Here is a 114,441-nt window from a genome sequence, read left to right as displayed (position 1 = left end):
ACAGGATGCCCTGGCTTTGCCCGTTGAGTTCGAGGGCGCCGGCGTCGGCGAGGAAGTAGACGCCGAGGCTGGCGATGCCCAGGGCGAGGACGCCCGAGACGAGCACGACCAGGGGCAGCAGGGGCGAGCGGTAGACGATGATGAGGATGAGGCCGACGACGGCCGCGGTGACCAGGAGGAGCAGGCCGTCGATGCCGCCGAAGGCTTCGCCGAGGTCGGCGACCTGTGCGGCGGGGCCGGTGACCAGGACGGTGAGTCCCTCGGGGTGGTCCTCCAGCCCGGCGCGGATCGCCTCGACGGCGTCGGCGGGCTCGCGGTCGCCGTCGAGGGGGACGACGATCTGGGCGGCCTCTTCGTCCTCGGAGGGGATGGGCGGCGGGAGTTCGCCGTCGACGCCCTCGGTATCGGCTATTTCGGCTGCGGCGGCCTCAAGGTAGGTGAGATCGTCGCGGGTGAGCCCGCCGGGGCGTTCGGCGATCACGATCGCGGGGATGGTGTTGCTGTTCTCGAAGCGCTTTTGCAGCTCACCGACTTCGGTGGCCTCGGCGGAGGCGGGCAGGAAGGCCGAGCTGTCGTTGGTGGTGACCTCGCTGAGCTTGCCGGTGTAGGAGCCGCCGAGACCGCCGACGACGAGCCATACCAGGACCAGCAGCGCCGGGACCAGCCATCGGGCGACGCTGGCGGGGCGCTTGGCCGGCGCCTCGTCGGTTGGCGCAGGATTGCCGTGGGCCATGACCGTGGTCCTCCGAAGTCGTTTCGATGATCGAACCTTTCGATCTACGAACGATAGACGCTGATGTTGAAGACGGCGAAAGGACGTGCCGGTGACGAGTCCCGAACAGCACGACCGGCCCGACCCCGGGGGTGCCGACGCCCTGCTCATCCGGCTGTTGCGGCAGCTGTCGGTGGAGTCGAGCCGGTTCTCCGACATGTTCGGCGAGGCCCACGGCCTTCACCGCACCGACCTCAACGCGCTCGCCGTGGTGATGGACGCCGCCCGGCACGGCGACCGGATGTCCCCTGGCACGCTGGCCGCCGCCTTGCACCTGAGCCCTTCGGCCACGACCTCCGCGCTCGACCGGCTGGAGGCCAACGGCCACCTGCGGCGCGGCCGCGACCCGGAGGACCGTCGCAAGATCGAGCTGGACATGACCGACAAGGCGCGCGCGGTCGGCCACGGCTTCTTCGCGCCGCTGGCCGTGGAGTTCGCCGAGCGCTGGCGTGACTTCGGGCCCGAGGAGCGCGAGACGATCGCCCGCTTCCTGACCGCGTCGATCGAGGCGACGGTGAAGGTCCGGAGCGAACTGCACCGCGAGGACTAGGTCTTCACAGGAACGGCGGCGCCTGCGCCCCGGGGACGCTTTCCAGGACCGCGCGCTCGGCGTCGATGACCGGTGTCGGTTCGAGCTGCGACAGGACGCTCAGGGCGCGCAGCCGGGCCGCGCGGGCCGCGTCGGTCGCCCCGGTCGCCTCGTGCACGAAGGTGAGGACGCGCAGGGTCTGCGCCTGGCGGAGGCGGTCGGCGAGCCGGTCGAAGAGGTCGGCGGCCTCTCGCAGGGCCGCGGCGGCACGCGAGTGCTCGCCGAGTGCGTGTTCGCAGGCGCCGGTGAGCTGGTCGGCGGCGGCCACGCCCCAGGTGTCGCAGACCTCGGCGAAGACGGCGCGGGCGGCACGCGCCTCGGCCAGCCCTTCCAGCGCGCGTCCACAGTGGATGTACACGGCGGCCAGGCGGTAGCGGGCCATCGCGGCCGAGCGGGGCGCGTCGAGCTCGTGCCAGACGCGCAGCGCCCGGCGCAGTGCCGCCAGGCCCTCCTCGTGTTCGCCGTGCAGGCTCAGCGAGTGCCCGAGCCGGCCGAGTTCCTGCGCGGTCCCGCGCACGTGGTCGTGCGCCTCGTGGACGGCCAGTGCGGCCCGGTGGTGCTCGGAGGCCTCGACGTAGCGGCCGAGGTTGCGGGTGGCCAGGCCGAGGAAGCCGAGCGTCTCGGCCTCCTCGCTCCAGTCGCCGGCGAGCCGGGCGGCGGTCAGCGCCTTGCCGAGGTGCTCGACGGCCACCGCGGGCCGGTTGCCCTCGCTGTAGGCGAGCCCGATGGCGTTGCGGGAGACCGCTTCCAGCAGCGGGTCGCCGAGACGGCCGGACAGGACGAGGCCGTGGCGGCCGACCGCGCGCAGCAGTGCCCAGCGGCACCGGTGGTCGCAGTACCAGGCCATCGACTCGACGAGCCTGCCGAGCGTGCGCGGTGGCGGCATCCGGCCCGATCCCTTGGCCAGAGCGGCGAGCACGTCCACGATCGCGTCGGCCTCTTCGTCCAGATGGGACAGTGCCGCCTCACTGCCGCCCGGATAGCCCGGGCCGGCGCCGGGGGTCAGCCCGTCCCCGGCCTCGACGGCGGCGTCGATGATGCGGGTGAAGAGCTTGGCGCGCACCGCCTCGCGCACCTCGGCGGGCTCGTCGAGGTCGAGGCGGTGCCCGGCGTAGACGCGCAGCAGGTCGTGCAGGCGGTAGCGGCCGGGACGCTCGGTGGGCGACAGCAGGCTGGCGCCGGCGAGGTCGGCGAGCGCGGAGCCGGGGTCGGTGTCGACGAGTTCGGCGGCGTCGCGTTCGCCGACCACTCCCCCTGGCACCAGGGCGATCCGGCGAAAGAGGGTGCGCGCGGAGTCGGGCATGGCCTCGTAGGACAGGTCGAAGGCCGCGCGGACCTCACCGCCGGGCACTTCGAGCGCGGCGAGGCGGCGCCGCTCGTCGCGCAGCTGCCCGGCGTAGTGGGCGAGCGGCCAGTCGGGCGTGCCCACGATGCGGTGGGCGGCGATCCGCAGCGCGAGCGGCAGACCCGCGCAGGCGGCCACGACGTCGCCGACGGCCTCGGGTTCGCCGTCGCAGCGCGAGCCGCCGACCAGGCGTCGCAATAGGACGGTGGAGTGCTCCTCGGGAAGCGGCGGTAGGGACAGCTCGTGGCCGATCGCGGGATCGGAGAAGCGGCGGCGGCTGGTGATGAGCACCAGCGAACGGCCCGCGCCCGGCAGGAGCGGCGCGATCTGGCGGACGTCGGCGGCGTTGTCGAGGACGATCAGCGCCCCGTGGTGGGCCAGCAGGGAGCGCAGGAGCCCCGACCTCCCGGCCGTGGACGGCGGGATGTCGGGCTCGCCGACCCCGAGGGCGGTGAGCATGTAGTGCAGTGCCTCGCCGGCCGGGCGTGCGGCGTCGGCGAGTTCGAGGTGCAGCACGGTGTCGAAGGCCTTGCCCGAGGCCACGGCCGTGTGCGCGGCGGTCAGCGCCAGCGCGGTCTTGCCGACGGCGGGCTGGCCGTGGATGAGCACGGCGGTCGGGCGCTCGCCGGTGGCGGCGGACTCGGCGAGGCCGAGCAGGAAGGCCAGTTCGGCCTCGCGGCCGACGAACACCGTCGGCGCCGCGGGCAGTTGCGCCACCGGCCGCTCCCCGCGAGCGGCCGTGGCGCGGTGGGTCAGGACGGCCCGGCGCAGGTCGGTGAGGCCACCGGTGGCGTCGAGTAAGGTCTCGTAGCCGTCCAGGATGTCCTGCGGTGGCAGGCGTCGGCCCAGTTCGTAGTCGGTGAAGGCGCTGTGGCCGTAGCCGAGGCGGGCGGCGAGCGAGCGCAGGGAGACGCCGCGCCGCTCGCGGGCGGCGCGCATGGCCTTTCCTAGCGTGACGAGCGCGTCATCGGCAGGTCGTCTGGGCACCGGCCCATTATCGCAGTGGGAGCGCTGCCAATGCTCGCATCCACCGGAACGCGCAGCTCGCCGGGCGTGTGCGGGTGCGCACTTTTGTCGTATGTGGACAGTGCGAAGTGGACGACGGCGGTCGCCGGCGTCTCCTCGGGCCCGGGGCGGACCGCGTCGACGAGACCGAAACGGCGGTGCATCACCGTGCGCACCTCCCAGATGTCGACCGCGCGGGCGCGCAGCGGCCACCGGTGGCCCGGGGGCGCGATGAGCAGCGCGCGTTCGAGCCTGACCGCGCACCGGTCGACCCAGGCCCGGCTGCCGAAGCGGAGGACGAGCCCGAGCGCCGCCAGGGCGAGGGGAAGCGTCCAGGGCGTTGCGCCGGTCAGCGCGAAGGGCACCGGGGCCAGCGCGGCGGCGGCGACCAGAGGCCCGCAGCGCCACAGGGTGAGCAGGAGTTTCACGAGGCGCGCGCCAGGCGCAGGACCGTGCCGTCGGGTCGGCGGAGTTCGAGGTGGTCGGGGAGTTCGGCGGCCGCGCCGAGGCGGCGGCCGAGGTCGCGCACGGAGTCGGTGAGGTCCTCCTGGCTGGGCCAGTCGTCGATCTCGGCGAGCCGCCCGTGCGCGGTCAGCGCGGTCTCCACAAGAGACAGTGCGAGCAGACCGGTGGCGATGTCGGGCCCCGCGCAGCGTTCGGCGGCGAGGCTGTCGTGCACGGCCCTGAGGCGGCCGAGCCGGGTTCGGTTCGACGATCGGACGGTCACCGCGCTGCCGAGCCAGCGCAGTGCCGATACAGGGTCCCGGAACGCGCCGACGCCCATGCTCACCCTCCACACACCTCCACACCAGGTGTCCATTGAGGAGACGATCCTGACGCGGAGGCGGGGCGCCGACAATGAAGCGGAGTCTTCTCCGGACATGTTCCGGACACTTGCTTGACTTACGATGAGCGCAGATATTTGCGACTATCGCAAACATTGGTTAGCATCGTCTCCATGCAGAGCAAAGGCACCTTCTACCCGCTGCTGGACGACATCGCGGCGATCGCCCACCCCCGCCCCGAACCCCCCGAAGAGGGCGTCACCGAGGACTACTCGCGGCGGCTCGTGGAGGTCAGCGAGGACCGCCGCCGCTTCATGGACGAACTGGAGGCGGAACTCCTGGCCGACGACGCCGACCCCCTCCTCCGGGCACTCGCGCGGGCCCGCGCCCGCAAGGAACGCGCCGAAGCCGAGATCCGCGCGCTGCTCGCCTACGGCCGCGAAGTCGTCCGCCCCCGCCCGTACACGCTCGGCGCGCTCGCCGAGGCCGCCGGCATGTCCTTCTCCGGCGTGCGCACCGCCTACGGCGACGCCGACATCAGCGTCGCCGTCGAGGCGGCGGGTGGTGGGGAGGCCTAAACGCCCTACGACAGGAAGGCCATCGCGGGCGTGTCCCTGCGTACACAGTCGATGTCGGGCCGGAACTGCTCCGGTGCGAACGGCGTGTCCTCTGCGGCCGTCACCTCCTCGACGAACTGCCGCTCGTCGATCCGGAGCAGCCGCTCCGCGGCATCCGGCGTCCGGTTCAGATACCAGGGCACCACACTTCCCCTCAGCCAGCCGGAGTGACACACGCGGTCGTTGTTCAGTGGGAACACCACCGGCCTGGTGAAGGTCTCCTTGACGAGTTTCGGAACCGCGATGAGTTCGCCGTACGCCGGCCAGAGCGAGTCAACCCCCTTCTCTCGCAGGAAATCCTGAATGAGCGAGCCGAAGACCTGGTCGAACTCGACCTCGAAGAGTTCGACGCGCCGCTCCCTGCCGTGCAGCAGCCCAGTGAGCCTGCGCAAAGCCGCCAGCCGGCCACCGGCTCGCAGCGAAAGGCTCAGCAGTTTCTCGACTTCGGGCGTGATGATCCGCGGATGGACGTTCAGGCCGGCGACCACCAGCAACAGATCCTCGACCATCCCGGTCAGCGTGTCGGCAAGGAGCACAACACGGCCCTCGTCGCTCGCCGTCGAGGCGTCCTTCCGGTGGATCGCGCGCAAGTCCTGCACCTGCCCCCGCCCGATCCCGGGCGCGAGTGCAAAGTAAGCCCCGATGTTGGCGACCTGGTCGAAGCGGCCCTTCTCACTGTTGTGGGCGAACGGCCAGCGATTCAGATCGTGGATCCATGCCAGGATCCTGACCTGCTCGGCGTCCACGTCGCCGGCGAGAACCGAAAGCCGCGCCGCGACCCCCGCGACCCGCCTCACGTGACCTTCCCGGGCGAACACCCGGGTCCTGGGATCGTGCTCCTGTCCGTAAACGGTGACGAAGCCCGTGATGTTACCGAGCCTGTCCAAACGGGTCCGGAACCAGTCCGACGCCAGGATATTGATGCGCACCGCAGGCCGCCCTCGACTCATTCCTGATCCTGTCTGTCTAGCGGTTGTGAGATGAACGGGCCGTGCCAGGCCTTCTGCCCGATGAACGCGCGGACCGTGGGAAGGAACGCGCCCTTCGCAGCGTGGAGGACCGTGTTGAAGTCGTACTCGCCGACGGCGGCCTCGATCCGCAGCGAACGTGTCGAATCGTCGTAAGCGACGAGCCGGTCCTTCAGTCCCAGGAAAGCGGCCACCCGTCGCGAGAAGCGCTCGCCCTCGGACCGCGTCGGCCGACTCGTCGCCTTTCGGAAGTCGCACAGCGTCCGCTGCCCGACGGGACACTGGCAGGGAAGACACCGCTCCGCCGCCGACTCCGCCCGCCATGTCCCCAGCGCCTCGGCTCGTCCGGCAACGCGCGCGATCGCGCAGGAACTGTGCCGGTAGACCGGATACCGGTGCCTCTTGGCGGCCGCACGGACCTGGCGCCAGCCGGCGTGGTCGAAGACCTCTCCGTCGCCCGGGACCGCAAAGACCGACGGCAGCAGGGAGGACAACCTCTCGTCGTCCAGAGGCACGCCCGGACCGCGCTGGAAACCGACGACCACCGAACAGGCCATGCCCGATCCTTTGAGCCGACCGACCACCTCGTCCCGGCCCGCCGAGATCGAGGACAGCTCGACCACGAAAGGACGCCAGAAGTGCACCGCGCGCTGATGGCGCGACGATGACACCAGCCGAGCATTGGCGAGAGTGCCCTCGAAGTCGGCGATGGGCCCGTTCTCCAGTCGCTCAAGTTCTCCCGTCGCGAAGGACTGGCTAAGGAACCAGGTGATGGGCCAGCCGAAACCGTCGAGGCGCTCCACCACCGAAGCCGAGAGGCGCGCTTTGGTTATCAGCACCAGCGGCCGCGGCCGGAACCTGGCCGTCAGTTCCGCGATGATCGCCACGGTCGCCGACCTGTTCTGCGGCGTCATCTGCATGTCGGTGTAGTTGCCGACACAGATCGGGGTCTGGTCGGTCGCCGGGTCGATGAGTTCGGCCCGGCGGCCGTGCAAGTAGGAGTGGAGGTCCCCCGCCAGCAGTCTCGGTTCCCGCCTGAGCAGAGGCTTGGACCTTGTCAGACCCAGCTTGCCCAGGTAGCAGTACCGACATTGAGCCGGGCAACCGACGACGGGATCGACGCTGATCCAGGTGTCGTGCTCGGCGATCAGAGGGGGCCGGTCACGTTCAGCCGTATCTGTCATTGCGTGCTCGATTCCACAGCGCCAGGAACGCGGCCTTCAGGTCGTCATAGGCAGCCGAACGCAGCGTGATGTCGTCGACCTCATCGGAGTTGTGCCAATAGAAGTCGAAGGTGCCTTCCAGTAGCCGCCTGCTGTGCGCCCCCGCGGCATCGAACTGCAACTCGAATGAGTCGAAGAGATGCCGCTGGCGAAGGGCCCGCGGGACCCTGAAGTAGGGCTCGTAGAAGGAGGCGTCGTGGGTCAGGAGCACCGTTGCGCCCAGCCCGAAGCGACTGAGTCGCAGCTCGATACGGTTCCCGTACTCCTGGCGGAGCATGCTGTACCCGCGGATGCTCTCCTGGGTCTTGCTCAGCAGGTCCGGATGAGCCTGGTAGGCACCGTCGTCCGACCTCCCATAGCTTTCCGACAGACCGAAGTACTCGGGCACGGCGGGGTTGCAGATCACGATCTGGAGGCCCGAGCCGTTCGCCAGCGCGTCCTCGACCTCGTCGTGGAGGACTCCGCGCGGCGAGAGGTAGGACTGCCCGGTCTCGGCGAGGAGCCGGATCGTCGATATGCGCTTCGGCGGCCCTGCGATCGCCGCCTTCTTGGCTTGGTTGCGTCGGTTGTTCACCCGGCGTTCGCTGCCGGGAGTGGCGGCATAGACCGCCTGGCAGTGCAGCGCCGAAGCAATGGTCTGTGGCGCCGTCGAGATCCAAGCAGCGGTCCCCGCATCACCGGACAAGTGCTTTCGCAACGCACAGATGGTGTAGACGACCGCCGTGATGTCGGTGTCCAGCCATCGCGTCCGCTTCAGACATTCGCGCAGCAGGAACCAGCGGTACATCATGAGCGCGCCGGGCTGGACGATCTGCGGGAGAACCTGCGACATCGAGTGCCGCCAGAGCCTGAAGCACTTGAGGTGCCGGGGCTCGTCGCGATCCTCCGTCTCGAAGAAGAGGCCATCGCGTAGCAGGAAGTCCAGGACCCCGATCATCTCCGAGCGGTCGAGCTCCTGGGAGTCGTCGTCCACCCGCGGCACGGTCCGAAACAGCAGGTCCATCTCGAAGCGCGCGAAGTCCTCGAAGACGTGACCCCGTTTGACGTGCTCGAAGTCGATCACCTCGACCTCGGCGTGAACGGAGTCGACGAGAACGTTGGCGAACCTGGCGTCCCCATGAAGTTTTCGGTCGTCGTGGACGGGAGCGAGCCGCACGGTCGAGACCTGCTCGTCCCACCACTCCCTGAATCCGTTGAGATTCGGTAGATCGGGGCAGAAGGACTTCGCGGTGTTGAGCACCGCGAGAATGCCCGAGTCCCACCGAATGGCGCCGAGATACCTGGTCAACGGCTGGGACAGAGCGGTCGTCGACGTGTGGGAGGTACCGAGCTTGGCGCTTATGGCGCGGAAGCAGGCTCGCAGAGTGTCGTCGGAGGCGGCGACGTCCCTGTTGGCACTCCACAGATAGGTCTTCACGAACCCCTCAAAGTCACTGAAATGCGTCAGCTCCTCGAAGCTTCGCGCACCGATGTACCGGTAGGCGATCACCCGCCAGACGACGTCCTTACCTCCGACGGACACCTCGACTGGATCGGAAATACCATCAAGCCCTTCACGGTGCAGCCAGGTGTCCTCGCCCTCGTATTCCCGCCTGCGCGAGTGCTCGGCGATGATCTGTTCCTGGGGTCCGCACTTGACGACAAGTGGATCGGCGGCACCCGGCCAGACGAGGGCCACCAGCGAACCGCTGTATCCCCCGGCTAAGAGCCGGACCGTCTCGGCGTGTTCACCGCCTACTGGACGCGAGATCGGTAAGGACGACACAAGGCGCCGGATATCTCCACCGGTAATAGCCGGGTGACTTCCAATGATCTGCATGTGCCCCCCATTGCGACACAACTTCGCCCCACACTGATACGAAGCAACGTCGTGATTCTATTGGTCCGACCTCCACTGAAACGAGCCCCAACCTCGCCACATCCCATGGTGGACCAAAGGTGGGCGGCACGCAACCTCTCACTACGGCGTGTCGTGGGCTGATATTTCTCACGATCTGCGCGATCAAATACCTCAAAGCGGACATTGTCGAGGGTCGAAGTATTGATCGCCGGACGGTACGATCACAGATATCAATGCAATTCAAGTTGCACAGTTCAATATATTGATCCTGTCGCGTCCCTGACAATGAAAGTCGTGTCCGAGCGTACTTCGTTGAGAAGTCCCGACAAGCTTGGTTTCCACATGATGATCGACGATTACCGCAAGACGCTGACCGCCTTCATCAAGTCCGTGCCCGGCCACGACGAGAGCCCGGTCAGCGTTCAAGAACTCTGTTCGAGGTCCGGGGACCGAGCACCGCTGCCGACCGCTTCGGGGAACATCCTGGTGGAGCTCCTCGCCGGATTCGGGGTACTGCGGATCGCCGAGTCCACGCCCGGTGTCACCACGGTCAAGGCCGCGGCTCCGGCGGCCCACCTGTTCCTGAGCAGCCTCGCGCATCACATCGCGGAGAAGGCTCCGATACTGGAGGACTGGTCGAGGCCGGGGACGGTCGATCCGCCCTACTCCGGTGACCAGGCCCTCGCGGGGGCTCAGTTTCTCTACTTGCTCGAACGCAGGCGGCTGTGCAGAGACCCGAGCGCGGCGCCTCTTCGCAGGGTCGAGGTGGCACAGGTCCTCGTCAACCGCCGCACCCGCAAATACGGCACCGTCTACCTCGTCCTGCACGACGACATCGCCGGCCAGTTCCAGCTTCCCGGCGGCCACCGGCGTTCGGGCGACCACGACCTGCGGGCGACAGCCCTGCGCGAACTCAACGAGGAACTGCCGCGGTTCGTCTTCGACCCAGCCTTCGACGAGCTCGTCGAACTCGGAACCGTCGAGACGACGCAGGTCTCCCGCACCTATGGCGCCGCCACCGCGTACCGGATGAAGTTCTTCCACCTCCGGTCGAGCCGAGGCGACATCCCCGTCGGACCGCACGCCCGCTGGATCAGCGAGCGTCACCTGCTGTCGGAACACTCGGCCGTCGAAGGGCAGACACTGAACCTCAAGGCCCTTCACGATCTCGCCTGCCGACTCCCCGAAGGCATCGGCGGCCTGGCCCTCAGTCTCAGCCCTCCTGGCACCGACGGCGTCATCGCGCTCTTCCGCGGGCGGTCGCTGGAGTTCTGGGGCCTGATCGTCGGTCTGGTCGGGCTACTCGCCTCGATCCTCTTCTTCATCTGGTCGTAGTTCCGCCGTCCGCACCGACAGGACACGGACGGCGGCGACCAAAAGCCCTAAACCTTCCCGAACAACCAGCTCCCGGCGGAGTCGCGCTCGTCGCCGGTGTAGTACTCACGCGCGGCGGCGGTGAACTCGCCCCGCGAGATGCGCCCGTCGCCGTCGGAGTCGAGCCGTTTGAAGGCCTCCCGCGCGTCCTCATCCTCGGTGCCGAGGAGCGTCTGCATCGAGAGGAACTCACGCCGGTCGATCTTGCCGTCGCCGTCGGCGTCGCAGCAGCTGAACACCACGTCGACAAGGGGCCTCAGGTAGCGCTCATAGCCCTCGGGCGCGGTGAGGATGGTCGTGTCGAAGACGTGGCGGAACTCCTCGCCGGAGATCCGGCCGTCCTTGTCGGCGTCGATCGCCTTCGCCAGCTGCCGGTAGTACAGGTCGACCCGCTCGTGAACCACCGTCTGGACGATCGGGTCGGTCGGCCCGAGCCCGTTGATGAACGCCTGGGCGAGCTTGCCGCCGTCCCGGACGTCGATGAATCCGTCGCCGTTGATGTCGAAGTGCCTGAAACAGCGGTCCACCTTGCGCTGCTGGAAGTCGGAGAGCATGTATTCCCCCTAGTCGCAGTGGGTGCAGCCGACGCGGAGGACCCGGCGGGCGACCCGCTGGCGCCACCGGCCGACAGCCTCATTCTGCCTCCGTCACGTCGGCACGGGTGGAGGTTGCGCAGTCGCATTTGCGTCAGTAGCGGCTCACCGCTCGTCGGGAATGCGCAGGAACGCCAGCCCCGAAAGGTCGAGGCAGGTCCCCTCGGCGGTCCGGGTGATCCGGACGGTGACGTGCGCGCAGCCCGGACAGCGCGCGACCAGCCCCGGCGCGTCGGTGTAGACGACGAGGGTCGCCAGCGCGCCCGTGCGCGAGCAGTTCCCGCAGCGCCCCCGAGCCCCGGTCATGTCCCGCGCGAAGATCTCGGCGAGCGGCCCGGCGAGTACGTTGCCGTCCAGAGTGGTCATCAGCGGCCTCCGAAGCGCTCGGTCTTGATCCGGTCGGGCGAGTGGCCGACGGCGACGAGGATGTCGGCGACGGTCTCGACGAAACCGGTCGGCCCGCACACGAAGCAATGCGGCTCGAACTCCGGCGGCCAGCCGTGCGCGCCGAGGTCGGCGGCCGTGATGCGCCCCGGCCCCCGCGAAGCGCCCGGCGGCGCCGCTCGCGTGAACAGCACGGTCGTCTCGACGCCGTCGACCACCGGCCGGGTCAGCTCCTCGCGGTAGAACACGTCCTCGGGCGTTCGCACCGAGTAGACGAGCCGGAACCCCGCCCGGCTCCCCGACGCCCGACGCGCCCGCACCATCGCCGCCAGCGGCACGACCCCTGATCCGCCCGCGACCAGCAGCACCGGCGCGGTCTCCTCCGGCCGCCAGGTGAACCAGCCGCCGACCGGCCCGCGGATCTCCACCGGATCGCCGAGGGCGAAGGCACCGGCCAGAAACGGCGACACCTCCCCGTCGGGCAGCGCCTGGACCGTCAGCTCGATCCGCTCCCCGACCGCCGGCCCGGCCAGCGAGTAGGCGCGCTCGGCGCTGTACCCGTCCTCGGCGGTGAGCCGGACGTCGACGTGCTGCCCCGCCAGATGCCCCGGCCACCCCGGCACCTCCAGCACCAGCGTCCGCGCCGTCGGCGTTTCCTCGCGAAACGACGCCAGCCGCGCGGTGCGCCAGCCCCGACGCGCGACTAGTCCAGCTGGTAGCGCTCTTCCCGCCATGGATCCCCGTAGTTGTGATACCCGGCGGTCTCCCAGAACCCGGGCTCGTCGGACAAGGTCAGTTCGATCGCGCGCACCCACTTCGCCGACTTCCAGAAGTAGAGGTGCGGGACCACCAGCCGCGCGGGCCCGCCGTGCTCGGGATGCAGGTCCTCGCCGTCGAAGCGGTGCGCGATCCACGCCTTCCCGTCGAGGAGGTCCTCCAGCGGCAGGTTCGCGGTGTAGCCGCCGTAGGCGTGCACGACGGCGTAGTCGGCGGCCGACTCGACGTCGGCGAGCAGCACGTCGAGGGACACCCCCTCCCAGGACGTGTCGAGCTTCGACCAGCGCGTCACGCAGTGGATGTCGACGGTGGGGGTCTCCTGCGGCAGCGCCGTGAACTCCTCCCACGACCAGGACGCGCGCTCGCCCGACTCGGTGATGACGGCCAGCTCCCACGAGTCGCGCGAGACGCGCGGCGTGGGGCCGGCCGACAGGACCGGGAAGTCGTCGGTCAGGTACTGGCCGGGCGGCACCCGATCGGAGTCGGTGCGGCGTTTGCCGTGGAAACCCGGTGTCACGATGCCCATGACAAGCCATGATCCGCGTTGACCGGCCGGTCCCGGATGAATTCGGCCGATTCGCCCCCGGCTCAGGTGACCTCCAGGTTGGCCATCATGCCCATGTCCTCGTGCTCGGCGTTGTGGCAGTGGAAGAGGTAGCGGCCGCGGTAGCCGTCGAAGCGCGTGATGATCTCGGCCGACTCGCCCGGCCGCAGCGAGACGGTGTCCTTGAGGCCCGCGTCGTGCGGCAGCGGCGGCCGTCCCCCGCGCGAGAGGACGCGGAAGCCGACCAGGTGCAGGTGGATCGGGTGGTGGATGTCGGCGACCAGCCGCCACACCTCGACGTCGCCGAGGCCGACGGCGACGTCGGTGCGCGCGGGGTCGAAGGGCAGCCCGTCGATCAGCCAGCCGTGGCCGCCGTTCATCCGCCCGGCACGGAAGGAGAACTCGCGGACCGCGGCCGCCTCCGACCGCCGCCAGTCGGGCAGGTCTCGCGACAGGACCGCCGGCACGCGGCTGTCGTCGGCGGCCTCACGGGCGACCCGGAAGGCCATCACCTCGCGGGTTCGGCCCGACCCGAGCCGGTTGACGATCGTGACCATGCCGCCGACCGGAACACCGGCGAAGTCGACGACCACGTCGTAGCGCTCGGCCGGCGCGATCGGCAGGAGCCGGTGGGCGACCGGCGCGGCGAGCAGGCCCTGGTCGGCGCCGACCTGGACGAGGTCGAGGCGGCGGCCGTCCTCGGTGACCGCTTCGAGTTCGTAGTGCCGGGCGTTGGAGGCGTTGAGGATCCGCAGCCGGTGGCGGGCCGCGTCGACCTCGCACACCGGCCAGGGCGCGCCGTTGACCAGGATCACGTCGCCGAGGACTCCGGCGAAGTAGGGGTCGAGGACACCCGGTTCGCTGCGCAGCGTCCGGTCGAGGGAGGGGTAGTCGAGGCTCCCGTCGGCGGCGAACGCGCGGTCGGTGATCATGAGCGGCAGCTCGCGGGGACCTGCGGGCAGGCCGAGCGACTCCTCGTCGTCGTCGCGGACGATGTGCAGCCCGGCGAGGCCGCGCCAGATCGCCGGGGCGGTGAAGTCCATGCGGTGGTCGTGGTACCAGAGCAGCGCCGGGCGCTGGTCGAGGGGGAAGGTGTAGTCGCGGGTGAGGTCGGTGACGACCGCGCGGGGGTCGTGCATCGCGTGGGTGCCGTGGCCGCCGTGTGCCTGCCAGCCCGCCGGGATGACGAGGTCGGTCGGGTAGCCGTCGGAGTCGGCCGGCGTCCGCCCGCCGTGGAGGTGCACGACCGTCGGGACTGGCAGTTCGTTGCGGTGCGTGACGGTGACCGGCCGGCCTCGCCGCGACTCGATCGTCGGGCCCGGGAAGGTGCCGTCGTAGGTCCACAACGGAGTGCCGACGCCGGGCAGGATCTCGGCGGTCACCGGACGCTGGGTGATCTCGTAGCGGTCGACGCCGCCGGCCGTACCGGTCGGACGCAGCACGCCGGGGATCGGCAGGGGCACCTGGAACGGTGGCGGCAGCGGCACGGCGCTGCGCAGCTCGGCACCGGTGACCGGTGGCCGGCGGGACAACGCGGCCGATGCCGACAGCCATCCGGCCGCGATCAGGCCGAGCCCGCCGCCGATGCCGAGCAGCCGTCGCCGGGACAGTCGGTCACTCATCGTCGGCCTCCTCGGCGATCCTGGGCGCGATCGACCGCACGGGCCCGCGCCACACGGCGATGAACAGCACGGCGAGCGCGGCGACGGTCAGCACGCCCAACGGGAGATGCAGCCACAGCGCCCCCTCCATGCCGGCCAGGTACTGCACCGTCTCGGCGGCCACGAGGGCCGCGGTGGTGACGAAGGGCCAGGCCCGCCGGAGCCGGACCCACACCACGATCGCCGCGATCAGTTGCGCCAGGGCGATGTAGAAGACGACGTCGGCGCCGAGCGCGTGCCAGCGCAGCGCGTCGAAGTCGCCGGTCAGGTAGACGCCGGCGAAGACCGGCTGCCCGAAGATCGCGGCCACGTGCGCGCTCACGAGCGCACGCAGCACCCATCCGGCGGGCGCCGTCCGCTGTGCGGTCGCCATGAGCGTCCCTCCTGTCGTTCGGGTTGTGGACGCCGCCGACGCTATGTGCCGTGCGTTATCTTGTCGAAGACCAATATCGCTATGCGGTTATGCTCTCGAAGCTATGGACCTGCACTCGCTCCGGCAGTTCGTCGTGGTCGCGCGGCTGGAGCACCTCAGCCGAGCCGCCGAGGAGCTGCGCGTCGCCCAGCCCTCCCTCAGCCGCACGATCGCCCGCCTCGAAGCCGAGCTGGGCACGCCCCTCTTCGACCGCGCCGGCCGCCTGCGCCTCAACGACGCCGGACGCGTCTTCCGCCGGCACGTCGAACGCTCCCTCGGTGAACTCGACGCCGGGCGGCGCGCGGTGGCCGAGGCGGTCGGCGAGGGGTTCGGGAGCGTGCGGCTGGCGTCGGAGACCTTCCTGACGCTCACCGGGCCGCTCACCGAGTTCAAGCGGGCTCACCCCTCCGTCGAGGTCGTGCTGCACCAGATGGCCGCCGGGGAGATGGGCCGGGCGCTGCGGGCGCAGGACGTCGACCTGTGCGTCGCCTCCCAGCCGATCCACGGCGACGGGCTCGACGTCGTCCGCCTGCTCGAAGAGCCCGTCTGGCTCGCCGTGCCGTACGGCCACCCGCTCGCCGAGCGCGCGTCCGTGACCGTCGGCGAGCTGGCCGGGCACGGCTTCATCACCGGCCGCCGGGGGCATTGGCTGCGCGCCCTCCTCGACCGCCTCTTCGCCGAACACGGGCTCGCGCCGAGGATCGTGTGCGAGGGCGACGAGCCGGGCGCCGTCGCCGACCTCATCCGGGCCGGCCTCGGCGTCGGGCTGGTCCCGGGCTTCGCGCGCCGCGGCGCGCCTCCCGCGCCCGTCGCCTGGGTCGCCGTCGACCATCCCGAGTGCAGGCGGACGCTGACGCTGGTGTGGGGCACGGGGAACCACCTGACGCGGGCGGCGAGGCTGATGCGGGAGACGATCCGGGGGTGGCGGTGGGAGGGTTAGATCCTGGGCGCGAGGTCGGCGGGCATGCGCCGAACCATGCCGGGCCACGCGGCTGAGGCGACGAGGGCCGCCGCGGCGTCGATCGAGCGGCGGCCGCCTTCACCTCGACCACGTCGGCGTACTCAGCGCGCCCTCCGCGTTCACGACCGTGCGGACCTCAGCGCGTAGACCACTCGCTGCGGCAGTCCATCGTAGACACCGCGATCGCCGCAGGGAATTCTCGCGGCGTCTCGTATGGAGAGAACCCAAAGCGATCGCCGGAGCCCGCCTACCCCGGCGGCCGTAAGGCGTCGAGCCAGTCGGGCCGCGAACTCGCCAGCCGTCCCTGCCGGAAAGCGGCCGCGCACTGCCTTTCGGGCGCGGCCGCCGGATCGACGGCGCTGGCCAGCAGTGCCCCGATCTCGGCCTGCAACCGGGCGATGAGCCGGCTGTCGGCGGTCTGGTCGATCGCCGCGAGCTCACCGAGCAGCCCGGCGAGACCCAGCGTCTCGATCTCGTCGACGCTGATGGCACGCGCCTCGGCGACGGTGAACAACTCGGTGATCCGGCGCGCCACATGCGCGGGGACCGGGAGGCCGCTGCCGCGTGCCACCTCGACCGCTTTCACGATCGTGCGGACCACCAGTGCGGGCGCCCGAAGCGCGACGAGGAACGAGCGGAGCGCGCCGGGACTCGGCCAACTCGTGCGGGTCTGGTCGAGAAGGTCCCCGATGGTGCTGACCGGTATCTTCTCCAGCGGCCCGCACGGGTGGTCGGCGATGAGGTCTCGCTCGGTGATGCGGGCGATCTGGCGGATCGACAGGCCCGAGGCGTCCTTGAGCACGCGCAGGCGCATAGCCAGCGACGCCGGTGTTGAGCCGGGTCCGGGGTCCTGCACCAGTTCTTCGGCGAGCGTGATGAGAACGTCGAAGGACTCGGCCGGGATCTCCCGCCCCCGAGACGGCGACGTGTCGCGCGAGCCGGGCCGCCGGTTGCGCTTGCCGCTGAGACCGTCCGGCCTGGGGGAAGTCGATCGGACCGCCCGGTCGTGCCTCCCACGCCATCTCGAAGGGTCGTCCTCGCAGGCGGTGACGAAGGCGCGGGTCACCTCCCAACTGGGGAGGCGCTTGCCGCCCGCGGCGCGGGACAGCGCCGTGTGGCTGTAGTGGGTACGGCGTCCCATCTCCCGGTAGGTCGGCGAGCCGGCCCGGTGGCGCAGGTACCGCAGAGCTCGCGCGAACTGCACCACCGGGCCGGTCTCGTCCGCTGGGAGTTCGGTCTCCCGGCGAGGCATGCTTCAGGACCTCGCGACGGCCTTCATCAAGTTGCGCACGCCCCGGGCGCTCTTGAAGGCGACGATCCAGGCGAGCACGAAGCCGCCGGTCACCACCGACGCTTCGCGTACGCCCAGGCCGCGGTCGAGGAGCTCGAGGAAGAAGCCCATCGACACCGCGAGAACGATGAGGGCGCCCACCGCTCCCCATTGCCGCGAGAAGCCTTCGCCTCCGCGGCGGACTCGGCCGGCAGGTACCTGCGACCGGACCTGAAATTCCGAGATCACTTCTGACCTTCCTGTGAAGGACCGGACCCCTTTACGGGTACCGGCCGTAGACCCGAATGATCTTTCGTCCGCCGACGGCCAACCCGGAAGAACCGGTTGCTCAAGGCCATCGCGGCAGAATGAGCATAGAACGGGTCACCCGCGGGCGGCAGTCGCCAACGGGCCCCGGATTGTTGCCAAATCACCGGACGGCGCACGACTTCGGACGCCATAGGTACCGGACTGCACGTGCAGAACCGGTGTTGTCGCAGATGGACGGGCCCCGTTGGAAACCGGCCGTCCGATGTGGCGCGTGTCCTTGCCGATCACCGACGGTATGGGGAGACTGGGGCCCAACCGAGCTCTGTCCGTAGACCCGGATGAAATCGGCAGGCCCCCTGTTGCTCACAGGGGGCCTTCAGTACGTCCCCGACACGAGCCCCGCCCCACCCTGTCGCACCCACTCGCTACCATGGCCGAGATGAATACCTCCTCGCACGGATTGGGGGAATCGTTCTCGCAAGGTGAGTGCTGATGGCACTTCACTTCGTGAGCAACGTTTCGACCCGCCTGTTGATGTGGCAGCGCGTACGCGAGTACGCCGTGCCACCGTCCATGATCGACACCGCGACCGCCCGTCGTGCGGTCGGCGACTGGGCGGGGGCCTGCGCCGCCGCCCGCGTCGACGTCGATCTCGATCTCCGCGCCCTGCGCGACCGCCACGGCACCGAAACGGTCACCTGTCTTCGACGTGACCTGCGTCGGCTGGCGCCCGACCTGCTCCGCTGGCACGCTCCCCGCATCGCCCCCGACGGACGTCTGCGCCCGGGCCTCACCATCGCTCTGGCCGACTACCGGCGCTCCGACGGCACGCCGGTGCGATTGGTCGCCCGCACACCGCCGAGCTGGGCCGACGCGGGGCAGCGGATGTCGCTGGCCCTGTGGGACGGCGGCCCGTGCCACCATCCGCATCCCCATCCCGACAGGCGTTTCCGGCTCGACCTCCACCGCCACCTCTGGGACTCCACACGCAGCGCCGAACTGGCCCGCCGCTGCGGAGACTCCGGCTCCACATGGGCGGTGTCGCGGTGGGCCGCCGAGGCGGAGACGCTGCTGCTGTCGCAGGGCCGCCCCCGCGGCGCCTTCACGGTCCGGCTCGGTCCGCGCGAGCGCGCCGTTCTCGAACTCGTCGCCCCCGACGACAGCCACGCGCCGACCTTCCGGCCCGTGCGCGAAGCCTTGCCTCCCCAGGAGATCGCCGCTCTCCCCCTCCTCCCGGAAGCGGCGGCCCGCACCCTTCCCGACCTGGAGTTGCTGCGGGCCGGTCTGGTCGCTCCCGGGCGGCTGCATCCGCTCGTCGCGGAGGCGCTGGCCGGATTCGGTCCGGCACCGACCGCCCGCGGTGTCCCGGAACCCGTTGACCCACAACGGGTCGAGTGCCGGGGCGAGATCCACCGGATCGGCCTGCGCGACGGGGTGCTGACCGCGATCGACCACGACGCGGCACAACTGCGCCGGGAAGACCTCCTCGTCGCCCTCGGCGGACCACCGCTGCCGTGCCTGCGCGCCATCGACGCGGTGCACCGCGACCCGCAGGCGCTGCCGGCGGTCCGCGAACGGCTCCGCCACGGCGATCCGGCCGGCGCGCTGGCCGTCGTCGAAGGCCTCCTCGGCCCCGCCGCGATCCTGCGCGACGGACCGCTGCGCGAGGAACTCGAGACGGCCGCCGCACGCCGCGTCGACCACGGGCTCTTCCGCTCGCGGCTCGCCACCGCACATCCCACCCGCGCGCACGGCGGCGGCGATCCCCGCCGCCGCAAGCGAAACAGCCGCGCACACACCCGCTGACCGCGCCATTCCGCGCACCCGAGACCGCTCGCACGGGCCGTCCCGTGCCCTCACACACCCAGGTGACCCATATGAACCCCAGCACGAACACCCAACTCGACCTCGCCGACGACCTCCTCGCGATCCTGCGGACCACCACGACCGAGCCGCGCCCCGACGAGCAGCTCGAAGCGCTCACCCTCGCCGTCGCCGCCGACCTGCCCGTCCTGCTGTGGGGCGAGCCCGGCATCGGCAAGACCGCGGCCCTGACGCAACTCGCCGCCACCCTCGACCTGCCGCTGACGACCGTGATCGCCAGCGTGCACGAACCCTCCGACTTCGCCGGCCTGCCCATCGTCGGCGACGACCCCGAGGTGCGCGGAGTGCCGATGGCGCCCCCGCAGTGGGCGGTGGAGATCGTGCGCGCCGGCCGGGGCCTGCTCTTCCTCGACGAGCTGTCCACCGCGACCCCGGCGGTCCAGGCCGCCCTGCTCCGCGTCGTGCTGGAGCGAAGGGTCGGTGCCCTGCGACTGCCTCCGGGCGTGCGCATCGTGGCCGCCGCGAACCCGCGCGCGTCGGCCGCCGACGGCTGGGAGCTGAGCCCGCCGCTGGCCAACCGCTTCGTGCACCTCCACTGGGTGCACGACCGCGACGTCGTCGTGCGCGGGCTGGGCGGCGTCTGGCCCCGGGCGGAACTCCCGCGACTGATGCCGGAACTGCTGCCGGAGGCGGTCGGCTTCGCCCGCCGCGCGGTCTGCGGCTTCCTCGCCGCCCGGCCGAAGCTGATCCACCGGCTGCCGAGCACCGACACCCGGCGCGGCGGCGCCTGGCCGTCACCGCGCAGCTGGGAGGCCGCGCTGACCCTGCTGGCCTTCGGCACGGCGGCCGCGGTGTCCCCCGACGTCCTGTCGCTGCTGGTGCGCGGCGCCGTCGGGGACGGGCCGGGCCTCGAACTCCTCGCCCACATCGAGCGCATGGACCTGCCCGACCCGGAGACACTGCTCGCCGACCCCGCCGGCACCGAACTGCCGGTGCGCGGCGACCTGCGCCAGGCGGCGCTGGAGGCCGTCGTCGCCGCCGTCGGCGCCCGCCCGGAACGGGATCGGTGGGAGGCGGGCTGGGCCGTCCTCACGCAGGCGCTGGAGACCGGCGCCCCCGACCTGCTGGTCGCCCCGGCGATGTCGCTCGCCGAGCTTCGCCGCGACGACTGGGAGATCCCGGAGACGGTGGACCGGCTGGCCGGGGTCGTCGGCCTCGCCCGCCGCGCCGACAACTCGGTGGAGCGCGCCGCGGCGGCCGAACTCGAACCGGCGACGGGGGCACGCCGATGACGGGGACTTCGCAGCACCCGGCGGCCCGTCCGGCGCCCCCTCCCGCGCGGGCCACGGCGTCGAACCGGTCGGGCCGACCGGCCGGACTGCCGCTGGACATGGAGAAGCTCCTGGCCGCCCGGCTGCACGCGGTGAGGGTCCGTCCCTACCTGGCCGACGCGCTCTTCGCGCTGCACGTGATCGAGGACCGGTCGGTGCCGACGATGGGCGTGGACGCGCACTGGCGCTGCTACGTCTCCCCCGCCTTCGTGGCGCGGACCCCGATCGAGGAGCTGGCGGGCGTGTGGGTGCACGAGGTCTCGCACCTTCTCCGCGACCATCACGGGCGCGGCGACCGCTACGGGCGTGAACGTGACGAGCACGGGCCGGGCGAGCGGCTGCGGCGCAACATCGCCGCCGACTTCGAGATCAACGACGACATCTACGGCGACGGCCTCCCCCAGCCCACCGGGGCGGCCGTCCCGTCACTGCTCCGGCTGCCCGACGGGCTGCTGATGGAGGAGTACCTGCGGATGACGCCGATGACCGACCTGGCCGCCGAACTGGCGTGGCTCGACTGCGGGAGCGGCGCCGACGGGCACGACCGGCCGTGGGAACTGGGGCCCGACGGGGCGCACGGGCTGAGCCGGCAGCAGCGCGACGCGGTCCGCTTCCGGGTCGCCGAGGGGATCAAGGGCAAACCGGGCGACGCGCCGGAGAGCTGGCGGCGGTGGGCCGACAAGGCGTTCCATCCGCCGCAGCCGTGGCGGAAGCTGCTGGGGGCGGCGGTGCGCTCGGCGGCAGGTGCGCCGGGCGTCGGCGAGAACCACAGCTACCGGCGGCCTTCGCGGCGCTCCGCGAGCGTTCCCGGCGTGGTGCTGCCGAGTCTGCGGCGGACGCCGCCGCGGGTCTGCGTCGTGATCGACACCTCCGGCTCGGTCAGCGACGCCGAACTGGGCAGCGCGCTGCTGGAGGTCGCGGCGATCTCGCGGGCTGTCGGCGGACGGCGTGACCTGGTGTCGGTGATCTCCTGCGACGCGGCGGCCGGTGTGGCCGTCCCGCTGTGCCGGGCGGAGAGCATGGAGCTGATCGGCGGTGGCGGGACGGACATGCGCTCGGGTTTCGCCCGCGCGCTGCGCTCCCGGCCGCGCCCGGACGTGATCGTGGCCCTGACCGACGGCCAGACGCCCTGGCCGTCGGCGCAACCGCCCTGCCGCACCGTGGTCGGTCTCTTCCCCCGCCCGGCCCGCGCGGTCAACGAGCGGAACCCCGAGTACATACCGGAGGCACCACCACCGTGGGCGCATGTCATCAACATCAGCTGACCGGCGCGGCCGGGAGCAGGGCGTCGATCCGGGCGCCGAGGACCGGCGCGATCGCGGCGGCGTAGGCCTCGGCGAGGTGGCTGTCGTCGCGGTATACGAAGGTGTCGCCGACGACGACCGGGCAGGCGCCGGACTCGGCGCACATCCACGGCACCGGGTCGATGACCTGAACGGTGCCCGCGGCGTCGGCGATCGCCTTGCGGCGCAGGGGATCGCGCGTCGCGGAGGCGACGTCGCCGGTGCACGCGTCGAGGTCCAGGGGATGCCGGGCGGCGCATTCGACGGCGTCGCCCGGCGGCCAGGCGGTGTCGAGGAGGACGGCGACCTCCGCACCGGTCGCGGTGAGCGCTTCGAAGGTCCGCCGGTAACCGGATGTCCAGTCCGCCAATGCATCCGGACCCGGATGGGCGAGGTCGCCGGCGTCGGAGGAGGACGCGATCACCAGCGACGGGCGCAAGCCGGCGACCGTCTCCAGGGCGGCGGCGCGCCACGCGTCGCAGCTCGTGTAGTCCTCGCCAGCGCGGACGATGGTCACGGCGGCGACCTTGCACGAGGCCTTCGTCAGCGACACCAGGCGCCAGCCGCCGTCGCGAGCGAGCCGGTCCAGCGCGGGGAACCACTGCGCCGCATGGGAGTCGCCGAACAGGACGACGACCCGCTCCGAGGCCGGATCGCCGTAGGCGCAGGCTTTCACACGGCTGCTGTCGTAGTCGGTGTGGCAGCCGTCGCGGTAGACCGCCGAACGGTGGTCCTTGATCTCTCCCAGGGCCGGGCTGAGATTGCTCGGCAGGCTTCCGGCCGGCGCGGCGAGCAGCTGCGACAGCCGTTCTCGCGCGTCGGGTGCGGCGGCGATCTCCTGCGCCAGCATGGGAGCGGGCGATCCCGAACTGATCGCGGGGGGAAAGAGCGCCACCGCGAGGATCACGGCGGTCGCACCCGCCGACAGGCCGAGACCGACCGAGAGCGCCTTGCCCGGCCGGCGACGGAGGGCGGAGTGGAATCGCAGCGGATCCTCGACGAACCGCCGGCTCGCCCACGCCAGCAGCAGCGCGATCGCCGCGAGGGCAAGGGAAAGACGAGTGGACTCGCGCATGCCCAGCGCGGTCGGCCCAATGATCAGCAGCGGCCAGTGCCACAGGTACCACCCATAGGAGACACCGCCGACCCACACCGCCGGCCGCCGCGCCAACACCAGCCGCGCATCACCCCGCGCGGGCGCGCAACCCCCCGCGAGCACCAGACCGGTTCCCACGACGGGCAGTAGCGCGTGGAAGCCCGGATATGTCGTGCCGTCGTCGAAGGCGACCGCGGAGCCGAGGATCGCGGCCAGCCCGAGCCAGGTCATCGGCCCCGACACACGGGTCGGCAGGGCCGCCAACCGCCGAACGGACAGGGCGAGCAGCGCGCCGCCCCCGAGCTCCCACAGCCTCGTGTGGATCCCGAAGTAGGCCCACGACGGTGATTCCGCCGTCGTCAACGCACTCAACCCGAAGGATGCTCCATAAAGGACGGCGAGCGCCGCGAACAGCGCACGCCGCCGCCGTCGAAAGAGCCTCCACCCTGCCACCAGCAGGAGCGGCCACAGCACATAGAACTGCTCCTCGACGGCCAGCGACCAGAAGTGCTGAAACGGCGAGGGCGGCGCCCCTTGCGACAAGTAGTCGGTCCCAGCCGAGGCGAGGCGCACGTTCTCGACATAGAAGAGACTGCCCAGCGCGTCGCCGACGTACTCGTCGAAGCGCAGGCGGGACAGGAAAAGCCGCGCACCGGCCAGCGTCGCGACGATGACGGCCGTCGCCGCCGGCAGCAGCCGCAAGGCCCGCCGAGCGTAGAAGCGGCGAAAGGACAGGCCACCGACGTCGGAGAGCTCACGCACCAACAACGAGGTGATCAGGAAGCCCGAGATCACGAAGAAGACGTCGACCCCGACGAAGCCCCCCGACACCGCCCTGACCCCCGCGTGGGACAAGACGACCAGGCCGACGGCGACTGCCCGCAGACCCTGAATGTCGAGACGAAGGGCGTGGCGTTCGGGGGCGGGACGGTCGGGCATCCCCGCAGTCAAGCCGCCGCCGGTGAACGCCACGTGACCGCGGGACGAAGGCCAGGTCCGGGCAGGCGGATTCCAACCGATTCGAACGAGTCCTGGATACCGCCGCCGGTCTCGGTTCAACTGGGGCTTGTTCGCCGCGATCGCAGGACCGGCCAAGGGGCGGGAGTCTGCGGGGCGAACCGGAACCGGGATCCGGGCGGGTGATCCCACGAGGCGTCGACCTCCAGGGGCGGGCGAGTGATCGGTCGCGGCGGAGGGCTTCGTGGGACACCGCGCCTTTGGTTCCCGGAGAGACCCTTCAAGGAAGGAAAACAACGTGCAGCTCGAACGAACAAGCGGAAGGCGACTCCTCAGGGCCGTGCTGACGGCCTGCGCGGCGATCGTGATCGCCGGGATCACCGTGGTCGGCGGGCAGCCGGCCGCGGCGGCCGAGCCCGAGACGGGCTCCTCCGTTCAGGCGCAGATCGACGCCGTGCTGGCGCAGCACCCGGACGGGAAGCAGATCAACACCAACCAGATCGCCTGGGAGAACGGCACGGTGATCCTCACCATTCCGATGGACGGTCAGCGGGCCGCCTACGGTCCCGGTGAGCAGGGCGTTCGAAAGGACGGCCGTCCGGACTGCCCGTACTACTGGACCTGCGTGTACAAGGACGAGAACTACAACGACCGCAGGCTCCAGTTCTCCCACTGCGGCTACATCCAGGATCTCGGCGGCTACGGCTTCAACGACCAGACCACCTCATGGCACAACAACCAGTCCGGAGGGGCCCGCACGAGGGTGTACGACTGGCGGGGAGCATGGGTCCAGCTCTGGGCGACCGGGGATGCGCAGTCGTGGAATCCCAACGTCGGCAAGGCCAACAACGACAAGGCCGACGGCATCAAGGCCTGCTGACAGGGCGGGCCGCGGTCGGCTCATCGTGCGGAGCCGACCGCGGCCCTTTCGGCGCCGTCGGCATGCGTGAAGCCCGAGTCGGGTGGGCCTGCGGGCGGCCGATCCAGCGGACGAGTCAGGCACCGGAGCCGCGCAGACGCTCGCGCATCGACTCGCCGTGCCCATGGCCCATCTCGGTGTACAGGTCGAGGGCTTCGCGCCAGGAGCACTCGGCAGCGTCCCGGTCGCCCTCGTCGGCGTGGACATCACCGATGCGCCCCAGGGTTCCGGCTTCCTCGTAGGCGTTGCCGACGCTGCGGAAAAGGTCGAGAGCCTGCTCGAAGTCGCCGATCGCGCCGGGAAGGTCGCCCATGCGATGCCGGAGGTAGCCCAGGCTGTCAAGGGTGTGGGCGATCTTGGTGCGGTCGCCCAGCTCCTCGAAGATCGCCAGGGCCTCCAGGCACGGCTCGACGCCGTCCTTCGGATTTCCCAGTCGGGCCGACAGCCAGCCGATCTCGTTGAGCGCGCGGGCCTGTCCCGGCCGAGACCCGCTCGCCCGCTCCAGCAGGAGAGCCTGGCGGGCGTGCCCAAGGGCGGCCGCGAATCCCTCCGCACTTTCCTCGACATAGGACAGTGCGTGCTGCACGGCGGCCTGGCCCACCAGGTCGCCGGACTCGCGGTGCAGACGCAGCGCGCGCTCAAGATGGAACCGGGCCTGCTCTGCGGCCTGGTGGAAGATCGCCGCAGAGGCGAGGAATCGGTGGCCGCGGGCCTGCACATCGAGGTCGCCCAGACGATCGCCGGCTTCGAGGACGAGACGCGCGAGCTCACGCTGGCTGCCCCACAGCCCACTGGTGCCGAGTTTGTTCATGACGGTCCACGCCAGCCGCCACACATGCCGGTCGTGACCCGCCTCGGCGGCGTGGGCGACGGCGGCCAGGACGCCGGGAAGCTCGGCGTCGAGCCAGGCCGAGGCGTCGTCGAACACCTCGAACGACTCGGGTGCGACACCGGCGAAGGGTTCCTCCAGGACGATCGGCACCCGGCTCGGCTCGGTCGTCCGGAACGCCGCGAAGCCCGAGTGCAGCCAATGATCGAGACCGCGTTCGACCGCGCCGTGCCGGTCTGCCGCGTCCTCCTCCCTCTCGGCGAGGCCGGCGGCGTGTTCGCGGAGAAGGTCGTGGAACGAGTGGCGGCCGTTCGCATCCACTGACAGGAGGTTGGCCTGCACCAGCTCCCTCAGCGAACCCCGGACGTGTTCGGTGCTCTCCGCCAGGACGCTCACGACCCAGGGGATCGAGAAGTCGGGCGCCCGGTGGAGACCCAGGAGGCGATAGGCGCGCTGTGCGCCGGAACTGAGGCGATGGTGCGAATGGTCCAACGCGACCGTTATCGCGGTCTCCGGGTCGGTGGGGCCGATCGCCAAGGCCCCCAGCCGATCCGCTTCGAGCAGGCGTGTGTAGTCGGCGATGGTCTCACGGTGCGGGTGATGGTGCGTCAGATAGTTCGCCGCGGCGATCCGCAGCGCGAGCGGCAGTCGCCCGCAAGCCTCGGCGAAGGCGTCGAAGTCTCTTTCGGAGGTGTGCCTCACGATGAGTCGGCCAAGGAGTTCGCGCAGCAGGGCGGCGGCCTCGTCCGGGCCGAGCGCGTCGACGGCGACGCGGGTCAGGCCACCGCTGGTGATGTCCAGTCCGGACAGTCGGTTGCGGCTGGTGATCACGGTGAGGCACAACGGATCGGCCGGAAGCAGCGGACGCACCTGCGGTTCGGCGTGCGCGTTGTCGAGCACCAGAAGGAGGGGGCGCCCGGCTAGCGAGCGCTGGTAGAGCGCGTGCTGCGCCTCGGGATCGGCCGGGATCCGCTCGGGTCCCACCCCGAGCTGGAAGAGCAGCCGGATCCGCGCCGTCTCGATGTCCACCGGTGTGGATTTGCTGTAGCCGTTGAGGTCCAGGTACAGGCAACCGTCGGTGAGGGTCGCCCTGACCTGGGCGGACCGCGCCCAATGGACGGCCAGGGCGGTCTTGCCGACGCCGCCGATGCCGGTGAGCGCGACGAGGACGCCCGTGCCGCGGCCGTAGTCGGCCAGGAGCCGGTCGAGCCTCCGCAGAGTCGAGCGCCGCCCGGTGAAGGACCGGTTCGCCGCCGGAAGCGCACGCGGCTCCCACACCGCGCCGGGGCCGAAGTCCGGGGCGGCACCGGTGAGCCGCCGGCGGACCCGGTCGAGGGCGACCCGCTGGTGCAGGTCGAGTCCGAGCGCGGACCGGCTCAGCAGCAGGTCGAAGCGGTCGGGACTGTCGGTGGTCGGAGGCGGCGGGAGGTGCTCGCCCTTGAGCCAGTTGTAGATCGTGCTCATCGAGACGTCCTCGGTCATCGCGGCGATCTCGCGGACCGTGGCCCCGGAGTCGGCGATCCGCGCCCGTAACCACGCGCCGAGTTTCACCGGCGTGTCGAGGTGGTCGAACTCGCCGGGCTCGAACGCGGCCCCGCGCCCGGCGGCCGACAGCCACCCGCGCACGACCCCGGCGCCCACGCCGAGCTCGCGCCCGATCTCGTGAGGTGAGAGCCGGTGCCGCTCCATGTGCGCCGCGAGCCATTTCGCGAGACGTGCGGCCGTATCGGCCTCGACAGGCTGCATATGATCCCCCCGGACTCCATGCGATGGTCAGCCCCATGACCGATTCCAACGTATTAAAGGCGATGGTTGAACGCAACGGATTAGGGCGGAGATTCGTCGCCGAGGACCATGCGAACGGTCGCTTCGACCGCCGGCGACTCCGGCGCGTACAGCTCATGGCCGACCTTCTGCGAGAAGGCCACGATCGCCGGGAACGATGCCCCGAGACCCGGAGTGCAGCACGAGAACCCGGCCCCGCCCTGATCACCGTCTCCATCCCTTCGGAGAACCTGGAACGGCCTCGGTGCCCGTCACTCGGCCTCCACTTCTCTCGACCCGCCGACGGCGTCCGGCCCGATGCGAGGTTCACCGACCGCTACGGTCACTTCCCCGTCGCAGACGAACTGCAGTTCTCCGATGATCGTGCCGATCCGAAAGACACAGGAACCGCTTCGCGGGTCGCGCCAGTACTCGATCTCGTCGAAGGTCGAGACGTCCACGGGATTCCAGTCCGCGCCGGCCGCCTCGGTGTCCTGCGCGAATCGGAGGTCTCGGACATCGAAGAAGACGAGCCGGAGATCGCGTCCATCGTCGTCGACGCGGAATCGCAGGGTCAGGGTGACGAACCGATCGCACGTGACGGAGAAGTCGACGAAGGTCGAGGCTCCGTGGAGGTCGATGCGCTCGCCTCCGATCGACAGGTAGTAGACGGCTCCGGCCTGCCTTCCAACGGCGTCGACCGCCGGCCAGGGATCGAGTCCGTCGAAGCGCGGCAGATAGCCGTCCTGATCCTTCACCTCGGCGACCCTACCGATCCGCGGCCGGCTCACCGACTTCGTGAACCTGGCAGTCCAGTTTCCGACCGCACGTCCCGCCGTTGCTGACTACCGTCGCAGCGGGGGTGAGCACGCGTGAAGTGGCCGGTAAAGCCGCGAGACGGCAGTGAGAACACCGACGAGGCCGACGTCGCCACCGATTCGGTCGTCCCCGAGCTGGAGCAGCAAGGCTGGCAGGTCCACGACGAGAAGGTCACCGGCACCGGATTCCTCACCATGGCGGCACGCCTCCCCGCGCTGGTCGCCCAGGCGCTCCGCCTGGCCTGGAGTGCCTCCCCCGCGACGACCGCGGCGTGTGTCGTGCTGAACGTCGTCTCCGGTGTGGCGACGACGTTCGGGTTGCTGGCCACCCAGGGCGCGGCGGCCGCGCTGCTCACCCAGGCGCCGACGGCCGAACGGATCCAGGCGGCGATCCCCTCGCTGATCATCGTCGGGACGATGCTCGCCGCCCGGTCCGGCCTGTCGATGGCCGCCGGCTGGGCGCAGGCCCGCTTGCGGCCGCTGGTCTCGAATGCCGTCGAGACCGACTTCTACCGTGCCACCACCGGCATGCAGCTGGCCGCCTTCGACAACGCGTCGCTCACCGACGAGATGGACAAGTCCCACCAGCGCGGCACCACCGCGGTGACCAGCCTTGTCGAGGAGGCCATCGACGTCATCACCGGCGCCGTCGGTGTGGCCGCCGTCGCCGGGGCCCTGGCGATCATTCATCCCCTCCTGCTCGGACTCCTCATCGTCGCGGCGATCCCGACCGGATGGGCCGCGGTCCGCTCCGCGCGCGCCGAGTACACCTCATGGCACGCCAGGGTCGCCCGTCGGCGCCGCCTGTGGGTCCTGGAGAACCTGATGGCCTCCCGGCCCACCGCCGCCGAGCTGCGGTCCCTCGACCTCGCCGACTGGCTGCTCGCCGAGCACCGCAAGCTCCTCGCGCTGGAGACCGCGGCCGACTTCGTCGTGCTCCGGTCCCAGACCTGGACGCGTGCCGTCGGCGGAGTCATCGCGGGCCTTGCGGGCGTCGGCGTCTACATCGCCCTCGGCTGGCTCATGACCGTCCAGGCGGTGCCGCTGTCGGCCGGTGCGGCGGCGGTCCTGGCGATCCAGAGCGGCCGGTCAAGCCTGAACCTGCTCATCTCGTCGATCAACTCCCTGTTCGAGCAGGGCCTCTACGCCGGCGACCACACGCGCTTCATGACGCGTGCCGCCGAACACACCCCCACCCCGCGCCCCGACCGTCTCGCCGGGCCGCCGGACGTCATCCGCCTGGAGCAGGTGTCGCTGCGCTATCCCGACGCCGAGAGAGACGCCGTCGACGAGGTGTCCCTGGAGATCCACACAGGACGGACGATCGCCCTCGTCGGGGAGAACGGATCCGGGAAGACCAGCCTCGCCGCCCTCATCGCCGGTCTCTACGAACCCACCGGCGGCGTCATCACCTGGGATGGGCGGGACATCGCCGGGATGGACACTGGCCGACTGCGTGAGCACATCGCGGTGGTCACCCAGGATTACCATCACTGGCCCTTCACCGCCGGCGTCAACATCCACATTGGACGCACCACCGGCAGAGGCGGGAGAGAGCGCGTCGAGGCCGCCGCCCGCGCCGCCGACGCCCACGGCATGATCACCGAACTGCCCAAGGGCTACAACACACTGCTCGACCGGCGGTTCAAGGACGGACACGACCTCTCCGGCGGGCAGTGGCAGAGGCTGACCGCCGCGCGCAGCTTCTACCGCGACGCGCCCATCCTCATCTGCGACGAACCGTCCGCAGCCCTCGACGCCCGCGCCGAACACGTCCTCTTCGAAACCCTCAAGGCGCGTCGGGGTACCACGATCCTGATCACCCACCGCCTCGCCAACGTCCGCCACGCCGACGCCATCTACGTCCTCGACCACGGTCGCCTCATCGAACAGGGAACCCACGACGAGCTCACGGCGATCGACGGGCGCTACGCCGAGCTTTTCGGGCTCCAGTCGCGCGGTTACAGCGCGGAGCGGGCGGAGTGAGGAAGTCCGGCCGGACGGCGGGCGGCATCAGCCGATCCGCACCGTGCTCACGACGGTCACCGGGAGCGCGATCGCGACTCACACCATCGCGCGCCCGTCTCCGAGCCGCGAGTCATGCCTGTTCGCCCCTGGGCGACCGCCAGCGCGCCGACGACCTTCTCCGCCTCACCGCGGCCCGCCCCGGTCAGGCGCCGGTACTCCCCGATCGCGTCGGCGGTGCGGCCTTGGGCCGCCAGCCTGCGTGCCGGGCCGAAGTCCGGCGAGGGCTTACCCGGCGCGGCTCGAAGCTCTTCGGCGACGTCGGCGACCCAGCGCGCGGGGTCGCGCTCGGTGGTCTTGTACATGGCGCGCGCCAGTTGTAGGGCATGGCCGGTGCGGCCTTCGGCCACCATCCGCCACATCCTCGCGTGGACCTGCTCCATGGAATCGACGACGTCATCGGCCATCCGGGCATCCCTGCTGCGGTCGGCGGCCGCGTTCGGTCGATGCTCATCGGTACCCGAACGACGGCCGATGAGCAGACCGGCGGCGGTCAGGACCGCCACCACCGCGACCACCACGACGAGAGCCATCTGGCCACCGGACATCAAGTCTCCTCAACCCATCGCGGGCACGTGCGCACCCGACTGCATCTTGTCGCGCCCGACCCGATTGGGGACCGCGACAACCACGAATGTGCCTTGGGGACGGAGCCGGAATCTTGAGCCGACCTTGATTCGCGCGGCTCGTCCGCGGAATGAAGCGTCTCCTGCGGCGGTCATCCACCGGGAAGCGCGGCCGAGGCCCGACGTGTCCGGGCTATTCAGGACCCACCTGCCCACACGAGCCAGGCGACACCGTGCTGGGAAACCCTGCCTCTCGAAGGAGATCAGCGAGGAAATGTACCTCGACGCTCGTACCTTCGTAACCGTGTCGCCTCAGGTTCCGGGCTGATCTCTGCGCCTCGTCCAGAGAAAACCCGAGAGCCTCACGGAAGACCTTCAGAATTCCTCCACCGCCATACTCACCGACCGGCCGCAGGCAGCCAGGTCCGTGCCGCGCCAGGATTTCACCGCGCACCTCCGCCGGAGCCGGACCCCAGCCACCGTCACACGAGACCACTCCGCAGGCGCCACAGGCCCACTCCAATTCCCACCGCAGCCGACCATCCGTCGTCAGCTGTGCCGCCAAGCCCACGCACGGCTCTCCGCACCCCCCACACGGACCCGCGAGCTCCGCGGCTTGTTCGCTCATTCCCAGTCCCTCATTGCCCATGGACGCCCTCGTAGTCGCCGAGCGGCCTGAACGAGGACCGAGAAAAGCCCTCGGTACCGCTGTCCCCACCTGAGGTACGAACTCGCGGCGGAGTAGATCCGCACGCCCGCTCGCACGCCGAAGGGTTCGAGGTTCCAAAACGTGTAAGCACTCGCGGCCACGCTCACCGGAACGTAGATCCTGCCTCACCGCCCGTGCGCCGCCTGACCAAAGACAGCGAAAGCCCCCGCCACCACCGGCGGGGGCCCAAGCCAACTGGCTAGTCGAACACGTTCCCCACGTTCGCCAGCACCTGCCGCGCGATCACGATCCGCTGCACCTGGTTCGTGCCCTCGTAGATCTGGGTGATCTTCGCGTCCCGCATCATCCGCTCGACCGGGAAGTCCTTCGTGTACCCGTACCCGCCGAGCAGCTGCACCGCGTCCGTCGTGACCTCCATCGCGACGTCCGACGCGAAGCACTTGGCCGACGCGCCGAAGAAGGTGAGGTCGTCGTCGTCGCGTTCGGACTTGGCGGCGGCGGTGTAGGTGAGCTGGCGGGCGGCGGCGAGCTTCATGGCCATGTCGGCGAGCATGAACTGGATGCCCTGGAACTCGGCGATGGCGCGGCCGAACTGCTGCCGCTCCTGCACGTAGACGGCGGCGCAGTCGAGGGCGCCCTGTGCGATCCCGAGCGCCTGCGCGGCGATGGTCACGCGGGTGTGGTCGAGGGTCCGCATGGCGATCTTGAAGCCCTCGCCCTCCGCGCCGATCAGGCGGGAGGCGGGGATGCGGACGTTGTCGAAGAAGACCTCGCGCGTCGGGGAGCCCTTGATGCCGAGCTTGCGTTCGGGGGCGCCGAAGCTGACCCCCTCGTCGTCCTTGTCGACGACGAAGGCGCTGATCCCGCGACTGCGCGCCGACGGATCGGTCACGGCGAAGACGGTGTAGAACTTCGAGTCGCCGGCGTTGGTGATCCAGCGCTTGGCGCCGTTGAGTACATAGGAGTCGCCGTCCCGGGCGGCCTTCGTCTTGAGCGAGGCGGCGTCGGAACCGGCCTCGGGCTCCGAGAGGCAGTAGGAGAACATCGCCTCACCGGCGGCGACGGGAGGCAGGAAGGTGCGCTTGAGCTCTTCCGACCCGGCGAGCAGCAGCGGCAGGGACCCGAGCTTGTTCACCGCCGGGATCAGCGACGACGAGGCGCACGCCCGCGCGACCTCCTCAATCACGATCGCCGTGCCCAGTGCGTCGATGCCCGCTCCGCCGTATTCTTCGGGTACGTGCGGTGCGTGCAGGTCCGCCGACCGCAACGCCTCGTAGGAGGCCTGCGGGAAGCTCGCCGTGTCATCGGCCTCGGCGGCGCGAGGAGCCACCTCGGCGTCGCAGACCTCGCGCGCGGCCGCGCGGATCGCCTCGTGTTCCTCTGGCAACCGGTACGCGTCGAACACCATTTACCTCGCCCTTCACCCGCCGTCAACTATCAGGACACCGTGTGCTCGCTTCGGCTGTGAGGATACCTAGGCATAGCAGTACGGCAGTTACGAACCATATTCTCGTCGACCGCGTTACTCGCCAGTAGGGGGTCCGCTCAGTGAGCGTCCAGGTCAACGGACCGTCACCTTCCCACCCCATAACGCCACCCTCGGGCGCGCTTCGCCCGAGACTGGCCTTCGTGGGCTGCGGGTACCTGGGTTCGACGTACGCGGCGTGTTTCGCCGAGCTCGGGTACGAGGTCGTCGGGATGGACGTCAACGTCGAAAAAGTGGCAAAACTCTCCCAGGGCGTCCTGCCCTTCCACGAACCGGGCCTTGAGGCGCTGCTCAAACGCAATCTCGACGCCGGGCGGCTGCGCTTCACGACCTCGTATGAGGAGATCGCCGACTTCGCCGACGTGCACTTCATCTGCGTCGGGACCCCGCAGCGGTCCGACTCCGACGCCGCCGACCTGTCCTATGTCGAGGCGTCGGTCACCGAACTGGCCCCGCACCTCCTCCGCAAGGCCCTGATCGTTGGCAAGTCGACCGTCCCGGTCGGCACCGCCGCCTGGGTCGAGGAGCTCGTCGCCCGGCACGCCCCGGTCGAGGCGGGCGTCGAGGTGGCGTGGTCGCCGGAGTTCCTCCAGGAGGGCTTCGCCGTCGAGGACGTCCTGCGACCCAACCGCGTCGTCTTCGGCGTCAACAGCGACTGGGCCCGCGACCTGCTCTACGCCGTCCACAAGGGGGTGTTCGAGCTCGCCGCCGCGGAGGACCGCCAGGTGCCCGTGGTCGCCTGCGACTTCGCCACCGCCGAGCTGGTCAAGGTCGCCGCCAACGCCTTCCTGGCCACCAAGATCTCCTTCATCAACGCCATGGCCGACCTGTGCGACACCACCGGCGGCGACGTCACGCTGCTGGCCCGCGCGATCGGCTACGACGACCGCATCGGCCCGAAGTTCCTGCGCGCCGGCGTCGGCTTCGGCGGCGGCTGCCTGCCGAAGGACATCCGCGCCTTCGTCGCCCGCGCCGAGGAGCTCGGCGTCGGCGACTCGCTGCGGTTCCTCGGCGAGGTCGACCGTGTCAACGCCCGCCGCCGCACCAAGGTCGTGTCCATGGCCGCCGAGATGTGCGGCCGCACCTCCGGCCCCAACGGTCCCGACCTGTCCGGCCTGAAGATCGCGCTGCTCGGCGTGACCTTCAAGGCCAACAGCGACGACGTCCGCGACTCCCCCGCACTCTCGGTGGCCCGCAAGCTCATGCGCGCCGGCGCCACCGTCACCGCCTACGACCCCGAGGGCATGGCCACCGCCAAGGACGTCGTCCCCGATGCCGTCTACGCCAAGAACATCCCCGAAGCCGTCGACGGCGCCGACCTCGTCTGCGTGCTGACCGCCTGGGAGGAGTTCCGGCACACCGACCCCGCCGCACTCATCGAACTGGTCGCCCACGCCCGCGTCATCGACGGCACCAACAGCCTCGATCCGGTGCTGTGGACCGGAGCCGGCTGGCAGTACCGCGGCATGGGACGGCCCGCACACGGCTGAACGCGCGAAGTCGGCCCACCACCACGAAGGTGATGGGCCGCCGTTCTGCCTGGTGCCTAAGTGGTGTGGGTGAGCAGGGCGAGGTTCCGCAGCAACGCCGGCTCGTCGACCCGCGCCAGTTCGGAACCGTCGGCTGCCCGCATCGACACGAAGGTGCTGAAGCGGCCGATGGTCCGGCCGTCGTCGAGGAACAGCACCGGCCCCTTGAAGCCCCCGTCGGGCGAGTAGACGACCATCTTCGTGGCGACGTCCAGCACGATCTTGCAGTTGAGGACACGAGTCCGGATGCCACTGGGGCTCCCGACCGTCACGCACGCCTGATCCGCCCCCTGACTCATCGCGCCCAGACCTAGCAGCGGCTGGCCGAGGGCATCCTCGACGGCCGGGCCGAGCCCGGTGGCGGTGACGCGGCCGCCGGGCTCCCGTTTCATGATGTCCCGGACACCGTCGGCGAGCAGGTCGAGGTAGTACAGGTCGTAGCCGTCGTCCCCCCGAGGCACCGGCCGAGGGAAGGAGCCGTGCATCTCGATCTCCTGCGACTTGTCCCCCGTCTCGATGTTGAACCAGCGCAGGACGATCCCGGCGGTGCCGAACCTGGTCTGGGTCAGGATCATCGGCCTTCCGTCGGGCGCCCAGTGTGCGTCCATGGTGTACTCACCGCCCTGACCGAGCCCCTTGGCGATCGTGCGCTCGGTGTTCTTCGTCAAGTCCCGGACGACCAGATCGACCTTCGGGTACTCGCTTCCGGGGACCAGGAACGCCAGGTGGCGTCCGTCCGGCGAGACGGTGGCGTCGACGAAGAGCTTGCTCTTCGCCGACTTGTAACGCGACTCGGGCTGCCGCCCCGGAGTCCACGACCACAGCTCGCCGCCTTCCGACCCGGAATCGATGTAGAAGAACGTCCCCTCGATCGTGGCGAGTTCCTCCTTGGCGGCGACCGATTCGGCGCTCGCCTCCGGCGAACCCACCGACGCCGCGGGCTCGTTCGGGCCCGACCAGTCGTCGGCGGTGTCGGTTTTGCCGCTGTCATTGGGATCGGCGTACAGGACAGCCCCGTATCCCGCGACGAGCGCGACGACCGCCAGCACCGGCCACAGTGCCCGGCGCAGGCCCTTCGGTTTGTTCTCTTCGGTGTTCATGTTCTCCCCCGTTCGCATTTCCGTTCTGTCCACCACCATGACGCCGATTCCGCCGAGAGGGTTGCCCGAAGGGACAATGGCCTCCAAAATGGATAGTCCACATCAGCTGACATAGGCGAGCAGTTCGGCGCTGCCGTCGAGTCGCGGTTCGGTGATGGCGCCCAACTCGGCACCGGAGGCGTCGGTGACGACGAGAACCCCGTCGGCCCGCCCGACCAGGTCCGCGCCGGCGAGGACGTAGGTCACGGCGAAGTCCTCGGATGCCTCCACGACCGTCCCGCTCGGCAGCTCGATGACCGCGTCGCAGACCACCGCCCGGTCGACGGTCCCGGAGGACGTGCTCACGCACCCCTTCGTGCCGTCCTCGCTGACCGCGACGAGTTCGTCGGCGCCCCTTCCCAAGGACTCGAAGAGCGGGCCGGCGGTCTCGCTCAGGTCCAAAGAGGACGGCTCACCGCCCGCCGCCATCGCCGCCATACCCGACGCGCCCGTATACGTGATGTCGCCGGCGTTCTCGCCGCCGGCGATGAAGCGCGGATGACACCCGCGAAGCTCCACGTCCCCGCCGAACTCCCCCGGGTCGTCGAGAGAGACGTACGACGCGATGACGTCCGGTCCGCCGTTGAGCGGAGCGCGCCCGACGAGCAGGCTCTCGCCGTCGGGGGTCCACACCGGCTCGGCGCACGGCAGGTACTGGAAGTCGTCCATCAGCGTCGTCACCGCTCCCGTCGCCAGCTCCTTGACGAGAAGGTTCGCGGTGAGGCCGTCGGCGGAGGTCTCGCGCCAGGCGATGCGCTCGCCGTCGGGTGAGACGCTCGCGGTGCTGCGCAGCGTGTCGTCGCCTTCCAGCACGACCGTCGGCTCATCCTGCGCCGGCGACCACGACAGGACCCGCGTCGCGCCCTGCGAGCCGCCGCGATCGAGGTAGTAGAAGGTGCCGTCGAGCGGGGAGTCGGGGTTGTTCTCCTTCTCCGGCGGGGTTTCGGCGGTGGTGCTCTCGCTCGTCGACGGCACGCTCACACCGCTGCTGCCGTTGTCGGGAACGGGCCCGGTGCCGCCTTCGGGGAGCCCTGCGACCGCGAAGGCGCCGCCGACCCCGCCGACGGCCACCGCGAAGGCCGTGACCGCGCCCGCGGCCGCCCGCCGGATCCCGATGCCGCGCGAACGCGCGAGGACCTTGGCGTGCAGGAGGGTGAGGGCCTTGGAGCTCTGGCTCTTGATGGCGCCCTCCGTGCAGCCGAGCAGGTCGGCGGTCTCGGCCACGCTGCGGTCCTCGTAGAAGCGCAGGACCAGCACGGCGCGCTGCCGGGCCGTCAGGCGCATCAGCGCCTCCCACACCGCGATGCGGCGGACGGCGTCCTCGGCGGCGTCGTGGCCCGAGACGGGCGGTTCGGGCGGCTCACCGGTGTGGTGCTCCTTGAGCCGGCGGCGCCGCCACGAACGGTGGGTGCGGGCGAGCGCCGACTGCACCAGATCCTCGGCGAGGAACTGGTCGCCGGTCAGGAGGAAGGCGGTGCGCATGAGCGCGGGCGTGCGCGTGCGGACGAACTCCTCGAACTGGGCGGCGGGGAGGTCGGTCTCCATCCGGGGTCCTTCCTGTGGTCTGCCCGGGTTGACGCCGGTGGCGAGTTTTCGGTTGCCCCAACGGACGAACATCGCGAAGCGGTCACAATCGCCGCGCGTTCGAGCCCGGTGAGGCGCCGTCTTTGCGTACAGGGGTCATGCTGCATCCGTGAGCATGTATCCCTGTCCCCAGTGCGGAGCGCCGTCGGGCCCCGAGGGCTGCGCCGTGTGCGGACGCGGGCCCGAACCCCTGCTGACGGAATTGTCGGGTGTCGACGCGAGTCTGCGGCAGACCGCGCAGTCGCTGTCGCGGCTGCGGGAGCAGACGCGGTCGGCGGAGGAGACGCAGATGCTGCTCACGGCGAAGCGCGCGCGGATCCTCGCGCGGCTGGGCGAGCGGGAGCGGCAGTTGCGGAGCGCCCCGCCGCCGCAGGCCGTCGCGCCGCCGACGCCGGTGGCCGCTCCCCCGCCCGCCGCCACGCCGTCGTGGGACCGGCCGCAGGCTCCGCGCCCGCCGGCGCCGAGCCCGTACCGGCCGCCCGTCGCGCCGCCTTACGCGCCGGCGCCGGCGCCCGTGCCCCCGGCGCCCGCGCGGCGCCCGGAGACCTCCGGCCGGCTCGTGCAGAACACGCTGCTCATCCTCGGCGGGATCCTCGCCGCCGCCGCGGCGATCAGCTTCACCACGGTGGCGTGGGTGACCTTCGGCGTCGGGGGCCGCGCGGCGATCCTGGGCACCATCACCGTCATCGCGCTGGCGGTCCCCTTCGTGCTCAAGAAGCGCGGTCTGTCGGCGACCGCCGAGACGGTCAGCGCCGTCGGTCTGCTGCTGGTGGTCCTCGACGGCGTGGCGCTGTGGCTCCTGGGGCTCGTCGACGACGTCGACGCCGGCGTGTTCGTCGCCGGGACGTCCATCGCGGCGGCCGTGTTCGGCCTGCTCTACCACCGGCTGAGCGCGCTCATGGTGCCGCTGTACGCCGTCCCGGTCCTCGGCCTGTTCGCCGCGCTCGTCGCGTTGGGGCAGTCGGCGACGAACATCGGCCTGGTCCTGCTGTGCGCGGTGACCTTGCTGGCCGCGACCGCCGCCGTGTCGGGCCGCGACAAGGTCGCCGCGACGATCTCGGCGGGCCTGGCCGCCGCCTCGGTCATCGGGACCGTCGCCTACCTGACCGCCCACCACGCGCCCGACCTGCTGGTCCTCCCGGCGCTGGCGACGATCGTGGTCACCGGCGTGGCCCGCCGACTCCCGAACGCCTACCGGCTCGGTCCGCTGCTCGTCGGCGCGGCCGCCACCGTCGTGGTGCTCCTGATGGTGTTCCTGCAGGGTGCCGCCACCGTCGCCCTCGCGCTGAAGTCGACGCCGTGGAGTTCGCCCGCCGACCCCTCGGCGCCGGCGAACCTGTGGCAGGTGCCGCTGATCTTCGCGCTGCTGGGGCTGGCCGAGTTCGCCGCGCCGAAGCACCGCCTCCGCCGGACCGCCGCCGTCCTGGCCGCGACGCTGGTCCTGGTCACCGCGCCCGGCGCGCTGGGTCTCGGCTGGCGGGTCGCGGTCCCCGTGCTGATCGCGGCGGCCGTCGCCGGTGCCTTCAGCGCGCGGTCGGGGTCTCGCGACGACTCCGCGACGCTTCTGGCCGCGTCGGGCGCCGTCTTCCTGCTCGCCGTCGGCATGTCCCTCGCCGACCGCCTCGCCACCGCGGCCGCGCTGACGAGCGTGGTCATCGTCGGAGGGCTGCTCCACCTGCTCCGCAAGGGCTCGGCCCACGCGGCCCCGGCCGCGATCGGCCTCGCCGCAGCGACGTGGGCACTGCCCGGCGCTCTCGTCGTCTGGGCGCACCTGCTCGGCACGCCCCCCGTCTACCTCGCCGGTCTCGGCCTCACCGCCGCGGCGGCCTGCGCGCTGGCCGCCTCGCTGTGGACACCGACAACCGGCGGGCTGTCCTGGCTGTTCCCCGTGGGCGCCGCCGCCGGTCTGCTCACCAGCGCCGGGTTCATCGGCAACGAGCTGGACGGCACGGAGACGTACGTGGCGATCGGCTGCGTGCCGCTCGCGCTCGTCCTGGTCGCCCGTGCCATCGAGGCGAGCCAGACCCGCGAGCAGAACGAGACGGCACGCCGGATCGCCGCCGCCGCCGCGGTCCTGCTGATCATCGCGACACTGACGACGGTCGCCTACCGCCTCACCCCCGGCTTCGAGAGCCTCGTCGCCGTGGCGCTGGCCGGGATCGCCGGACTCTGCGTCGCCCGCCTGCCCGGACACCTGCGGGCCGGTCCCGGCATCGGCGCCGCCATCGCCGGCGGTATCGCCGCCGGGGTCTCGGCGGTCATCGCGATCGCGGCGGCCGCGGCCTCGGCCGGCGCGTCCTTCCCCGTCTGGACGGTCGGACCGAACGCGTGGACCTCGGCCGCCGAAGACGTGCGCTGGCTCGGCTGGCAGCCGCCGGTCGTGCTGCTGATCGCCGCGATCGCCGCCGTGGCGCTGCTGCGCGGCCGGACGCGGCACCACCTCGTGCTCGCCTGCGCGAGCTTCGCCCTGCTCTCGGCGCCGGTCGCGTGGCAGCTCGGCTGGCCGACCACCCCGATCCTCGCGACGGCCGCAGCGGTCGGCCTCGGCGTCCTGGCCGCCGTCAAGGGACCGGAGGCGCCGACCCGCCTCGGCGTCGGCATCGCCTTCGCCCTCTACGCGCTGGTCACGTCACTGGCCACGCCCCTGGCGACCCTGGCCGCGACGGGCGCGATCGCCGCGGCGTGCCTGCTCGTCGCCGGCATCGCCTCCGGCGGCAGGCAACCGGTCACCGGCGGGATCGCCACCGCCGCCGGACTGCTGATCCTCCCCGCGGTCGCGATCTCGGCGGTCGCCGTCATCACCGACCCCGACCTGCCCGGCGGTCCCCTGCCCGAACGCGTCGGGCTGCTCGCCGCGATGGGCGCCGCCAGCCTCGGCCTGCTCGTCGCCGTGCTCCTGCGCGTCGGCGGCTCCCGGAACCTCCCCTACGCCACGGTCGCCGTGCCCGTCGCCGCCACCATCACCGCCCTGACCAGCTTCGCCACCGACGAACCGACCCGCGTCCACACCGCCCTGGCGGCCCTCATCGGTATCGCCGCGGCCCTCCTGCAACTGCCCGACAAGACCGCCGCGCGCTGGCGAACGGCCCTGTCGGTGCCGGCGCTCACCGTCTCGGCCGTCGCCGTCAGCCCCGTCGTCCTGGCACCCCTCGTCCTGCCCTACAGCTGGCTCACCGCCGCGTGGAGCCGCGTCCCGGCCTCGACCGTCGACGGCCTCTACGCCGGTCACGCCGACCCGCCAGGCGACGTCGCCGACGTCGCCGTCCTGGCCGCCGTCGCCCTCGCCATCCTCCTCGCCGTCCTCGGTCTCGCCGACCGGCGCTGGATGGTCCCCATCGCCATCGGCGGACTCGGCGCGGTCATGCTCGCCGCGCCCGTCGCCCTCGACCTCCCCTGGCCGACCGCGCCCTTCACCGCGCTGGCCATCGCCGTGCTCGCCGCCCTCACCGCCGGATTCGGCCGCGACATCAGGCAGGGCCTGCTCTGTCTCGGCCTCGCCGTGCTCACCGGCGGCCCGGCGCTGGCGGGAGCCCTCGCCACCCGCCCGACGACACTCGCCGCGCTCGCCGTCGCCACCGTCGTCTGCCACATCGTGGCCTTCGCCGGCGCCGACACCGCCCGCCGCGTCACCGGCCAGGTCCTCGGCGGCGCCTTCCTGACCGCCCTGATCATCACCGCTGGCCTCGCCGCCGAGCTGCCGGCCGCGCAGATCGCGCTCGGCGTCCTCGGCGTCGCCCTCGCCCTGCTGGCCACCGCGTCCCTGCTCGCACTGCGCGGCGGACGTCCCCCGCAGGCACTCGCCGCCGAGGTCATGGCGCACGTCAACCTCCTCCCGGCACTCGCCTTCGCCGCGTCGGAGGACAGCGCCCGGCCGCTGGCGACCGTGTTCGCCGTCTACGGCGCGATGCTCGGCCTCTATGCGCTGCGAATGGGGTCGGGCACGCTCCGCCGGGCATACGCGCTGGTCGCGGCCGTCGGCGAGCTCATCGCGTACTGGCTGCTGCTGTCGGCGGCCGACGTGGAGACGGTGGAGGCGTACACGCTTCCCGTGGCGGTGATCGCGCTGGTCGGAGGCGTTCTTGAGCTGCGCAAGCGCCCGCCGCTGCGCAGCTGGGTCGCGCTGGGGCCGGGCCTGCTCACGCTGTTCGCGCCGACGCTGGCGCCGGTGCTCGTGTCGGCAGGCGATCCGCTGCGCCGCCTCGCGCTGGGCGCGGTGGCGCTGCTGGTGCTGCTGGTCGGCGCGAACCGGCGGTGGCAGTCGCCGGTGGTGATCGGCGGGCTGGTGCTGGTGCTGGTCGCGCTGCACGAGCTGGTGCTCATGTGGACGCTGGTCCCGGCGTGGCTGCCGATCGCGGTGGCGGCGGTGCTGCTGCTGGTCGCGGGTGCGACCTTCGAGCAGCGGCGACGGGATTTCCGTCGCCTGAAGGCCGCGGTCGGGGGTATGCGCTAGGCGACGCTCTTGGCGAGGAGGGGGCGCAGCGCGGCGACGATCGGGGCGTCGGCGGGCAGCCAGGGCACGGAGTCGAGTTCGTCGGCGGCGAGCCAGCGCAGTTCCTTGTGCTCGCGCGCCTGCGGGGTCCCGTCACGCAGCGTGGCCGTCCAGACCTTCAGCGTGGCGCGGCCTCCCGCCATGGCCACGTCGCCGCCGATGCGTTCGCCGATCTCGATGGTCACACCGAGCTCCTCGTCGCACTCTCGAGCGAGGGCGTCGAGCTCGGATTCGCCCGGTTCGACCTTCCCACCTGGGAATTCCCAGCGGCCGGCGGCGGCCGGGGGGTCGGAGCGCTCACCGGCGAGCACTCGCCCGTCGAGAATGATCGCCGCACCGACGATGACCTTTTGTGTCGTCACGGCGCTCAACAGTGCCACAAGATCGGCCATTGATCACCGTCCGATGTCGCTTAACGCTCCACTGCTCGGTTGGTCGAGCCTCGTACTTCTGGTCAGTAGTTCGTGCTGGACGCCACATACCGCGATACGGGACGACCGGCCAATCACGATCATCCGGAAAAGACCGAAATGCCTGCGTGGACACCGGACAGGGTGTGCGGCAAGACTCTAGGGACCGATGGTTAAGGCGCGACGGCGGTTCGGACACAACCCGATGAAGGCCCCGCCGCGGAGGTGCCCATGACGCTAGGTGAAAACTTGCTGAAAGACGCACTGGAGCAACTGTCCGGCTGGACCGGCGACACGACCGGCCTGACACGGACCCTGCCGATCGACGAGAGCCAGCACGCCGACCTGACCGAACGCATCAAGGTGTACGCCGACACGCTGGAGCTGCGCCCTTATGTGCGCCGCAACGACGGCACCACCACGGTGTCGGTCCGCAATCCCGACGGCGTGAACGCCAACGACATCGCCTTCGCCGCGCGCGTCGAGGACGCCTACCGCACGATGGCGCACATCACCGACGCCGAGGACGCCACCGCTCGTAACTCGTGGCGGCTGACGACGTGGTGGAGCAGGCGGCGCAGCGCGACCGGTTAGCACCGCACCGACCGCTGAAGTCCCTCGACACCGGCGCCCGCGGCGAACCACAATTCCCTGTGAGCAGGAACCGGACCACCGTGCGGGGTCGCCTCGCCGGACTCCGGCGGCTCGCACGCGGCCGGGCCTTGGGCACGCCGCGCCCGGTCGCCACCGCCGTGTCGCTCGTGCTGATCGCCGCCGCCTACTACCTCGCCGCCCGCGTCGGGCTGGGCCTCGAACTCGTCGGCGGCCAGGTCACTCCACTGTGGCCGCCCACGGGCGTCGCCGTCGGCTGCCTCCTCCGCTTCGGCGTGTCCCGCTGACGCTGCTGTTCGCGGTGTTCCCGTTCCTCATCTGGGCCGCCCTGCGCTTCCAGCAGATCCTCGCCGCACCCTGCGCCCTGCTCGCCTCGGTCATCGCCGTCTACGGCGCCGTGCGGCAGCTGGGGCCCCTCGCCGACCACGATCTGCTGGGGAACATGGTCACGCTCCAGATCTTCAATGCCACGGCGGCGCTGACGGCCCTGCTGCCGGCCGCCGTCACCGCAGAGCGGGATCAGGCTCATCGCGATGTGCAGCGGGCATACCAACAGCTCGCGAGGGTCGTCGCGTCTCTGCGCGCACAGCCGTGACCAGCGAGATCAGCACGAGCCCGGCGCCGAGCCAGACCGCGGCCCGCACCCCCGAGGCGTCGGCGGCCAGGCCCCCGAGCAGCGCCCCGCCGCCGATGGCGAGGTTGAACACCGAGGTGACCATCGCCGACACCTTCTCCCGCGCATCGGGCGCCTTGGAGAACAACCACACCTGCGTTCCGACGGACACACCCCCGTATGCGACACCCCACGCGATGAGCAGCGCGGTCGCCCCTGCGGGACCCCGCACGAGCAGCGGCACGACGGCGAGCACGGTCGCGAGCGAGGCGGCGATGGCCAGCAGCGTCGCGGCCGGTGCCTTCGGCGCGCGGATGCCGACGAGGAAGTTCCCGGCCACGCCGGCGACCCCGTAGACCAGCAGCAGGGCGCTGATCGCGCCCGGGGTCAGGCCGCCGACCTGTTCGAGCAGCGGCCGCACGTAGGTATAGGCGGCGAAGTGGCCGGCGACGAGGGCGGCGAGGACCACCAGGCCGACGCGCAGGCCGGTCGCCGATCCGACGCGCGCCCCGCCGCGGCCCTCCGAAGGCAGCGACGGCAGGACGGCCGCCATGACCGCCGCGACGAGGAGCGCGAGCGCCCCGCCGCCGGCGAAGGCCGCGCGCCAGCCCGCGAGGCCGCCGATCCAGGTCCCGAGCGGGACCCCGGCGACCGAGGCGATGGCGATGCCGCTCATGACGGTGGCGTTGGCGCGGGCGGCGATCTTGCCGGTCGCGAGCCTCCCGGCGACGGTCAGCGAGATCGCCCAGACGCCGCCGATGCCGACGCCGATGAGCACGCGGGAGGCCAGCAGGACCGGGAAGTTGGAGGCGGCGGCGGACACGAAGTTCGCGGCGGCCAGCAGAACCATCAGCCCCATGAGGACATGCCGACGGTCGAGGCGGCCGATGACGCGCGTGATGATGGGGGCCGCGACCGCGGCGACGAGACCCGGAACTGTCATGGTGAGACCGGCGGTGCCTTCGCTCACGTCGAGGTCGGCGGCTAGGGGTGTGAGCAGGCCGATGGGCAGCATCTCGCTGGTCACGACGGTGAAGGTGCCTGCGGTGGCGGCCAGGATGGCCGGCCAGACGGCGGTACGAGAGGACATGGGCCAAGACTCGGCCGTTGGAGGTTGTGGATCAACGACGGAGTGCTCATCCTTGGATTAGGCAGGCTAATCGACAGGAGGAACATGGAGATCCGTGAGCTGGAATGCTTCCTGGTGCTGTCGGAGGAACTCCACTTCGGGCGCACCGGCGAGCGACTCTACGTCTCCCAAGGCCGCGTGTCCCAGCTCCTGCGCTCGCTGGAGGGCCGGATCGGCGCGCGACTGGTCGAGCGGACCAGCCGGCGGGTGCGGCTGACGCCCCTGGGCGAGCGCTTCCGGGAGTCGCTGCGGCCGGCCTACGACGCCCTCAACAACGCGGTGTGCGTCGCAAGGGCCGAGGCGCGGGGCGTGGACGGTGTGCTGCGGCTGGGGTTCCTGGGCGGGCTGAGCGAGCGGCTGGCGTCGACGATCGGGCGCTTCTCGGCGCGGCATCCCGACTGCGAGGTGGACGCCGTCGAGGTGCCGATGTTCGACCCGTTCGGGCCGGTGCGACGGGGCGAGGTCGACGCGGCCGTGGTGCTGCTGCCGGTCCGCGAGGCCGATCTGACGCTGGGGCCGGTCTTCTCGCGCGAGCCGCAGCGGCTGCTGGTCTCGACGCGCCATCCGCTGGCGCGGCGCCAATCGGTGAGCGCGGCCGACCTCGCGGCCTGCGATGCCATCAGCGTCGCCGCGCCCGCGCCGGACTACTGGTCGCGTTTCCCGTGGCCGCCGGAGACGGCGTGGAGCGGCCCGCGCGTGCGGACGCTCCAGGAAGGGCTGGCGGCCGTCGCGGCGAACCGGGGCGCCATGATCATGTGCCGGCTGACGGCCGAGTACAACCGGCGCGGCGACGTCGCGGTGGTCCCCATCGAGGACCTGCCGGACTCGACGCTGGGGCTGGTGTGGCGGCGCGACGGCGAGACCGAGCGGGTGCGCGCCTTCGCCGAGGCGCTTGCCGAGGCGGGATGAGGCCCCGGAGCGAGGGCTCCGGGGCCTGGGGTTCGGGTCTTCGGGGTTCAGGCCGCCGGGACGAAGACCGGGTCGACCCAGTAGCTGCTGTCGCGCCAGGTGCCGGTGATCTGGTCGCCGTTGCCGTCGTAGCGGTAGATGTAGCGGTAGGTGCTGTTGTGGGCGGTCAGCGGGCCGACGGTGAGGGGGCCGTCGGTGAAGTAGTCGTAGGTGTAGGCGTAGACGCCGCCGAAGGCCGTGTAGGTGACGGTGTACTCGACGCCGGGCTCGACGTCGAAGGGGTAGCTGAGCGCGACGGTCTGCCAGCCGTAGTCGGTCTCCTCCTCGGGGGACAGGAACTCGTTGGCGCCCAGGCTCGGGGTGGCCGTCGGGTTCACCGCGACCCAGCGGTCGCCGGCGGCGCGCTCGTTGCCGTCGGCCTTGTAGAAGCGGATCGCGGTGATGGTGCCGGGGACGTCGACGGTGAAGACCGTCGAGAGGTTGAGCGCGTCGGTGTCGAAGTCGGCGACGCTGTGGGCCGGGGTCTGGTCGCCCCAGAGCTGGTGCGAGGCCGGGTCGGCGGCCGCCGGAGTCGCACCCACCGCGACCAGCGCGGTCGCCGCGACCAGCGCGGTGAGCAGGGACGATGCGGACCTGGTTCGGTTTCGAAGCAACGACATGAGGGGAAGATTAGGGACCGTCCACTGTGGATTGATACGGGCGTTCGGCCGTTGCCCGTCCGTCCTTTGTGGGGTATTGGACGGCCGCTTCAGTCCCGCCGGGTCAGCTCCTTGGCCGCCTCGGTGAAGCGCGCCAGGTCGGCGAGCGTGAAGGCCTCGACCCCTTGCCCCGCCGCGAGTTGCTCGACCCGCCGCAGCGTCGCCGCGCTCAACCGCGCCTCAAGCTCGATGCGCAGGTCACCCTCGACCCGGACGAGCCGGACGACCGCACCGTTCGAACCGGGCGTGCCGGCCCCCTCGACCATTTGGAGGCAGCCCTGTTCGTTGTCACCGAGCCGAAGCGGCTCGCCACAGTCGTCCACATCGGATGGTGCGTCCTCGCCGAAGCCCTCGACCGTGACCCGCACCTTGTCGCGCGTCCCGTCACTGCCCACGCCGCTGAACTCGCACCACTTCGCGGCGTCGGAGGTCTGGCGTTCCAGGACCGGTTCGGCGGTGGCGTAGATCGCCCCCGAGGACGCCTTGGCGGCGAAGTCGGCGCAGTCGACGGCCACCGAGTCCGGCCCCCCGAAAACCTTGAAGCCCGCCACCACCCCACCCGCCAGGACCAGGCCCACCAGGGCGATGACCTTGAGCAGAAACCTCAGGTCGGCGCGACTCATGAGCGGTCCTCCCGGTTGCGGTTACCCCGGCCGGGATCCGTTGCGCGGCCGACCGTTCGGCGTGCGCCAAGCTACTTGGTGCGAGGGCCCGACGGCAAGCCAGGGCGGGGTGGGCGGAGCCAGGTGGCGAGGTCGGCGAAGTCGGCGGCGGTGAGGGCCCGGCGGGCGTCGACGCGATGCAGGAGCGCCAGGCCGGGATGGTGGACGGCGACCCAGCGGCGGTCGGCGACGGTGATCTCGTCGTCCACCCACACGAAGGGCCGGCCGGCGGCCCAGTCGACGAGGACCGGAGTCTTCCAGTGGAGCGGGTCCGATGCGTCGGCATCCGGCGCATCCGGCCAGATCACCACCGGCGCGGGCGGCAGACCCAAGCGCGGGGCGACGTGCTCGTTCGCTTCGTGCGTCCAGCTCGTCGCCCACACGAGTTCGCAGTCCAGCGCGGCCAGACGCGGACCGAGCGCCGGGTCGAGCCGGGAGAGGAGCGGATTGGCGTCGTCGGCGGCGCCGAAGGTCGGATAGCCGTCGGGACGCACGTCCCGCCCCGCGCCGAAGGGAATGAGCGGACCGTCGACGTCGAGGAACAGGAGAGGGCGGGGCATCAGAGCAGTATCCCGACCGCCTGCCGTGGTACGCCCGCGTCTCCCTCTAACCGAACAGACTCGCCAGCCCCACCCCGGCCGCCGCGAGGAAGGCCGGAACCGCCATCGCCGCCAGCACCACCACCGCGCAGCCGCCCTGCGACGACTTCGGCGAGTTCATCTCGTCGCGCTTCTTGTTGTAGAGCTTCACGGCGGGGTCGTTCTCGTCGTGGTAGTCGCCCTCGGCGTAGTTGACCATCTTCGCGATGCACAGCGCGCACAGCCGTCCAGAACCGTCCACCCGCTCGCCGCACCCGTTACAGGCCGCCATCGCACCTCCTCGAGATCCCGATTTGCCGAAGAGTATCGAAGTATAAGGTCTACTGTCCTCTTTGGACTGAGTGCGCTTTCCGGGTCCCTTTCACCGCACCGCCGGCCGCTGATGCGTCGCCCAGTACTCCGCCGCCGTGATCCCCAGCAGCACCACGTCGTAGTAGTCGCCGGCGAAGTACTCGTGCTCGCGAAGCCACCCCTCCTCCGTGAAGCCCAGCCCTCGGTACAGGGCGAGCGAAGCGTCGTTGAAGGAGTAGACCTCCACCTCGCACTTGTTGAAGCGCTGCTCGGCGAACATGTAGGCGAGGACGAGTTCGGTCGCCTCCGCCGCATACCCCTTGCGGCGATGGTCACGGCTGATCACGACCCCCGTCTTGAACCGCCCCGCCCGCACGTCGGTCTCCCCCACCGTCACCGACCCCGCGAAAGATTCGTCCTCTATGGACTCGACCACCAGGCGAAAGGCCTCACCCCCAGGCGCCCGCCCAGCCCGCTCAGCCGTCCAGGACTGAAAACTCTCCGGCGAGCGAGGAGGCTCCACCGTGTCGGCGTTGCGAACGTCGACACTGTCCACCGCGAGGTCGCGAAAGCCCTGCCAGTCATCACTTTCGACCCCACGCAAGCGGATCTTCGCACCAGTCCACATGTCGCTCATGCAACCGCCACTTCAATGTCGGGGCGGGCCGAGTCGTCGGCCCGGAGATCAACTCCGACGGATGCTAGTGGCGGGTGGAAGGGGACGCGACTTGTTTCCGCATCGATGGATGCGTCGGCCAGACCGTCAGTCGTCGTGATCCGCCTGCGGGCCCGGCCAAGTCCGCCAGCACTTCCGGCGGAGCGACGACCGGAACGTCGTGCTCACCCATCCTTGAGCGTGCCCTTCGATGTGGAAGCGAGTCTTCAGGAACGGGTCGGACGCCCACGGCTCCTTCAGATCGGGCGCGTTCGTTCCGGGGCCCTCGTCCGTGGCGCGCATTGGGCCGTCCCGGTTCCACTGCCCGTCTTCGAAGTGCAGGTTGGCCTCCGCCGTATCCACATCCTCGTAGGGCGAGATCCGGTCGAACCCAGCCGGATTGGGACGGCGAGGGTTGAACTTCTTCGCCGGCCGCGCGAGAGGCGTCGCCACCCCCTCAGCCGGCGATCCGCCGACCCCGCCGGCGCTCGATCTCGGCAAGGTAGGAACCGAACTCGTCGGCGAACCCCGAGATTCACCCCGACATGGTGGGACACCAGTAGTGGGAACGGGCAGAGGCTGCTTGGGAGACACGAAGAAGGGCCCCGCCACCACCGCGAGACCCCTCCCCACAAGCACCTGCGCGCCGGACGACCGGCGCCGGCACCCCTACACGTTGAACCGAAACTCCACCACGTCCCCGTCCCGCATCACGTACTCCTTGCCCTCCATGCGCACCTTCCCCCGCGACTTCGCCTCGGCCATCGACCCGGCGTCGATCAGCTCGTCGTAGGACACGATCTCCGCCTTGATGAACCCGCGCTGGAAGTCGGTGTGGATCTCCCCCGCGGCCTCCGGCGCGGTGGCGCCCTGCCGGATCGTCCAGGCCCGCGTCTCCTTGGGCCCGGCCGTCAGATACGTCTGCAACCCCAGCGTGTGGAAGCCGATGCGGGCGAGCTGGTCGAGGCCGGGCTCGCTCTGCCCGGTCGACTGCAGCAGCTCCAGCGCGTCCTCGGGGTCGAGGTCGACCAGCTCGGACTCGATCTTGGCGTCCAGGAACACCGCGTCGGCGGGGGCGACCATGGCCCTCAGCGAGTCCAGCAGCTCCTCGTTGCCCAGCTGCGACTCGTCGACGTTGAACACGTAGAGGAACGGCTTGGCGGTCAACAGGTGCAGCTCTCGCACGGCTTCGAGGTCCAGCCCGGCCGAGAACACGGTGCGTCCCTCGTTGAGGATCTCGCGCGCGTTCTTGATCGCCGCCAGCCTCGCCTGGAGCTCCTTGTCGTTGCCCTTGACGCGGGCTTCCTTCTCCAGCCGCGGCAGCGCCTTGTCGATCGTCTGGATGTCGGCGAGGATCAGCTCGGTGTTAATGGTCTCGATGTCGTCGGCGGGTGAGACACGGCCGTCGACGTGCGTGACGTTGTCGTCGGCGAAGACGCGCACGACCTGGCAGATCGCATTGGCCTCGCGGATGTGGGCGAGGAACTGGTTCCCCTTCCCCAGCCCTTCCGACGCGCCGCGCACGAGCCCGGCGATGTCGACGAAGGTGACCGTCGCGGGCAGGATCTTCGCCGAACCGTGCACCTCGGCGAGCTTCGCCAGTCGCGGATCGGGCACGCCGACGACGCCGGTGTTGGGCTCGATGGTGGCGAAGGGGTAGTTCGCCGCCAGAATGTCCGAGCGGGTCAACGCGTTGAACAGGGTGCTCTTGCCGACGTTGGGCAGGCCCACGATGCCGATGGTGAGTTTCACCCGGCCATTGTCCCCGGAGCGCCACTATGACGCCCACCACGGGGTCAGGGTGTGCCCGGTTGCATTGATGCGCCAGGATGGGGGGCCACAACCGAGACCCACAGCACACCCCTACCCCTAAACCCCGCATGGGAGGGCCCAATGCGGCACATCCTCAGTCTCATCTACGGCCTGTTCGGCGCCTTGGCGGCCTGGCTGGCCGCCGCGATCGGCGCCAACGCCTTCTTGTTCCACGCCATGGAAGCGGCGGGAGCGCCCCTCCCGGACGGCACGTGGGCGAAGACGAAGCTCATCGGATACGCGGGCGTCGCCCTCGCCGGCGTGATCCTCGGCTTCCTGGCCACCCTGCGGCTGTCCCCGGCAGGACCGATCCTCGCCGCCGTCATCCTCATCGGCGGCCAGGTGATCTTCGAGTACAAGGCCTCCTGGCTGGAGTTCAAGGCGCTCACCGACGGGCTCAAGCTCGACCCGTCCGCCCTGACGCTCCCGTCGGCCACGTACGCGCCGGTCATCGTCGCGGCGATCCTGCTGACGGCGGCCTTCAGCTTCTCCCGCTGGCGTAACCCGAAGGCCGTCACGGCCGACAACACCGGCTACGCGCCGACGGAGGCCCCGCTCGGCTCCGCCGCGCTGAACGACTCCTTCGGCCAGCAGCCCATCGACCCCTTCGCCCCCGCCGCGCCCACCTACGAGCCGGCCCCGGCGGCGCCCGCCCAGCCGTCGATGTACGTCGACGACGGCGAAGGCGCCACCACGCAGCTCCCGTCGAGCAATCCGCACCAGCAGAAGCCGCCGCCCCCTCCTTACGGCTCCTGAGACGACGGCGAAGGCCCGGTACATCGCGTACCGGGCCTTCGTTCGCGTCAGTAGCGGTAGTGCTCCGGCTTGTACGGGCCGGCGACGTCGATGCCCAGGTACGAGGCCTGGTCACCGGTCAGTTCGGTGAGGTGGACGCCGAGGGCGTCGAGGTGCAGGCGGGCGACCTTCTCGTCGAGCTGCTTGGGCAGCGTGTACACGCCGATCGGGTACTCGTCGGTCTTGGCGAACAGCTCGATCTGCGCCAGCACCTGGTTGGCGAAACTGTTGCTCATCACGAAGCTGGGGTGGCCGGTGGCGTTGCCCAGGTTCAGCAGGCGCCCCTCCGACAGGATGATGATCTTGTGGCCGTCGTCGAAGGTCCACACGTCGACCTGCGGCTTGATGTTGTCCTTGACGACGTCCTTGCGGGCGATCAGCCCGGCCATGTCGATCTCGTTGTCGAAGTGGCCGATGTTGCCCACGATCGCCTGGTGCTTCATCCGGCCCATGTGCTCGGCGGTGATGACGTCCTTGCAACCGGTCGCGGTCACGAAGATGTCGGCGGTCTCGACGACGTCCTCCAGCGTGGCGACCTGGTACCCGTCCATCGCGGCCTGGAGTGCGCAGATCGGGTCGATCTCGGTGACGATGACCCGCGCGCCCTGGCCCCGCAGCGACTCCGCGCAGCCCTTGCCGACGTCGCCGTAGCCGCACACGACGGCCGTCTTGCCGCCGATGAGCACGTCGGTGGCGCGGTTGATGCCGTCGATGAGCGAGTGGCGGCAGCCGTACTTGTTGTCGAACTTGCTCTTGGTCACCGAGTCGTTGACGTTGATCGCCGGGAAGCGCAGCGAACCGTCGCGCTGCATCTCGTACAGGCGGTGCACGCCGGTGGTCGTCTCCTCGGTGACGCCCTTGATCGAGTCGGCCATGCGGGAGAAGCGCTGCCCGTCCTCCTTGAGCGAACGGTTCAGCAGCGTCAGGATGACCGTGAACTCCTCGCTGTCGGCCGTCGACGGGTCCGGCGCGGCGCCGGCCTTCTCGTACTCGGCGCCCTTGTGCACCAGCAGGGTGGCGTCCCCGCCGTCGTCGAGGATCATGTTGAGCTCCTCGGCACCCCAGTCGAGCGCGCGCTCGGTGCACCACCAGTACTCTTCCAGCGTCTCGCCCTTCCAGGCGAAGACCGGCACACCCCGCGGCTCGTCCGGGGTGCCTTCGGGGCCGACGGCGATGGCCGCGGCGGCGTGGTCCTGGGTCGAGAAGATGTTGCAGCTCGCCCAGCGCACGCGGGCCCCGAGCGCCACCAGCGTCTCGATCAGCACGGCGGTCTGGACGGTCATGTGCAGCGAGCCGGTGATCCGCGCGCCCGCGAGGGGCTGGGTCTCGGCGAACTCCCGCCGGACGGCCATCAGGCCGGGCATCTCGTGCTCGGCGAGGGTGATCTCCTTGCGGCCGAACTCGGCGAGCGAGAGATCGGCGACCTTGAAGTCGGCGGCCGAATCCGTGGAAGGCGTGGTCTGCGGCAACGTACTCGTCATGCCCGCATGATACGCAAGCGTGATCCTATGGGGCCATTGCGCGGCACCGCGCGTGCTCCGCGCATCACATTGGGGAGCCGCTCGCGACACCGGGCGACGCGCGGCGCCGGGGAGGGGCCCGCGGGAGGCCCTCCCCGGCGCCATGCCGGGTGTCGGGATACCGGCCCTAGCCGAAGTTGAGGTCGGCGCACTGGTAGAAGGCGTTGCCCGTGTCGTTGATCGTCCACACGGAGTACAGCATGTGCCGGCCGGAGAGGTTGGGCAGCGTTACCGCGTGCGAGACCGAGGACGGCGGCTGCGCGCCACCGTAGGAGACGGTCTTGATCGGCGTGAGGTTGAGCGCCGACCTGGTCAGCTTGGCCGTCTGGTTCCAGCCCGGCTTGGTGACGTAGTACTTGAAGTCGGTCGTCGAGTGGGCCGCGGTGAGCGTCCACCGCACGTTGTACGTGGCGCCGCGGGTGACGTTGTTCGCCGGCCACGCGCCGCCGCGCTGGTCGTTGAGCTGGTCGAACTGGCCAAGGCCCGCACTGCAGAGCTTGGTGTCGGCCGGTCCGCCGCCGGGGAAGCCCTTGGGGCCTTCGACGCTCTGCGGCTCCCACTGGATCGGGCCGCAGTTGCTGACCTGGCCGAGCTTGCAGAAGTAGGCGCGGCTCGTGGGGGACGTGGTGTAGCCGTGAGCGTAGGCGCCGCTGCCGCTGACGAGAAGCAGCATGAGCGAGGCGACGAGACTCGCGCCGAAGCCGACGAGTACACGGAGCGTTCTTCGACTTAACATGTCGGATCCTTTCGGTGACCTGCCGTTTAAAGAAAGCTTCCTTAGCGTAGGGCAAAATCGGACTTACGGTCTAGACACAGTTAAGTCACCGCATGACTACTGGGAGCGCCTCAAATGACCACAGAGAGGACGGGTGCACAGAAGTGAGCCGTGCTGGGGTGTGAGCATGGCGAGAAATGCGGCCGACGCCGAGAGCGCCGCCCGATCCCGCAAAACGTTGCAACCGAGGCCGTGAGCAGGCGGAACATACGTACGGGGCGGTTGGTGAGCCGGCGGACGAACCGCTCGACTTTCCCAACCGCCCCGTACTCCCCCCGGTTTGGTTCCCCCGCGCGTGACTCGGACTCTCGTCGCGATGACGCTGCGTACCTAGATAGTTACACTCGGACGATCGGCCGTCAAGTGGAAAGCCGAAAAGATCCAGAAATTCTGCGTTTGGCCCATATCAGGGCAAACGGCAGCGAAAAGTGCGTGACTGTGTTACCGGAACTCGCCGGAGGCGGTGAAGGAGTTTCGGGGTCAGGCGGTGGAAGCCTGGAACAGCTCGCCGAAGCCCGTCGCCACAACGGAATCGGCGGCGTCGGCGGCGACGAAGGCCGCCTGCCCGGGCAGCAGCGTCAGCGGCTGCACCCCGTCGTCCAGCCGGACCTGGCCCGACCAGCACAGCAGGATCCGCGGCCCGCCGTTGCGCAGGACCACCTTGTCGCGAAGACCGCCGACGCTCGCGTGCGACAGCCTGAACTCCGGCATCGGCGTCTGCCACTCACGCACACCCGGCGCCACCTGCACCGCCACGACGCGCGGCTCGGCGAGCGACTCGTAGCGCAGCACGCGCAGCAGTTCGGGCACGTCGACGTGCTTGGCGGTCAGTCCGCCGCGCAGGACGTTGTCGCTGGCGGCCATCAGCTCGACGCCGACCCCGCGCAGGTAGGCGTGGGCGTTGCCGGCCGGCATGTAGATCGCCTCGCCGGGCTGGAGGATGACGTGGTTGAGCAGCAGCGCGAGGAGCACGCCGATGTCGCCCGGGTACGCCTTGCCCAGCGAGGCGGCCATGGCGTAGGTCGCTCCCCCGGGGCCTTCCCCGGCGAGCTGGGCGCATTCGGCGACGACCTGGTCGAGCAGCGGCCCGCGCAGGGTTTCCGGGACGGTCATCACGGTCGTCACGGCCTCGCGCAGCGCCTGCGAGGGGTCGTCCTGGCGGAGCAGGTCGACCGTGCCCGCCAGCGCCGAGACGTTGAGCCGGGACAGCAGCTCGGCCGACTCGGCCGGGTCGCGGAAGCCGCAGAGGCACTCGTACTCCGAGACCGCGCAGAGCAGTTCGGGCTTGTGGAAGGGATCGACGTAGTTGCGCACGGTCGCGTCGACCGGCACGCCCTCCGACTCCTCGTCGTCGAAGCCCGCGCGGGCCTGCGCCGCGTCCGGGTGCGCCTGGATCGACAGGGGTGCCTCGGCGGCCAGAACCTTGAGCAGGAAGGGCAGGCGAACACCGAAGCGCTGCACGTTCGCGGCGCCGAGGACCCGCTCGGGGTCCTCGGCGATCACGTCGATGAGCGTGCGGCCGTCCTCCACAGTGGACGGATCACCGGGGTGCGCACCCATCCAGAGCTCGGCCTCCGGCCCCTCGGTGGGGATCCGGCGCCCTTGCACCGCGGCGATCGCGGTGTGCGAGCCCCAGGCGTACGGTCTGATCGGGTTGCGCAGCAGTTCCACGGTTCTCTCGTCCTTCGGCGAACGTCGGCCGGTGCGGCGGACTACTTGGCGGCGGCGTCCGCCCGGTCGATGTCGGGTTCGAGGTAGATGACGCACGCGATCGGCACGGCCGCGCGCACCCGCGCCTCGGCCTTGTCGATACCGCGGGCGATGTCGGCCGCGGTCTCGTCGTGCCGCACGGCGATCTTCGCGGCGACCATCAGTTCCTCGGGTCCCAGGTGCAGGGTCTTCATGTGGATGATGTGGTCGACCTCGTCGCCGACCAGGGCCTTCTCGATCGCCCGGACGTGCTCTTCGGTGGCCGACTCGCCCAGCAGGAGGCTCTTGGTCTCCAGCGCCAGAATGATCGCCACGATGACCAGCAGCACGCCGATCGCGACGGTGAAGATGCCGTCGTAGATGCCGTCACCGGTCAGCAGCGTCAGACCGACGCCGAGCAGGGCGAGGAAGAGACCGACCAGCGCGGCGAGGTCCTCCAGCAGGACGACCGGAAGCTCGGGGGCCTTGGCGTTGCGGACGAAGGACTTCCAGGAGGCCTTGCCGCGCACGGCGTTGGACTCCACGATCGCGGTGCGAAACGAGTACGTCTCCAGCCCGATGGCGATGCCGAGCACCACCAGCGGCACCCACCACCACTTCGACGTGAGGAGATCGTTGGGGTGGCCTTCGAGCGTCTCGTGGATCTTGTGATAGCCCTCGTAGCAGGCGAAGAGGCCACCGACGCTGAAGAGCACGATCGACACGATGAACGCGTAGATGTAGCGCTCGCGGCCGTAGCCGAAGGGGTGCTGGGGGGTCGCCTCGCGGGCGGCGCGCTTGCCGCCGAGCAGCAGCAGGGCCTGGTTGCCGGAGTCGGCGACCGAGTGAATGCCCTCGGCCAGCATCGACGAGGATCCGGTCAGACCGTAGGCGATGAACTTGGTGACCGCGATCCCCGCGTTCGCACCGAGTGCGGCCACGATGGCCTTGGTGCCGCCGCTTGCGCTCACGTGCTGTCCTCCATGACGTTGCTCAGTTCCTTCATCTCCGACACGGCGGGCACCGACATCGGGTCGAGCCCGTGCGCGAGCGCCAGGTACACCGACGCGAAGTCGGGCACGGCGATCAGCGACGCGAGCCGCTCAAGGGCAGAGGCGCCCTCGGCGTTGACGACGTCGCATCGTACGCCACGCCGTCCGGTCAGCTCGACCACCGCGTCGGCCCGCTTGGAGTCCTTGGGCGTGCCCGACTCGTCGCCGTCGAGGCCGTCGTCGCGCAGGAGGAGGATACGCATCCGGGTCGACTCCGGCTCGTCGCCGGGATCGGCGAAGATGTCGCGGTCCTGCTCGGCGAGGGTGCCGAACACTCCGTCGAGGAGGCCGACCCGGCCGCGTCCGGCCTCGCCGAGCTCACCGGCGACGACGGGGTAGCGGGCGTTGGCGGCGAGCATGTCGCCGAAGCGGCGGGCGGCCACGCCCGCGAGCGGAGAGGAACCCCACACGACCGGGATGGAGTTGGCCAGGTCGAGGGCGAGGGACTTCGCCGGGTTGACGAAGGCCTCGGCGTCGGGCTTGCAGCGCTCGGCGTCGGCGTCGAGGCGCGCGGCGGTCTCGGCGATGTCGGCCTCGTTGAGGCGGATCAGGCCGAAGGACTTGGCGGCCATGAGGACGGGGATCGTCAGCGCCCACAGGCTCATGCGGGCCGGAGCCCGGCGCGGGACCGGGATGTAGGGCGCGCGGGCGCGCTCGGCGACCGCCTGGAGCTCGGTGTCGGGGGCCCCGATGGCGACCAGGCGCGCACCGCGCCGGGCGGCGGCCTCGGCGGCCGCGAGGGCCTCGGGGCTGCGTCCGGACGCGGAGACGGCGATGACCACGTCGGCGGCGCCGACCCAGCCGGGGATGCCGGCGCTGCGGTGCGCGACTACCGGGACGGGCGCGCGCGGTCCGGCCACTGTGGACAGGATGTCGCCGGTGCGGGCGGCGGTGCCGACACCCGCGACGACGACCGCGCGGGGGCGGCCCTCGTCGGCCAGCGAGACCAGGTTCGCCTCGGACGCCAAGGCGGCGGCCTCACGAAGCTGCGGGCCCGCCGAGGCGACCGCGCGCAGCGCCCCGCCGGGGTCGCCGGCGGCGATGGCCTCGGCTGAGCCGAGCCGGTCCTCGTCGACCCGGCACTGGCCGGTCACTCCCGCGGTGCCGTCGTCCATGCGCTTGTTCACGCTTCGTCTCCGGAGGTCTTGGGGCCGGACACGGCCTCGTCGAGGAGCAGGACCGGGATGCCGTCGCGGATCGGGAAGACCCGCGCGCACTCGGTGCAGGTCAGCGTCTGCGCCTCGCCGTCGTAGGTCAGCGGCGCGTGATGCTCGGCCGGGCAGGCGAGGACCTCGAGAAGTTTCGCGTCGAGTGTCACTGTGGCTCCTTAAACCTGTGGTTCGTGTTCAGCCGCGGACGATGGCGAGGACCGCGTCGCGGAGACGTTCCATGCCCTCGGTCGTCGAGGCTTCGACGTTGAGGCGCAGCAGGGGCTCGGTGTTCGAGGCGCGCAGGTTGGCCCAGGCGCCGTCGGACATGGTGATGGTGAGGCCGTCGAGGTGGTCGAGTTCGGCGTCGGCGAAGGCCTCCTCGACCGCCGCCAGGCGCGCGGCCTGGTCGTCGACGGTGGAGTTGATCTCGCCGGAGGCGACATAGCGCTCGTACTCGGCGGCCAGCTCCGACAGCGGCAGCTCGCTGCGGCCGAGGGCGGCCAGCGTGTGCATCGCGGCGAGCAGGCCGGTGTCGGCGAACCAGAAGTCGCGGAAGTAGTAGTGCGCCGAGTGCTCCCCGCCGAAGATGGCGTTGGTGCGCGCCATCTCGGCCTTGATGAAGGAGTGGCCGACGCGGGTCCGGACGGGCGTGCCGCCGTTCTCGGCGACGATCTCGGGCACCGCGCGCGAGGTGATGAGGTTGTGGATCACCGTGGCGCCCGGATCGCGGGCGAGTTCACGCGTGGCGACCAGGGCGGTGATCGCCGAGGGGGAGACCGGGTCGCCCTTCTCGTCGATGACGAAGCAGCGGTCGGCGTCGCCGTCGAAGGCGAGGCCGATGTCGGCGCCGACCTCGACGACCTTCTTCTGGAGGTCGACGAGGTTCTTCGGCTCCAGCGGGTTGGCCTCGTGGTTGGGGAAGGTCCCGTCGAGCTCGAAGTACATGGGGACGACCCGGACGGGCAGGCCGTCGAAGGCGGTGGGGACCGTGTGGCCGCCCATGCCGTTGCCGGCGTCGACGGCGACGGTGAGCGGGCGGATGCCGTCGAGGTCGACCAGCGAGCGCAGGTGCGCGACGTAGTCGGCGAGGAAGTCCTGCTCGGTGAGGGTGCCCGGCGTATCGGCGGTGGTGGGCTCGGCGCCGTCGAGGATGGCCTGCGCGCGGTCGCGGATGTCGGCGAGGCCGCTGTCGAGGCTGATCGGGCGCGCGCCGGCGAGGCAGGTCTTGATGCCGTTGTACTCGGCGGGGTTGTGGCTGGCGGTGAACATCGCGCCCGGGACGTCGAGTTTCCCGGAGACGAAGTACAGCTCGTCGGTGGAGCAGAGGCCGGCGAAGACCACGTCGAGGCCCGCGCGGGTGATCGCGCCGGCGAAGGCGCGGGCGAGGTCGGGGCCGGTGTCGCGCATGTCGTGGGCGACCGCGACCTTCGTGGCGCCGGTGCCGCGCACGAGGTCGGCGAAGCCCGATCCCAGTGCGGCCGCCGCCGCTTCGTCGAACTGGCCGGGGACGGTGCCCCGGATGTCGTACGCCTTAACGATGCTGGCCAGATCCGGCACTGGTCGCCCCTCCTGTGTCGCGTCGATGACCCCTGACATCCTCCCTTGCCTGGCGGCGAGGGGTGAGCGCGGGTGCCGGTGCCGGCCGCCGGGTGGGCTCCGGGGGCGGGTGTCAGCGCAGGTGGGCGAGGCGAGTCAGCGGTCGTCGACTATCCGCAGATGCCCGCGGCGTCCGGTGTTGGCGTCCCGCGGCGGCGCGGCCGGCTGCGGGGGCTGCGACGCGGGCGGGGCGTGGCGCGGCGCGGGCTGGTCGGGGAAGGGCAGTTCCGGCGGGGTGTCGTCGCGAGGGCGGGCGGCCTCCCGGACGGCCTCGGCGAGCGCGACGAGGTCGTCGGTGCTCGGCTCGGGTGTGGCGTACTCCCCTTCGTGGCGCACCAGATCCCAGCCCAGGGGCGCGGTGAGCCGGGTGGCGTGCGCCTCGCACAGGTCGTACGAATGGGGCTCATCGGAGGTGGAGAGCGGACCGACCACCGCGGTGGAGTCCACATAGATGTACGTCAAGGTGGCGACCGCGGTTTCGCGGCAGCCGTTCCGGGAACACAACCGATGTGACCTCACGGGCCGAACGGTATCGTCCCGCGCTCGGCGGCCGCATCCGATATCGGTCCGACACGCCGAACGGGCGCCGTGTAAGGCCGTCTCGACCGCCGGATCTAGTCTTGCGACATGACCCGAGGACCCCGACCCGCACGACGCGGGCACCGCGACCGGCGCGGCCGTGGCCTGCGTGGTCGCCTGGTGCCCGCGTCGGTGCCGATGGCCCGCACGCGAGCCGAGACTTTCGACGAGCTGGTGCTGTCGGCGGTCGACCAGTTGGAACGTCACCTGGTCGGCCGCGACACCGAAGAGCATCGCAAGGCCGCGCGGCAGTTGCGCGAGGTCGAGTTCGCCGTCGAGGACGTGCCCGGTGAGTTCAACGTGTACGACACCGACGTGCTGGAGGACGGTCAGGTCCCCTTGGCGCGTCTGCTGCCCGCGCAGCCCGGTACCGCCGGGGCGCTGCCGCGGATCGTGCTGTACCGCAGGCCCCTCGAACTGCGCGGTGACGGCGATGAACTCGCCGCCCTGATCAAGGACGTGCTCACCGAGCAGGTCGCCAATCTGCTGGGCATCGATCCGTCCGACTTCGACCCGCCGGAGTAGTCACCGTGCCACCCCGGGGATCTAGGTCTGTGGTCTAGGCGGCCTGCGGCGGGGCCTGCTGCTCGTTGTCGAACCTGGTTTCGAACCCGGTGTCGAACGCGGTCTCGAGTTCGGTGCCGGGCTGGGTGTTGAGCTGGTTGTCGCGTTGAGCGTCGAACTGGGCGCCGGGCTGGATGTTCGGCTCGGTGTTCAGCTCGGTCTCCAGGGTCGGTGCCGGTGCAAGGACCTGCATGACCGGTGCCGTTTGCGCCGCCGCGGCCGCGGCCGCCAGGCGAACCTCGTTGGCGCGCCTTTTGATCTTTCGCCGTTCACGCTCCGACATGCCACCCCAGATGCCGAAACGTTCATCGTGCTGCATCGCGTACTCGAGGCATTCGGTCGTCACCTCGCAGCGCGTGCAGATTCTTTTGGCCTCACGTGTCGAGCCCCCCTTCTCCGGGAAGAACGCCTCCGGGTCGGTCTGCGCGCACAACGCGCGCTCCTGCCACTCGGGGACGCTTCCCAGCAGGTCGGCCAGGATGTCGTGGCCGTCCATTATGTACGCCTCCTCGCTCACCTATCGGCGGTAATTGGCGCCAACCCCCCGCTGTTGCCGGCACTGCCTTCCGACTCGCGGTTGGCAGTCCACTGCGACGGGTTTCCGTCACACCCCTTTGATGAATTACACGCGTGTCATCCGCACTTCGTCAAGCAGAACCTGGTAATAGACCCGTTCGGGCAGGCGAATTAGCAGATTTTGCTCAGCACAAAGCACGCTGCGACGTGTTGGCACCGACCGATAACGGACAGTAGTCCACTCGGGTCACGGGCGTGGTGGCGGGGGCGGGGTTGGGTCGCTGGGGTGACGAGGTGGTGGCGGGGTGGAGGTGGTGGAGACGGGCGGGGGGGGGTGAGGGCTGGCGGCGGTGGGACGGGCTCGGGCAGGCGGGGAGGGGTGCGCCGGGGGTGGGGGCGGGGCTGGAATGGCCGCGGGCGGGCGGAGGAGGGGCGGGGTGGGTTGGGTATGGGCGGGGCGGCGCGGGAGGAGGGGGGCAACGGAGAGTGAGCGGCGGATGGGGGCGGGTCAGGGGCGGGGTGGGGCGCGAGGATCGCCGGGACGGGAGTGGGGTGGGGTGGGGGTGGCGCGGGGCCGAGTGCGAAGCGGGCGATGTGGCGCGGTACAGCGGGGAGCGGCGGCGGGCAGGGCTGAGTGCGCGCTTGAGGCGGTAGAGGAGGGTTGGTCGAGGCAGGGCAGGGGTGGCGAAGACGTGGACGCACCTGCACACATGGCGGCCTGCGGTATGGGGGCGCTGAGCCGGTGGGGTTCGATCGTCGGGAGCGCGAGTCGTGAGCTCCGCGCGATAGGTCCGCCGACCCACGAGCCAGCGGGATGGCGGCGCATCGGGCCGGGCCGGCGAGCCAAGTCGGCTGGAGCGGGGTGGGCTGGAGCGGGGTGGGCCGGCCGGCTTCGGCTGACCGAAAAGATCACGCCACCCGCGCTCGTTCACAGAGGAATGCGAACCCTGTCGGACCGAGGACTTGGCTTAAGTCCCGCCGCGAAGCCTTGCATCAACGCAATCGCGCCTCGAACCAACATGATCGCGGCGACTCGGCCGGAAAGTCGCACGAGATCGAGACTCCGGCCACCCCGATGCGCTCAGCCTGTGTGTTACTCGCCGGTTGTGGATAACGCGTTCGCGGAAACATCCACGCACCCCAAAGGGGCCCCAAGAATCACTCTACGGAGGGGGTATGACATTCGCGCGGCGCCGATGTTCCTGGCGGGTGAACCACATGTCTCCGGGATTCGCAGGTGGGCCACCCAGTCCCGGGAGCGGTCGTCGCCGACCGCGCCAAGTGACTCGCGAAACCTGACAGCGCAACGGAACCCTCAGCACTCGCGTGCCCTCCGCCGTGGCTGACAGTCCGACCGCGGCCGGCCCAGGCCGCAACCGACGCCGGCCGCGCCACGACGCCACGCAGAGGCCCGAGGGACGGGGTGAGGGGGCGGGGCGGGCGGGTCTCCAAGCACGTCCACGTCCAGCCATCCCAGCCGGCACCACACATCGTGCACCCGCCCACGCACACCATTCACACCGCTGTTCCCCATATCTGCGTCCCCGCGTCCCCGCGTGCCCGTCGACGGCCGAGTTGGGCGACGTAGGCGGCCTGGAGGGGCGCCCAGCGCAGCCGCCCCGCGCGCCCGCGCGACAAGGCACCCACGCACCCACGCGCCCACGCCCACGCGCCCACGCGCCCACGCGCCCACGCGCCCACGCGCCCACGCGCCCACCGAGAGCATCCTGACGACGGCCTACGCCCGTCCGGGCCCGCCTCCACCCCGCGAGCACCCATCGACGGCCCAGCTGAGGATGTAAGCGACCTGGAGGGGCACCCAGCGCCGCCCACCCCCACTCCCTGAGGTAGTGAGGCGAGGATGTGGTGTTGGGAAGTACACCCCGCATCCCTCGCCCGCCACGGGCCTCGGACGCCTGGCCCAGCCACATGAAACTCGCACTCCGAGCGCCCACTCACGACGCGGTTGCGGCTGTGAGCGGCCTGGAAGGCCACCCTGCGGCCGACCACGACACGGTTGAGGTTGCGGCGGCCGGCAGGGAAGGCCACTGAGGCCACCCCACACTCCGAGCGCGAACACGCGATGCGACTGCGGTTGCGCGTGGCCTGGAGGGGCACCCAGCGCCCCGCACGCCCACCCCACGCTCCCGCGGGTGAGATTGAGGTGTGGCGTTGGGAAGTGCACCCTGCATCCCGCGCGCCCGCCACTCGTCTCAGACGGCTGGCGTCTGGTACATGGGCCCGCATCCCCGCGCGCTCGCACGCAACGCACTTGAGGCTGTGGGCGAACTGAAGGGCTCCCCACGCTCCCGCGCTGGCCTGCCCGCCTGACCGTGACGACGAGGTCGTAGCGGGTTGCGGCCAGCGCGACACCGTACACGCGGCACCCCGCCACCACCGCGAACCGTGCCCACCGCCCGAGCGCCGCGCACCCTCCGCCTCCCCACCACCACCGCACGCACCCGCCCCGCGCCGCACACCATGCCCCGCCCCCGCACACCCCTTCCCTCACCCACGCAAAACCCGATCGCCGAAGCGACCGGGCTTCACCTCACCCCTCCCCCACCCACGCAAAACCCCGGCCGCCAAAGCGACCGGGGTTCACGTAACACCGTTCCAAACACCCTTCCAAACACCGTTCGAACCGCCACCCCAACCGCCGTCCCCCGCCGCGCGGACCACTCCGGTCCCGCGCCGCGTCCGGCCGGCGTGCCGAGCGTTACTGCTGCGGCGGGTTGTTCGGCTTGCCGATCACCTGCGTGTGCTCATCGTCGGGCTGTCCCCACGCCGGCGGCTGCGGCGGCTGGGGCGCGCCCTGGGGCCCGGGAGCCGGAACGCCCGAAGTGGGCGCCGGGACACCCGACGCGGGAACACCCGACGTCGGCGCGGGCGGACTCGACACGGGCGGCTGCCCGTAAGGGTTCTGCTGCTGGGGCTGACCGATCAGCTGCGTCGCCTCGGCACCGTACTGAGGCGGCTGCTGCCCCGGCTGCTGCGGCTGACCCTGCGGCTGCTGCCCCGCCTGGGGCGGCTGCTGCGGGAACATCTGCGTCGCCTGGTCGTCCTGCGGCGCGCCGTACTGCTGCTGCGGCGGCTGGGGCTGACCGTACGGCGGCGGTTGCGGCTGCCCGTACTGCGGCTGACCCTGCGGCGGCTGACCCTGCGGAGCCTGGTGCTGCTCCGCGGGCGGCTGCCCGTACGGGTTCGGCTGCTGCTGCGGCTGCTGACCGTAGGGCTGCTGCTGCCCGTACTGCTGCTGGCCATAGGGCTGCTGACCGTACTGCGGCTGCTGCCCGTACCCGTACTGCGGCGCGACCGGCTTCGGCGGCTGGAAGTGCAAGAACACCTTCAGCACGACGAACAGCGCGACACCGGCGAGGGCCATGTAGGTCAGGTGGAACAGCACGGCGACGATCAGGTCGCCGGCGTCGGTGCTCGAACCGGTCTCGATGATGCGCACGACCAGGAAGATCAGGTCGAGCAGCAGCACCAGGCCGTATTCGATCAGCGCGACGAGCGAGAAGACCTTGGACTCACCGAGCACCGGCTTGACGTGGCTGACGAGCAGCACCGCCAGCACCGGCCCGAACAGGATCACCGCGTTGTCGCTGATCCGGGCGGAGCTCGCGGCGGTCGAGAAGGTCTCGGCCAGCAGGACCTGCACCAGGTTGAGCAAAATCATCAGACCGGAGGCCGCGATCAGAGCGATGGCGATTATCGGCCGCAATGGTTTCGTAGACACCGCCGCCGTTTCCTTGTCGGCGGTATCGGTGGTCTGGGATGTCACGATTCCTCCTCGGCGAGACCTGTGGTAGCGATGAGCCTATCGGTCCACACCAACCCCGTATCCCCTTCGGGTCCGGGGTCGGCGAGACTATGCGCATGCATGTTGTGGTGTTGGCGGGCGGAATCGGCGGCGCGAGGTTCCTTCTTGGTGTCCGCGAGCTCGGTTTCGACGTGACCGCCGTGGTCAACACCGGCGACGACGTGACCATGCACGGCCTGCGGATCTGCCCGGATCTCGACAGCGTCATGTACACGCTCGGCGGCGGCGCGGACACCGAGCGCGGGTGGGGCCGCGCGGGCGAGTCGTGGGTGATCAAGGAGGAGCTGGCCGCCTACGGTGCCGAGCCGACGTGGTTCGGTCTCGGCGACAAGGACGTGGCCACGCACCTCGTGCGCACCCGCATGCTCGCCGCCGGCAATCCCCTCTCGACCGTCGTGGCCGCCCTGTGCGACCGCTGGCAGCCGGGCATCCGGATGCTCCCGATGAGCGACGAGCGCGTCGAGACGCACGTGGTCACCGAGGGCCGCGCGATCCACTTCCAGGAATGGTGGGTACGCCACCGGGGCCGGGTCCCGGCTGAACGTTTCGTGTTCACCGGCGCGGCCGAGGCGAAACCGGCCGCCGGGGTCCTCGACGCCATCGCGTCGGCCGACCTGATCCTGCTGGCGCCCAGCAACCCGGTCGTGTCGATCGCGCCCATCCTCGCCGTTCCCGGGATCCGCGAGGCGCTCGTCGACGCGTCGGCGCCGGTCATCGGCGTCTCCCCCATCATCGGCGGGGCTCCGGTGCGCGGCATGGCCGACCGCTGCCTGGCCACGATCGGGGTCGAGGTCAGCGCCGCGGGAGTCGGCGCGCTCTACGGATCCGAACTCCTCGACGGCTGGCTCGTCGATGACAGCGACGCCGATACCGCGGTCGAGGGCGTGCCGGTCCGTTCACGTCCCTTGTGGATGACCGACACCGCCGCCACCGCCGGCATCGTGCGCGAGGCCGTCGACCTGGCGGGCCTGTCGTGACCGTGCGCATCCTTCCGGTGCGCGGGATCGGCGAGGTCCGGGCCGGCGACGACCTCGCGGCGCTGATCGCCGGCGCGGCCGAACTCGCCGACGGCGACATCCTCGCCGTCACCAGCAAGATCGTCAGCAAGTCCGAGGGCCGGGTCGTGCGCGGCGACCGGGAGGCCGCCATCGACGCCGAGTCGGCGGCCCTGGTCGCCCGTCGCGGCCCGACGCGGATCGTGCGCACGCACCACGGGCTGGTGCTCGCCGCCGCCGGCATCGACGCGTCCAATGTGGAGCCCGGCTCGATCGTGCTGCTGCCGAAGGACTCCGACGCCTCGGCCCGCGCACTTCGCCGCGAGCTCAAGGAGCGCTTCGGCGTCACCGTCGCCGTCCTGGTCACCGACACGCTCGGGCGCGCCTGGCGGCTCGGGCAGACCGACACCGCGATCGGGGCCGCCGGCATCGCGCCGCTGCGCCAGTTCGAGGGGCAGCTCGATCCCTACGGCAACAAGCTCGCCGTCACCGCTCCGGCGGTCGCCGACGAGCTGGCGGGCGCCACCGACCTGGTGAAGGGCAAGACGAGCGGTGTTCCCGTCGCGATCGTCCGCGGCCTCGCCGAGCTGGTCACCGAGGAGGACGGGCCCGGCGCCGCGGCGCTCGTGCGCCCGGCCGCCGAGGACATGTTCCGGCTCGGTGTCGACGAGGCCCGCGGCGAGGGCCATCGGGAGGCGGTCGCGCTGCGCCGCTCGGTACGCGACTTCACCGGCCGGGCGGTCGATCCGGCGATCATCGAGCGGGCCGTCGCCGCCGCCCTGACCGCGCCCGCCCCGCACCACAGCGTGCCCTGGCGCTTCGTGCACGTGTCGACGCCGGAGCTCCGCGAGGCGCTGCTGACGGCGATGCGGGACGCCTGGATCGCCGATCTGCGCGGTGACGGCTTCAGCGAGGCCTCCATCGACAAGCGTGTCGCTCGTGGCGGAATCCTCTGGCGCGCAAGGGAACTCGTCGTGCCGTGCCTCGTGCGCGAGGCCGCCCACGACTATCCCGACGCGCGCCGCGCCGACGCCGAGCGCACGATGTTCCACGTCGCCATGGGCGCCGGCGTGGAGAACTTCCTGGTGTCGCTGGCCGCCGAAGGCGTCGGCTCGTGCTGGGTGTCGTCCACGTTGTTCTGCCCGGACGTCGTCGGCTCGGTCCTCGACCTTCCCGGGGGCTGGGAACCGATGGGCGCCGTGGCCGTCGGGTACCCCGCCGAGGCGGCGAAACCGCGTCCTCCCAGGCCCACCGGGGACTACCTGCTCCATAGGTGACACCCGTACTGTTGCTCACGTAGCGTTTGGTATCAATGACACTCACCGACAGTGGCGGGAGGGTGCGGATGAGGCCACCGGAGCATGCGGTCGCCATCGTGCTCAATGTGGACGGACGGCAGACCGGGCTCGGATTCCTCATCGGGCCGAAGGAGCTGGTGACCTGCGCACACGTGGTCAACACCGCGATAGGCCGCAAGCGTTCCGACCGGTCACCGCCCGACGGTCCGCTGCGCGTGCGCTTCCCCTTCGCCGCGGGCAAAGGGGAGGTCACCGCGACGGTCTCGGCGTGGTTTCGCTCCGACGAGCCCGGCGGTGACGCCGACCTGGCGATCCTGGCCCTGCCGCCGGGAGCCACCGAGGGCATCGAGCCACTCGCCCTGGCCGACCGGGCCGACAGCGGAATAGACGTGCAGATGTGCGGCCCCTCGACGCATGGTCTGCAGCACGTCCGCGGTCTCCTCGTCGGGCAGGCCGGGCTCGGGCGCCTCCAGATCGACCAGAACCGCGGCGGAGCGTTCCGCGTCGCCTCGGGCTTCAGCGGCGGCCCGGTGTGGCGGCAGTCGACCGGCGAGGTCGTCGGGGTCATGCGCGCCGCCTCCCTCGACGAGGACGCCTCGGCCGCCGAGTGCATCGACATCGCGGTGCTGCATCGTCTGCGCAGCGGCCGCCGTCACGCTCCCGACCGGCCCTCGCCCGGCGCGCGCTCCCCGATCGTCCTCCAGCTCGGCGGCACCCGGTTCACCCGGCATGACCGGGGTGCGGCGTCACTGCTGGCAGAGGCGATCCTGGCCGACCTGGCGCGGCTTGAGCACGAGCACCGGCTGCGGCCGAACCTGCTCGTCGTCGCCGGCGACTTGACCGAGGGCGCAAGGCCGCCCGAGTTCGATGTCGCCGCGCTCTTCTTGAACCGCATCACCGAGACCCTCGACATCGGCGCCGAGCGGATCGTGCTCGTCCCGGGCCGAAGCGACGTGAACACGCGTCTGTGCGAGGCGTACTTCGCGCAGTGCGCGGAGTACGACGAGGAGCCGATAGCGCCCTATTGGGACAAGTGGGGGCCCTACTCGGCGCTGCTGGAGCGACTGACGGGCCGCCCGCTGTCGAGGGCCGAGCCCTGGCGCGCGCACGAGCTGGCGCGTCCGCCGGTCTCGGTGACCGCGCTCAACTCGACCTTCGGCCAAAGCCACCTCCCGGACAGCACGGAGGGCTACTACGGCGAGGCGCAGCTTCGCTGGATGGCCGCGCAGTCCCAGGATGCCCGCCGGGCCGCGCATGTCGTCGTGAGCCACCACGCGCTCCTGTCGGCGCCGCCCTCGCGGGATCCGGAGATCCAGCGGGCGGCGCGGACGGTGCAGGCGGGTGCCGACCTGATCCTCGCCGCCGAGGCCGATCCCCGCGTGCCGCCTTTAGCGCACAACGGACGCGCGCCGGTGCTGACCGTCGCCGGTCGCGATCGCTATCACCTGGTGCACATCCAGCCCGGCGACATCGAGATCTACGCACGTCGCCGTGACGCGGGCACCGGGCGCTTCGTCGGCGACACCGGCATCGATCCCGACGGCGACGACTGGCGGCTGCGCCTCACCCGCCCCGTCACCGGCCAGACGGCGCCGCCGCAGCCTCCGGCGGCCGACCCGAAGCCGCCCTCGCGCCTCACCGAGAACCTGCGGTTGGTGCAGGAGGCCAGTCAGCTGCGCGACCCCGACGCGCTCTTCCACCCGCACGAACCCGGCGACTCCAACGGTTTCGCCTACCTGCGCGCCATCCGTCGGCACGACTTCGGTGACGGCCTGGAACCCGCCGGGGAGTACCTGATCGGCGTGCTCAACGGTCCGCCCGACCGCGCCGACCTCGACCGCTTCCGCACCGAGGTCATCGATCTGTTCCGCAGCCCCGGATCACCCCCGCCGGCCCGCTTGGTCTACTTCGGACAACTGGCCGAAGTGACGGTCGCCGCGTACGCACAGCGCCTGGGCATACACGTCGAGAGCTTCCAGCGCTTCCAGCGCGGCTGGGATCCGCGACGCTTCGTCGCCTGGCAGGAGGTGGACCTGGCCAGCGACCGCCGCTATCCACCGCAGCTCTACATACCGCAGGGCTTCCAGGAACTCGGCCCGCGCGGCATAGCCGTCGACGAACTCGGCCGCGACAGCGACGCCGACCGCCAGGGCCTCCCCGAGCGGGTCGCCAGCTGGCTGCGGGAGCCCTACGGGCACCTGATCGTCGTGCTGGGGGCCGCCGGGTCGGGCAAGACGTTCTTCCTGCGCACCCTCGCCCGCGAGCTGTCGCATGTGGACTCGCCCGTGACGCCGATCTACCTTCCCGTGCGGGATCTGGACCGGCTTCCCGAGATCGACGAGGTCGTCGCCGCCTATCTCACGCGCGCCGGCGAGGAGCGGCTCAACCCGACACGCTTCAACTACCTGCTCAAAGAGGGCCGCATAGCCCTCCTCCTGGACGGACTCGACGAGCTCACCGCCCAGTCGAGCTACGAGCGGGCCATCGGGCACCTGCGCGAGATCGGCAGCAAGGCCGAGCGCCTCGCCAAGATAGTCGTGACGGCACGGGATGTGGAGTTCCTGTCCAACAGCGCCGTCCTCGACGCCCTCGGCGGCACCAGCGCGGTCACCGAAGGCCGCCGGGCGCTGCGGATCGCGGAGTTCTCCAGCGCCCAGATCGAGGAGTTCCTGACCCGGCTGCTCGGCTCCGAGGAGGACGCCCGGCGACGGATAGAACTCCTCGGCGGGCTCGGGCAGCTGCCCGAGGTGGCGCGCAACCCGCGCATGCTGTCCTTCATCGCCGAGATCGGCGAGGAACGCCTCATGCAGGCCAGGGCCGACGGGGAGGGCCGCCTCACCGGCGCCGACCTCTACCGCCAGGTCCTCGACCAGTGGATAACCGGCGAGCTCGCCCGGCTGACCCGCCCGAGCCAGCTGCCGCCCCTCAACGCCGCCGAACTCTGGCAGGCCGTGCGGACCCTCGCGCTGCACCTGTGGCGCACCGACCGCGAACACGCCACCATCGACGACCTCGGCCTCGCCGCGGCCGCACTGTCCAAACTGGACGACGATCCGCTCGCCGGTCCCCCGCCCGAGGCCGACGTCCGCGTCCACCAGCTCGGGGCCGGCAGCCTGCTGGTCCGGCACGAGGACGGTGAACTGGGCTTCATACACCGCTCGATCCGGGAGTGGCTGGTCGCTCAGGCACTGTCGCCCCTCCCGGCGCACGACCCCTCGGCTCCCCTCTCCATGCACCGGGTCACCAGCCAGACCGCGAGTTTCCTCTGCGAGATCAACGGCCGACGCGCGGTCTGGGCATGGATAGACGGCCTCACCGCGGTACCGGGCGCCACCGCCATCGCGCAGGACAACGCCCTGGCCCTCCAGCGCTTCGTGGGCCGCCGTCCGCCGACCAACCGGTCGCGGCCGCCCGGCGGCGGCGCCCCGGCCGTCGGGGATCCGCACGACCTGACGACGCTGTACCTGGGCGCCGACATGCGGCTGTACGACCTGCGCAACCGACAGCTCACCAACCACGACTTCACCGGTGCCAAGCTCCAGCGCGCCGACATGTCCGGCAACGATCTCACCGGCGTGCGCTTCACCCGCGTCAACCTCGGCGGCGCGCAGCTCGTCGGGGCGAAGCTCACCGACGCGAGCCTCGTCGAGGCCGACGCGACCGGCGCCAACTTCAACGGCGCCGACCTCTCGCGCACCCTGCTCGACAGGGCCCGACTATGGCGGGCGTCCCTGCTGGGCACGAAGGTGGAACCGGCCGCGCTGGCCAAGGCCGACACCACCGGCGCGGCCACACCGACGACCCCGATGACCGTCCAGTTGCGGGCGTCCAAAGTGGGCGAGATCGCGGCCGTCGAACCCAACAACCAGCTCGTGGTCTCCGGCGACAAGCACGGCTGGCTGCACCTGTGGGACCTGGAGACCGGCACGCCGGTCCGCCAGTGGAAGGCGCTGCGCGGCCCGATCCGCTCGCTGTGCTGGTCCCCCGACGGACGCCGTGTCCTGGCCGGCGGCGACGGCGCCTCGATCTCGAACACCCTGTGCGGGGAGGTCGACGTCTCCTGGGGCGAAAGCGAGATGGTCGCCGCGGTGGCGTGGTCGCCACAGGCCGACCGGATCGCCACCGCACATCCACAAGGGACGGTCTCGGTCCGCTCCGCCGACTCCGGCGAGGCGCTCCAGGTCGTCCGGCCACTGACGAAGGCACGCACGCTGGCGTGGTCGCCCGACGGCGCCCATCTCGCCGTCGGCGGTGACAACAGCTTCGTGGTCATCGAACCCGGCGAGTCCGAGGCCCTCGCCCGCTGCGAGACACTGAGCGAGACACGCGTCCTCGCCTGGTCCCCCGACGGCCACCACATCGCCTCCGGCCACGCCGACGGCACCGTCGAGACCTGGTCGACGACCCGGTACACCAGCGAGGACACCGTTCACGCCCACCCGTCGGCCGTGCGGGCGCTCGCCTGGAGCCCCGACGGGACCGGCCTGTTCTCCGGTGGCGAGGACGGCTGGGCGCGCAGGTGGCACGTGTGGAAGCTGCGGGAGGCCGGAAGCGTCGAGCACAGCTCCTCGGCGATCCGCTCGAAGGTGCGCTCGCTCGGGTTGTCGCCTGACGGGACACGGCTGGTCACGGCCGGAGGTGCCGACGGCATCCGGGCCTGGACCCTCGGCGAGCCTCCCAAGCAGGCGTGGCAGCGGCGTGACAAGGCCGAGGGCGCGACCGCCGCGCGGCCGGACTGGATCCGGACGGCCTCGTGGTCGCCCGACGGCCGGCACATCGTCTCCGGCAGCGAGGGCGGTGAGCTGCGCATCTGGAGTCTCGACAGCGGAGGGACGATCCGGAAGCGATACCAGCATCCGCAGGCGATCCTGTCGGCAGACTGGAGCGGCGACGGGACGAAGCTGGCGACCGGCAGCAACGACGGCGTGATCGCGCTGTGGCAGCACACGCTCAAGCCAGAGCCGTCGTGGACGGGCGGGGCGTGGGTACGCGCGGTGCGCTGGTCGCCGGACGGTTCGCTGCTGGCGAGCGGAAGCGACGACGAGTACGTGCACGTCTGGGTGGCGTCCCGGCGCGATCCCGTGCACCGATGGCGTCTCGGCGGCCGGGTCCGCGACCTGGTGTGGTCGCTCGACGGGCAGCGGGTCTTCGCGGCGGGCTCGGCGGGCGCGATCGGGTGCTGGAACGCCGAGAACGGCCGCAACGTGTGGCGCAAGTCCACGATGGAGCACACCATCTGGGCGCTGTGCGTCACCGAGACCCTGGTGCTGACCGGGGATTCGGCGCGGACGCTGCGGCTGCACTCGGCCGGCGACGGCACCGAGATCGCCGCGTGGGAGGCGCACAACGGCTCGGTGACGGCGATCGCGTGGAACCAGTGGGAGCACCAGATCATCTCGGCGGGCACCGACGGGCACGTGCGGATCTGGGATCCCAACACCCACGGCGTGATCTGCGAGTGGCTGGCGCACGCCGGCTGGATCACCTCGCTGTCCCTGTCACCGGATGGCGCGCACCTGCTCACCAGCGGCGACGACAACGTGCTGCGGATCTGGCGCGCGCGGACCGGGGAGCCGGTGGCCACGCTCGTGCCGCTGTCCAACGGACGCGAGGCGGTCTTGTACGGCGACGGCCTGACGTACAAGCTGAACGGGAACGCCGACGGGCGCTTCTGGTACGCCGCCGCGCAGGTGCGCTTCGAGCCGACCGAGGCCGACGAGTACGTGCCGGATCTGGTGCGAGTGGCGGAGAACCACCCGATTCTGTGAGCGTGTGACGGAGGGGAGCAGATGGGGGCCGAGCAGGCGGTGGCGAGGATCCACCGGGGCAATGGGGGGACGGCCGGGCTGGCGTTCCTCGTCGCCGGTGGACGACTGGCGACGTGCGCGCACGTGGTGAACACCGCCCTCGGGCGCCGGGACAGGCGGGACGTGACGCGGCCCGAGGGCGTCGTGCGGCTCCGCTTCGCCTTCGCACCCGCGGAAGTGCACTCGGCGACCATTGCCGAGTGGCTGCCGTCGGGGGTGTGGGGCGACGACCGCGACCTGGCGATCCTCGCCCTCGCCGGTCCCCCGCCCGACGGGCTCCCGGAACTCGCGATCGCCGAAACCGTGCCCGATTCGCCGCTGCCGGTGCAGTTGTGCGGCCCCGACACCGACCGGCTCAAGCACGTCCTCGGCACGCTCGTTGGCGCCACCGGCAACGGGCTGCGCCAGATCGACCAGCGGCGTTCCGGCGCGCACCTGGCGCACGCCGGCTTCAGCGGCGGGCCGGTCTGGAACGGCGACGGCGAGGTCGTCGGCGTACTGCGAGCGGTCCGCGAAGGCAACTCCGACGCCGACTGCATCGACCCCGGATGGCTGCGCGAGCGCCTGACCCCCCGCCGACCCGAACGGCCCGAGGGTGTCGTCGACATCCTCCAGATCGGGCCGCTGCGGCTTGCCGAGTCGACCGCCGCGCAACAGATCGAGGACCTGCTGTCGGGCATCGCGTCGACCTGCTCGGCGAACGACCTCGCCCCGGACGTGGTGGTCTTCTGCGGGGACCTCACCGCGAGCGCGAGCGCCGCCGAGTACCGGCTGGTCGCGGGTCTCGTCGAGCGGTTGCGTTCCCGGCTGGCGCTTCCGGCGGGGCGGGTTCTGACGGTGCCGGGGCCGGCCGACGTCAACGCGCGTTTGTGCGAGACGCATTTCGTTGCGCACGAGGTGATGGAGGAGGCGCCGGTCCCGCCGTACTGGGACAAGTGGCTGCCGTACTCGAAGTTTTTGTCCGATGTGGACGGCGAGCCGCTGGCCCGCGATCTTCCCTGGCGGATGCTGGCGGTGCCGGAGCTGCGGCTGGTGCTGGCGGGAATGAACTCGACGATGGCGCACAGCCACCGGCCGGCCGACGCGCGTGCCGAGTTCGGCGAGCAGCAGTCGGCGTGGTTCGCGGGGCAGCTGGCCGAGTTGGAGTTCGCGGGCTGGAAGAAGGTCGCGGTGACCGCCGAGCTTCCACCGTCGGCGTACGCCGACGGGTTCGCCGGGCGTTTCGGCGGCCGGCTCGATCTGGTGCTGGCGGGGTCGGCGGAGGTCGAGCGGGTCGGCGAGATCCCGGTCGTGGTGCCCGGGGAGTCCTTCCGGGTGCTGCGGCTGGTCTCGACGGAGGACGCGGGTTCGGAGCCGGCGGACGACTTCACGGTCGTCCTCGGCCGGCGGCTCGCCATCGCCGCGTCCGCGCTCGCGAGCGTCGGCGAGTCCGTGCTCGACCGGGTGGTGACGGCGCTGGAGTACGAGTACCCCGACGCCGATCTGCGGCCGGTGCGCCACGCGCCGGTGCCGTACGTGCGGGTCATCAAGCGCTATCGCAGTGGTGACCGGCTCATCCCGAGCGACGAGCTGCTGATCGGCGTGGAGCCGCGTGAGGCGACCGTCGAGCGCATCGACGCGTTTCGTCGTCTCGTCGACCGGTTCCACACGCCGGGGACGAAGTCGGTCTACCCCTTCGTCTACTTCGGAGGGCTGGCGACGGCCGACGCCGCCGCCTTCGGGCAGCGGCACCAGATCCTGCTGCAGAGCTTCGCCGACTTCCAGTACAAGTGGGATCCGCGGCACTTCACCGGCTGGCAGCTGCGCGAACTCGACGCCGACGGCCGCTACCCGGCCGGGTTGTACATTCCGCAGCGCTTCACCGAGTTCGGTCCGGGCGACGTCGCGCGGGCGGGTACGTCGGCGGGGCTGACCGAGCGGGTCATCGAGTGGTTCGGGGAGGACCAGTCGCACCTGATCGTGGTGCTGGGCAGCGCGGGGACGGGCAAGACCTTCTTCATGCGAATGCTGGCGCGCGAGATGTCGGCCTCGGCTTCGGCACCGACACCGGTGTACCTCCAGTTGCGGGATCTGGAGCGGATCCCGCTGCTCGACGAGCTGGTGGCGCGGCAGTTCGCCAAGGCGCGCGAGCACCGCCTGCCGGTCGACCGCTTCAACTACTACCTGCGTGAGGGCCGGATCGCTCTGCTGCTGGACGGTCTCGACGAGCTGACCGTGCAGGGCGGGTGGGACAAGGCGATCGGGTACCTCACCGAGATCCGCGAGAAGGTCACCGGCAAGGCGATGATCGTGGTGACCGCGCGCGACGAGGAGTTCCTGTCGAACCGGGAGGTCGAGCGGGTCCTGCGGCAGGGCACCGGATCCATCGGCCGCAGGTCCTTTCGGATCGAGCGGTTCACCTTCGACCAGGTGGCGCGTTTCCTGGAGCGGCTGCTCGGCAGCGCCGAGGCGGCCGATGAACGTCTGGAGCTGTTGCGGGGCTTCGGTTCGATCCCCGAGGTGGCGCGCAACCCGCGGATGCTGTCGTTCATCGCCGGTATCGAGCCCGAACGGCTGCGGCGGGCGCGGGAGGCCAGTCACGGCGGTGGCCTGAACTCGGCGGAGCTGTACCGGCAGGTCATCGAGCAGTGGAAGGACCGCGAGGAGGAGCGCCTGCGCAGGGACGATCAGGCGCCCGCGCTGGACCGGACGCAGCTGTGGGAGGCGGTGAGCCGGCTCGCGGTGAACCTGTGGCGGACCGGCCGGGAGGCGCTGACCGTCGACGAACTGGGCGACGCGGCGCAAGTGCTGTCGCATGTGGACACGCAGGCGCAGGTGCACCAGATCAGCTCGGGGAGCCTGCTGGTGCGGGGCGAGGACGGGAAGCTCGGGTTCATCCACCGCTCGGTGCTGGAGTGGTTCGTCGCCGAGGCGGTCGTGCGGGACCCCGACATCGCCGAGGCGATGGGCACCCTCCGGCTCTCCGACCAGGCCGCGCGCTTCGTCGCGGAGATGAAGCCCGAGGTCCCGCTGCGGGCACCGGAGGGCTGGGCGCCGGCCGACCCGAGGATCGCGACGTACCAGGCGAACGCGGGACTGGCGAGCAAGTACGTGCCGGGAGACTCGCGGGGAGCCTGGAGCGTCACCCAGCTGGACTACACGGGCGCGAACCTGGAGGGCTTCAACTCAGAAGGCCAGACGCTGGTGGGGACGAGTTTCCGCAGGGCGCACTCGCCGAACGCCGACTTCCGGGGCAAGGACCTGACGAGGACGGACTGGACGGGGGCGAACCTGCGAGGGGCGGACTTCTCGGGGGCGGTGCTCAAGGACGCGATCCTGGACGCTGACCTGACCGGCGCGAAGCTGCTGGGCGCGGATCTGACGGGGGCGCGGCTGGCGGGGGCGAAGCTGGATCGGGCGGCGCTGACCGGGGCGAAGGTGACGCCGGAGCAGTTGGCGGAGGCGGAGACGGTGGTGGGGGCGGCGTTGCCGGAAGGGCGGTTGACGCCGCAGATCCGGTTTTCGGCGGGGGAGGTCGCGGCGGTCGACCCGCGACGGAGTGTGCTGGCGACAGGTGACGGCAACGGCTGGGTCCAGCTGTGGTCGCTGCCCGAGCTGAGCCCGATCCGGAGCTGGCGCGCGCTGCCCGGTGGCGTTCGCGCTCTTGCCTGGTCGAGCGACGGAGCCCGGCTGCTGGTCGGCGGGGACGGGCCTCTCTGCTGCTGGCACGGAGACGGAACGCTCGACTGGTCGATGGGGGACAACCTCTCCGGAGTGAGCCTGCTTGCCTGGAACCGCGTCGATGGGCGCATCGCCTGCGTCAGAAGCAGTCCGTCCCGTCTGGACGTCGTCGACGGCCACCTCGGCGTGGTTCCCGACCTCTACAAACTCGGCCCTCTGCCGATCGCGGCCATCGGCTGGTCCCCCGACGGGACGACGCTGGCGATCGCGGCCGAAAGGGGCGGTGAGATCCACCTCGCCCAAGGCAGGCGGAGCACTCGCCACCGGCTCGCTCCCGATGACAGCCGGATCTGGTCCCTCGCCTGGTCGCCGTCGTCGACGCGGCTTGCGATCGGCTTTGCCGAGCAAGTGCGCATCCTGGATCTCGCCGCCATGAAGGCTTCCAGTTTCTCGACCGTCGTGCCGTCGGCGCGCGCCCTCGCGTGGTCTCCGGGCGAAGAGGTGATCCTCGTCGGCGATGGCGAAGGCGGCGGTAACGAGTACTTCGTCGGCGAAGGCTCACCCCGGCGCGGATTCGGCATGGGCACCGGCCCCGTGACGGCCGTCGCCTACCTCGACGACGACGGTTTCCTCGTGCACACCGCTGGAGGAACGCAAGTCCTCTCGGCGGAGTTCCACTCCCTGTCCGCGAGGCGCTCTCCCGCTTCCATTCGCTCGGCGGCCTGGTCGGCCGACGGGAGGCAGATCATCGCAGCCGACGCGACGGGAGTGCTGAGGCTGTGGGAGGCCCGTCAAGGGACGGTCCTGTGGGCGCGGCCAACGGCCGATTCCCGCATGCTCACCGACTGGTCGCCGATCGGGCACACGGCCACCGCCGACCTGTCCGGCGCCGTCACCGTGATACCCGGAGGCGGGCACTACGGGAGGGCGTGGCAGGAACCCGCTGCGGTCTTCGCGCTGCGCTGGTCTGCCGACTCCCGCCACGTCGCCGTCGGCGGGCAGGACGGCGTGGTCCGGCTGCGGGATCCGTTGGGAACGCTGATACGGGAGTGGCGGCTGCGGGGTCGCGTCAACGACCTCGGGTGGGACGGCGCGGGCGTCCTCTACGCCATCGGCACGCACGGTCTCGCCAGATACGGCCTGGCGTCACCCGGAGCCGACTGGGAGATCAGCGCCGGGAGTCGCATTCCGAACAGCCTCTCCCTGCGGTCCCAAGACCAGTCCATCGCCGTCGGCCTCAAGGAAGGCGGCATCCGGCTCCATGGCAAGGCCGACGGCCGCCTCGAAGCCGAGTGGGCCGCCCACACCGGAGGTGTCACGAGCCTTTCCCACTCACTGCGGGGAGACCTTCTGGCCAGCGGCGGCGAGGACGGCATGGTCCGGCTGTGGCATGGCCAAACCCTGCGGCAGGAGTGGAGCGCCCACGCCGGAAGGGTGACCGTCGTCGACCACTCCCCCGACGGCAGGCATCTGCTCACCGCCGGCGACGACGGGGTCCTGCGCGTGTGGGACCACGACGGCGAACTCACCGCCACGCTCATCCCCCTCGAAAACAACGGAAGCGCCGCCGTTACCGGGGGCGTGCCCGATTTCAAGCTCGACGGTGAACTCGACGGCGAGTTCTGGTGCGCCTCCGGCCAGGTCGCCATCGACCGGCTCGACCTCCTGAAGGGCTCGGGCCTGCGACGTCTTCGCGCCGACGAACCGCTCTGGGACCGAGCTTCGGACCACCAGCCCCACCACCCGTAGGAAGCGTCCGGCCACCGTCCCCGCCGAAGCGGGAACGGTGGCCGAATACCCTCAAGCCCAGCTCAGGCCGGTCAGACCAGGCTGTCCTGCCACTGCGCGTGCAGATCCGCATAGTGCCCGCCGCCGTCGATGAGGGCCGAGGGCGGCCCGTCCTCGACGATGATCCCCTTCTCCAGCACCAGAACACGGTCGGCGATCTCCACCGTGGACAGTCGGTGGGCGATGACGATCGCGGTCCGGTCGGCGAGGATCGTGCGCAGCGCGCGCTGCACCAGCCGCTCGCTGGGGATGTCCAGCGACGAGGTGGCCTCGTCGAGGATCAGCACCCGGGGGTCGGCAAGGAAGGCCCGTGCGAAGGCGACCAACTGCCGCTGCCCCGCCGACAGCCGGCCGCCGCGTTTACGGACGTCGGTGTCGTAGCCCTCGGGCAGGGCGGTGATGAACTCGTGCGCCCCGATGGCCTTGGCGGCCTCCTCGATCTGGTCGCGGGTCGCGTCGGGTTTGCCGAAGGCGATGTTCTCGCCGATGGTCCCGGCGAACAGGAAGTTCTCCTGCGTCACCATCGCCACCGCCCGGCGCAGGTCCGGTTCGGCGACGTCCTTGAGCGAGGTCCCGTCGAGGGTCACGACGCCGTCGCTGGGGTCGTAGAAGCGCGACACCAGTTTGGCGATGGTCGTCTTGCCCGCACCCGTCGCCCCGACGAGCGCGACCGTCTGACCGGCCGGGATCGTCAGGTTGAAGGTCGGCAGGACCACCTTGTCCTTGTGGTACCAGAACCGCACGTCGGCGAAGCGCAGCTCACCGCGCGGATTCGGCAGCGCCACCGGGGCGACCGGTGCCGGCACGTCGGGCTTCTCGTCGAGGACACCGGCGAGCTTCTCCAGCGCCGCGTTGGCCGACTGGAGCGTGTTGTAGAACATCGACAGTTCCTGCATCGGGTCGAAGAACCGGCGCAGGTACAGCACGAACGCGGCCAGCACACCGACGTCGGTCTGCCCTTGGAGGACGCGGTATCCGCCGTAGGCGAGCACGATCGCGGTGGTCGCGTTGCCGATGCCCTTGACACCGCCGGCGAAGACCGCCGACATCCGGTGCCCGGTGACGTTGGCCTCGCGGTTGTCCTCGTTGAGGTCGTCGAAGATGGTCTGGTTGCGGCGTTCGCGACGGTAGGCCTGCACCGCGCGGACCCCGCCCATCGACTCCACGAAGTAGACGATCACCAGGGCGATCGTCTCGCGCGTCTTGCGGTAGACGATCGAGGAGTTGACGCGGAACCAGTTCGACAGCCAGCCCATCACCGGGAACGACAGCAGCGCCACGAGGGCGAGCATCGGGTCGAGCCACAGGAGCAGGCCGGTGATGGTGATGATGCTCAGCGCGGACAGGACGAGGTCGTTGAGCCCGCCGTCGGCGAGTTCGCGGATGGCGTCCATGTCGCTGGTCATCCGGGCGACCACGCGGCCGGAGGTGAAGCGCTCGTGGAAGGCGATGGAGAGCTTCTGGAAGTGGCGGAAGACCCTGCGGCGCAGGTCGAGCAGCAGGGCCTGGCTGACGCGGCCGCTCAGCGACAGGAAGCCGCGCTTGGTGAGGTACTCGATGAGGATCGACACGAAGAAGACCACGCCGACGACGGTGAGGATCGTGTAGTCCTTGTCGGCGATGATCGGCGGGATTCCCGAGTCGATGCCCATCTGCACCAGGAGCGGTCCGGCCATGCCGGCGCCGTTCTGGAGGAGCAGGAGGGCGATGACCAGGCCGAGCTTCTTCTTGTGGGGCCGAAGGAGCGAGGCGAGCAGCGACCGGCCGCGGGCGCGCAGCTTCTTGATCGAGGCGGCGTCGTCGAGTTCGGCGGTGGTGCGGTCGGCCTCCTCCGACTCGGCGATCCCGCGCCAGGCGTGGGAGTCCTTCGGTTTGTCGATCGCCTTGGCGACCGGGCTCTGCTTCTCTTGCACGTCGACGCTCACGCGGCGGCTCCCACGGAGTCGGACTCGGCGGACAGGACCGCGCGGTAGGCGGGTGTGGACTCCAGCAGTTCGCTGTGGGTGCCCACGGCGACGATGCGGCCGTCCTCCAGGAGGGCGACGCGGTCGGCGAGGGCCACTGTGGACGGCCGGTGGACGGCGACCAGGGCGGTCGTGCCGGCCAGGACGCTGGCCAGGGCGCGTTCGACGAGTTCCTCGGTGTGCACGTCCAGCGCCGACAGGGGGTCGTCGAGGATGAGCACGGCGGGCCTGACGATGACGGCGCGCGCGAGGGCGAGCCGCTGCCGTTGTCCGCCGGACAGGGACAGGCCCTGCTCGCCGATGCGGGTGTCGAGGCCCCAGGGCAGGTCGTAGACGAACTCGGCCTGCGCGACCCGCAGGGCCTCCTCGATGTCGGCCTCGCTTGCCTCGGCGCGGCCGAGGGTGAGGTTCTCCCGGACGCTCATCGAGAACAGGGTCGGGTCCTCGAACGCCGTGGCCACGTTGAGGCGCAGGCTGTCGAGGGTCAGGTCGCGCACGTCGTTGCCGTCGAGGAGGACGCGTCCGCCGTCGACGTCGTAGAGGCGGGGCGCCAGGGAGAGCAGGGTGGTCTTGCCGGAGCCGGTGACGCCGGCGATGGCGAGGGTCTCTCCGGGGCGGACGTCGAGGTCGAGTCCGTCGAGGATGACCTTGTCGGTGCCGTCGTAGGTGAAGCGCACCCCCTCGAATCGCAGGTGCCCCTTCGCCTCCGCTCGAGGGAGATCCCGCGCTCCGGGCCGGTCGACGATGGCCGGTTCGGTGTCGAGCACGTCGAAGACGCGGTCGGCGGCCGTCATGGCCTCGTTGCCGTTGGCGATGATCCAGCCGAGGGCCTCGATGGGCCAGACGAGCATGAGCTGGAGGGTCACGAAGGCGACCAGCTCGCCGATGGTCATCTTGTCGTTGGCCACGGCCAGCGCGCCGCCGATGAGGACGGCGGCCAGGACCAGGTTCGGGATCGCGTCGAACATGGCCCAGGACCGGGAGAGCATCTTGACCTTGGCCAGCGAGATGTCGTAGAGCTTCTCCGCGCCGCCGTCGAACTTGGCGATGACGTGCCGGGCGCGGCCGAAGGCCTTGATGACGCGGATGCCCTGCGCGGTCTCCTCGGCGAGGTTGGCGACCTCGCCCTGCTGGTCCTGCTCGGCGCGCGAGGCGGTGATGTAGCCGCGCGCGAAGTTGCGCGACAGGAAGAACAGCGGCACCGCGCTGGCGGCGACGACCAGGCCGAGGGGCCAGTAGATCTGGACGAGCTGCCCGATCACCGCGATGTAGGTGAAGATGTTGATGACCAGGAAGATCATGCCCCACGCGGCGAAGCGGCGGATCCGGCCGAGGTCGCCGGTGGCGCGGGACAGGAGCTGGCCGGTCTGGAACCGGTCGTGGAAACCGGCGTGCAGGCGCTGCACGTGCCGATAGATGTCGCGACGGAGGTCTGCCTCCACACCGAGGGCGACCTTGGCCTGGATGAAGCGGCGCAGCCACACCAGCAGGGCTTCGGCCAGTCCCAGGGCGCCGATGACGCCGGTGAGCAGCCAGAGCCCGCCGGTGTCGCGGTCGGTGACCGGGCCGTCGATGACGGCCTGGATGACGCGCGGGATCACCAGGCTCGCGACGGAGGCGATCAGCGCGAGGACCAGCATGGTGACCATGCGCGCGAGGTAGGGCCGCAGATAGGTGCGAAGTCGCAACAAATTGGACAATGCGTGCCGCGCCGGACGCGGCTGAGGTTCAGGTGGGTGATCAGAAGAGGGCATGGCTCGTAGGTTAAACCCAGAGTCTGACTCCCTTCCTCTCCTTTTCAGCGCCCAGAGGCGCGCAAGCAGGTATGTGACCACCCAAGATAGGGAGGTAACCGCCGCTTCTAGCGCACGGGAGTGTGGCTCAACTCACCAGAAAAATATCCTGTCAGCACTCGCCGGCCGGCCGCTCCTTACGAAACGTCGACCCTGACCGCCTTCTCCGTGGCCGCGCGGGCGTCGAGGTCGACACCGTCGCTGTTACGGCACAAGACCACCGACCCGCCGACCGCCAGCGGCATGAGCAGCCAGTCCAGCGGACGCAGGCGGTCACCCGCCAGGAGGATCCGGGCGCCGGCCGCGACCTCCAGCTCACCGGCCCGTCGGCCACCCGAGGCGACCAGCTCGGCCTGGGTGCGCGCACCCCCGCCGGGCAGCGCCACCAGCGCCGGATCGTCGTCGCCGACCACAGTGGACCCGCCGAAGTGGTCGCCGAAGTTGCGGACCTCTGTCAGAAAGTCGACGATCCCCTCGGGGGCGTCGTCGAGCCGGAAGGCCATCGGCTTGAGCGAGACGCCGTAGGTCTCCGGCGACTTCGGCGCGTCGCCGAAACGGTCACCGCCCACGAAGGCGACGTCCACATCGGCCGTCTCGTGCGCCACGGCGACCCCGGCGCTCCAGCAGCCGAGCAGCAACGCCGCCGTCAGCCAGTGCGCGGGCATCGCCACCGCCGCAGTCGATCCGGGCCCGAGACCGGAACCGTCGACGAGCAGATTGGCGGTCTTGTTCGTCCAGTTCGCGACAGTCAGATACGACAGTTCGACACGCTCGCCGGTCGCGTCGTCGTAATACGTGATGAAAGGGCGCGCGGCGTCACCGCCGGTAGCGGCGGCGAACATTTGCGGGATATTCACGCGTTCCATCATCCGTGGTGGGGGTACATGCTTTGTCGGGCGGGTCGGCTTGCGGCGTACGCTCGGAAGTTAGGAACGTCACAAACGACTCAATGAGGAGTGGATGTTGTTGTCCCGGCTGCGTGTCCTCGTCGACGCCACAGGTGTGCCCGCCGACCGCGGCGGAGTTGGCAGGTACGTCGACGGACTCCTCGGCGCCCTCGTCGACGATGAACTCTCCCTCGCCGTGGTGTGCCAGCGCACCGACGCCGAACGCTACGGCCGGCTGCTCCAGCACGCCGAGATCATCGCCGCGCCCGCCGCCGTCACCCACCGCCCCGCCCGCCTCGCCTGGGAGCAGACCGGGCTGCCGCTGCTGGCCACGCAGGTCGGTGCCGACGTGCTGCACTCGCCGTTCTACACCTGCCCGCTGCGCGCGTCCTGCCCGGTGACGGTCACCGTCCACGACGCGACCTTCTTCACCGAGCGCGACCACTACGACAAGCCGCGCGGGACCTTCTTCCGCTCGGCGATCAAGACCTCGCTGCGCCGCGCGGCGCGCGTGGTGGTGCCCAGCAAGGCCACCCGCGACGAACTGATCCGCCTCCTCGACGCCGACCCGGCGCGCATCGACGTCGCCTACCACGGCCTCGACCCGGAGGCCTTCCACGTGCCCACCGAGGCCGAGTGCAGCCGTGTCGCGGCCCGCCTGGGCCTGGGCAACACCACCTACGTGGCGTTCCTGGGCGTCATGGAGCCCCGCAAGAACGTCCCGAACCTGATCCGCGGCTGGGCCTCGGCGGTGGAGAACTCCGCCAACCCGCCCGCGCTGGTCCTGGCAGGCGGCTCCGGCCACGACGACGCCATCGACGCCGCCATCGCCGAGGTCCCCAGCCACCTGCGCGTGGTCCGCCCCGGCTACCTGCGCTACGCCGACTTGCCCGGCTACCTCGGCGGGGCGCTGGTGTCGACCTACCCGTCGCACGGCGAAGGCTTCGGCCTGCCCGTCCTGGAGGCCATGGCCTGCGGGACGCCCGTGCTGACCACGCCGCGACTGTCCCTGCCCGAGGTCGGCGGCGACGCCGTCGCCTACACCGGCGAGGAGTCCGACGAGATCGCCCGCGACCTGGAGGCGCTGCTCAACGACGAACCGCGCCGCAAGAAGCTCGCGCAGCTCGGCGTCGAGCGGGCCAAGGAGTTCACCTGGGAGCGCAGCGCGCAGGCGCACATCGCGACCTGGCGCAAGGTCATGGACGGCGTCAAGGCCGGCCGGGCCGCCTGACGGAGGCCGGGAGCAGCGCGCACGCCCTCACCGCCGCGAGGGGCCAGGCCCAGGCCGCCGAGACCGGCCAGGGCCGGCCCCGCGCCGCCGACGGCCGTGCCCGCGAAGGTCCCGAAGCTCATCGCGGCGGCGTTGACGGTCAGCGCCGTCGAGGTCGTGGTGCCGCCGGTCCGCACGATCAGTGTGGTGACGGCCGCGGCGACCATGGCGTAGCCCGGCGACCCCGCCGAGCCCGCGAAGGGCACCGGCGGAGGCCGCGTCGGCCGAGGCGGTCCGGGCGACCGGGACCAGGAAGGTCGAGTAGATCGTGAACGGGAACAGGCCCACGACCGCCGCGACCAGCGCCGGCCACAGCGCGAGCAGGTGCCCGGCGCTCGGGCACCCGTACCGCGCCGGTCACCGGTCGAGGCCGCGCAGGTACTCGCCGAACCGCTCCAGTCCGTCGACGTTGCGAGGACCGCTGATGCCCTCGTTGTAGTCGAGGACGAAGAAGTTCCCGGCGACCACGGCCGGCAGGTCCTTCGTCTTCGGCGAGGACTTCAGGAAGGCGATCTTCTCCTCGGCGGGCTGGTCGCCGTAGTCGAGGATCATGATCACCTCCGGTGCGGCGGCCACGACCGGCTCCCAGCCGACCTGGGTCCAGCGCTCGTCGAGGCCGGCGAAGATGTTCACCCCGCCGGCGAAGGCGATGATGTCGTTGGGCGGGACCTGCGCCCCGGCGGTGTAGGGCTGGTCAGTCCCCGAGTCGTACAGGAACACCTTCACCGGGTCTCCGGCCGGTGCCTGCGCTTTGACGGCCTCGACGCGGCCCTTGAGTTCGCCGACGAGCGCCTCGGCGCGCTCCCGGGCGCCGAAGACCTGCCCGAGGCGGGTCAGGTCGGTGTAGAGGCCCTCGAAGGGCGTCCAGCGCTCCGGGTGGCCGGGGTAGTTGAAGCAGCTCTCGGCGTGCATGAAGCTCATGACGCCGAGGCCGTCGAGGATCTCGGGGGTGATGCCGCGCCGGTCGCTGAAACCGGAGTTCCAGCCGGCGAGCACGAAGTCGCCGCCGGCGTCGACGACGAGCTCCTTGTTGAGCAGGTCATCACCGAGGAAGTCGACCTTCGCGTACTCCGCGGCCCACGGCGACTCGGTGACCGGCGGGTTCGCCGGGGGCATCACGTAGCCGCGCACATGCTCGGTGAGGCCGAGGGCGAACATCTTGTCGGCGCTGCCTCCTTCGTACACGACCGCCTCGCGCGGGGTCGTGTACTCGACCGGCTCGCCGCAGCGGTTGACCGTGACGGTCGCGGCGGCCTCGCCGGTGACCTCGGCGCCGCAACCGGCGAGCAGGAGCAGGGCGGCCGGGCACAGCCACCGGGGCGTGAACTTCATGGGGTCGTTCCTTCCAGGGGGTCGAGCGAATACAGGAGTCGTGGATCGCCGGTCACCGGGTGCGCGGTGATCACGGCCTTGACGCCGAAGACGTCCGCCACGAGCGCTTCAGTGAGCACCTCGGCGGGGGTCCCCGACGCGGCCAGCGCGCCGCCGCGCAGCACGCCGATCCGGTCGCAGGCCGCCGCGGCGAGGTTGAGGTCGTGCAGGACGACCAAGACCGTGCGGCCGGTCCGCCGCAGCAGCGACAACAGCCGGATCTGGTGGCGCACGTCGAGGTGATTGGTGGGCTCGTCGAGGACCAGCACCCGCGGCTCCTGCGCCAGCGCCCGCGCCACCAAGACCCGCTGCCGCTCGCCGCCCGACAGCGCACGCACGCTCCGCCCGGCCAGGTGCAGCACGTCGAGCCGGTCCATCGCCTCCCGGCAGACCTCGCGGTCGCGCTCGCCGAGGCGCCGGTTGCCGGGCAGGTGCGGCGCACGGCCGAGGGCGACGAGTTCGGCGACGGTGAAGTCGATGTCGGTGGCGGGCTCCTGGGTCAGCGCGGCGATCCGGCGCGCGCCTTCGCGGGGGCGCAGGGCGAGCAGGTCGTCGCCGCCGATCCGGACGACTCCCCCGCTGGGGCGCAGCGCCCGGTAGACGCAGCGCAGGGCGGTCGACTTGCCCGAGCCGTTGGGCCCGACGAGGCCGACGATGAGGCCTTCGGGGACGTCGAGGGACAACTCCCGCACGATCCGGGCGCCGTCGAGGGTGACCGAGAGGCGGTCGACGCGCAGGTCCACGCCTCACCGCCCCGCTCGGCGGCGCATGAGTGCGACGAACAGCGGAACCCCGATGAGGGCGGTGATCACGCCGAGCGGCAGTTCCCGGGGCGCGACGAGCGTGCGCGAGGCGAGGTCGACGAGGACCATGAAGATCGCGCCGACGAGGGGCGCGACCGTCAGGACGCGGGCGTGCGCGGCGCCGGCGAGCAGGCGCACCAGGTGCGGAATGACCAGCCCGACGAAGCCGATGGCGCCGCTGAGGGCCACCATCGTCCCGGTCATCAGCGCGGTCAGCGCGAACAGGCCGAGCCGCAGGCGACGGGGGTCGACGCCGAGGCTGCCGGCGGTCTCGTCGCCGAGGGACATGACGTCCAGCCGTCGGCTAGCCGCGCGCAGCACCCAGATCCCGGCGGTGACCGCGATGACAAGCGGCGGCAGGCCACCCCAGCTCGCGGCACCGAAGCCGCCCATGGTCCAGAACAGGATCGTGCCGGTGGCCTCGCCGTCGGGGACCAGGTAGACGAGCACGGCCATGAGCGCCTGGAAGCCGAAGGACATCGCCACGCCGGTCAGGACCAGCCGCAGCGGGGTGATGCCGGCCGAGGAGGCGGCGGCCAGGTAGACGAGGAGGGAGGCGGCGAGGGCGCCGAGGAAGGCACCGGCCGAGACCGCGTAGACGCCCAGCGCCGAGAGGCCGCCGAACACGCCCACCGCGACCGCCCCGACCGAGGCCCCCGACGAGACCCCGAGGACGAAGGGGTCGGCGAGGGCGTTGCGGACCAGCGCCTGCACGGCGACGCCGACGACGCTCAGCCCGGCGCCGACGAAGGCCGCGAGCAGGACGCGGGGGGTGCGGATCTGCCAGACGATCTGGTAGCGGCCGAGTTCGCGGGCGTCGATGGCGTCGCCGGTCAGGGCCGCCCAGAGGTATCGGGCCGTCTCGGCCGGGGAGATCGCGGCGGCGCCGAGACCGATGGCGGCGACCATCACGGCGAGCAGGACGAGGGACAGGGCGGCGACCGTCGCGGGTCCGGCGACTGTTCTGCGGTGGGTGCGGGTGGCCGCTTCGAGGGGCGCGGCGGTCGGGGCGTCGAGGCTCGGCGCGGGCATGGTCGGTCGGCACCTCCGGTCTAATGAAAACGATTGTCATTAGACTTTAGGTGGGAGTGACGCGCAAGCCGGTGAGCCGTGGGTCACACGCGGGAGCCGTGATGGTCGGATGAGCGGCAATCGCCCGGATCCCGCATACTGGTCCGATGTTTCACGCGGTCATCCCGGCCGGTGGCAGTGGCACGAGGTTGTGGCCGCTGTCCCGCTCGCACCACCCCAAGTTCCTGCACGACCTGACGGGCTCCAAGCGCAGCCTCCTCCAGGACACCGTCGACCGGCTGGAACCGCTGGCCGACGCCACGCGCACCTACGTGGTGACGGGGACCGCGCACGCCACCTCGGTGGCCCGCCAGCTCCCCGACGTGCCGGACGCCAACCTCCTCATCGAGCCGTCCCCCCGCGACTCCTGCCCGGCCGTCGCGCTGGCCGCCGCGGTCATCGCCGAGCGCGACCCGTCGGGGATCATGGGGTCCTTCCACTCCGACCACCTCATCCCGGACGGGCGGCGCTTCGTCGAGACCGTCCGCAAGGCCGTGAAACTGGCCAAGGACGGGTACCTGATGACGATCGGCATGACGCCGACGGCACCGGAGACCGGCTTCGGGTACCTGCGCTGCGGCAAGAAGCTCGACGGCGGCATGGTGCTCGACGAGTTCCGTGAGAAGCCCGACCGGGAGACCGCCCAGTCCTATGTGGACCAGGGCTACCTGTGGAACTCCGGGCTGTTCGTCTGGCAGGTGAGCACCTTCCTCGACGAGCTGGCCCGCCAGCAGCCGAAGCTGCACGACATCGTGCGCGAGATCGCCGCCGCCTGGGACACCCCTGCGCGCGGTGAGGTGATCGGCAAACTGTGGCCGGAACTGCCCCGCATCTCCGTCGACCACGCCGTCATGGAGGGCGCGGCCGAGGCCGGCAAGGTCGCCGTCGTGCCCGGTGACTTCTCCTGGAACGACCTCGGCGACTGGGACACCCTCGCCGACGTGCTGGAGTCCGATGTGGACGGCAACGTCACGATCGGCTCGGGCGAGGTGCTGTCCATCGACACGACCAACACCGTCGTCGTCCCGCGCGGCGGGCGGCTCATCGCCACGGTCGGTGTGAGCGACCTGGTGGTCGTCGACACCGAGGACGCCGTGCTGGTGTGCCCCCGGAGCAGGGCGCAGGACGTCAAGAAGCTGGTCGACGAGCTCAAGGCGCGCGGCGACCGGGCGCACACGTAGGTTTCGGGCCGGGGTTTCAGGGCGCGGGTTTCAGGGCGCGGGCGCGCGGGTCAGCAGGACCCGGCGTCCCCGCCGCCGCCGGAGTCACCGCCGCAGCTGTCGCCGCCGCCTCCGTAGCCGCTGTGTCCGCCGCCGATGTGTTGGTGGTTGCCGTAGTAGGCGCCGGGAATGAGACGGCCCGACGAGTCGTACCGGCGCGGGTTGGCGCGAGCGCGGATGGTCGCCCGCCGGTCCCAGATGAAGGCGAAGACGAGCAGGGCGCCGAAGGCGCCGAACCCGATCAGCATGACTAAGAGCCCCGTGTCCATGTGACGACTACAAGTCCACAGGGGACGTTTCGCCGTCCCGTGCGGGCGGGCGGTCACCGGGATGGGAGTGGGCGGCAGAGTCGGCGTGGGAGTCGGCGCGGGCGGCGTCCCGGTCGGTGTGGGAGTCGGGGCCGGGAGCGGGGCCGGTGCGGGAATCGGAGCCGGTGCGGCCGGAAGCTCTCGGCCCGGACCCGCTCGCGGCCGAGGTCCCCCAGCTGGCCCGGCTCGTCGCGCCGCGACCGTCCGCAGCGGGCCGCGGACCGCGCCGACGCGAGTTCCGCCGCCTCAGACGGCCCGTCCGCCGCGCCACGAGGACCAGCAGGACCAGCCCGAAGAGCGCTACGCAGCCGGCCGTTCCGATGATCGCGGGCGCCCCGAGCGGCTCGGTGTACATGCCGTCAGGCTAAAAGGGACGGTCAAGGAACGGGGGGCGTCGGAGGCGGGCCGGATCCCTGTGATGGTCACAGTTTCAGGCTTCGGCGACTGTGTGAGTTCGGTGGTGGTCAACCGCCACCGCCGCCGCCACCCCCGCCGGAATCCCCACCCGAGCCGCCGCCCCCGCCCGAGTCCGAGCCACCCCAGCCGCCGGAGCCCGAAGAAGACGATCCGCCGCGGTAGCGCCCGCCGCCGCCGGAGGAGCGCCGCCCGCGCGCCTTCGAAGCGGACCGGCCTCGCACCACGAACATCACCACGGCGAGCACGGCCAGTACGGCGAGGCACACGTACGACAGATCCACACTGGACGCGATGGTCAACATCACTCCAGGTTATGGAGCCACGTCAAGGTCGGCCGGACGTCTGAACGTGGCGCGGCATGGTGGGGTGGGCCGGTCCGGAGGCAGGCATGGTCGGGCCGGGCGCACCACGGCGGAGTGGGCGCAGAGGGCATGCGGGCCGAGCGAGCCATCGACCGCCGCCGCCCTAGGGGGTGTTTGCAAAGGGGTGGGATGGTGGGTGGGTGATTCGTCGGTATGAGTTGTCGGATGCTGAGTGGGATGTGCTGGCCGGGCTGTTGCCGCCGGTGATGCAGGGTGGTCGGCCTCGTCTTGATGATCGGCGGGTGTTGAACGGGATCGTGTGGAAGATCCGTTCGTGTGCTCCGTGGCGGGATGTCCCTGATCGTTATGGTCCCTGGCGGAGTGTGTATGCGCGTTTTCGCAGGTGGGCGTTGGATGGGACGTTTCAGCGGCTTTTGGCCGGGCTCCAGGCCGACGCTGACGCGCGTGGCGACGTGGACTGGCTCGTCTCGATCGATTCGACGATCACGCGTGCTCATCAGCACGCTGCTGGCGCTAAAGGGGGCGTGGTGATTCGGGCGAATCGGTTCACGCCATCGGACGATCCCGTGGTGGATTAACCACGAAGATCCACCTGGCTGCTGACGGGAACGGGCGTGTCCTGTCCTTTGTGCTCTCGGCGGGCAACGTCAATGACTGCACCCGCTTCGAGCAGGTCATGGACTCGGTCAGCGTCGCCCGCATCGGCCCGGGGCTGCCACGCACCCGACCCGACCACGTCCTCGCCGACAAGGGCTACTCCACCCAAGCGATCCGGTCACACCTCCGGCGGCGCGGCATTCGCGCCACCATCCCCGAACGCGCCGACCACAAGACCAACCGAGCCCGCCGCGGCAGCCACGGCGGACGCCCACCCACCTTCGACAAGCAGCTCTACAAACACCGCAACCTTGTCGAACGCTGCTTCAACCAGCTGAAGCAATGGCGCGGCATCGCCACCCGATACGACAAAACCCACCAGTCCTACCAAGCCGCCATCACCATCGCCGCCATCCACCAATGGCTACCACTCTTTGCAAACACGCCCTAGGCCATGCCCTGGCGATCCGGTCGGCTTGTCCACAATGGTGCGGCAGCGTCGCGAGTGCTCAGCAGACCTCACCCGTCATGGTCGTTTCCCAGCGCATGCCGGCGACCAGGTGTTCGAGGTAGCCGGGGTCGCCGACCGTCACCACGATCTCGGCGTAGGGGATGTCGGCCAGGGAGTAGCCCTCTTTCAGCTCCAGCCCGTCCCACACGTCCAGATCCTCCGGCGTCGCGGCGCCGTTGAGGTGCGGGGCGTTCCGGTAGGGGCTGATGTCAAAGGAGGTCACGATGTCGTCGGCGCGTTGGGAGAACTCCTCGGCGTCGCCGTGGGTGAACACCGAATAGCCCGGGCGGCTGCCGCCGCTCAGCCGGTACACGTCCTCGGCCTTGCGCCTGGGTTCGAGGACGGTCTTGCCGTCGTCGGAGAGCAGGTACCCGTCCTCGGTGACCCTGATCTCCTTGCCGAGGATGAGGTCGAAGAGATGCGGGAACTCGTCCCTCCGTCGCATGCCCGCGGTGATGTCCTTGCCCTGCTCCTCAGTGAAGGGGTACCGCTGTCCGTCCTCACGGCTTTCGTTGCGCAGGGACCCGTGCTCCAGTTTCCACCACGCGTCCACCAGGAGAGACAGGGCGAAGACGGTCTCCGCGGGAACATAGGGGACGTCCGGGTTGACGACGTGCACCCTCCCACAGAATGCCGAGCCCTCGACAGAGTCGACGGAGACGGTGAAGATCGTGGTCACGCCGGAGGCTCCTTCGAACGGAAGCGGTGCCGCTGCTCGAACACCGGTCGGTCCGGATCGTAGACGTCGGTACCGACACTCCCCAGGCGTCAGATGCCACGGTTGGCCGTGGGACGAGTCGGCAGCTCTAGTCCCCGCCGCCACCACCGCCGCCGCAGTCCCCGCCGCCACCGGAGTCGCCGCCACCGCCGGAGTCGCAGCCGGAGCCGGAACCGCCGTCGCTCCACGATCCCGAGCCGGAGTCCGAGTAGTACCCTCCGCCGCCATTCCGGCGGCCGCGTGCGGGACGCTTTCGGGCCCTCGCCTTCTCGTTCTTCCTGTTGGAGACCCACGCGAGGGCGGCGAGGCCGACCACGGCGATCACGATCAGCAAGGTGGTCGGGGTGTCCGTACCGCTCGCGGCGCTCAACATCACGCCAGGTTATGGCCCCTGTCAAGGGCACAGCACGCTCGACGCGCTGCGACCAGGCCGACTCCGTCCAGCGGAGTCGGTCCGGATCACGGCCGAGGCCGGTCGCCCGAAGGGCTCAGCCCGAGTAGGGAGGCTGCTGCGGCGGGTACGGCGGCTGGCCCGGCTGCTGCGGGGGCTGCTCTCCGTAGGACTGCCCGGGTGCGCCCGACTGCGGAGCCTGCGGGTATCCGCCGTCGCTGGGCGGAGCCTGCGGCGGGTACTGCTGCTGGCCGTAGGACTGCTCACCGTAGGGCTGCTGCCCATAGCCCTGCTGACCGTAAGGCGGTTGCTGGCCGTAAGACTGCTGACCGTAGGGCTGCTGGCCGAACTGCCCGGCACCGGAGTTCTTCTTGTTCTTACTGATCACCAGCGGGATGACGATCGCCGCGGCGATGCCCAGGACCACCACGCCCACAATGAGCAGACACACGAGCGAGCGCACCATTCCGCCTCCATCATCGTCGATCACACGACTCCCCGGATCCTAGAAGTCTCCGCCGCCGCCGAAGTCGCCTCCCCCGAAATCTCCGCCACCGAAGTCACCGCCGCCGTCACCGCCGCCATCGCCGCCGTCACCGCCACCGTCGCCCGCGCCGTCGGCGTAACCGTCGGCGTAGGCGCCCTCGACGGCGCCGGCGTGGATGCCGGGCATGATCAGCGCGTCGAAGATGAGCATCGTGCCGAGCACGCTCGCGCCGCCGATGAGCGCCGGCCGCCACCAGGGCTCGCTGTACCAACCCGAGGGCACCGGCCTGCCGCCGACGTTGCCGCCCGGGTAGTAGTGCCGGTTGTCGCGGCCGGGTTTGGGGCTGGCGGAGTAGCGGTGGCCGTCGACTTCGGCGTCCATGCGCTCGGTGACGTGCCCGGCGCGGGCCTGGCCGTGCAGCGTCGGCAGTTCGGGGCCGGGGTCCATGTCGAGGGCGGTGCGGGCCGCGCGGACGTAGTAGAGGCCTTCGAGGGCCGTCTGGCCGGCGAGCTCGTACTGGCGGGCCGTCGTGGAGCGTTCGAGCTGGGCACCGGCGGCGTTGTAGCGCTCACCGGCGTCGACGAGGGCCTGCTGGGCGGCGGGGTCGTCGCCTCCGCTGAGGTTCATGGTCTGGCCGCCGAGGCGCTCGTACCAGCGCTGCGCCTCTTCGCGGGCGTCGGCGAGGCGGCGCGCGGCTGCCTTGCGGCCGAGGACCACGAAGGCGACCACGATGACGACCACGGCGAGAAGAATGAGAACCGGCACGACGTAACCCGACATGTCTGAACGGTACCTGGAGATCCTGAGGGCACACTGGAGTCCATGTCGTATGTCCTGATAGCAATCGTGTGTCTGGTTGCCGGGGGCGCGATCGGCTGGTTCGCGGCCCGCGCGCGCACCGCCGCCGAGACCGCGACGCTCGCCGCCAAGCTGGCCGCGCGCGACGAGGGCGAGAGCCGTTTCGAGCAGTCGCTGCGGGCGTTGAGCCATGACGTGCACGCCGAGGCGAAGGCAGGGCTGAACGAGCTGGTGCGCCCCCTGTGGGAAAGCCTGGACCGGTACGAGGCGCACATCGCCGACGTCGAGCGGGCCCGCCTGGAGGCCTACGCGACCTTGCGGACGCAGGTCGCCGAGGTCGCGCGGACGTCGGACAGGTTGCGCAGCGAGACGGCCTCGCTGTCGTCGGCGTTGAAGGCGCCGCAGGTGCGGGGACGGTGGGGCGAGCACCAGTTGCGGCGGATCGTCGAGGCGGCCGGGATGCTGGAGCACTGCGACTTCAGCGAGCAGGTGACGGTGTCGGTGGAGGAGCGGACTTTCCGGCCCGACCTGGTGGTGCACCTGGCGGGCGGGAAGCAGGTCGTGGTCGACGCGAAGGCGCCCTTCGACGGGTACATGGAGGCCATGGAGGCCGGTGACGACGAGCCGCGCCGCAACAGTGCCCTGTCGGTGCACGCCAAGCAGTTGCGGGCGCATGTGGACGCGTTGTCGCGGAAGGAGTATTGGCGGGCGTTTCCGACGACGCCGGAGTTCGTGGTGCTGTACGTGCCGGCGGACGCGTTCCTGGATGCGGCGCTGCGCAAGGAGCCGACGCTGCTGGAGTACGCGTTTTCGCGGGACATCGTGCTGGCGACCCCGGCGACGCTCGTGGCGATGCTGCGGACGATCGCTTATAGCTGGCGGCAGGACACCTTGGCGAAGAACGCGCTGGAGGTGCACGCGCTGGCGAAGGACTTGTACGCGAGGTTGTCGACGGTGGGCGGGCACCTGACGAAGTTGGGGACGTCATTGGGGGCGTCGGTGTCGGCGTACAACAAGGCGGTCGGGTCGATGGAGACGCGGGTGCTGGTGACGGCGCGGAAGTTCGCGGAGATGGGCGTGAGCAAGGAGGTGATCCCGGATCTTGATCCGGTGGAGCTGACGCCCCGGCAGGTGCAGGCGGGGGAACTGGTGGGTGACGGTCTGGGGTCGGACGACGGGGACGGTGTCCGGGGCTCCGGCGGCGGTCAGGACGACGGGCTGGAGGGCTCCGGGTCGGGGTTCGGCGCGTCGGGTTCTGGCGGGGAGTCGACCCAGACGAGGCGGTAGCGGTCCTCGCCCCTGTCTGCGAGGAGGAGCGCGGTCTCGGCGCTGCTGTGGACGCGGATGCGGCTGAGCGGGGCGGTGGTGTTCGCGGTGGTGTTCTCGGGGGCGTTCCACCAGAGGATGGCCTGGGTGCCGTCGTCGAGACCGTCGGCGACTTGGATCGCGTCGTCGGGGTCGCGGCGGACGGCGAAGAGGGCGAAGCGCGAAGCGCCGTAGGCGCGGGCGGACTGGCGCATGAGTTCGTTGAACTCGGGGGTGTCCAGGGCCGGGAATTCGACGGACATCGATCCTCCTGATTTTCGATGCGAAACGGCGGTAACTCAAGCTCGCACGGAAATACCTGGATGTCTAGCAAATGTTCCCGGCGTGTCGCATCCTTGACGGAACATGGGAAGGTGGGAGGATCACGCCATGCTCAACCGAAACGATCCCAAGGCCCTCCGCTGGCTTCTCGGCGCGCAGATAGCCTCCTTCCGCCACGACGCCGGGCTGTCGCTCGCCCAGCTCCGAGAGCTCACCGGCGTGAGCCGAGCGAAGCTCGGCACCATGGAGACCGGCAGGTTCGGACAGAACGCGGACGACGTCGCGCTCATCCTCGAAGCCTGCGGCGCACCCAAGGACGACATCACCCGGCTGTCCACGATGGCCCGGCGCATCGGCGGCCGGAGCTGGTGGGCGAAGTATGCCGACGTGCTGCCGGATTGGTTTACGCTGTACGCCGGGCTCGAAGGGCTCGCGGAATCGCTGTTCACGATGGAACTGTGGGCGATGCCTGGCATCCTCCAGACCGAGGCATACGCCCGTGCGGTGACGGGCTCGACCTCGCTCGTTCGGCCCGATCACGTTGAGCGGTTCGCCCGCTTCCGAACCGAGCGTTCCGCACGGCTGACCGATGCCGCGAACCCACTCCGCCTGGACGTCGTCCTGGCCGAAACCGCTTTCCGAGTGCAGGTTGGTGGGCCGGACGTCATGGCGGCCCAGTTCGATCACGTCCTGGATCTCATCGACAGCGGCGGCGTCTCCGTCCAGATTCTTCTGCCAGAGGCAGGAGCCCGTCCGGTGGGAGCGGGTCAATTGACGCTGCTTCGCTTCGATGACGGCTTCGAAGCCGCCTATACAGAGTTGATCGATGGCGCGAGCTACGTCTCGGCACCGGCGAAGGCGCGGGCTTACCGATGGGCCGCAGACGAGATCCAGCGCGTAGCTTTGACTCCAGAGGAATCCCTCAAGCAGATCCGCGCCTGGCGAAAGCGGATGTAAGGAGTCGGACATGTTGCGCTGGAAGAAGTCGAGCCGCTCCGAGGGCAACGGAGCGTGCGTCGAGGTGGCCCACACCCCATCCCTCATGCACATCCGTGACACGAAGGACCGCACAGGACCCTGCCTCACGACCGACCACGCCACCTGGCAGGGCTTCATCGGCGGCCTCCGCGAGGGCTAATCTCGCCCAATGCCTAACGCCGCACCCCACCCGACGCCCCACCCCACGCACCCCTTGATCGACCCCGCCCTCGACCTCCTCACCAGCAACTACATCTTCCCGGACAAAGCCGCCACCCTCGCCGCCGACATCCGCGCCCGCCTCGCCGCCGGCGACTTCGCCGACCTCGACGACGCCACCCTCGGCGAAAAGATCACCGCCCTCTTCCACGAGCACACCGGCGACAAGCACCTCCGCCTGCGCCCCATCGCCAACCCCGGCGAGCAAACCCCCTCGGACGCCGAGGCCGAGGCGGCCTGGGAAGCCCACATGGGCCGCACCAACCACGGCATCGCCCAGGTCACGCGCCTGCCGGGCAACATCGGCCTCATCGCGCTGACCAACGTGACGACCGCTCCGGGCGCTTCCGCGATCGGCGCGGCGATGGCGCTCGTCGCCAACACCAACGCCCTGATCTTCGACAACCGGGAGAACCGCGGCGGCTCCCCCGACGGCGTCCAGATCTGGCACAGCCACCTGTTCCCCGACGCCGAGACCCACCTCAGCGACACCTACAACGGCTCGACCAGCGAGACCAAGCAGTACTGGACCCTGCCGACCGTCCCCGGCCCCCGCTACCTGGGCAAGCCGATCTGGAACCTGACCAGCGCCGCGACCTTCTCGGCCGGCGAGGAGTTCACCTACAACCTCAAGGCCCTGGGCCGCGCCACGACCATCGGGGAGACCACCCGGGGCGGCGCGCACCCGACGCAGTTCTTCGGGCTGACGCCGACCATGGAGATCACCATCCCCGTCGCGCGGTCGATCAACCCGGTCACCAAGACCAACTGGGAGGGCGTCGGCATCGCCCCCGACATCGCCGTCCCCGCCGAGCAGGCCTACGACCTGGCCTACAAGGCCGCGCTTGAGCACGTGCTGGCCTCCGGCCCGCACCCGGCGACCGCGACCGAAGCCAAGGAAGCCCTGGCGAAGCTCGCCTAGGCGCCGGAGCTCACCGAGGCCGCCGGCATGGCGAACTCCTTGTACCACTGCACCTTGTTACGGATGTACTTCTGCCGCTCGCGCATGCCCGCGATCTCCTCGGAGACGCGGGCATCGTGCTTCTCCAGCAACGCGACCCGCTCGTCCATGGTGTGGTCGCCCTCGCGGCACAGCTCGGCGAACCTGCGCATCTCCGCGATAGGCATACCCGTATTACGCAGGCACGACAACGTGCCGAGCCAGCCCAGGTCGTCGTCGGTGAAGCGCCGGTGGCCCGAGGAGGCCCGGTGCACCGAGTCGAGCAGTCCGATGCGCTCGTAGTACCGGAGGGTGTCGAGGCTGAAACCGGTCCGCTCGGCGGTCTCGGAAGGTGAGTAGTACTTCATGCGTCAAAGCATGCCACCATCACTTGACCTGGAGCACGCTCCAGGTTGCAGGCTGGCCACATGACCAAGGAACTCGCACTCGGCACCTGCTCTTTCGGCACCACCATCGACGAGGAGCGCTGCTTCGCGATCTTCGACGAGTTCGCCGACAAGGGCGGCCGGATCATCGACACCGCCGACAGCTACTCCTGGTGGGACGAGGGCGCCAAGGGCGGGGAGGCCGAGGAGGTCCTCGGCCGGTGGCTGGCCCGGCGCGGTCGCGGTGGCCTGACGATCGCCACGAAGCTCGGCGGGCAGCCGACCGGCCCCGGCGAGTGGCCCGACAACACCGAGGGCCTGTCGGCCAAGGCGATCCGCGAGGCCGTCGACGGCAGCCTGCGCCGCCTGGGCGTCGACCACGTCGACGTCCTCTACGCGCACATCGAGGACCGCCGAGTCGGCCTCGACGAGACGATGGAGGCCCTGCACGGGCAGGTGACCGCGGGCAAGGTCGGCCGCCTGGGCGTCAGCAACCACGCCGTCTGGCGCGTCGAGCGGGCCCAGAACCTGGCCGCCGCCAACGGCTGGACCCCCTACAGCTGGCTCCAGTACCGCCACTCCTACCTCCAGCCCCGGCCCGACGCGGCCCTGGACCAGAGCGGCCACCGCGTCGCCCAGCCCGACCTGCTCGACTACGTCCGCAGCGAGCCCGGCCTGACGCTGTTCGCGTACACGTCGATGATCTTCGGCGCCTACGGCGGCCGCCCGCTCCCCGAGGCCTACGACCACTCCGGGACGACCGCCAAGCTCGCCGTCCTCGGCGAGGTCGCCGCCGAGCTGGAGTCGACGACGAGCCAGGTCGTCCTCGCGTGGCTCATGGGCGACGGGATCGTCCCGGTCATCGGGTCGAGCCGCCTGGAGACACTGCGGGAGAACCTGTCGGCCCGCGACGTCGAGCTCAGCGCCGACCAGCGCGCCCGCCTGAACGCGGCCGGCTAGGACTTCCTGAGCCCGGGCGCGAGCAGCCCCGCCAGCAGCGGCGGGACCGCCGCGACCGCGAGCGCGCCGCCGAGCCCGAGGGGTTCGGCGAGCGCTCCGGCCAGCGCCGAGCCGGCCGCGCCGCCGACGAAGAAGCACAGGTTGAGCAGGCCCATCGCGGCTCCGCGCCGCCTGGGTTCGACGGCGGCGGAGACGCGGCCGGTGGCGACGACCTGGGTCGTGGCGAAGCCGGTGGTCGCCAGGGAGGCGCCGACGACCAGTCCCCACGGGCCGCCGCCGACGAGTCCGGCGGCGGCTCCGGTGACGGCCGCGGCGATGGCGACGGCGGCGAGGACGGCCGGTCGGGCGGCGACCCGGGAGACGACCGCGCCGAGCACCGCGCCGGGCAGCAGGGCCGCGCCGACGGCGAGGACGCCCCAGTGGTGCTCGCGGGCGAGGAGCTGGGGGACGGCGTACATCGTCGCGAAGAGTCCTGCGTAGACGCCCGCGCCGACGGCGGCGGCGCGCAGGAAGCGGGGGTCGGTGACGACGTCGCGGGGGACGAAGCCGTCGGGGCGGGTCGCGATCCGGCGCCAGAGGGCGATCGCCCCGGCGGCGACAGCGAGTGCGCAGGCCAGGGTGACCGCGAGCGGCAGCCGGAGGGTGCGGGCCTGGATGAGGACGAGGCCGGCGGTGGCGGTCGCGGCGAGCAGAAGTGCGCCGAGGACGTCGACGCCCTGGCGTGCCCCGTGCGCGCGGGCGAGCGGGAGGCAGAGCGGGACGGCGAGGATCGACAGGACGGGCAGGACGAGCGCGACCCGCCAGGACAGGACGTCGGTGACGACTCCGCCGGCGAAGGTCGCCGCGGCCGCGAAGACCGCGATCACGGCGCCGAAGACGGCCAGCACGCGCGGGCGGCGCTCGGGGTCGGTCGCGGCTCCCAGGGCGAGCCCGCCGGCCGCCAAGGCGCCTGAACCGAGGGCGAGCAGCGCCCGGCCGGCGACGAGGCTGCCGAGGCCGGGCGCGAAGAGGCACACGACCGTCCCGGCGGCCGTGATCGCGCTTCCCGACCACAGGACCGCGCGGACGCCGACGGCGTCGGCGAGGCGGCCGAACAACGCGGTGCCGACGCCCAGCGCGAGGGCGTGGACGGTGAGCACCCAGGTCGCGGCGGCGGGGTCGGCGCGCAGGCCGGCGATCACGGCGGGGAGGGCGACCCCGGCGGCGGTCACGCCGAACACGGCGGGGCCGAACAGGGCGCCGAGGCGCAGGCCGGGGGCGGTGACGGTGTCGCCGCCGGTGAGGGTTCGGGGCATGAAGGGCTCCTCGGGTCGGGTGTGGATCTCGACCCTCCGCCGGGGTGGTGCGGGCGGGTATCCCTCGCCTGAGGGCTTCCCGCGACCCGAAACCCCTCAAACGCGGGGTAGGCGATCCCCCTCCCCCGCCGCAGGCTCGAAGTCCACCGACACCAGGGAGCAGCCATGCGAGCAGTCGTCGTCCGCGAGCCGGGAAATCCGGGGGTCCTCGCCGTCACGGAGCGGCCGGAGCCGGTCGCGGGGCCCGGTGAGGCGATCGTCGAGGTGGCCGCCGCCGGGGTCAACTACATCGACGTCGCCCACCGCGCGGGCTCGATCCCGGTGCCGCCGCCGTTCGTGCCGGGGGTGGAGGGCGCGGGGACGCTGACGGCGGCCGTCGGGGATCTGCCGGCGGGCGCGCGGGTCGCGTGGGCCATGCCCCGGGGCCTCAACGAGGGGGCGGGAGGCTACGCGGAGCGTGTCGCGGTCCCGGCCGACCGGCTCGTGCCGGTGCCCGATGGGATCGACCTCGAAACGGCCGCGGCGGTGCTGATGCACGGCCTGACCGCGCACTACCTGACGCACTCGGTGTACGCCGTACGGCCGGGCGACACCGTCGTCGTCCACGCCGCCGCCGGCGGGCTGGGGCTGACGCTCACGCAGGTGGCGCGGATCCGGGGCGCGCGGGTGGTCGGGACGACCTCGTCGCCGGAGAAGGCCGAGATCGCCGAGAAGGCAGGGGCGGAGGTCGTCGGGTACGGCGACTTCGCCGAGGAGGCCCGTCGCCGCACGGACGGGGTGGGGGTCGCCGCCGTCTACGACGGGGTCGGTGCCGCCACCTTCGACGGAGGGCTGGCCGCGCTGCGCCGTCGGGGGACCTATGTCCTGCTCGGCACGCCCAGCGGTCCCGTCACCGGTTTCGACCCGGCGCGGCTGCTGACGGGCGGCTCGCTCGTGCTCACCCGGCCCGGGATCATCGACTTCATCGCCGAGCGCGAGGAACTCCTCGCCCGCGCCGACGACGTGTTCGGCTGGGTCGCCGACGGCTCGCTCGACGTCCACGTCGGCGCACGCTACGACCTTGATCACGCCGCCGAGGCGCACCTTTCCATCGAGGAGCGGCGCAGTATTGGAAAGGCACTGCTCATCCCATGACGGGAGGTCCCATGGGCACCGCTCTCGACCTGTTCGCGCAGGCCTCGCACCGGCTGCGCCGCAAGGTGCCCTTCGACGCCGCCGTGTGGCGCGCGGTCGACCCCTTCACGGGCCTGCCGACCGCGCCGATCCTCGGCGAGCACGTGACCGCCGAGGGCTGCGCGGCCTACTGGGACGTCGAGCTGGGCGGGGAGACGGTCAATGCCTTCGCCGACCTCGCGCGGGCCGCCACGCCCGCGGCGGGCCTGCGCGAAAGCACCGGCGGCCTGCCCGCCCGCAGCGCGCTGTACCGGGACTTCATGCGCCCTCGCGGCCTCGACGACGAGATGCGGGCGGTTCTGCGCGTCGACGGGCTCCCGTGGGGGCAGATCAGCCTGTTCCGGCACCGTGGCGAGGCGCCGTTCACCGAGGCGGAGACGCGGCTGGTCGCCGAGCTCTCGGGGCCGCTGGCGAAGCGGCTGCGGGCCTTCGCGACGCCCTCGGCCGACACGCACGCCGCCGGCGGCCCGGGGCTGCTGCTGTTCGACCGCGAGGGGCGGCTGCTGTCGGTCAACGACGAGGCCCGCCGCCACCTGGACGACATGCCGCCGGGTCCTGCCGCCGACACCCCCTGGGGTGTGCGGATCCCCGCGTGGGTGCACAGCACGGCCGCGCGGGCGAAGGCGGTCACGGAGGGGCGTGCCGAGGGCGGCGCGCGCATCCGGATCCGGGGCCGGTCGGGGCGGTGGATGGTGTGCCACGCGAGCTGCCTGCGCGGACCCGACGGCCGTGTGGCGCAGACGGCGGTGGTCGTGGAGGACGCCCCGGCCTCGGAGGTCGCGCCGCTGATCGTGCGCGCCTACGGCCTCACCGCGCGGGAGCTGGAGATCACCGAGCACCTGTCCCGGGGCCTGGGCACCGGCGAGATCGCGGCGGCCCTGTTCATCTCCCCGCACACCGTCCGCGACCACGTCAAGGCCGTGTTCGGCAAGCTCGGCGTGTCGAGCCGCCGCGAACTCGTGGCGACCCTGTTCACCGAGCACTACGCCCCGCTGGGCGAGTCGGGGACCGTGCGGACGGTCTAGGCCGTGTCCGGGTGATCACTGCGGGGCTGCGGCGGACTCGCACCCACAAGATCACCAGGACACGCCTAGGGCCGCTCTTTCGCGGCCAGTGCTTCCAGCAGGGCGTGGGCGGTGGCGTCGGCGGAGCGCATGTTCTGTCCGGTGATGACCTGACCGTCGACGACGACGTGCGAGGTGAACTCGCCGGCTTCGACGAAGGTGCCGCCGAGCTCGGCGAGCCGGTCCTGGAGGAGGAAGGGAACGGCCCGGTCCCGGCCGAGGAGGAGCTCCTCCTTGTTGGTCAGGCCCGTCACCCGGCGGCCCTTGAGGACGCCGCGGTCACCGCACAGCGCGGCGACACCGTGGCAGACGGCCGCCGCGTACCCGCCGGAGTCGAGCACGGAGGCGATCAGATAGTCGATCACCGGGTCGGCCGGGAAGTCCCACATTCCGCCGTGCCCACCGGCGAAGTACACCCCGTCGAACTCACGCTCGGCGGCCTCCGGGAGGGGCAGAGAAGACTCGAACAGCTCCACGGCGGCGGGGTCGTCGAGGTATCGCGTGAGCGATTCCGTTTCGACTCCCTCGCCGAAGGTCAGCGGGTCGACCGGGGGCCGCCCGCCGAGCGGTGAGGCGATGGAGACGGTCGCTCCCGCGTCGGCCAGCGCGTAGAGCGCCGCCGACACGGTCTGGAGGCCCACGCCGGTGGATCCCGCGTCACCGAGCCGATCGTGCGAGGTCACCACCACCAACACGTCCGGCACGAGGCAACCTCCACTACCAAGTTCACCCGAGCACAGCCCGCGACCGAAGCCGCTCCAGCCGAGACCCCGCACCGACTCTGCCGCGTACGGCGGGGCGGCCGCCAAAGCCGTCCGGCGACCACGACGAGCTGTACCCGACGAGACGGCGACGGCTGCGGAGCGCCACGCCCAGAGGCAAGCGCGCGAAGCGCGTCCGCGGCGCAGCCGCTAGGAGATACCGGCCTTCTTCATGTCCCGCTTCAGGTCTTGCGGCAGTGAGAAGACGAGCTTCTCTTCGGCGGAGTCGATCTCGGTGACGTCGCCGTACCCTCGCTCCGCGAGGTACTTGAGCACGTCCTGCACGAGTTCGTCGGGTACCGAGGCGCCCGAGGTGACGCCGACGGTGTCGACGCCGTTGAGCCAGGTCTCGTCGATCTCGTGGGCGAAGTCGACGAGGTAGGACGCGTCGGCGCCGGCGCCGAGGGCGACTTCGACGAGCCGGACGGAGTTGGAGGAGTTGCGGGAGCCGACGACGATGACCAGGCCGCACTCGCCGGCCATGTCCTTGACGGCGAGCTGGCGGTTCTGGGTGGCGTAGCAGATGTCGTCACTGGGGGGCGCCTGGAGCAGTGGGAGCTTGGCGCGCAGCCGCTCGACGGTCTCCATGGTCTCGTCGACGGACAGGGTCGTCTGGGAGAGCCACACGACCTTCTCGGGGTCGCGGACCTTGACGTTGGCGACGTCGTCGGGGCCGTCGACGAGCTGGATGTGCTCGGGGGCCTCGCCGGAGGTGCCGATGACCTCTTCGTGGCCTTCGTGGCCGATGAGGAGGATGTCGTAGTCGTCGGCGGCGTAGCGCCGGGCCTCGTTGTGGACCTTGGTGACCAGGGGGCAGGTCGCGTCGATGGCGCGGAGGTTGCGGGCCTTGGCCTCGTCGTGGACGACGGGGGCGACGCCGTGGGCGGAGAAGATGACGGTCGCGCCGAGCGGCACCTCCTCGTTCTCTTCGACGAAGACGGCGCCTTTGGCCTCCAGCGTGGAGACGACGTGCTTGTTGTGCACGATCTCCTTGCGCACGTAGATCGGCGGTCCGTACACCTCCAGCGCCTTCTCCACCGTCACGACGGCACGGTCGACACCCGCGCAGTAACCGCGCGGCTTGGCCAGGAGGACGCGTTTGGTTGACACGCCTGCCATGGTACGCAGCCGACCGCAAAGGCGGATCAAGTACGTGCGTCCCCTCACATGAGGCGCATGTCGTCTTTGTTCAAGACTCGGGACCGGCCGGCTCCTAGATTGGGGGCATGAGCGACGACGAGAAGACCTTTGAACTGCTGAAACTCGCCGGGCAGGCCGCTGGCCGCGTTGTCGGGCAGGTCGGTGAGGACGACCTGGACCGGCCGACGCCGAGCGCGGACTGGTCGGGCCGAGAGCTCGCCAACCACTTCGTGTTGTGGACGGCGTACGCGCTGGAGAAGCGCGGGCTGCGGGAGGACATGGGCGAGGATCTGACCTCGCGCGACTTCGTGGCCGAGCCTGGCTGGCAGGCCGCTTACGACGAGCAGCTGGAGCGAGCGCTGGCGGTCTGGTCGGACCCGGCGGTGTTCGAAGGCGAGATCGGGTCGGGCGACGGCGCGATGGCCGCGCGGGATACCGCCGTGATGCTGCTGATGGAGTTCGTCCTGCACGGCTGGGACCTCGCCAAGGCCACCGGCGGCGAGTACGTCGCCGATCCGGCGCTGGGCGAGGGCGTGCTGCCGCACGTCGAGAAGTGGGCGCAGATGTACCGGGACTACGAGGGCTTCGCCGCGCCCGTCGAGGTGCCGGCCGACGCGAGTGCCCTCGACCGGGCGCTGGCGCTGTCGGGACGCGACCCGAACTGGACTCCGTGACACCTTTGGCGCGATTCGGGCTGTCGGTGCCCTCCCGTACGCTGACCGGGTGACCGAGACCCAGCAGGAACGGGAGGGCGCCGTCAAGGCGCCGAGCCCCGAGGCCCCGTGGCCCGTCCGGGTCGTGAGCCAGAAGATCGGCGAGTGGGTCGGGCGGCTGGGCTGGGTGTGGGCCGAGGGCGAGATCGCCCAGATCACCAAGCGCCCGGGCAGTCCCCTGGTGTTCATCACCTTGCGGGACATGTCGGCCGACATCAGTGTGACGCTGACGGTCCCGCGCCGCTTCGTGGAGGCCGCCGAGCCGCCGCTGGTGCAGGGCGGGCGTGTGATCGTGCACGGCAAGCCGCAGTGGTACGCCGGGCGGGGGACCCTGTCGCTGGGCGTCGACGACATCCGCGCCGTCGGGCTCGGTGAACTCCTGGCGCGGCTCCAGCGGCTCAAGAAGATGCTGGCCGCCGAGGGCCTCTTCGACCCGGCCCGCAAGCGCCCGCTGCCTTTCCTGCCGCGCCGGATCGGGCTGATCACCGGCCGAGCGAGCGCCGCGGAGAAGGACGTGCTGGAGAACGCGCGGCTGCGCTTCCCGGCCGCGGACTTCCGCGTGATCAACGTGCCCGTGCAGGGCGCCTCGGCGGTGCCGGCCGTTCTGGACGCACTGGCGTCGATGGAGGCCGACCCCGACATCGAGGTCATCGTCCTGGCCCGTGGCGGCGGGAGCGTCGAGGACCTGCTGCCGTGGTCGGACGAGGCCCTGTGCCGGGCGGTGTTCGCCTGCAAAACGCCGATCGTGGCGGCCATCGGCCACGAGACGGACAACCCGCTGGTCGACTACGTCGCCGACGTGCGCGCCTCGACCCCCACCGACGCCGCCAAGCGCGTCGTCCCGGACTTCTCCGAGGAGCTGCGCGCGCTGAGCATGGCCCGCCGCCGCCTCGACCTGGCCATGAACGGTCTCCTCGACCGTGAGCAGCACCGCCTCGACGCCGTGCGGTCGCGGCCCTGCCTGGCGCAGCCGGCGAGCATCGTCGACGGCCGTCAGTCCGAAGTGGACGAGTCGCTGCGCCGGGCCCGGCATGCTTTGTCGGGCCGGATCGCCTCGGCCGTCGACTCGCTCAGCCATGTACGCGCCCGGCTGCGCGCGCTGTCGCCGCAGGCCACTTTGGACCGCGGCTACGCCATCGTCCAGCAGGCCGACGGCTCGGTGCTGCGCGCCGCCGCCGAGGCGAACGCCGGCGACGTCCTGCGCGTCCGCCTCGCCGAGGGCGAGATCCACGCGACTGTCAAGGAGTGAACGCGATGTCCGAAGAGAGCCTGAGCTACGAGCAGGCCCGCGCCGAACTGGTGTCGGTGGTGGAGAAGCTGGAGACCGGCGGGGCGACGCTTGAGGAGTCACTGGCGCTGTGGGAGCGCGGTGAGAAGCTCGCCGACACCTGCCAGGCCTGGCTCGACGGTGCCCGGGAGCGCCTGGAGAAGGCGCGCGCGGCGGGCGCCGAGTAGCGGCGTGACTCCGGCGGGGATGTCTGGGAGCATCCGGGCATGCCCGTTCCCGAGCTCCGGCCTTTGCGAAGGCCGCCCTGGGGTCTGCTGATCACCGGTGGCGTCCTCACCCTCCTCGCGGTCGCGGTGGGGGTGATCAGCTGGCTGCATTCCCTGGCGGGCAACGATCCCCTGCTGCGCATGGACGCCGTGCGGACCGGTTTCACGGTCGCCTTCGGCGCCGGCGGCCTGATCACCTTGGCGCTGATCGCCCGCCGGCAGTGGTTGCAGGAGCGCGATCAGCGACACCGTGAGGAGGTCGCGGCCGGTGTCGAGTTCGACGCCACCGAGCGCCGGATCACCGACCTGTACGTCAAGGCCGTCGACCAGCTCGGCAGCGAGTCGGCCGCCGTCCGGCTCGGTGGCCTCTACGCGCTGGAGCGCCTGGGGATCAGCCATCCGGCGCACCGGCAGGTCGTGGTCAACGTGATCTGCGCCTACCTGCGGATGCCCTACCAGCGCGAGGATCCGCCCTCGCCCGAGCACCAGGTGCGGATCGCCGCGCAACGCATGCTCACCGAGCGGTTCCGCGATCCGCGTCCCCACGAAGTGCGCGATCGCACCACGCCCGAGGCGACGCCGGAGTTCTGGCCGGGCATGATCGCCGACCTCAGCGGCGCCGAGCTCGACGACCTCGACCTGCGCAACTGCCATCTCCTGCGGTTGCGGTGCAACGCGACGCGGTTTCGCGCGCGGGCCATGTTCGGGGACCTGACGGTGATACGTACGGCGTTCTTCCACGAGTCGCGCTTCGACGGGCCCGCCCAGTTCCCGGGGGCGCACTTCGGTGGCGCGGCCGTCTTCGACGACGTCGAGTTCGCCGGTCCGGCCGACTTCGGCGGCGCGGTCTTCGCGTCGCTGGGCTCCTTCGACCGGGCGGTTATCGCCGGTGAGCTCGACTTCACCGGCGCCGAGGTGCGACAGCCTTCCGCCCGGCACGCGTGGCCGCCCGGCTGGGGCATCGGCGACGAGGTCGACGGCGTCGCCCGCCTCGTGCCGAATTCGGCGGAGCGGGACCGAGCGTCGCACGTCGAGGGCATGCTGACCCCATGAGCGAATTCGCGGACAGCTATGTCACCGAGTCGGATCCACTCGCCGCTCACGCGCGGCTGGTGGACACCGTGGGCGCCCTCGTGCATTCGGCGACGCCGGAACAGTTGGACGACCCGACCCCGTGCGGCGACTGGACCGTGCGGCAGGTCATCGCCCACCTCACCGACACCAACGACGAGTACGCCACTCTCGCCGCCACGGGTGATATGCCGACGGAGCACCCCACCTACGGGGACCCGGTCGCGGCCTTCGACGGGCACGCCGAACGCGCCCGCGAGGCCTTCGCCGCTCACGGCTACCTGGAGACGGTGAAGCCGACGCCGATCGGCCCGCAGCCGGGGAAGGTGACGGTCCAGCACGTCGTGAACGAGATGCTGGTCCACGGGTGGGATCTGGCACGCGGCCTGGGCGTTTCGAGCGACATCGAGCCCGGCATCGCGGCGAACGCGCTGGCCAGCTGGAAGGCCTTCTTCGCGGGCTATCCGCGGTCGATGATGGGCGCGAACTTCGGCGAGGAGCAGCCGGCGCCCGACGGCGCCTCGAACGCCGACAAGGTCGCCGCCTACCTGGGCCGCAAGGTCACCTGAACCCAGGGCACCGGGGATCAGGCCGCCGACAACCGAGGCCGGGCACCCGCCAGTTCAGGCGTAACCCCACCCCGGGCACCCGGCACCGGAGGAGGTGCCGCAGCCCGATCCCCTACCCCTCAGGAGGTTTCGTCAGCCTCCGACCAATAAACACAGCCTCGACGGGGCACAGTTCGGCCGCGTCCAGTACCTCCTGGTCGGGTGGCGTGTGGTGGTTGACGGGGTGGGATCGGCCGTCGATGAGCTGGAAGGCGTGGGGGGCGATGCCGGTGCACATCGCCGAGCCGATGCATCGCCCGCCGTCGACTTCCACGGTCCACTGTGGCGTGTCGGCCATGTCACCACCGGACCGGCAGGGATTGGAGTACGCGCAGGATCGTCCCGGGTGTCATCTGCAGCTCCTGTGGGGCCATGGCGGTGGTGAGGGCGGGGTATTCGGCGAACAGCGCGGTGATGGCCACGCGCATCTCGGTTCTGGCGAGTTGGGCGCCGAGGCAGTGGTGCAGGCCGGTGCCGAAGGCGAGGTGGGGTCGGCGGGGCCGGTTGAGGTCGATGCGGGCGGGTTCGGGGTAGATCTCGTCGTCGAGGTTGGCCGAGGCGGCGGCGGGGATGACGGCGTCGCCGGCGCGGATGGTGATGCCGCCGATGACGACGTCTTCGAGGGCGACTCGGGGCAGTGCGCCGCCCAGGCCGCTGATGCTCTGGACGCGCATGAGTTCGTCGATCAGTGCTCCGGTGTGCTCACCGCCGACGAGGGCGCGGGCGTCGTCGTCGGTGAGGAGCACGGCGATGGCGGTGCTGAGCTGGGAGCCCGTGGTCTCGTTGCCGGCCAGGAGAAGTAGCACGCACAGGGCGATCATCTCCTCCTCGTCGAGGCGTTCGTGCTCGTCTCGGGCGGCGATGAGGCCGCTGATGAGCGCCTCGTCGGGCCGGGCGCGTTTCTCGGCGATGAGGGCCCGGATGTAGCGGTCGAGGTTCTTGTAGGCCTCGTCGGCGACGGCGAGGCCTACTTCGTCGGGGCTGGACAGGGCGGTGCGGCTCCAGGCGCTGAAGTCGGCGCGGTCGGCGGGCGGCACGCCGAGGAGTTCGCAGATGACGAGGATCGGGAGCGGCACGCAGAAGTGGGCGACGAGGTCGACGGGCTGCTCCTGCTGGGCGAGGTCGTCGAGGAGGCCGCCGACGAGTTCCTCGATACGCGGCACGAGCCGGTCGACGCGGCGCTGGGTGAAGGCGGCGGCGACGAGACGGCGCAGGCGGGTGTGCTCGGGCGCGTCGAGACCGAGGAGGGAGCTGTCGGTGACCTTGGCCGACATGGTCGCGGTGACGCCGGGAGCGGTGGCGGCCTTGCGGGAGAAGCGCGGATCGACCATGACCTGGCGGACGTCGTCGTAGCGGGTCACGAGCCACGCCTGCCCTCCGTCGGGCAGTTGGACCTTGACGACCGGTTCGGCCTCGCGCAGGCGGGCGTACTCCGGCGGTGGTGCGTCGAGTCGATAGGCGGCGGCGAAGGGGAAGGCGAGGGGCGTTGTGGGATTCATGGGCTCCCTTTCCACTGGATCACCCGCATAGCTGTCCAAAGTGGACATTATCGCCGTGTCGCGACCGCTCGGCCCCCGTAGTCCTGAACGCGACAGATCATCGGCGCGAACGCGAAAGGGCCGCCGCGGCGGCCGACTGGTCCGCGTGGTCGCCTCCGCTGCCGTCGCCGGAATCGGTGACGACCAGACGCACGGTCCGGCGTGCGCCTCGGTGACGCCGTCCGCCACCCGTCCGTCGCGTGCACGTGCCCCAGCCCGGGCCCGAACCCCGCCACGTGGTCGGGCGAGCCGTGGTGCGGCTTGCTGGGCCGGAAGCGGCCGTCGCGGACGGCCACGTCGTGGCACCAGTCCCCCACCGGATACTCCGCCGACACACCGCTCACACCGTGCCGCGCAGCCAAGCCATCCCCTCGGCCCCGGAGGCGAACACCGCCGAGGCGTACCGCGGGCTTCGGCCGTGGAAGATCCACACTCGTGCGTCGTCATCGTCGTCCACCACCCCAGTCCGCCGGGAGCCCGGCACAGCCCTCACGATTCGGCCACAATGGTCCGATGACGCGCTGGCGCGCCCTCGCCTCCTCCCTGGTCGACGCACTCGCGGCCCGGGGCGTCGCGGTGGCGCCCGAGTGGCGCGCGGCCTTCCTCGCCGTCCCCCGCCATGTGTTCGTGCCGCGCTTCTTCGTCGACGCCGGTGGCGAACGCCTCGGCGGCGAGGTCGACGCGACCGCGCCGGGTAGGTTGCGGGAGGTCTACAGCGACGAACCGCTGGTGACGCGCCGGAGGCTGGTCGAGCGGCCGGGCGGCGGGCGCGAGTACGTCGCGACCAGCTCCTCGTCGCAGCCGACGGTCATCGCGATCATGCTCGACCTGCTCGACGTCGGCGACGGCATGCGGGTCCTGGAGGTCGGCACGGGAACTGGCTACAACGCCGGCCTGCTGTGCCATCGGCTCGGCGACGAGGCCGTCGTCTCGGTCGACCTGGACCCGGAGCTGGTCGCCGAGGCGCGCGAACGCCTCGCCGGCATCGGCCACCGGCCGCTGCTGGTCGCCGGCGACGGCACCGAGGGTGTCGCCGAGGGCGCGCCCTATGACCGCGTCGTCGTCACCTGCGCCGTCGACACCGTCCACCCCGCCTGGATCCGCCAGCTCGCGCCCGGGGGCCGGATCGTCGCGCCACTGGTCGAGGGCGGCGCCCTGATCGTCCTCGACAAGACCGCCCCCGACCGCGTCGAGGGCCGCGTCGACGCCGAATGCGTCTTCTTCATGCCCCTGCGGCCGTCCCTCGACAGCGACGACACCGAACGCCACATGTGGCGCCAGGCGGCCCCCGACCTGCCCGCCCGGCCCCCGGAACTGGCACCCGAGGCGATGGGCGACATCGATTTTCGGCTATGGCTCAGCCTCTCGATCGGCCACGTCGAGTACCTCTACGACCCCGACGCTCCCCCGGCGCCGACCGGACGGGCGGGCGAACCGCTCGACTCGGCGGCGCTGTCGAGGAGCTGGCGCGAATTCGTCGCCGCCGGCCGCCCGACGCGCACCCGCTACGGCGTCACGGCGACGACCGAGGGCGGCTGGATCTGGCTGGACGCACCGGATTCGCCGCACCGGTGGCCGCTGCCGCTCTAGGGTGTGTCCTGGTGATCTTGTGGGTGCGAGGCGAGGCTCGTTTTTCTTCTGGCAAGCCGTTCTTTCGCCCTGGTACCGGTGTTGTACCTGGGCGAAGGAACGGTGCCGCCAGGGGGAGAACGAGTCCGCCGCAGCCCCGCAGTGATCACCCGGACACGCCCTAGCCGAGCCGCTCGGCGATCACCTCCGCGACGCGGGGTAGGCCTGCCCTCCGGGCGATGGCCAGGGGGGTCTCCCCGCCCTGGTCTCCAAGCACCCGGGCGGCCGGGTCGGCCCCGGCGTCGAGGAGCATCCGAACGTGCCCCGTGCCGTTGAACGCCGCCGCGCGGTGCAGCGGTGTTCTCCCCCGCGCGTCGCGGACGTCGACGTCGCGGGCGGCGTCGAGGATCCGCGCGAAGGTGCTCTCCCGCAAGGCCGCACAGGCGGACCAATGCAGCGGGGTATTGCCGACGGCGTACTCCGAAAGTCCGTCTTCGAGACGGCAGGGGTCGGCCCCGGCGTCGAGGAGCACCAGCAAGGCGCTGTCGTCCCGCATCGAGATGGCCGCGTACAGCGGAGTCTCGACGCCGCCGACTGCGTCGCGGTCGGCGCCCGCCGCCAGCAGCGACCGCATGATCTCCGGCGCCTTCGGCCCCCTCTCATAGACGAACCGCAGCAGCGGCGTCATGCCGAACGCGCCGGGCGCGTTCGGATCGGCGCCCGCATCGAGCAGGACGCCGACGATCTCGGTGACGGCCGTACCCTCGCGCCACAGCGGGTTCCCAACGGCCCCGACGGCGGCGAGCAGCGGCGTGTCCGGAGGGTTCAGCTCGCGCCCGCCGACTCGCTCGCGGTCGGCGTAGGCGCTGAACCGCGTCACCGAGCCCGTGACCGGCGCGTCCACCTCGGCGCCCGCCGCGACCAGCCTGCGCACCACCTCCGGCGACCCGCTCGTGAAGGCGGCCAGGTGCAACGGCGTCAGCCCCTTCGGGTTCACCGGCCCCAATGCCGCTCCCGCCGCCAGCCCCGCCTCCACCGCGGCGAGATCTCCGGTCGCGCAGGCTCTCGCGAACAACGTCCTCGCCGACGGTCGCCCGGTCACCGCCCCGCACCGTCGAACAGCGCCACGACCTCGTCGTTGCCCAGCTCCCGCGCGATCTCCACCGGCGTCGTCGCCGTCAGGCCCCCGTGCACCACCTCGGGGTCCTCCAGCCGCGCGTGCGGGTCGGCACCCGCGTCGAGCAGCATCCGCGCTCCCTCCGGGCGCCTCAGCGCCACCGCGAAGTGCAGCGGCGTGACACCGCCTTCGGTGCGCACGTCGAGGTCGCTCGCCGCCCCCACCAGCAGGCTCAGCATCGACTCGCGCGCCCGGCGGACGGCGATGTGCAGCGGCGTCACACCGGTGACCCCGTAGATCTTCGAGGCGCTGGGGCGACACGGGTCGGCTCCGGCCGCCAGCATCCTCGCCACGACCCGCTCGCTGCCCGAGACGGCCTCACCCAGCAGGCTCTCCGCCGCGCCCTCGATCTCGGCTCCGGCGTCCATGAGCTGCTCGGCGACGTCGACGTACCGCTCCTCGCGCTCCCGGCACGCCCACGACAGCGGCACGGCGCCGTAGCGATTCGGCCTGTTCGGGTCGGCACCGGCGGCGAGCAGGAGCCGCACGATCTGCGGCGCGACCGGTGCCGCCTTGTTCGGCCAGTAGCCCAACCCTTCGAGCGCGGCGAACAACGGCGTGTTGCCACGCGCGAGGTCGCGGCCCATCAACCGGTCGTTGTCGGCGAAACTGTGCATCGAGACCACCGCGCGCGTCACCACCGCGTTGACGTCGGCGCCGGCCTCGATCAGCAGCGCGACCACCTCCGGCGACCCGCCCGTCAGGGCCGCCAGGTGCAGCGGCGTCACCCCCGCCGCGTTCACCGGCCCGACCGACGCACCTTCCGCCAGCGCCGTGCGCACCGCCTCGACATCCCCGGCCGCGCAGGAGCGCGCGAAGCCGTACTTCACCGCCGGTGGACGTTTCACCTTGATGCCGGCCAGGCGCTGCGACAACCGCTCCGCCCACGGCACCGGCTCGCCGCCCTCGTGGTCGACACGGTAGGTCGCCGGGTCGTCGCTGTCGGCGGCCTGCTCCAGGTCGACGAGGAGGTACCACTGCCCCTCGTCGTAGCCGACCGTGTACCACGCACGGTCCTCCCGGACGAGCCCTCGCTCGGTCTCGCACTCGGAGGGGAGCCGCACCTCCCAGGCGAACTCGTTCTTGGTCACCAGGACGTGCTTCGCGGGCCACTCGACGGCCAGCAGCGTCTGCACCGACGGTGGCACCGGGCGCGGGCCGACAGGCGTATCGACGACCAGCTCACGCGGGGAAAAGTCGTCGGGAAGGCGGCCCTTGAGCCGGGTGAGCTGCTTGAGCACCGCGCCGGAAAGGTGAGGGGATGAGATCATCCCCGGAGCCTAAATGTCCACTGTGGACGCCGCTGGGTGCCCCGGCCTCACTTCAGGGAGGTCGCCAGCTCCAGCAGCTCACCCTGGTCGGCGTCGCCGATCACGATGACCGTGCGCAGGTCGTCGGGCCACACCAGCGCCACGTTGCCGTCCCGCGTCAGGTACGACATCCACGCCTCGCCGCCGGCCTCGACGTTCCCTTCGAGCCTCGGCCCCTCACCGAGCTCGGCGGCCAGGAGCGTCGCCGACTCCGCGCTGCTCTCCACCAGCTGCACACCCGAACCGTCGGGCGTCTGGTAGGCCACGCGCAGGGTGACCGCGCCGTCCTGGCGGTTGACCGCCGCCTGTGTCGCCAGCCACTCCTCCGGCAGGCCCTGCGGGCGCACGACGGCCAGACCGGCGTCGGCGGCCTCCTGGTACTTCGGCGCCGGATCGATCGCGTTGACGTCGCTCCCGCCGAAGAGCAGGCGCCAGCCGCCCAGGATCAGGGCGATCGGCACGAGGATCACCGCTAGGGAGAGGATCATGTCCCTCGGACGGCGGGGTGCGGTATAGGTGCTCGACACAGCATCCATCCTCGCCTATGCCACAGCGCGTGACCCGACCGCCCCGTACGGATGCGGGCTCTGTCAGGATGCGGATAGATTCGACCCTCAGCGCCGAGGAGGTCCCATGTCCGACCGGAAGACCGAAGAGCTCGACCGCAACCTCGCCCTCGACCTGGTCAGGGTGACCGAGGCCGCCGCGATGGCCGCAGGCCGGTGGGTCGGCCGCGGAGACAAGGAAGGCGGGGACGGCGCCGCCGTCGACGCCATGCGCCTGCTGATCAACTCCGTGCCCATGCGCGGCACCGTCGTGATCGGCGAAGGTGAGAAGGACAACGCGCCGATGCTCTACAACGGCGAGGAGGTCGGCGACGGCTCCGGCGCCGCCGTGGACGTCGCCGTCGACCCCGTCGACGGAACGACCCTCATGGCCAAGGGCATGCCGAACGCCCTCGCCGTGCTCGCCGTCGCCGAACGCGGCGCGATGTTCGACCCCTCGGCGGTGTTCTACATGGAGAAACTCGCCGTCGGGCCCGAGGCCGCCGACGTGATCGACATCGAGGCGCCCGTCGAGGAGAACCTCCGGCGGATCGCCAAGGCCAAGCACAGCGAGATCACCGACGTGACCGTCTGCATCCTCGACCGGCCGCGCCACACCGGCCTGGTGCGCAAGGTCCGCCAGACCGGAGCGCGGATCCGCTTCATCTCCGACGGCGACGTCGCCGGCGCGATCAGCGCCGCCCGCGAAGGCAGCGAGACCGACGTGCTCATGGGCATCGGCGGGACCCCCGAGGGGATCATCGCCGCCGTCGCGCTCAAGTGCATGGGCGGGGCGATGCAGGCGAAGCTTTGGCCGCAGGACGAGGCCGAGCGCGAGAAGGCGCTGGCCGCCGGGCACGACCTCGACCGCGTACTCGGCACCGACGACCTTGTCAGCGGAGACAACATGTTCTTCTGCGCCACCGGCGTCACCTCCGGCGACCTCGTCAAAGGCGTGCGATACCGGCGCGGCGGGGCCTACACGCAGTCGATCGTGATGCGCTCCAAGTCCGGCACCACGCGCATCATCGACTCCTACCACCGGCTCGAAAAGCTCCGGCGCTACGCGGTCGTCGACTACGACGGCAACCTCCTCCCCGTCGAATAGACGCGAGAAAGGGCCCGCCGACAGTGTCGGCGGGCCCTTTCTGCGTGCCCGGAGGCACCGCGACCGCGGGAGGCGGTGCGCTGTTAGCTGGCGTAGGGGTTGATGGGGGTTCCGGGGACGGTGCCGGGGCCGTCGGCCACCGAAGCGTCGCCGTAGGTCACCTGGTCGAGGGAACC

The 114,441-nt window shown here is 71.1% G+C and carries 98 protein-coding genes and 3 pseudogenes (1 of these 101 only partly in view); 38 read left to right on the top strand and 63 right to left on the bottom strand.

Translation table 11 applies throughout. The features are described from left to right. Positions 1-733, bottom strand: the start of a protein-coding gene (locus AB0I28_RS27260) for an MMPL family transporter (RefSeq protein ID WP_357497962.1). Its footprint begins 1,415 nt before the window's first position; 733 of the gene's 2,148 nt are visible here — the first part of the coding sequence; the start codon lies at positions 731-733; its stop codon lies beyond the left edge, outside the window. 91 nt (positions 734-824) lie between these two features. Here AB0I28_RS27260 and AB0I28_RS27255 point away from each other — a divergent pair, with 91 nt between their 5' ends. Further along, a complete protein-coding gene (locus AB0I28_RS27255) occupies positions 825-1,322 on the top strand; it encodes a MarR family transcriptional regulator (protein ID WP_357497961.1) in 498 nt (165 codons plus the stop codon). A gap of 4 nt (positions 1,323-1,326) precedes the next feature. Here the strand turns inward: AB0I28_RS27255 and AB0I28_RS27250 are convergent, their stop codons facing one another. From AB0I28_RS27250 to AB0I28_RS27240, 3 genes are read right to left on the bottom strand one after another with little or no spacing between them, the layout of a single operon-like run. Continuing rightward, positions 1,327-3,693 carry an AAA family ATPase gene (locus AB0I28_RS27250; RefSeq protein WP_357497959.1) on the bottom strand — a complete coding sequence of 789 codons (2,367 nt, stop codon included), beginning with the start codon at positions 3,691-3,693 and terminating at the stop codon, positions 1,327-1,329. After that, positions 3,654-4,139, bottom strand: coding sequence for a hypothetical protein (locus AB0I28_RS27245; protein ID WP_357497958.1), 486 nt, complete (start codon positions 4,137-4,139; stop codon positions 3,654-3,656). Before AB0I28_RS27245 ends, AB0I28_RS27250 begins: the two co-directional genes overlap by 40 nt. Then, complete coding sequence (locus tag AB0I28_RS27240; RefSeq protein ID WP_357497956.1) at positions 4,136-4,531, bottom strand: hypothetical protein; 396 nt, start codon at positions 4,529-4,531, stop codon at positions 4,136-4,138. The genes AB0I28_RS27245 and AB0I28_RS27240 overlap by 4 nt, the downstream gene beginning before the upstream one ends. A gap of 138 nt (positions 4,532-4,669) precedes the next feature. On the opposite strand from AB0I28_RS27240, the gene AB0I28_RS27235 reads away from it, so the two are divergent. Beyond that, positions 4,670-5,074, top strand: a complete 405-nt coding sequence (locus AB0I28_RS27235; protein ID WP_357497955.1) for a hypothetical protein — start codon at positions 4,670-4,672, stop codon at positions 5,072-5,074. Positions 5,075-5,079: 5 nt separating this feature from the next. Here AB0I28_RS27235 and AB0I28_RS27230 read toward each other — a convergent pair whose 3' ends face one another. The 3 genes from AB0I28_RS27230 to AB0I28_RS27220 form a co-directional block, all read right to left on the bottom strand. After that, the gene (locus tag AB0I28_RS27230) at positions 5,080-6,042 is read right to left on the bottom strand and encodes an HD domain-containing protein (RefSeq protein WP_357497953.1); all 963 of its coding nucleotides are present in this window, start codon (positions 6,040-6,042) and stop codon (positions 5,080-5,082) included. A 17-nt stretch (positions 6,043-6,059) separates the two neighbouring features. After that, positions 6,060-6,968, bottom strand: a complete 909-nt coding sequence (locus AB0I28_RS27225; RefSeq protein ID WP_357497951.1) for a hypothetical protein — start codon at positions 6,966-6,968, stop codon at positions 6,060-6,062. Between the two features lie 280 nt (positions 6,969-7,248). After that, positions 7,249-9,123, bottom strand: coding sequence for a hypothetical protein (locus AB0I28_RS27220; protein ID WP_357497949.1), 1,875 nt, complete (start codon positions 9,121-9,123; stop codon positions 7,249-7,251). 363 nt (positions 9,124-9,486) lie between these two features. Between AB0I28_RS27220 and AB0I28_RS27215 the strand changes: the two genes are divergently transcribed. Further along, positions 9,487-10,479 (top strand): NUDIX domain-containing protein, encoded by a 993-nt coding sequence (locus tag AB0I28_RS27215; protein WP_357497947.1) that lies wholly within the window; start codon positions 9,487-9,489, stop codon positions 10,477-10,479. 47 nt (positions 10,480-10,526) lie between these two features. Here AB0I28_RS27215 and AB0I28_RS27210 read toward each other — a convergent pair whose 3' ends face one another. The 6 genes from AB0I28_RS27210 to AB0I28_RS27185 all read right to left on the bottom strand — a co-directional run bounded on the left by AB0I28_RS27210 (position 10,527) and on the right by AB0I28_RS27185 (position 14,850). Beyond that, the gene (locus AB0I28_RS27210; protein WP_357497946.1) at positions 10,527-11,072 is read right to left on the bottom strand and encodes an EF-hand domain-containing protein; all 546 of its coding nucleotides are present in this window, start codon (positions 11,070-11,072) and stop codon (positions 10,527-10,529) included. A 144-nt stretch (positions 11,073-11,216) separates the two neighbouring features. Next, on the bottom strand, positions 11,217-11,477 hold the full coding sequence (locus AB0I28_RS27205; protein ID WP_357497944.1) for a DUF6510 family protein: 261 nt from the start codon (positions 11,475-11,477) through the stop codon (positions 11,217-11,219). Further along, positions 11,477-12,229 (bottom strand): ferredoxin reductase, encoded by a 753-nt coding sequence (locus AB0I28_RS27200; protein ID WP_357497943.1) that lies wholly within the window; start codon positions 12,227-12,229, stop codon positions 11,477-11,479. Before AB0I28_RS27200 ends, AB0I28_RS27205 begins: the two co-directional genes overlap by 1 nt. Next, complete coding sequence (locus tag AB0I28_RS27195) at positions 12,199-12,798, bottom strand: sulfite oxidase-like oxidoreductase (protein ID WP_357497941.1); 600 nt, start codon at positions 12,796-12,798, stop codon at positions 12,199-12,201. The genes AB0I28_RS27200 and AB0I28_RS27195 overlap by 31 nt, the downstream gene beginning before the upstream one ends. A gap of 62 nt (positions 12,799-12,860) precedes the next feature. After that, on the bottom strand, positions 12,861-14,438 hold the full coding sequence (locus AB0I28_RS27190) for a multicopper oxidase domain-containing protein (RefSeq protein ID WP_357497939.1): 1,578 nt from the start codon (positions 14,436-14,438) through the stop codon (positions 12,861-12,863). Continuing rightward, positions 14,431-14,850, bottom strand: a complete 420-nt coding sequence (locus AB0I28_RS27185; RefSeq protein WP_357497937.1) for a hypothetical protein — start codon at positions 14,848-14,850, stop codon at positions 14,431-14,433. The genes AB0I28_RS27190 and AB0I28_RS27185 overlap by 8 nt, the downstream gene beginning before the upstream one ends. A gap of 103 nt (positions 14,851-14,953) precedes the next feature. On the opposite strand from AB0I28_RS27185, the gene AB0I28_RS27180 reads away from it, so the two are divergent. Next, the gene (locus AB0I28_RS27180) at positions 14,954-15,829 is read left to right on the top strand and encodes a LysR family transcriptional regulator (protein WP_357497935.1); all 876 of its coding nucleotides are present in this window, start codon (positions 14,954-14,956) and stop codon (positions 15,827-15,829) included. Positions 15,830-16,097: 268 nt separating this feature from the next. Here the strand turns inward: AB0I28_RS27180 and AB0I28_RS27175 are convergent, their stop codons facing one another. Together AB0I28_RS27175 and AB0I28_RS27170 are read right to left on the bottom strand one after the other, a co-directional pair. Then, on the bottom strand, positions 16,098-17,102 hold the full coding sequence (locus AB0I28_RS27175; protein ID WP_357497934.1) for a helix-turn-helix transcriptional regulator: 1,005 nt from the start codon (positions 17,100-17,102) through the stop codon (positions 16,098-16,100). Positions 17,103-17,105: 3 nt separating this feature from the next. Then, a complete protein-coding gene (locus AB0I28_RS27170; protein WP_357497932.1) occupies positions 17,106-17,282 on the bottom strand; it encodes a hypothetical protein in 177 nt (58 codons plus the stop codon). A 600-nt stretch (positions 17,283-17,882) separates the two neighbouring features. Between AB0I28_RS27170 and AB0I28_RS27165 the strand changes: the two genes are divergently transcribed. From AB0I28_RS27165 to AB0I28_RS27155, 3 genes are all read left to right on the top strand, one after another. Beyond that, positions 17,883-19,196 (top strand): hypothetical protein, encoded by a 1,314-nt coding sequence (locus AB0I28_RS27165; RefSeq protein WP_357497930.1) that lies wholly within the window; start codon positions 17,883-17,885, stop codon positions 19,194-19,196. A 71-nt stretch (positions 19,197-19,267) separates the two neighbouring features. Beyond that, positions 19,268-20,506 carry a MoxR family ATPase gene (locus tag AB0I28_RS27160; protein WP_357497928.1) on the top strand — a complete coding sequence of 413 codons (1,239 nt, stop codon included), beginning with the start codon at positions 19,268-19,270 and terminating at the stop codon, positions 20,504-20,506. A gap of 98 nt (positions 20,507-20,604) precedes the next feature. Next, the gene (locus AB0I28_RS27155; RefSeq protein WP_357497926.1) at positions 20,605-21,810 is read left to right on the top strand and encodes a VWA-like domain-containing protein; all 1,206 of its coding nucleotides are present in this window, start codon (positions 20,605-20,607) and stop codon (positions 21,808-21,810) included. On the opposite strand, the gene AB0I28_RS27150 is transcribed toward AB0I28_RS27155, so the two are convergent. Then, complete coding sequence (locus AB0I28_RS27150) at positions 21,803-23,863, bottom strand: SGNH hydrolase domain-containing protein (protein ID WP_357497924.1); 2,061 nt, start codon at positions 23,861-23,863, stop codon at positions 21,803-21,805. The two genes, AB0I28_RS27155 and AB0I28_RS27150, sit on opposite strands and share 8 nt — an antisense overlap. 316 nt (positions 23,864-24,179) lie before the next feature. Between AB0I28_RS27150 and AB0I28_RS27145 the strand changes: the two genes are divergently transcribed. Then, on the top strand, positions 24,180-24,761 hold the full coding sequence (locus tag AB0I28_RS27145) for a hypothetical protein (protein WP_357497922.1): 582 nt from the start codon (positions 24,180-24,182) through the stop codon (positions 24,759-24,761). A gap of 115 nt (positions 24,762-24,876) precedes the next feature. On the opposite strand, the gene AB0I28_RS27140 is transcribed toward AB0I28_RS27145, so the two are convergent. Both AB0I28_RS27140 and AB0I28_RS27135 read right to left on the bottom strand, forming a co-directional pair. After that, complete coding sequence (locus tag AB0I28_RS27140) at positions 24,877-27,375, bottom strand: tetratricopeptide repeat protein (RefSeq protein WP_357497921.1); 2,499 nt, start codon at positions 27,373-27,375, stop codon at positions 24,877-24,879. A gap of 290 nt (positions 27,376-27,665) precedes the next feature. After that, positions 27,666-28,151 carry a hypothetical protein gene (locus tag AB0I28_RS27135; RefSeq protein WP_357497919.1) on the bottom strand — a complete coding sequence of 162 codons (486 nt, stop codon included), beginning with the start codon at positions 28,149-28,151 and terminating at the stop codon, positions 27,666-27,668. A 114-nt stretch (positions 28,152-28,265) separates the two neighbouring features. Here AB0I28_RS27135 and AB0I28_RS27130 point away from each other — a divergent pair, with 114 nt between their 5' ends. Then, positions 28,266-30,197, top strand: coding sequence for an ABC transporter ATP-binding protein (locus AB0I28_RS27130; RefSeq protein ID WP_357497917.1), 1,932 nt, complete (start codon positions 28,266-28,268; stop codon positions 30,195-30,197). A 56-nt stretch (positions 30,198-30,253) separates the two neighbouring features. Here the strand turns inward: AB0I28_RS27130 and AB0I28_RS27125 are convergent, their stop codons facing one another. Continuing rightward, positions 30,254-30,784, bottom strand: coding sequence for a hypothetical protein (locus tag AB0I28_RS27125; protein ID WP_357497915.1), 531 nt, complete (start codon positions 30,782-30,784; stop codon positions 30,254-30,256). A 926-nt stretch (positions 30,785-31,710) separates the two neighbouring features. After that, positions 31,711-32,880 (bottom strand): acyl-CoA dehydrogenase family protein, encoded by a 1,170-nt coding sequence (locus tag AB0I28_RS27120; RefSeq protein WP_357497913.1) that lies wholly within the window; start codon positions 32,878-32,880, stop codon positions 31,711-31,713. A 212-nt stretch (positions 32,881-33,092) separates the two neighbouring features. On the opposite strand from AB0I28_RS27120, the gene AB0I28_RS27115 reads away from it, so the two are divergent. Then, entirely contained in the window at positions 33,093-34,448 is a 1,356-nt protein-coding gene (locus AB0I28_RS27115) for a UDP-glucose/GDP-mannose dehydrogenase family protein (protein WP_357498267.1), read from the top strand. A 56-nt stretch (positions 34,449-34,504) separates the two neighbouring features. Here AB0I28_RS27115 and AB0I28_RS27110 read toward each other — a convergent pair whose 3' ends face one another. Next, entirely contained in the window at positions 34,505-35,587 is a 1,083-nt protein-coding gene (locus AB0I28_RS27110; protein ID WP_357497911.1) for a hypothetical protein, read from the bottom strand. Positions 35,588-36,781: 1,194 nt separating this feature from the next. Further along, positions 36,782-37,171 (bottom strand): annotated as a pseudogene (locus AB0I28_RS27105) (sigma-70 family RNA polymerase sigma factor); the annotation flags it as partial. A gap of 148 nt (positions 37,172-37,319) precedes the next feature. On the opposite strand from AB0I28_RS27105, the gene AB0I28_RS27100 reads away from it, so the two are divergent. Beyond that, entirely contained in the window at positions 37,320-41,660 is a 4,341-nt protein-coding gene (locus AB0I28_RS27100; protein ID WP_357497910.1) for a hypothetical protein, read from the top strand. Here the strand turns inward: AB0I28_RS27100 and AB0I28_RS27095 are convergent. Then, on the bottom strand, positions 41,657-42,091 hold the full coding sequence (locus AB0I28_RS27095; protein ID WP_357497908.1) for a (deoxy)nucleoside triphosphate pyrophosphohydrolase: 435 nt from the start codon (positions 42,089-42,091) through the stop codon (positions 41,657-41,659). The genes AB0I28_RS27100 and AB0I28_RS27095 overlap by 4 nt on opposite strands. 267 nt (positions 42,092-42,358) lie before the next feature. Here AB0I28_RS27095 and AB0I28_RS27090 point away from each other — a divergent pair, with 267 nt between their 5' ends. Genes AB0I28_RS27090 through AB0I28_RS27080 form a run of 3 tightly spaced genes read left to right on the top strand, consistent with a single transcriptional unit; the run spans position 42,359 to position 43,316 of the window. Beyond that, positions 42,359-42,703 (top strand): pterin dehydratase, encoded by a 345-nt coding sequence (locus tag AB0I28_RS27090; protein WP_357497906.1) that lies wholly within the window; start codon positions 42,359-42,361, stop codon positions 42,701-42,703. A gap of 59 nt (positions 42,704-42,762) precedes the next feature. Beyond that, positions 42,763-43,008, top strand: a complete 246-nt coding sequence (locus AB0I28_RS27085; RefSeq protein ID WP_357497904.1) for a hypothetical protein — start codon at positions 42,763-42,765, stop codon at positions 43,006-43,008. Further along, positions 42,951-43,316: an MASE1 domain-containing protein gene (locus AB0I28_RS27080; protein ID WP_357497903.1), complete on the top strand. Its 366-nt coding sequence runs from the start codon at positions 42,951-42,953 to the stop codon at positions 43,314-43,316. The genes AB0I28_RS27085 and AB0I28_RS27080 overlap by 58 nt, the downstream gene beginning before the upstream one ends. Here AB0I28_RS27080 and AB0I28_RS27075 read toward each other — a convergent pair. After that, on the bottom strand, positions 43,225-44,424 hold the full coding sequence (locus AB0I28_RS27075; protein WP_357497901.1) for an MFS transporter: 1,200 nt from the start codon (positions 44,422-44,424) through the stop codon (positions 43,225-43,227). The two genes, AB0I28_RS27080 and AB0I28_RS27075, sit on opposite strands and share 92 nt — an antisense overlap. An 84-nt stretch (positions 44,425-44,508) precedes the next feature. Between AB0I28_RS27075 and AB0I28_RS27070 the strand changes: the two genes are divergently transcribed. Continuing rightward, positions 44,509-45,372 carry a LysR family transcriptional regulator gene (locus tag AB0I28_RS27070; protein ID WP_357497899.1) on the top strand — a complete coding sequence of 288 codons (864 nt, stop codon included), beginning with the start codon at positions 44,509-44,511 and terminating at the stop codon, positions 45,370-45,372. Positions 45,373-45,419: 47 nt separating this feature from the next. On the opposite strand, the gene AB0I28_RS27065 is transcribed toward AB0I28_RS27070, so the two are convergent. The 7 genes from AB0I28_RS27065 to ychF all read right to left on the bottom strand — a co-directional run bounded on the left by AB0I28_RS27065 (position 45,420) and on the right by ychF (position 50,029). Next, on the bottom strand, positions 45,420-46,031 hold the full coding sequence (locus AB0I28_RS27065; protein ID WP_357497898.1) for a DUF4082 domain-containing protein: 612 nt from the start codon (positions 46,029-46,031) through the stop codon (positions 45,420-45,422). An 89-nt stretch (positions 46,032-46,120) separates the two neighbouring features. Then, entirely contained in the window at positions 46,121-46,693 is a 573-nt protein-coding gene (locus tag AB0I28_RS27060) for a hypothetical protein (RefSeq protein ID WP_357497896.1), read from the bottom strand. A 71-nt stretch (positions 46,694-46,764) separates the two neighbouring features. Continuing rightward, positions 46,765-47,292, bottom strand: a complete 528-nt coding sequence (locus AB0I28_RS27055; protein ID WP_357497895.1) for an HAD domain-containing protein — start codon at positions 47,290-47,292, stop codon at positions 46,765-46,767. A 46-nt stretch (positions 47,293-47,338) separates the two neighbouring features. Then, complete coding sequence (locus AB0I28_RS27050) at positions 47,339-47,602, bottom strand: hypothetical protein (RefSeq protein WP_357497893.1); 264 nt, start codon at positions 47,600-47,602, stop codon at positions 47,339-47,341. A gap of 90 nt (positions 47,603-47,692) precedes the next feature. Further along, positions 47,693-48,250 carry a GNAT family protein gene (locus tag AB0I28_RS27045; RefSeq protein WP_357498265.1) on the bottom strand — a complete coding sequence of 186 codons (558 nt, stop codon included), beginning with the start codon at positions 48,248-48,250 and terminating at the stop codon, positions 47,693-47,695. A gap of 135 nt (positions 48,251-48,385) precedes the next feature. Beyond that, a complete protein-coding gene (locus AB0I28_RS27040) occupies positions 48,386-48,730 on the bottom strand; it encodes a hypothetical protein (RefSeq protein WP_357497891.1) in 345 nt (114 codons plus the stop codon). Between the two features lie 216 nt (positions 48,731-48,946). Further along, positions 48,947-50,029 (bottom strand): redox-regulated ATPase YchF, encoded by a 1,083-nt coding sequence (gene ychF, locus AB0I28_RS27035; protein ID WP_357497889.1) that lies wholly within the window; start codon positions 50,027-50,029, stop codon positions 48,947-48,949. A gap of 141 nt (positions 50,030-50,170) precedes the next feature. On the opposite strand from ychF, the gene AB0I28_RS27030 reads away from it, so the two are divergent. After that, a complete protein-coding gene (locus AB0I28_RS27030) occupies positions 50,171-50,845 on the top strand; it encodes a hypothetical protein (protein ID WP_357497887.1) in 675 nt (224 codons plus the stop codon). Between the two features lie 47 nt (positions 50,846-50,892). Here the strand turns inward: AB0I28_RS27030 and ahcY are convergent, their stop codons facing one another. The 8 genes from ahcY to AB0I28_RS26990 all read right to left on the bottom strand — a co-directional run bounded on the left by ahcY (position 50,893) and on the right by AB0I28_RS26990 (position 59,186). Beyond that, entirely contained in the window at positions 50,893-52,365 is a 1,473-nt protein-coding gene (gene ahcY / locus AB0I28_RS27025; RefSeq protein ID WP_357497885.1) for an adenosylhomocysteinase, read from the bottom strand. A gap of 166 nt (positions 52,366-52,531) precedes the next feature. Then, complete coding sequence (locus tag AB0I28_RS27020) at positions 52,532-53,140, bottom strand: lytic polysaccharide monooxygenase auxiliary activity family 9 protein (protein ID WP_357497883.1); 609 nt, start codon at positions 53,138-53,140, stop codon at positions 52,532-52,534. 519 nt (positions 53,141-53,659) lie between these two features. After that, positions 53,660-54,850, bottom strand: a complete 1,191-nt coding sequence (gene manA / locus AB0I28_RS27015) for a mannose-6-phosphate isomerase, class I (protein ID WP_357497881.1) — start codon at positions 54,848-54,850, stop codon at positions 53,660-53,662. A gap of 41 nt (positions 54,851-54,891) precedes the next feature. Beyond that, positions 54,892-55,839, bottom strand: a complete 948-nt coding sequence (locus tag AB0I28_RS27010) for a cation diffusion facilitator family transporter (RefSeq protein ID WP_357497879.1) — start codon at positions 55,837-55,839, stop codon at positions 54,892-54,894. Continuing rightward, complete coding sequence (locus tag AB0I28_RS27005; RefSeq protein ID WP_357498263.1) at positions 55,836-57,035, bottom strand: SIS domain-containing protein; 1,200 nt, start codon at positions 57,033-57,035, stop codon at positions 55,836-55,838. Before AB0I28_RS27005 ends, AB0I28_RS27010 begins: the two co-directional genes overlap by 4 nt. Before the next feature lie 8 nt (positions 57,036-57,043). Further along, complete coding sequence (locus AB0I28_RS27000) at positions 57,044-57,238, bottom strand: Trm112 family protein (protein WP_357497877.1); 195 nt, start codon at positions 57,236-57,238, stop codon at positions 57,044-57,046. 28 nt (positions 57,239-57,266) lie between these two features. Beyond that, on the bottom strand, positions 57,267-58,628 hold the full coding sequence (locus AB0I28_RS26995; RefSeq protein ID WP_357497875.1) for a phosphomannomutase/phosphoglucomutase: 1,362 nt from the start codon (positions 58,626-58,628) through the stop codon (positions 57,267-57,269). A 135-nt stretch (positions 58,629-58,763) separates the two neighbouring features. Further along, a complete protein-coding gene (locus AB0I28_RS26990; protein WP_357497873.1) occupies positions 58,764-59,186 on the bottom strand; it encodes a DUF3499 domain-containing protein in 423 nt (140 codons plus the stop codon). 108 nt (positions 59,187-59,294) lie between these two features. On the opposite strand from AB0I28_RS26990, the gene AB0I28_RS26985 reads away from it, so the two are divergent. Next, on the top strand, positions 59,295-59,771 hold the full coding sequence (locus tag AB0I28_RS26985; protein ID WP_357497871.1) for a metallopeptidase family protein: 477 nt from the start codon (positions 59,295-59,297) through the stop codon (positions 59,769-59,771). A gap of 289 nt (positions 59,772-60,060) precedes the next feature. Here AB0I28_RS26985 and AB0I28_RS26980 read toward each other — a convergent pair. Next, positions 60,061-60,306, bottom strand: a pseudogene (locus tag AB0I28_RS26980) (WhiB family transcriptional regulator); the annotation flags it as partial. A gap of 2,739 nt (positions 60,307-63,045) precedes the next feature. Continuing rightward, positions 63,046-64,113, bottom strand: a complete 1,068-nt coding sequence (locus tag AB0I28_RS26975) for a hypothetical protein (protein ID WP_357497870.1) — start codon at positions 64,111-64,113, stop codon at positions 63,046-63,048. A gap of 95 nt (positions 64,114-64,208) precedes the next feature. Between AB0I28_RS26975 and cofD the strand changes: the two genes are divergently transcribed. The 4 genes from cofD (at position 64,209) to AB0I28_RS26955 (ending at position 77,661) form a co-directional block, all read left to right on the top strand. Beyond that, positions 64,209-65,129 carry a 2-phospho-L-lactate transferase gene (cofD, locus tag AB0I28_RS26970; protein WP_357497868.1) on the top strand — a complete coding sequence of 307 codons (921 nt, stop codon included), beginning with the start codon at positions 64,209-64,211 and terminating at the stop codon, positions 65,127-65,129. Beyond that, positions 65,126-66,424, top strand: coding sequence for a coenzyme F420-0:L-glutamate ligase (locus AB0I28_RS26965; RefSeq protein WP_357497866.1), 1,299 nt, complete (start codon positions 65,126-65,128; stop codon positions 66,422-66,424). The genes cofD and AB0I28_RS26965 overlap by 4 nt, the downstream gene beginning before the upstream one ends. Positions 66,425-66,492: 68 nt before the next feature. Continuing rightward, on the top strand, positions 66,493-72,213 hold the full coding sequence (locus tag AB0I28_RS26960) for a pentapeptide repeat-containing protein (RefSeq protein WP_357497864.1): 5,721 nt from the start codon (positions 66,493-66,495) through the stop codon (positions 72,211-72,213). A 21-nt stretch (positions 72,214-72,234) separates the two neighbouring features. Further along, positions 72,235-77,661, top strand: a complete 5,427-nt coding sequence (locus AB0I28_RS26955) for a pentapeptide repeat-containing protein (RefSeq protein ID WP_357497862.1) — start codon at positions 72,235-72,237, stop codon at positions 77,659-77,661. Positions 77,662-77,732: 71 nt separating this feature from the next. Here the strand turns inward: AB0I28_RS26955 and AB0I28_RS26950 are convergent, their stop codons facing one another. The 3 genes from AB0I28_RS26950 to AB0I28_RS26940 form a co-directional block, all read right to left on the bottom strand. After that, positions 77,733-79,613 carry an ABC transporter ATP-binding protein gene (locus AB0I28_RS26950; protein ID WP_357498261.1) on the bottom strand — a complete coding sequence of 627 codons (1,881 nt, stop codon included), beginning with the start codon at positions 79,611-79,613 and terminating at the stop codon, positions 77,733-77,735. Positions 79,614-79,621: 8 nt separating this feature from the next. Next, positions 79,622-81,418, bottom strand: coding sequence for an ABC transporter ATP-binding protein (locus AB0I28_RS26945; RefSeq protein ID WP_357497860.1), 1,797 nt, complete (start codon positions 81,416-81,418; stop codon positions 79,622-79,624). A 176-nt stretch (positions 81,419-81,594) separates the two neighbouring features. After that, on the bottom strand, positions 81,595-82,323 hold the full coding sequence (locus AB0I28_RS26940) for a TIGR03089 family protein (RefSeq protein ID WP_357498260.1): 729 nt from the start codon (positions 82,321-82,323) through the stop codon (positions 81,595-81,597). A 94-nt stretch (positions 82,324-82,417) separates the two neighbouring features. On the opposite strand from AB0I28_RS26940, the gene AB0I28_RS26935 reads away from it, so the two are divergent. Next, the gene (locus AB0I28_RS26935) at positions 82,418-83,575 is read left to right on the top strand and encodes a glycosyltransferase family 1 protein (protein WP_357497858.1); all 1,158 of its coding nucleotides are present in this window, start codon (positions 82,418-82,420) and stop codon (positions 83,573-83,575) included. A gap of 396 nt (positions 83,576-83,971) precedes the next feature. Here AB0I28_RS26935 and AB0I28_RS26930 read toward each other — a convergent pair whose 3' ends face one another. The 3 genes from AB0I28_RS26930 to AB0I28_RS26920 are packed head-to-tail and all read right to left on the bottom strand — an operon-like array spanning position 83,972 to position 86,820. Beyond that, a complete protein-coding gene (locus tag AB0I28_RS26930; protein ID WP_357497856.1) occupies positions 83,972-84,946 on the bottom strand; it encodes an ABC transporter substrate-binding protein in 975 nt (324 codons plus the stop codon). Beyond that, a complete protein-coding gene (locus tag AB0I28_RS26925) occupies positions 84,943-85,728 on the bottom strand; it encodes an ABC transporter ATP-binding protein (RefSeq protein WP_357497855.1) in 786 nt (261 codons plus the stop codon). Before AB0I28_RS26925 ends, AB0I28_RS26930 begins: the two co-directional genes overlap by 4 nt. A 3-nt stretch (positions 85,729-85,731) precedes the next feature. Then, a complete protein-coding gene (locus tag AB0I28_RS26920; protein ID WP_357497853.1) occupies positions 85,732-86,820 on the bottom strand; it encodes an iron ABC transporter permease in 1,089 nt (362 codons plus the stop codon). Between the two features lie 146 nt (positions 86,821-86,966). On the opposite strand from AB0I28_RS26920, the gene AB0I28_RS26915 reads away from it, so the two are divergent. Then, positions 86,967-88,040, top strand: coding sequence for a sugar phosphate nucleotidyltransferase (locus AB0I28_RS26915; RefSeq protein WP_357497851.1), 1,074 nt, complete (start codon positions 86,967-86,969; stop codon positions 88,038-88,040). 50 nt (positions 88,041-88,090) lie between these two features. Here AB0I28_RS26915 and AB0I28_RS26910 read toward each other — a convergent pair whose 3' ends face one another. Beyond that, positions 88,091-88,348, bottom strand: coding sequence for a hypothetical protein (locus AB0I28_RS26910; protein WP_357497849.1), 258 nt, complete (start codon positions 88,346-88,348; stop codon positions 88,091-88,093). 503 nt (positions 88,349-88,851) lie between these two features. After that, entirely contained in the window at positions 88,852-89,106 is a 255-nt protein-coding gene (locus AB0I28_RS26905) for a hypothetical protein (protein ID WP_357497847.1), read from the bottom strand. A gap of 203 nt (positions 89,107-89,309) precedes the next feature. Between AB0I28_RS26905 and AB0I28_RS26900 the strand changes: the two are divergent. Further along, positions 89,310-90,175, top strand: a pseudogene (locus AB0I28_RS26900) (IS5 family transposase). Positions 90,176-90,233: 58 nt separating this feature from the next. On the opposite strand, the gene AB0I28_RS26895 reads toward AB0I28_RS26900, so the two are convergent. The 4 genes from AB0I28_RS26895 to AB0I28_RS26880 all read right to left on the bottom strand — a co-directional run bounded on the left by AB0I28_RS26895 (position 90,234) and on the right by AB0I28_RS26880 (position 92,611). Next, a complete protein-coding gene (locus AB0I28_RS26895) occupies positions 90,234-90,914 on the bottom strand; it encodes a hypothetical protein (protein ID WP_357497845.1) in 681 nt (226 codons plus the stop codon). Between the two features lie 127 nt (positions 90,915-91,041). After that, positions 91,042-91,326: a hypothetical protein gene (locus AB0I28_RS26890; protein WP_357497844.1), complete on the bottom strand. Its 285-nt coding sequence runs from the start codon at positions 91,324-91,326 to the stop codon at positions 91,042-91,044. Positions 91,327-91,441: 115 nt separating this feature from the next. After that, a complete protein-coding gene (locus tag AB0I28_RS26885) occupies positions 91,442-91,810 on the bottom strand; it encodes a hypothetical protein (protein ID WP_357497842.1) in 369 nt (122 codons plus the stop codon). 39 nt (positions 91,811-91,849) lie between these two features. Beyond that, entirely contained in the window at positions 91,850-92,611 is a 762-nt protein-coding gene (locus AB0I28_RS26880) for a hypothetical protein (protein ID WP_357497841.1), read from the bottom strand. A 42-nt stretch (positions 92,612-92,653) separates the two neighbouring features. On the opposite strand from AB0I28_RS26880, the gene AB0I28_RS26875 reads away from it, so the two are divergent. Beyond that, positions 92,654-93,916 (top strand): DNA recombination protein RmuC, encoded by a 1,263-nt coding sequence (locus AB0I28_RS26875; RefSeq protein WP_357497839.1) that lies wholly within the window; start codon positions 92,654-92,656, stop codon positions 93,914-93,916. On the opposite strand, the gene AB0I28_RS26870 is transcribed toward AB0I28_RS26875, so the two are convergent. Beyond that, complete coding sequence (locus AB0I28_RS26870; RefSeq protein ID WP_357497838.1) at positions 93,835-94,197, bottom strand: hypothetical protein; 363 nt, start codon at positions 94,195-94,197, stop codon at positions 93,835-93,837. The genes AB0I28_RS26875 and AB0I28_RS26870 overlap by 82 nt on opposite strands. 127 nt (positions 94,198-94,324) lie before the next feature. On the opposite strand from AB0I28_RS26870, the gene AB0I28_RS26865 reads away from it, so the two are divergent. From AB0I28_RS26865 to AB0I28_RS26855, 3 genes are read left to right on the top strand one after another with little or no spacing between them, the layout of a single operon-like run. Continuing rightward, complete coding sequence (locus AB0I28_RS26865) at positions 94,325-95,173, top strand: helix-turn-helix transcriptional regulator (protein WP_357497836.1); 849 nt, start codon at positions 94,325-94,327, stop codon at positions 95,171-95,173. A 10-nt stretch (positions 95,174-95,183) separates the two neighbouring features. Next, positions 95,184-95,354: a DUF397 domain-containing protein gene (locus tag AB0I28_RS26860; protein ID WP_357497834.1), complete on the top strand. Its 171-nt coding sequence runs from the start codon at positions 95,184-95,186 to the stop codon at positions 95,352-95,354. Between the two features lie 9 nt (positions 95,355-95,363). Then, positions 95,364-96,335: a S41 family peptidase gene (locus AB0I28_RS26855; protein WP_357497832.1), complete on the top strand. Its 972-nt coding sequence runs from the start codon at positions 95,364-95,366 to the stop codon at positions 96,333-96,335. On the opposite strand, the gene AB0I28_RS26850 is transcribed toward AB0I28_RS26855, so the two are convergent. Continuing rightward, positions 96,332-96,721: a MerR family transcriptional regulator gene (locus AB0I28_RS26850; RefSeq protein WP_357497831.1), complete on the bottom strand. Its 390-nt coding sequence runs from the start codon at positions 96,719-96,721 to the stop codon at positions 96,332-96,334. The two genes, AB0I28_RS26855 and AB0I28_RS26850, sit on opposite strands and share 4 nt — an antisense overlap. A gap of 60 nt (positions 96,722-96,781) precedes the next feature. On the opposite strand from AB0I28_RS26850, the gene AB0I28_RS26845 reads away from it, so the two are divergent. Then, complete coding sequence (locus tag AB0I28_RS26845; protein WP_357497830.1) at positions 96,782-97,699, top strand: aldo/keto reductase; 918 nt, start codon at positions 96,782-96,784, stop codon at positions 97,697-97,699. On the opposite strand, the gene AB0I28_RS26840 is transcribed toward AB0I28_RS26845, so the two are convergent. Beyond that, entirely contained in the window at positions 97,696-98,994 is a 1,299-nt protein-coding gene (locus tag AB0I28_RS26840; RefSeq protein WP_357497829.1) for an MFS transporter, read from the bottom strand. The two genes, AB0I28_RS26845 and AB0I28_RS26840, sit on opposite strands and share 4 nt — an antisense overlap. A gap of 165 nt (positions 98,995-99,159) precedes the next feature. Between AB0I28_RS26840 and AB0I28_RS26835 the strand changes: the two genes are divergently transcribed. Next, positions 99,160-100,128, top strand: a complete 969-nt coding sequence (locus tag AB0I28_RS26835) for a quinone oxidoreductase (protein ID WP_357497828.1) — start codon at positions 99,160-99,162, stop codon at positions 100,126-100,128. A gap of 11 nt (positions 100,129-100,139) precedes the next feature. Further along, a complete protein-coding gene (locus tag AB0I28_RS26830) occupies positions 100,140-101,192 on the top strand; it encodes a helix-turn-helix transcriptional regulator (RefSeq protein WP_357497827.1) in 1,053 nt (350 codons plus the stop codon). Between the two features lie 65 nt (positions 101,193-101,257). Here the strand turns inward: AB0I28_RS26830 and AB0I28_RS26825 are convergent, their stop codons facing one another. After that, positions 101,258-101,935 (bottom strand): type 1 glutamine amidotransferase domain-containing protein, encoded by a 678-nt coding sequence (locus tag AB0I28_RS26825; RefSeq protein ID WP_357497825.1) that lies wholly within the window; start codon positions 101,933-101,935, stop codon positions 101,258-101,260. 207 nt (positions 101,936-102,142) lie between these two features. Continuing rightward, positions 102,143-103,111, bottom strand: a complete 969-nt coding sequence (locus AB0I28_RS26820; RefSeq protein ID WP_357497823.1) for a 4-hydroxy-3-methylbut-2-enyl diphosphate reductase — start codon at positions 103,109-103,111, stop codon at positions 102,143-102,145. Between the two features lie 107 nt (positions 103,112-103,218). On the opposite strand from AB0I28_RS26820, the gene AB0I28_RS26815 reads away from it, so the two are divergent. From AB0I28_RS26815 to AB0I28_RS26795, 5 genes are read left to right on the top strand one after another with little or no spacing between them, the layout of a single operon-like run. Continuing rightward, positions 103,219-103,806 (top strand): TIGR03086 family metal-binding protein, encoded by a 588-nt coding sequence (locus tag AB0I28_RS26815; protein WP_357497822.1) that lies wholly within the window; start codon positions 103,219-103,221, stop codon positions 103,804-103,806. A gap of 49 nt (positions 103,807-103,855) precedes the next feature. Next, a complete protein-coding gene (xseA, locus tag AB0I28_RS26810) occupies positions 103,856-105,094 on the top strand; it encodes an exodeoxyribonuclease VII large subunit (RefSeq protein ID WP_357497820.1) in 1,239 nt (412 codons plus the stop codon). A 5-nt stretch (positions 105,095-105,099) separates the two neighbouring features. Continuing rightward, positions 105,100-105,300, top strand: a complete 201-nt coding sequence (locus AB0I28_RS26805; protein ID WP_357497818.1) for an exodeoxyribonuclease VII small subunit — start codon at positions 105,100-105,102, stop codon at positions 105,298-105,300. 39 nt (positions 105,301-105,339) lie between these two features. After that, positions 105,340-106,392: a pentapeptide repeat-containing protein gene (locus tag AB0I28_RS26800; protein ID WP_357497816.1), complete on the top strand. Its 1,053-nt coding sequence runs from the start codon at positions 105,340-105,342 to the stop codon at positions 106,390-106,392. Continuing rightward, entirely contained in the window at positions 106,389-106,979 is a 591-nt protein-coding gene (locus AB0I28_RS26795; RefSeq protein ID WP_357497814.1) for a TIGR03086 family metal-binding protein, read from the top strand. Before AB0I28_RS26800 ends, AB0I28_RS26795 begins: the two co-directional genes overlap by 4 nt. Before the next feature lie 112 nt (positions 106,980-107,091). Here the strand turns inward: AB0I28_RS26795 and AB0I28_RS26790 are convergent, their stop codons facing one another. Continuing rightward, positions 107,092-107,316 (bottom strand): ferredoxin, encoded by a 225-nt coding sequence (locus AB0I28_RS26790; RefSeq protein ID WP_357497812.1) that lies wholly within the window; start codon positions 107,314-107,316, stop codon positions 107,092-107,094. Position 107,317: 1 nt separating this feature from the next. Then, positions 107,318-108,517: a cytochrome P450 gene (locus AB0I28_RS26785; protein ID WP_357497810.1), complete on the bottom strand. Its 1,200-nt coding sequence runs from the start codon at positions 108,515-108,517 to the stop codon at positions 107,318-107,320. Between the two features lie 552 nt (positions 108,518-109,069). Between AB0I28_RS26785 and AB0I28_RS26780 the strand changes: the two genes are divergently transcribed. Then, positions 109,070-110,146 carry a methyltransferase domain-containing protein gene (locus AB0I28_RS26780; protein WP_357497808.1) on the top strand — a complete coding sequence of 359 codons (1,077 nt, stop codon included), beginning with the start codon at positions 109,070-109,072 and terminating at the stop codon, positions 110,144-110,146. A gap of 160 nt (positions 110,147-110,306) precedes the next feature. On the opposite strand, the gene AB0I28_RS26775 is transcribed toward AB0I28_RS26780, so the two are convergent. Genes AB0I28_RS26775 through AB0I28_RS26765 form a run of 3 tightly spaced genes read right to left on the bottom strand, consistent with a single transcriptional unit; the run spans position 110,307 to position 113,139 of the window. Beyond that, positions 110,307-111,227 carry an ankyrin repeat domain-containing protein gene (locus tag AB0I28_RS26775; RefSeq protein ID WP_357497806.1) on the bottom strand — a complete coding sequence of 307 codons (921 nt, stop codon included), beginning with the start codon at positions 111,225-111,227 and terminating at the stop codon, positions 110,307-110,309. Beyond that, positions 111,224-112,573, bottom strand: a complete 1,350-nt coding sequence (locus tag AB0I28_RS26770) for an ankyrin repeat domain-containing protein (RefSeq protein WP_357497804.1) — start codon at positions 112,571-112,573, stop codon at positions 111,224-111,226. Before AB0I28_RS26770 ends, AB0I28_RS26775 begins: the two co-directional genes overlap by 4 nt. 47 nt (positions 112,574-112,620) lie before the next feature. After that, positions 112,621-113,139: a DUF4245 domain-containing protein gene (locus AB0I28_RS26765; protein WP_357497802.1), complete on the bottom strand. Its 519-nt coding sequence runs from the start codon at positions 113,137-113,139 to the stop codon at positions 112,621-112,623. Positions 113,140-113,245: 106 nt separating this feature from the next. Here AB0I28_RS26765 and glpX point away from each other — a divergent pair, with 106 nt between their 5' ends. Continuing rightward, positions 113,246-114,265, top strand: a complete 1,020-nt coding sequence (glpX, locus tag AB0I28_RS26760) for a class II fructose-bisphosphatase (protein WP_357497800.1) — start codon at positions 113,246-113,248, stop codon at positions 114,263-114,265. The last annotated feature ends 176 nt before the right edge of the window (positions 114,266-114,441 follow it).

This window comes from Phytomonospora sp. NPDC050363 (assembly GCF_040655735.1).
GTDB lineage: Bacteria > Actinomycetota > Actinomycetes > Mycobacteriales > Micromonosporaceae > Phytomonospora.
This window is presented reverse-complemented; position numbering and strand designations above follow the sequence as displayed.

Excerpts from the sequence above, each read along its gene's own strand:
- AB0I28_RS27240 (WP_357497956.1), bottom strand. The coding sequence starts at position 4,531 with ATGGACACCTGGTGTGGAGGTGTGTGGAGGGTGAGCATGGGCGTCGGC.
- AB0I28_RS27235 (WP_357497955.1), top strand. The coding sequence starts at position 4,670 with ATGCAGAGCAAAGGCACCTTCTACCCGCTGCTGGACGACATCGCGGCG.
- AB0I28_RS27220 (WP_357497949.1), bottom strand. The coding sequence starts at position 9,123 with ATGCAGATCATTGGAAGTCACCCGGCTATTACCGGTGGAGATATCCGG.
- AB0I28_RS27215 (WP_357497947.1), top strand. The coding sequence starts at position 9,487 with ATGATGATCGACGATTACCGCAAGACGCTGACCGCCTTCATCAAGTCC.
- AB0I28_RS27210 (WP_357497946.1), bottom strand. The coding sequence starts at position 11,072 with ATGCTCTCCGACTTCCAGCAGCGCAAGGTGGACCGCTGTTTCAGGCAC.
- AB0I28_RS27205 (WP_357497944.1), bottom strand. The coding sequence starts at position 11,477 with ATGACCACTCTGGACGGCAACGTACTCGCCGGGCCGCTCGCCGAGATC.
- AB0I28_RS27200 (WP_357497943.1), bottom strand. The coding sequence starts at position 12,229 with ATGGCGGGAAGAGCGCTACCAGCTGGACTAGTCGCGCGTCGGGGCTGG.
- AB0I28_RS27195 (WP_357497941.1), bottom strand. The coding sequence starts at position 12,798 with ATGGGCATCGTGACACCGGGTTTCCACGGCAAACGCCGCACCGACTCC.
- AB0I28_RS27190 (WP_357497939.1), bottom strand. The coding sequence starts at position 14,438 with ATGAGTGACCGACTGTCCCGGCGACGGCTGCTCGGCATCGGCGGCGGG.
- AB0I28_RS27185 (WP_357497937.1), bottom strand. The coding sequence starts at position 14,850 with ATGGCGACCGCACAGCGGACGGCGCCCGCCGGATGGGTGCTGCGTGCG.
- AB0I28_RS27180 (WP_357497935.1), top strand. The coding sequence starts at position 14,954 with ATGGACCTGCACTCGCTCCGGCAGTTCGTCGTGGTCGCGCGGCTGGAG.
- AB0I28_RS27175 (WP_357497934.1), bottom strand. The coding sequence starts at position 17,102 with ATGCCTCGCCGGGAGACCGAACTCCCAGCGGACGAGACCGGCCCGGTG.
- AB0I28_RS27165 (WP_357497930.1), top strand. The coding sequence starts at position 17,883 with ATGGCACTTCACTTCGTGAGCAACGTTTCGACCCGCCTGTTGATGTGG.
- AB0I28_RS27160 (WP_357497928.1), top strand. The coding sequence starts at position 19,268 with ATGAACCCCAGCACGAACACCCAACTCGACCTCGCCGACGACCTCCTC.
- AB0I28_RS27155 (WP_357497926.1), top strand. The coding sequence starts at position 20,605 with ATGGAGAAGCTCCTGGCCGCCCGGCTGCACGCGGTGAGGGTCCGTCCC.
- AB0I28_RS27150 (WP_357497924.1), bottom strand. The coding sequence starts at position 23,863 with ATGCCCGACCGTCCCGCCCCCGAACGCCACGCCCTTCGTCTCGACATT.
- AB0I28_RS27140 (WP_357497921.1), bottom strand. The coding sequence starts at position 27,375 with ATGCAGCCTGTCGAGGCCGATACGGCCGCACGTCTCGCGAAATGGCTC.
- AB0I28_RS27125 (WP_357497915.1), bottom strand. The coding sequence starts at position 30,784 with ATGTCCGGTGGCCAGATGGCTCTCGTCGTGGTGGTCGCGGTGGTGGCG.
- AB0I28_RS27120 (WP_357497913.1), bottom strand. The coding sequence starts at position 32,880 with ATGGTGTTCGACGCGTACCGGTTGCCAGAGGAACACGAGGCGATCCGC.
- AB0I28_RS27110 (WP_357497911.1), bottom strand. The coding sequence starts at position 35,587 with ATGAACACCGAAGAGAACAAACCGAAGGGCCTGCGCCGGGCACTGTGG.
- AB0I28_RS27095 (WP_357497908.1), bottom strand. The coding sequence starts at position 42,091 with ATGGCCGATCTTGTGGCACTGTTGAGCGCCGTGACGACACAAAAGGTC.
- AB0I28_RS27075 (WP_357497901.1), bottom strand. The coding sequence starts at position 44,424 with ATGTCCTCTCGTACCGCCGTCTGGCCGGCCATCCTGGCCGCCACCGCA.
- AB0I28_RS27070 (WP_357497899.1), top strand. The coding sequence starts at position 44,509 with ATGGAGATCCGTGAGCTGGAATGCTTCCTGGTGCTGTCGGAGGAACTC.
- AB0I28_RS27065 (WP_357497898.1), bottom strand. The coding sequence starts at position 46,031 with ATGTCGTTGCTTCGAAACCGAACCAGGTCCGCATCGTCCCTGCTCACC.
- AB0I28_RS27060 (WP_357497896.1), bottom strand. The coding sequence starts at position 46,693 with ATGAGTCGCGCCGACCTGAGGTTTCTGCTCAAGGTCATCGCCCTGGTG.
- AB0I28_RS27055 (WP_357497895.1), bottom strand. The coding sequence starts at position 47,292 with ATGCCCCGCCCTCTCCTGTTCCTCGACGTCGACGGTCCGCTCATTCCC.
- AB0I28_RS27050 (WP_357497893.1), bottom strand. The coding sequence starts at position 47,602 with ATGGCGGCCTGTAACGGGTGCGGCGAGCGGGTGGACGGTTCTGGACGG.
- AB0I28_RS27045 (WP_357498265.1), bottom strand. The coding sequence starts at position 48,250 with ATGTGGACTGGTGCGAAGATCCGCTTGCGTGGGGTCGAAAGTGATGAC.
- AB0I28_RS27030 (WP_357497887.1), top strand. The coding sequence starts at position 50,171 with ATGCGGCACATCCTCAGTCTCATCTACGGCCTGTTCGGCGCCTTGGCG.
- ahcY (WP_357497885.1), bottom strand. The coding sequence starts at position 52,365 with ATGACGAGTACGTTGCCGCAGACCACGCCTTCCACGGATTCGGCCGCC.
- AB0I28_RS27020 (WP_357497883.1), bottom strand. The coding sequence starts at position 53,140 with ATGTTAAGTCGAAGAACGCTCCGTGTACTCGTCGGCTTCGGCGCGAGT.
- AB0I28_RS27005 (WP_357498263.1), bottom strand. The coding sequence starts at position 57,035 with ATGGACGACGGCACCGCGGGAGTGACCGGCCAGTGCCGGGTCGACGAG.
- AB0I28_RS26985 (WP_357497871.1), top strand. The coding sequence starts at position 59,295 with ATGACCCGAGGACCCCGACCCGCACGACGCGGGCACCGCGACCGGCGC.
- cofD (WP_357497868.1), top strand. The coding sequence starts at position 64,209 with ATGCATGTTGTGGTGTTGGCGGGCGGAATCGGCGGCGCGAGGTTCCTT.
- AB0I28_RS26960 (WP_357497864.1), top strand. The coding sequence starts at position 66,493 with ATGAGGCCACCGGAGCATGCGGTCGCCATCGTGCTCAATGTGGACGGA.
- AB0I28_RS26955 (WP_357497862.1), top strand. The coding sequence starts at position 72,235 with ATGGGGGCCGAGCAGGCGGTGGCGAGGATCCACCGGGGCAATGGGGGG.
- AB0I28_RS26945 (WP_357497860.1), bottom strand. The coding sequence starts at position 81,418 with ATGCCCTCTTCTGATCACCCACCTGAACCTCAGCCGCGTCCGGCGCGG.
- AB0I28_RS26940 (WP_357498260.1), bottom strand. The coding sequence starts at position 82,323 with ATGGAACGCGTGAATATCCCGCAAATGTTCGCCGCCGCTACCGGCGGT.
- AB0I28_RS26935 (WP_357497858.1), top strand. The coding sequence starts at position 82,418 with ATGTTGTTGTCCCGGCTGCGTGTCCTCGTCGACGCCACAGGTGTGCCC.
- AB0I28_RS26930 (WP_357497856.1), bottom strand. The coding sequence starts at position 84,946 with ATGAAGTTCACGCCCCGGTGGCTGTGCCCGGCCGCCCTGCTCCTGCTC.
- AB0I28_RS26920 (WP_357497853.1), bottom strand. The coding sequence starts at position 86,820 with ATGCCCGCGCCGAGCCTCGACGCCCCGACCGCCGCGCCCCTCGAAGCG.
- AB0I28_RS26915 (WP_357497851.1), top strand. The coding sequence starts at position 86,967 with ATGTTTCACGCGGTCATCCCGGCCGGTGGCAGTGGCACGAGGTTGTGG.
- AB0I28_RS26910 (WP_357497849.1), bottom strand. The coding sequence starts at position 88,348 with ATGGACACGGGGCTCTTAGTCATGCTGATCGGGTTCGGCGCCTTCGGC.
- AB0I28_RS26905 (WP_357497847.1), bottom strand. The coding sequence starts at position 89,106 with ATGTTGACCATCGCGTCCAGTGTGGATCTGTCGTACGTGTGCCTCGCC.
- AB0I28_RS26890 (WP_357497844.1), bottom strand. The coding sequence starts at position 91,326 with ATGTTGAGCGCCGCGAGCGGTACGGACACCCCGACCACCTTGCTGATC.
- AB0I28_RS26885 (WP_357497842.1), bottom strand. The coding sequence starts at position 91,810 with ATGGTGCGCTCGCTCGTGTGTCTGCTCATTGTGGGCGTGGTGGTCCTG.
- AB0I28_RS26880 (WP_357497841.1), bottom strand. The coding sequence starts at position 92,611 with ATGTCGGGTTACGTCGTGCCGGTTCTCATTCTTCTCGCCGTGGTCGTC.
- AB0I28_RS26875 (WP_357497839.1), top strand. The coding sequence starts at position 92,654 with ATGTCGTATGTCCTGATAGCAATCGTGTGTCTGGTTGCCGGGGGCGCG.
- AB0I28_RS26870 (WP_357497838.1), bottom strand. The coding sequence starts at position 94,197 with ATGTCCGTCGAATTCCCGGCCCTGGACACCCCCGAGTTCAACGAACTC.
- AB0I28_RS26865 (WP_357497836.1), top strand. The coding sequence starts at position 94,325 with ATGCTCAACCGAAACGATCCCAAGGCCCTCCGCTGGCTTCTCGGCGCG.
- AB0I28_RS26860 (WP_357497834.1), top strand. The coding sequence starts at position 95,184 with ATGTTGCGCTGGAAGAAGTCGAGCCGCTCCGAGGGCAACGGAGCGTGC.
- AB0I28_RS26855 (WP_357497832.1), top strand. The coding sequence starts at position 95,364 with ATGCCTAACGCCGCACCCCACCCGACGCCCCACCCCACGCACCCCTTG.
- AB0I28_RS26850 (WP_357497831.1), bottom strand. The coding sequence starts at position 96,721 with ATGAAGTACTACTCACCTTCCGAGACCGCCGAGCGGACCGGTTTCAGC.
- AB0I28_RS26845 (WP_357497830.1), top strand. The coding sequence starts at position 96,782 with ATGACCAAGGAACTCGCACTCGGCACCTGCTCTTTCGGCACCACCATC.
- AB0I28_RS26840 (WP_357497829.1), bottom strand. The coding sequence starts at position 98,994 with ATGCCCCGAACCCTCACCGGCGGCGACACCGTCACCGCCCCCGGCCTG.
- AB0I28_RS26835 (WP_357497828.1), top strand. The coding sequence starts at position 99,160 with ATGCGAGCAGTCGTCGTCCGCGAGCCGGGAAATCCGGGGGTCCTCGCC.
- AB0I28_RS26830 (WP_357497827.1), top strand. The coding sequence starts at position 100,140 with ATGGGCACCGCTCTCGACCTGTTCGCGCAGGCCTCGCACCGGCTGCGC.
- AB0I28_RS26820 (WP_357497823.1), bottom strand. The coding sequence starts at position 103,111 with ATGGCAGGCGTGTCAACCAAACGCGTCCTCCTGGCCAAGCCGCGCGGT.
- AB0I28_RS26815 (WP_357497822.1), top strand. The coding sequence starts at position 103,219 with ATGAGCGACGACGAGAAGACCTTTGAACTGCTGAAACTCGCCGGGCAG.
- AB0I28_RS26805 (WP_357497818.1), top strand. The coding sequence starts at position 105,100 with ATGTCCGAAGAGAGCCTGAGCTACGAGCAGGCCCGCGCCGAACTGGTG.
- AB0I28_RS26800 (WP_357497816.1), top strand. The coding sequence starts at position 105,340 with ATGCCCGTTCCCGAGCTCCGGCCTTTGCGAAGGCCGCCCTGGGGTCTG.
- AB0I28_RS26795 (WP_357497814.1), top strand. The coding sequence starts at position 106,389 with ATGAGCGAATTCGCGGACAGCTATGTCACCGAGTCGGATCCACTCGCC.
- AB0I28_RS26790 (WP_357497812.1), bottom strand. The coding sequence starts at position 107,316 with ATGGCCGACACGCCACAGTGGACCGTGGAAGTCGACGGCGGGCGATGC.
- AB0I28_RS26785 (WP_357497810.1), bottom strand. The coding sequence starts at position 108,517 with ATGAATCCCACAACGCCCCTCGCCTTCCCCTTCGCCGCCGCCTATCGA.
- AB0I28_RS26780 (WP_357497808.1), top strand. The coding sequence starts at position 109,070 with ATGACGCGCTGGCGCGCCCTCGCCTCCTCCCTGGTCGACGCACTCGCG.
- AB0I28_RS26770 (WP_357497804.1), bottom strand. The coding sequence starts at position 112,573 with ATGATCTCATCCCCTCACCTTTCCGGCGCGGTGCTCAAGCAGCTCACC.
- glpX (WP_357497800.1), top strand. The coding sequence starts at position 113,246 with ATGTCCGACCGGAAGACCGAAGAGCTCGACCGCAACCTCGCCCTCGAC.